This is a genomic window from Caballeronia sp. LZ008 (genome assembly GCF_031451435.1).
Lineage (GTDB): Bacteria > Pseudomonadota > Gammaproteobacteria > Burkholderiales > Burkholderiaceae > Caballeronia > Caballeronia zhejiangensis.
Genome location: NZ_JARUXK010000004.1, coordinates 644,620 through 752,279 on the forward strand (window position 1 = coordinate 644,620; position 107,660 = coordinate 752,279).

The 107,660-nt window shown below is 62.6% G+C and carries 134 protein-coding genes and 1 pseudogene (2 of these 135 only partly in view); 82 read left to right on the forward strand and 53 right to left on the reverse strand.

Going from position 1 to position 107,660, the window contains the following annotated elements; translation table 11 throughout:
* On the reverse strand, positions 1 to 2,156 hold the 5' portion of the coding sequence (locus QCE49_RS27705) for an efflux RND transporter permease subunit (RefSeq protein ID WP_250459855.1). Its footprint begins 1,030 nt before the window's first position; the window shows 2,156 of its 3,186 coding nt (coding positions 1-2,156); it begins with the start codon at positions 2,154 to 2,156; its stop codon lies beyond the left edge, outside the window.
* Positions 2,157 to 2,476: 320 nt separating this feature from the next.
* Positions 2,477 to 2,758: a DUF4148 domain-containing protein gene (locus tag QCE49_RS27710; protein ID WP_008353580.1), complete on the reverse strand. Its 282-nt coding sequence runs from the start codon at positions 2,756 to 2,758 to the stop codon at positions 2,477 to 2,479.
* A gap of 264 nt (positions 2,759 to 3,022) precedes the next feature.
* On the opposite strand from QCE49_RS27710, the gene QCE49_RS27715 reads away from it, so the two are divergent.
* A complete protein-coding gene (locus tag QCE49_RS27715) occupies positions 3,023 to 4,354 on the forward strand; it encodes an Nramp family divalent metal transporter (protein WP_175979223.1) in 1,332 nt (443 codons plus the stop codon).
* 60 nt (positions 4,355 to 4,414) lie between these two features.
* On the opposite strand, the gene motB is transcribed toward QCE49_RS27715, so the two are convergent.
* Both motB and motA read right to left on the reverse strand, forming a co-directional pair.
* Entirely contained in the window at positions 4,415 to 5,395 is a 981-nt protein-coding gene (motB, locus tag QCE49_RS27720; RefSeq protein WP_008353578.1) for a flagellar motor protein MotB, read from the reverse strand.
* 30 nt (positions 5,396 to 5,425) lie between these two features.
* Entirely contained in the window at positions 5,426 to 6,298 is an 873-nt protein-coding gene (gene motA / locus QCE49_RS27725; protein ID WP_008353577.1) for a flagellar motor stator protein MotA, read from the reverse strand.
* Positions 6,299 to 6,536: 238 nt separating this feature from the next.
* Here motA and QCE49_RS27730 point away from each other — a divergent pair, with 238 nt between their 5' ends.
* On the forward strand, positions 6,537 to 7,355 hold the full coding sequence (locus tag QCE49_RS27730) for a helix-turn-helix domain-containing protein (RefSeq protein WP_175979224.1): 819 nt from the start codon (positions 6,537 to 6,539) through the stop codon (positions 7,353 to 7,355).
* Between the two features lie 131 nt (positions 7,356 to 7,486).
* On the forward strand, positions 7,487 to 7,759 hold the full coding sequence (locus QCE49_RS27735; RefSeq protein ID WP_008353575.1) for a hypothetical protein: 273 nt from the start codon (positions 7,487 to 7,489) through the stop codon (positions 7,757 to 7,759).
* Positions 7,760 to 7,851: 92 nt separating this feature from the next.
* Here the strand turns inward: QCE49_RS27735 and QCE49_RS27740 are convergent, their stop codons facing one another.
* The 3 genes from QCE49_RS27740 to QCE49_RS27750 form a co-directional block, all read right to left on the reverse strand.
* The gene (locus tag QCE49_RS27740) at positions 7,852 to 8,019 is read right to left on the reverse strand and encodes a hypothetical protein (protein WP_008353574.1); all 168 of its coding nucleotides are present in this window, start codon (positions 8,017 to 8,019) and stop codon (positions 7,852 to 7,854) included.
* Between the two features lie 66 nt (positions 8,020 to 8,085).
* A complete protein-coding gene (locus tag QCE49_RS27745; protein ID WP_250459853.1) occupies positions 8,086 to 9,528 on the reverse strand; it encodes an MFS transporter in 1,443 nt (480 codons plus the stop codon).
* Between the two features lie 115 nt (positions 9,529 to 9,643).
* On the reverse strand, positions 9,644 to 10,936 hold the full coding sequence (locus tag QCE49_RS27750; RefSeq protein ID WP_033536124.1) for an MFS transporter: 1,293 nt from the start codon (positions 10,934 to 10,936) through the stop codon (positions 9,644 to 9,646).
* 525 nt (positions 10,937 to 11,461) lie between these two features.
* Between QCE49_RS27750 and QCE49_RS27755 the strand changes: the two genes are divergently transcribed.
* Positions 11,462 to 12,205 carry a response regulator transcription factor gene (locus QCE49_RS27755; RefSeq protein ID WP_008353569.1) on the forward strand — a complete coding sequence of 248 codons (744 nt, stop codon included), beginning with the start codon at positions 11,462 to 11,464 and terminating at the stop codon, positions 12,203 to 12,205.
* Between the two features lie 64 nt (positions 12,206 to 12,269).
* Here the strand turns inward: QCE49_RS27755 and QCE49_RS27760 are convergent, their stop codons facing one another.
* Positions 12,270 to 13,175, reverse strand: a complete 906-nt coding sequence (locus QCE49_RS27760; protein ID WP_008353567.1) for a dihydrodipicolinate synthase family protein — start codon at positions 13,173 to 13,175, stop codon at positions 12,270 to 12,272.
* Between the two features lie 212 nt (positions 13,176 to 13,387).
* On the opposite strand from QCE49_RS27760, the gene QCE49_RS27765 reads away from it, so the two are divergent.
* From QCE49_RS27765 to QCE49_RS27790, 6 genes are all read left to right on the forward strand, one after another.
* Positions 13,388 to 14,320, forward strand: coding sequence for a 4-hydroxyproline epimerase (locus QCE49_RS27765; protein ID WP_250459850.1), 933 nt, complete (start codon positions 13,388 to 13,390; stop codon positions 14,318 to 14,320).
* A complete protein-coding gene (locus QCE49_RS27770) occupies positions 14,317 to 15,456 on the forward strand; it encodes an FAD-binding oxidoreductase (RefSeq protein WP_250459848.1) in 1,140 nt (379 codons plus the stop codon). Before QCE49_RS27765 ends, QCE49_RS27770 begins: the two co-directional genes overlap by 4 nt.
* Positions 15,449 to 15,697, forward strand: a complete 249-nt coding sequence (locus QCE49_RS27775; RefSeq protein ID WP_250459846.1) for a 2Fe-2S iron-sulfur cluster-binding protein — start codon at positions 15,449 to 15,451, stop codon at positions 15,695 to 15,697. The genes QCE49_RS27770 and QCE49_RS27775 overlap by 8 nt, the downstream gene beginning before the upstream one ends.
* Entirely contained in the window at positions 15,694 to 16,965 is a 1,272-nt protein-coding gene (locus tag QCE49_RS27780) for an FAD/NAD(P)-binding oxidoreductase (protein WP_250459843.1), read from the forward strand. The genes QCE49_RS27775 and QCE49_RS27780 overlap by 4 nt, the downstream gene beginning before the upstream one ends.
* A gap of 85 nt (positions 16,966 to 17,050) precedes the next feature.
* Complete coding sequence (locus tag QCE49_RS27785; RefSeq protein WP_008353561.1) at positions 17,051 to 17,845, forward strand: AraC family transcriptional regulator; 795 nt, start codon at positions 17,051 to 17,053, stop codon at positions 17,843 to 17,845.
* A gap of 349 nt (positions 17,846 to 18,194) precedes the next feature.
* Entirely contained in the window at positions 18,195 to 18,605 is a 411-nt protein-coding gene (locus QCE49_RS27790; protein WP_051079069.1) for a response regulator, read from the forward strand.
* 46 nt (positions 18,606 to 18,651) lie between these two features.
* On the opposite strand, the gene QCE49_RS27795 is transcribed toward QCE49_RS27790, so the two are convergent.
* The 3 genes from QCE49_RS27795 to QCE49_RS27805 all read right to left on the reverse strand — a co-directional run bounded on the left by QCE49_RS27795 (position 18,652) and on the right by QCE49_RS27805 (position 20,453).
* Positions 18,652 to 18,822, reverse strand: coding sequence for a hypothetical protein (locus QCE49_RS27795; protein WP_008353559.1), 171 nt, complete (start codon positions 18,820 to 18,822; stop codon positions 18,652 to 18,654).
* A gap of 297 nt (positions 18,823 to 19,119) precedes the next feature.
* Complete coding sequence (locus QCE49_RS27800; RefSeq protein ID WP_250459841.1) at positions 19,120 to 20,184, reverse strand: tyrosine-type recombinase/integrase; 1,065 nt, start codon at positions 20,182 to 20,184, stop codon at positions 19,120 to 19,122.
* 29 nt (positions 20,185 to 20,213) lie between these two features.
* Positions 20,214 to 20,453: a DUF4224 domain-containing protein gene (locus QCE49_RS27805; RefSeq protein ID WP_250459839.1), complete on the reverse strand. Its 240-nt coding sequence runs from the start codon at positions 20,451 to 20,453 to the stop codon at positions 20,214 to 20,216.
* Between the two features lie 337 nt (positions 20,454 to 20,790).
* Between QCE49_RS27805 and QCE49_RS27810 the strand changes: the two genes are divergently transcribed.
* Together QCE49_RS27810 and QCE49_RS27815 are read left to right on the forward strand one after the other, a co-directional pair.
* The gene (locus tag QCE49_RS27810; protein WP_309806650.1) at positions 20,791 to 21,399 is read left to right on the forward strand and encodes a DNA ligase; all 609 of its coding nucleotides are present in this window, start codon (positions 20,791 to 20,793) and stop codon (positions 21,397 to 21,399) included.
* A gap of 74 nt (positions 21,400 to 21,473) precedes the next feature.
* Positions 21,474 to 21,737, forward strand: coding sequence for a hypothetical protein (locus QCE49_RS27815; RefSeq protein ID WP_250459836.1), 264 nt, complete (start codon positions 21,474 to 21,476; stop codon positions 21,735 to 21,737).
* Positions 21,738 to 21,787: 50 nt separating this feature from the next.
* Here the strand turns inward: QCE49_RS27815 and QCE49_RS27820 are convergent, their stop codons facing one another.
* From QCE49_RS27820 to QCE49_RS27850, 7 genes are all read right to left on the reverse strand, one after another.
* Complete coding sequence (locus QCE49_RS27820; protein WP_250459834.1) at positions 21,788 to 22,075, reverse strand: DUF4031 domain-containing protein; 288 nt, start codon at positions 22,073 to 22,075, stop codon at positions 21,788 to 21,790.
* The gene (locus QCE49_RS27825) at positions 22,075 to 22,659 is read right to left on the reverse strand and encodes a hypothetical protein (RefSeq protein WP_250459832.1); all 585 of its coding nucleotides are present in this window, start codon (positions 22,657 to 22,659) and stop codon (positions 22,075 to 22,077) included. The genes QCE49_RS27820 and QCE49_RS27825 overlap by 1 nt, the downstream gene beginning before the upstream one ends.
* Entirely contained in the window at positions 22,656 to 23,465 is an 810-nt protein-coding gene (locus QCE49_RS27830) for a hypothetical protein (RefSeq protein WP_250459830.1), read from the reverse strand. The genes QCE49_RS27825 and QCE49_RS27830 overlap by 4 nt, the downstream gene beginning before the upstream one ends.
* A 27-nt stretch (positions 23,466 to 23,492) precedes the next feature.
* Entirely contained in the window at positions 23,493 to 23,675 is a 183-nt protein-coding gene (locus tag QCE49_RS27835) for a hypothetical protein (protein WP_250459828.1), read from the reverse strand.
* A complete protein-coding gene (locus QCE49_RS27840) occupies positions 23,672 to 23,935 on the reverse strand; it encodes a hypothetical protein (RefSeq protein WP_250459826.1) in 264 nt (87 codons plus the stop codon). The genes QCE49_RS27835 and QCE49_RS27840 overlap by 4 nt, the downstream gene beginning before the upstream one ends.
* Complete coding sequence (locus tag QCE49_RS27845; RefSeq protein WP_309806658.1) at positions 23,932 to 24,624, reverse strand: HNH endonuclease signature motif containing protein; 693 nt, start codon at positions 24,622 to 24,624, stop codon at positions 23,932 to 23,934. Before QCE49_RS27845 ends, QCE49_RS27840 begins: the two co-directional genes overlap by 4 nt.
* Positions 24,625 to 25,414: 790 nt before the next feature.
* Positions 25,415 to 25,660 (reverse strand): hypothetical protein, encoded by a 246-nt coding sequence (locus QCE49_RS27850; RefSeq protein ID WP_250459823.1) that lies wholly within the window; start codon positions 25,658 to 25,660, stop codon positions 25,415 to 25,417.
* A gap of 176 nt (positions 25,661 to 25,836) precedes the next feature.
* On the opposite strand from QCE49_RS27850, the gene QCE49_RS27855 reads away from it, so the two are divergent.
* Together QCE49_RS27855 and QCE49_RS27860 are read left to right on the forward strand one after the other, a co-directional pair.
* Positions 25,837 to 26,055: a hypothetical protein gene (locus tag QCE49_RS27855; RefSeq protein WP_250459820.1), complete on the forward strand. Its 219-nt coding sequence runs from the start codon at positions 25,837 to 25,839 to the stop codon at positions 26,053 to 26,055.
* Between the two features lie 134 nt (positions 26,056 to 26,189).
* Positions 26,190 to 26,486, forward strand: coding sequence for a hypothetical protein (locus tag QCE49_RS27860; RefSeq protein WP_250459818.1), 297 nt, complete (start codon positions 26,190 to 26,192; stop codon positions 26,484 to 26,486).
* A gap of 80 nt (positions 26,487 to 26,566) precedes the next feature.
* Here QCE49_RS27860 and QCE49_RS27865 read toward each other — a convergent pair whose 3' ends face one another.
* From QCE49_RS27865 to QCE49_RS27895, 7 genes are all read right to left on the reverse strand, one after another.
* Positions 26,567 to 27,400, reverse strand: coding sequence for a YfdQ family protein (locus tag QCE49_RS27865; RefSeq protein WP_250459816.1), 834 nt, complete (start codon positions 27,398 to 27,400; stop codon positions 26,567 to 26,569).
* Between the two features lie 45 nt (positions 27,401 to 27,445).
* Entirely contained in the window at positions 27,446 to 27,787 is a 342-nt protein-coding gene (locus QCE49_RS27870; RefSeq protein WP_250459814.1) for a hypothetical protein, read from the reverse strand.
* 114 nt (positions 27,788 to 27,901) lie between these two features.
* A complete protein-coding gene (locus tag QCE49_RS27875) occupies positions 27,902 to 28,051 on the reverse strand; it encodes a hypothetical protein (protein WP_250459812.1) in 150 nt (49 codons plus the stop codon).
* A 141-nt stretch (positions 28,052 to 28,192) separates the two neighbouring features.
* Positions 28,193 to 28,354: a hypothetical protein gene (locus QCE49_RS27880; protein WP_250459810.1), complete on the reverse strand. Its 162-nt coding sequence runs from the start codon at positions 28,352 to 28,354 to the stop codon at positions 28,193 to 28,195.
* Positions 28,355 to 28,364: 10 nt separating this feature from the next.
* Positions 28,365 to 28,505: a hypothetical protein gene (locus QCE49_RS27885; protein WP_250459808.1), complete on the reverse strand. Its 141-nt coding sequence runs from the start codon at positions 28,503 to 28,505 to the stop codon at positions 28,365 to 28,367.
* A gap of 286 nt (positions 28,506 to 28,791) precedes the next feature.
* Positions 28,792 to 29,490 carry a hypothetical protein gene (locus tag QCE49_RS27890; protein WP_250459806.1) on the reverse strand — a complete coding sequence of 233 codons (699 nt, stop codon included), beginning with the start codon at positions 29,488 to 29,490 and terminating at the stop codon, positions 28,792 to 28,794.
* Between the two features lie 11 nt (positions 29,491 to 29,501).
* Positions 29,502 to 30,815 carry an XRE family transcriptional regulator gene (locus tag QCE49_RS27895; RefSeq protein ID WP_250459804.1) on the reverse strand — a complete coding sequence of 438 codons (1,314 nt, stop codon included), beginning with the start codon at positions 30,813 to 30,815 and terminating at the stop codon, positions 29,502 to 29,504.
* Between QCE49_RS27895 and QCE49_RS27900 the strand changes: the two genes are divergently transcribed.
* From QCE49_RS27900 to QCE49_RS28060, 33 genes and pseudogenes are all read left to right on the forward strand, one after another.
* Positions 30,808 to 31,068 carry a hypothetical protein gene (locus QCE49_RS27900; protein WP_250459873.1) on the forward strand — a complete coding sequence of 87 codons (261 nt, stop codon included), beginning with the start codon at positions 30,808 to 30,810 and terminating at the stop codon, positions 31,066 to 31,068. The genes QCE49_RS27895 and QCE49_RS27900 overlap by 8 nt on opposite strands.
* Positions 31,069 to 31,396: 328 nt before the next feature.
* Positions 31,397 to 31,618 carry a hypothetical protein gene (locus tag QCE49_RS27905; RefSeq protein ID WP_250459802.1) on the forward strand — a complete coding sequence of 74 codons (222 nt, stop codon included), beginning with the start codon at positions 31,397 to 31,399 and terminating at the stop codon, positions 31,616 to 31,618.
* Positions 31,615 to 31,803, forward strand: a complete 189-nt coding sequence (locus QCE49_RS27910; protein WP_250459800.1) for a hypothetical protein — start codon at positions 31,615 to 31,617, stop codon at positions 31,801 to 31,803. Before QCE49_RS27905 ends, QCE49_RS27910 begins: the two co-directional genes overlap by 4 nt.
* A complete protein-coding gene (locus tag QCE49_RS27915) occupies positions 31,781 to 32,488 on the forward strand; it encodes a phage antirepressor KilAC domain-containing protein (protein ID WP_309806667.1) in 708 nt (235 codons plus the stop codon). Before QCE49_RS27910 ends, QCE49_RS27915 begins: the two co-directional genes overlap by 23 nt.
* Before the next feature lies 1 nt (position 32,489).
* Complete coding sequence (locus QCE49_RS27920; protein WP_250459796.1) at positions 32,490 to 33,662, forward strand: replication protein; 1,173 nt, start codon at positions 32,490 to 32,492, stop codon at positions 33,660 to 33,662.
* Positions 33,659 to 34,192 carry a DUF1064 domain-containing protein gene (locus QCE49_RS27925; protein ID WP_250459794.1) on the forward strand — a complete coding sequence of 178 codons (534 nt, stop codon included), beginning with the start codon at positions 33,659 to 33,661 and terminating at the stop codon, positions 34,190 to 34,192. The genes QCE49_RS27920 and QCE49_RS27925 overlap by 4 nt, the downstream gene beginning before the upstream one ends.
* Positions 34,193 to 34,230: 38 nt before the next feature.
* Positions 34,231 to 34,599: a hypothetical protein gene (locus QCE49_RS27930; protein WP_309806670.1), complete on the forward strand. Its 369-nt coding sequence runs from the start codon at positions 34,231 to 34,233 to the stop codon at positions 34,597 to 34,599.
* The gene (locus QCE49_RS27935; protein ID WP_250459790.1) at positions 34,596 to 34,991 is read left to right on the forward strand and encodes a DUF4406 domain-containing protein; all 396 of its coding nucleotides are present in this window, start codon (positions 34,596 to 34,598) and stop codon (positions 34,989 to 34,991) included. The genes QCE49_RS27930 and QCE49_RS27935 overlap by 4 nt, the downstream gene beginning before the upstream one ends.
* A pseudogene (locus QCE49_RS27940) lies at positions 34,988 to 35,389 on the forward strand (hypothetical protein); the annotation flags it as partial. The gene QCE49_RS27935 and the pseudogene QCE49_RS27940, both read left to right, overlap by 4 nt.
* A 574-nt stretch (positions 35,390 to 35,963) precedes the next feature.
* A complete protein-coding gene (locus QCE49_RS27945) occupies positions 35,964 to 36,212 on the forward strand; it encodes a phage portal protein (protein WP_250459788.1) in 249 nt (82 codons plus the stop codon).
* Positions 36,170 to 36,802, forward strand: coding sequence for a hypothetical protein (locus QCE49_RS27950; RefSeq protein ID WP_250459786.1), 633 nt, complete (start codon positions 36,170 to 36,172; stop codon positions 36,800 to 36,802). Before QCE49_RS27945 ends, QCE49_RS27950 begins: the two co-directional genes overlap by 43 nt.
* A 716-nt stretch (positions 36,803 to 37,518) precedes the next feature.
* The gene (locus tag QCE49_RS27955) at positions 37,519 to 37,806 is read left to right on the forward strand and encodes a hypothetical protein (protein ID WP_250459784.1); all 288 of its coding nucleotides are present in this window, start codon (positions 37,519 to 37,521) and stop codon (positions 37,804 to 37,806) included.
* Between the two features lie 84 nt (positions 37,807 to 37,890).
* On the forward strand, positions 37,891 to 38,775 hold the full coding sequence (locus tag QCE49_RS27960; RefSeq protein WP_250459783.1) for a hypothetical protein: 885 nt from the start codon (positions 37,891 to 37,893) through the stop codon (positions 38,773 to 38,775).
* On the forward strand, positions 38,775 to 39,461 hold the full coding sequence (locus QCE49_RS27965) for a hypothetical protein (RefSeq protein WP_250459781.1): 687 nt from the start codon (positions 38,775 to 38,777) through the stop codon (positions 39,459 to 39,461). The genes QCE49_RS27960 and QCE49_RS27965 overlap by 1 nt, the downstream gene beginning before the upstream one ends.
* Before the next feature lie 6 nt (positions 39,462 to 39,467).
* The gene (locus QCE49_RS27970) at positions 39,468 to 39,677 is read left to right on the forward strand and encodes a hypothetical protein (protein ID WP_250459779.1); all 210 of its coding nucleotides are present in this window, start codon (positions 39,468 to 39,470) and stop codon (positions 39,675 to 39,677) included.
* A 9-nt stretch (positions 39,678 to 39,686) separates the two neighbouring features.
* Positions 39,687 to 40,331 carry an HNH endonuclease gene (locus tag QCE49_RS27975; protein WP_250459778.1) on the forward strand — a complete coding sequence of 215 codons (645 nt, stop codon included), beginning with the start codon at positions 39,687 to 39,689 and terminating at the stop codon, positions 40,329 to 40,331.
* 12 nt (positions 40,332 to 40,343) lie between these two features.
* The gene (locus QCE49_RS27980; RefSeq protein WP_250459776.1) at positions 40,344 to 40,922 is read left to right on the forward strand and encodes a hypothetical protein; all 579 of its coding nucleotides are present in this window, start codon (positions 40,344 to 40,346) and stop codon (positions 40,920 to 40,922) included.
* Entirely contained in the window at positions 40,900 to 42,921 is a 2,022-nt protein-coding gene (locus QCE49_RS27985; RefSeq protein ID WP_250497223.1) for a terminase gpA endonuclease subunit, read from the forward strand. The genes QCE49_RS27980 and QCE49_RS27985 overlap by 23 nt, the downstream gene beginning before the upstream one ends.
* Positions 42,922 to 42,938: 17 nt before the next feature.
* Entirely contained in the window at positions 42,939 to 43,214 is a 276-nt protein-coding gene (locus QCE49_RS27990) for a gpW family protein (RefSeq protein WP_241484916.1), read from the forward strand.
* A 144-nt stretch (positions 43,215 to 43,358) separates the two neighbouring features.
* Positions 43,359 to 44,876 (forward strand): phage portal protein, encoded by a 1,518-nt coding sequence (locus QCE49_RS27995; protein WP_250456869.1) that lies wholly within the window; start codon positions 43,359 to 43,361, stop codon positions 44,874 to 44,876.
* Complete coding sequence (locus QCE49_RS28000; RefSeq protein ID WP_250456672.1) at positions 44,873 to 45,757, forward strand: S49 family peptidase; 885 nt, start codon at positions 44,873 to 44,875, stop codon at positions 45,755 to 45,757. Before QCE49_RS27995 ends, QCE49_RS28000 begins: the two co-directional genes overlap by 4 nt.
* A 22-nt stretch (positions 45,758 to 45,779) precedes the next feature.
* The gene (locus QCE49_RS28005) at positions 45,780 to 46,403 is read left to right on the forward strand and encodes a hypothetical protein (RefSeq protein WP_250456673.1); all 624 of its coding nucleotides are present in this window, start codon (positions 45,780 to 45,782) and stop codon (positions 46,401 to 46,403) included.
* Between the two features lie 27 nt (positions 46,404 to 46,430).
* Entirely contained in the window at positions 46,431 to 46,844 is a 414-nt protein-coding gene (locus QCE49_RS28010; protein ID WP_250456674.1) for a head decoration protein, read from the forward strand.
* A gap of 89 nt (positions 46,845 to 46,933) precedes the next feature.
* Entirely contained in the window at positions 46,934 to 47,968 is a 1,035-nt protein-coding gene (locus QCE49_RS28015) for a major capsid protein (protein WP_244173509.1), read from the forward strand.
* Between the two features lie 8 nt (positions 47,969 to 47,976).
* Positions 47,977 to 48,216, forward strand: a complete 240-nt coding sequence (locus QCE49_RS28020) for a hypothetical protein (protein WP_061163933.1) — start codon at positions 47,977 to 47,979, stop codon at positions 48,214 to 48,216.
* Between the two features lie 3 nt (positions 48,217 to 48,219).
* On the forward strand, positions 48,220 to 48,558 hold the full coding sequence (locus QCE49_RS28025) for a hypothetical protein (protein WP_250456675.1): 339 nt from the start codon (positions 48,220 to 48,222) through the stop codon (positions 48,556 to 48,558).
* Positions 48,559 to 48,577: 19 nt separating this feature from the next.
* Positions 48,578 to 49,156, forward strand: coding sequence for a hypothetical protein (locus QCE49_RS28030; RefSeq protein ID WP_250456676.1), 579 nt, complete (start codon positions 48,578 to 48,580; stop codon positions 49,154 to 49,156).
* 9 nt (positions 49,157 to 49,165) lie between these two features.
* Positions 49,166 to 49,354 (forward strand): DUF2635 domain-containing protein, encoded by a 189-nt coding sequence (locus QCE49_RS28035; protein WP_061117460.1) that lies wholly within the window; start codon positions 49,166 to 49,168, stop codon positions 49,352 to 49,354.
* Positions 49,351 to 50,844, forward strand: coding sequence for a phage tail sheath subtilisin-like domain-containing protein (locus QCE49_RS28040; protein WP_250456677.1), 1,494 nt, complete (start codon positions 49,351 to 49,353; stop codon positions 50,842 to 50,844). Before QCE49_RS28035 ends, QCE49_RS28040 begins: the two co-directional genes overlap by 4 nt.
* Before the next feature lie 65 nt (positions 50,845 to 50,909).
* On the forward strand, positions 50,910 to 51,284 hold the full coding sequence (locus QCE49_RS28045; RefSeq protein WP_250456678.1) for a phage tail tube protein: 375 nt from the start codon (positions 50,910 to 50,912) through the stop codon (positions 51,282 to 51,284).
* A 3-nt stretch (positions 51,285 to 51,287) separates the two neighbouring features.
* Positions 51,288 to 51,848, forward strand: coding sequence for a phage tail assembly protein (locus QCE49_RS28050; RefSeq protein WP_250456679.1), 561 nt, complete (start codon positions 51,288 to 51,290; stop codon positions 51,846 to 51,848).
* A gap of 17 nt (positions 51,849 to 51,865) precedes the next feature.
* Positions 51,866 to 52,015, forward strand: coding sequence for a GpE family phage tail protein (locus QCE49_RS28055; protein WP_156903013.1), 150 nt, complete (start codon positions 51,866 to 51,868; stop codon positions 52,013 to 52,015).
* Positions 52,012 to 53,439 (forward strand): DNA circularization protein, encoded by a 1,428-nt coding sequence (locus QCE49_RS28060; RefSeq protein WP_250456680.1) that lies wholly within the window; start codon positions 52,012 to 52,014, stop codon positions 53,437 to 53,439. The genes QCE49_RS28055 and QCE49_RS28060 overlap by 4 nt, the downstream gene beginning before the upstream one ends.
* Before the next feature lie 40 nt (positions 53,440 to 53,479).
* On the opposite strand, the gene QCE49_RS28065 is transcribed toward QCE49_RS28060, so the two are convergent.
* A complete protein-coding gene (locus tag QCE49_RS28065) occupies positions 53,480 to 53,965 on the reverse strand; it encodes an Arc family DNA-binding protein (protein WP_250456681.1) in 486 nt (161 codons plus the stop codon).
* A gap of 100 nt (positions 53,966 to 54,065) precedes the next feature.
* On the opposite strand from QCE49_RS28065, the gene QCE49_RS28070 reads away from it, so the two are divergent.
* From QCE49_RS28070 to QCE49_RS28145, 16 genes are all read left to right on the forward strand, one after another.
* Positions 54,066 to 54,251: a hypothetical protein gene (locus tag QCE49_RS28070; RefSeq protein WP_250456682.1), complete on the forward strand. Its 186-nt coding sequence runs from the start codon at positions 54,066 to 54,068 to the stop codon at positions 54,249 to 54,251.
* 24 nt (positions 54,252 to 54,275) lie between these two features.
* Positions 54,276 to 55,166 (forward strand): phage antirepressor N-terminal domain-containing protein, encoded by an 891-nt coding sequence (locus tag QCE49_RS28075; protein ID WP_250456683.1) that lies wholly within the window; start codon positions 54,276 to 54,278, stop codon positions 55,164 to 55,166.
* A 480-nt stretch (positions 55,167 to 55,646) separates the two neighbouring features.
* Complete coding sequence (locus QCE49_RS28080) at positions 55,647 to 57,266, forward strand: lytic transglycosylase domain-containing protein (RefSeq protein ID WP_250456684.1); 1,620 nt, start codon at positions 55,647 to 55,649, stop codon at positions 57,264 to 57,266.
* Positions 57,266 to 58,345, forward strand: coding sequence for a phage baseplate assembly protein (locus QCE49_RS28085; protein WP_250456685.1), 1,080 nt, complete (start codon positions 57,266 to 57,268; stop codon positions 58,343 to 58,345). The genes QCE49_RS28080 and QCE49_RS28085 overlap by 1 nt, the downstream gene beginning before the upstream one ends.
* A gap of 10 nt (positions 58,346 to 58,355) precedes the next feature.
* Positions 58,356 to 58,919, forward strand: a complete 564-nt coding sequence (locus QCE49_RS28090; RefSeq protein ID WP_250456686.1) for a phage baseplate assembly protein V — start codon at positions 58,356 to 58,358, stop codon at positions 58,917 to 58,919.
* A 3-nt stretch (positions 58,920 to 58,922) separates the two neighbouring features.
* Entirely contained in the window at positions 58,923 to 59,369 is a 447-nt protein-coding gene (locus tag QCE49_RS28095) for a phage GP46 family protein (RefSeq protein ID WP_250456687.1), read from the forward strand.
* A gap of 43 nt (positions 59,370 to 59,412) precedes the next feature.
* A complete protein-coding gene (locus QCE49_RS28100) occupies positions 59,413 to 60,534 on the forward strand; it encodes a baseplate J/gp47 family protein (protein WP_309806684.1) in 1,122 nt (373 codons plus the stop codon).
* Between the two features lie 7 nt (positions 60,535 to 60,541).
* Positions 60,542 to 61,138: a YmfQ family protein gene (locus tag QCE49_RS28105; RefSeq protein WP_250456689.1), complete on the forward strand. Its 597-nt coding sequence runs from the start codon at positions 60,542 to 60,544 to the stop codon at positions 61,136 to 61,138.
* Positions 61,139 to 61,146: 8 nt separating this feature from the next.
* Positions 61,147 to 62,013 carry a hypothetical protein gene (locus QCE49_RS28110; protein ID WP_250456690.1) on the forward strand — a complete coding sequence of 289 codons (867 nt, stop codon included), beginning with the start codon at positions 61,147 to 61,149 and terminating at the stop codon, positions 62,011 to 62,013.
* The gene (locus QCE49_RS28115) at positions 62,013 to 62,429 is read left to right on the forward strand and encodes a tail fiber assembly protein (protein WP_250456691.1); all 417 of its coding nucleotides are present in this window, start codon (positions 62,013 to 62,015) and stop codon (positions 62,427 to 62,429) included. Before QCE49_RS28110 ends, QCE49_RS28115 begins: the two co-directional genes overlap by 1 nt.
* A gap of 49 nt (positions 62,430 to 62,478) precedes the next feature.
* Positions 62,479 to 63,291: an FkbM family methyltransferase gene (locus QCE49_RS28120; protein ID WP_250456692.1), complete on the forward strand. Its 813-nt coding sequence runs from the start codon at positions 62,479 to 62,481 to the stop codon at positions 63,289 to 63,291.
* 110 nt (positions 63,292 to 63,401) lie between these two features.
* Positions 63,402 to 63,821: a hypothetical protein gene (locus QCE49_RS28125; protein WP_250456693.1), complete on the forward strand. Its 420-nt coding sequence runs from the start codon at positions 63,402 to 63,404 to the stop codon at positions 63,819 to 63,821.
* A gap of 16 nt (positions 63,822 to 63,837) precedes the next feature.
* Positions 63,838 to 64,362 carry a hypothetical protein gene (locus tag QCE49_RS28130; RefSeq protein ID WP_250456694.1) on the forward strand — a complete coding sequence of 175 codons (525 nt, stop codon included), beginning with the start codon at positions 63,838 to 63,840 and terminating at the stop codon, positions 64,360 to 64,362.
* Positions 64,363 to 64,424: 62 nt separating this feature from the next.
* A complete protein-coding gene (locus tag QCE49_RS28135; protein WP_250456695.1) occupies positions 64,425 to 64,712 on the forward strand; it encodes a hypothetical protein in 288 nt (95 codons plus the stop codon).
* On the forward strand, positions 64,684 to 65,205 hold the full coding sequence (locus QCE49_RS28140; protein WP_250456696.1) for a glycoside hydrolase family protein: 522 nt from the start codon (positions 64,684 to 64,686) through the stop codon (positions 65,203 to 65,205). Before QCE49_RS28135 ends, QCE49_RS28140 begins: the two co-directional genes overlap by 29 nt.
* Position 65,206: 1 nt before the next feature.
* Positions 65,207 to 65,785: a lysis system i-spanin subunit Rz gene (locus QCE49_RS28145; protein WP_250456697.1), complete on the forward strand. Its 579-nt coding sequence runs from the start codon at positions 65,207 to 65,209 to the stop codon at positions 65,783 to 65,785.
* 287 nt (positions 65,786 to 66,072) lie between these two features.
* On the opposite strand, the gene QCE49_RS28150 is transcribed toward QCE49_RS28145, so the two are convergent.
* The 4 genes from QCE49_RS28150 to QCE49_RS28165 all read right to left on the reverse strand — a co-directional run bounded on the left by QCE49_RS28150 (position 66,073) and on the right by QCE49_RS28165 (position 68,075).
* Positions 66,073 to 66,429: a hypothetical protein gene (locus QCE49_RS28150; protein WP_250456698.1), complete on the reverse strand. Its 357-nt coding sequence runs from the start codon at positions 66,427 to 66,429 to the stop codon at positions 66,073 to 66,075.
* Entirely contained in the window at positions 66,419 to 66,982 is a 564-nt protein-coding gene (locus QCE49_RS28155) for a helix-turn-helix transcriptional regulator (protein ID WP_309806692.1), read from the reverse strand. Before QCE49_RS28155 ends, QCE49_RS28150 begins: the two co-directional genes overlap by 11 nt.
* Positions 66,924 to 67,400, reverse strand: coding sequence for a hypothetical protein (locus QCE49_RS28160; RefSeq protein ID WP_250456700.1), 477 nt, complete (start codon positions 67,398 to 67,400; stop codon positions 66,924 to 66,926). Before QCE49_RS28160 ends, QCE49_RS28155 begins: the two co-directional genes overlap by 59 nt.
* 516 nt (positions 67,401 to 67,916) lie before the next feature.
* Complete coding sequence (locus QCE49_RS28165) at positions 67,917 to 68,075, reverse strand: hypothetical protein (protein ID WP_250456701.1); 159 nt, start codon at positions 68,073 to 68,075, stop codon at positions 67,917 to 67,919.
* A gap of 189 nt (positions 68,076 to 68,264) precedes the next feature.
* Between QCE49_RS28165 and QCE49_RS28170 the strand changes: the two genes are divergently transcribed.
* From QCE49_RS28170 to QCE49_RS28180, 3 genes are all read left to right on the forward strand, one after another.
* A complete protein-coding gene (locus QCE49_RS28170; RefSeq protein ID WP_250440545.1) occupies positions 68,265 to 68,936 on the forward strand; it encodes a glutathione S-transferase in 672 nt (223 codons plus the stop codon).
* A 78-nt stretch (positions 68,937 to 69,014) separates the two neighbouring features.
* Positions 69,015 to 70,652, forward strand: coding sequence for an ATP-binding domain-containing protein (locus QCE49_RS28175; RefSeq protein ID WP_250456702.1), 1,638 nt, complete (start codon positions 69,015 to 69,017; stop codon positions 70,650 to 70,652).
* A 3-nt stretch (positions 70,653 to 70,655) separates the two neighbouring features.
* The gene (locus QCE49_RS28180; protein ID WP_008353554.1) at positions 70,656 to 72,494 is read left to right on the forward strand and encodes an ATP-binding protein; all 1,839 of its coding nucleotides are present in this window, start codon (positions 70,656 to 70,658) and stop codon (positions 72,492 to 72,494) included.
* Here the strand turns inward: QCE49_RS28180 and QCE49_RS28185 are convergent.
* Both QCE49_RS28185 and QCE49_RS28190 read right to left on the reverse strand, forming a co-directional pair.
* Positions 72,491 to 73,345, reverse strand: coding sequence for a helix-turn-helix domain-containing protein (locus QCE49_RS28185; RefSeq protein WP_008353552.1), 855 nt, complete (start codon positions 73,343 to 73,345; stop codon positions 72,491 to 72,493). The two genes, QCE49_RS28180 and QCE49_RS28185, sit on opposite strands and share 4 nt — an antisense overlap.
* 158 nt (positions 73,346 to 73,503) lie before the next feature.
* Positions 73,504 to 73,773 carry a hypothetical protein gene (locus QCE49_RS28190; protein ID WP_033536125.1) on the reverse strand — a complete coding sequence of 90 codons (270 nt, stop codon included), beginning with the start codon at positions 73,771 to 73,773 and terminating at the stop codon, positions 73,504 to 73,506.
* A gap of 196 nt (positions 73,774 to 73,969) precedes the next feature.
* Here QCE49_RS28190 and QCE49_RS28195 point away from each other — a divergent pair, with 196 nt between their 5' ends.
* Positions 73,970 to 74,134, forward strand: coding sequence for a hypothetical protein (locus QCE49_RS28195; RefSeq protein WP_160172889.1), 165 nt, complete (start codon positions 73,970 to 73,972; stop codon positions 74,132 to 74,134).
* An 82-nt stretch (positions 74,135 to 74,216) separates the two neighbouring features.
* On the opposite strand, the gene QCE49_RS28200 is transcribed toward QCE49_RS28195, so the two are convergent.
* Positions 74,217 to 75,701: a Fic family protein gene (locus QCE49_RS28200; RefSeq protein WP_250456703.1), complete on the reverse strand. Its 1,485-nt coding sequence runs from the start codon at positions 75,699 to 75,701 to the stop codon at positions 74,217 to 74,219.
* 217 nt (positions 75,702 to 75,918) lie between these two features.
* Here QCE49_RS28200 and QCE49_RS28205 point away from each other — a divergent pair, with 217 nt between their 5' ends.
* From QCE49_RS28205 to QCE49_RS28220, 4 genes are read left to right on the forward strand one after another with little or no spacing between them, the layout of a single operon-like run.
* Positions 75,919 to 76,680 carry an SDR family NAD(P)-dependent oxidoreductase gene (locus QCE49_RS28205; protein ID WP_250456704.1) on the forward strand — a complete coding sequence of 254 codons (762 nt, stop codon included), beginning with the start codon at positions 75,919 to 75,921 and terminating at the stop codon, positions 76,678 to 76,680.
* A gap of 22 nt (positions 76,681 to 76,702) precedes the next feature.
* The gene (locus QCE49_RS28210) at positions 76,703 to 78,022 is read left to right on the forward strand and encodes an MFS transporter (protein WP_008353546.1); all 1,320 of its coding nucleotides are present in this window, start codon (positions 76,703 to 76,705) and stop codon (positions 78,020 to 78,022) included.
* A gap of 29 nt (positions 78,023 to 78,051) precedes the next feature.
* Positions 78,052 to 79,230: an L-rhamnonate dehydratase gene (rhmD, locus tag QCE49_RS28215; RefSeq protein ID WP_008353545.1), complete on the forward strand. Its 1,179-nt coding sequence runs from the start codon at positions 78,052 to 78,054 to the stop codon at positions 79,228 to 79,230.
* Positions 79,231 to 79,240: 10 nt separating this feature from the next.
* Positions 79,241 to 80,023: an SDR family NAD(P)-dependent oxidoreductase gene (locus tag QCE49_RS28220; RefSeq protein WP_250456705.1), complete on the forward strand. Its 783-nt coding sequence runs from the start codon at positions 79,241 to 79,243 to the stop codon at positions 80,021 to 80,023.
* Here QCE49_RS28220 and QCE49_RS28225 read toward each other — a convergent pair.
* Positions 80,017 to 80,985, reverse strand: a complete 969-nt coding sequence (locus tag QCE49_RS28225; protein WP_008353543.1) for a LysR family transcriptional regulator — start codon at positions 80,983 to 80,985, stop codon at positions 80,017 to 80,019. The two genes, QCE49_RS28220 and QCE49_RS28225, sit on opposite strands and share 7 nt — an antisense overlap.
* A gap of 163 nt (positions 80,986 to 81,148) precedes the next feature.
* Here QCE49_RS28225 and rhaM point away from each other — a divergent pair, with 163 nt between their 5' ends.
* From rhaM to rhaS, 6 genes are read left to right on the forward strand one after another with little or no spacing between them, the layout of a single operon-like run.
* A complete protein-coding gene (gene rhaM, locus QCE49_RS28230) occupies positions 81,149 to 81,463 on the forward strand; it encodes an L-rhamnose mutarotase (protein ID WP_250456706.1) in 315 nt (104 codons plus the stop codon).
* 31 nt (positions 81,464 to 81,494) lie between these two features.
* Positions 81,495 to 82,379 carry an amidohydrolase gene (locus tag QCE49_RS28235; RefSeq protein WP_008353541.1) on the forward strand — a complete coding sequence of 295 codons (885 nt, stop codon included), beginning with the start codon at positions 81,495 to 81,497 and terminating at the stop codon, positions 82,377 to 82,379.
* Between the two features lie 10 nt (positions 82,380 to 82,389).
* Positions 82,390 to 83,904: a sugar ABC transporter ATP-binding protein gene (locus QCE49_RS28240; protein WP_250440551.1), complete on the forward strand. Its 1,515-nt coding sequence runs from the start codon at positions 82,390 to 82,392 to the stop codon at positions 83,902 to 83,904.
* Positions 83,904 to 84,944: an ABC transporter permease gene (locus QCE49_RS28245; RefSeq protein ID WP_175979565.1), complete on the forward strand. Its 1,041-nt coding sequence runs from the start codon at positions 83,904 to 83,906 to the stop codon at positions 84,942 to 84,944. Before QCE49_RS28240 ends, QCE49_RS28245 begins: the two co-directional genes overlap by 1 nt.
* Complete coding sequence (locus QCE49_RS28250) at positions 84,937 to 85,941, forward strand: ABC transporter permease (protein ID WP_250456707.1); 1,005 nt, start codon at positions 84,937 to 84,939, stop codon at positions 85,939 to 85,941. Before QCE49_RS28245 ends, QCE49_RS28250 begins: the two co-directional genes overlap by 8 nt.
* A 52-nt stretch (positions 85,942 to 85,993) precedes the next feature.
* Positions 85,994 to 87,007 carry a rhamnose ABC transporter substrate-binding protein gene (gene rhaS, locus QCE49_RS28255; protein ID WP_008353534.1) on the forward strand — a complete coding sequence of 338 codons (1,014 nt, stop codon included), beginning with the start codon at positions 85,994 to 85,996 and terminating at the stop codon, positions 87,005 to 87,007.
* A 180-nt stretch (positions 87,008 to 87,187) separates the two neighbouring features.
* On the opposite strand, the gene QCE49_RS28260 is transcribed toward rhaS, so the two are convergent.
* The 7 genes from QCE49_RS28260 to QCE49_RS28290 form a co-directional block, all read right to left on the reverse strand.
* Complete coding sequence (locus QCE49_RS28260; protein ID WP_008353527.1) at positions 87,188 to 87,793, reverse strand: copper-binding protein; 606 nt, start codon at positions 87,791 to 87,793, stop codon at positions 87,188 to 87,190.
* Positions 87,794 to 87,842: 49 nt separating this feature from the next.
* Positions 87,843 to 88,247: a helix-turn-helix domain-containing protein gene (locus tag QCE49_RS28265; RefSeq protein ID WP_008353526.1), complete on the reverse strand. Its 405-nt coding sequence runs from the start codon at positions 88,245 to 88,247 to the stop codon at positions 87,843 to 87,845.
* A 463-nt stretch (positions 88,248 to 88,710) separates the two neighbouring features.
* Positions 88,711 to 89,043, reverse strand: a complete 333-nt coding sequence (locus tag QCE49_RS28270) for an H-NS family nucleoid-associated regulatory protein (RefSeq protein ID WP_008353524.1) — start codon at positions 89,041 to 89,043, stop codon at positions 88,711 to 88,713.
* Positions 89,044 to 89,407: 364 nt separating this feature from the next.
* On the reverse strand, positions 89,408 to 89,653 hold the full coding sequence (locus QCE49_RS28275; RefSeq protein WP_008353523.1) for a hypothetical protein: 246 nt from the start codon (positions 89,651 to 89,653) through the stop codon (positions 89,408 to 89,410).
* Positions 89,654 to 89,894: 241 nt separating this feature from the next.
* Complete coding sequence (locus QCE49_RS28280; protein WP_008353522.1) at positions 89,895 to 90,890, reverse strand: LLM class flavin-dependent oxidoreductase; 996 nt, start codon at positions 90,888 to 90,890, stop codon at positions 89,895 to 89,897.
* A gap of 123 nt (positions 90,891 to 91,013) precedes the next feature.
* Complete coding sequence (locus QCE49_RS28285; protein ID WP_250456708.1) at positions 91,014 to 91,826, reverse strand: phosphate/phosphite/phosphonate ABC transporter substrate-binding protein; 813 nt, start codon at positions 91,824 to 91,826, stop codon at positions 91,014 to 91,016.
* A 25-nt stretch (positions 91,827 to 91,851) separates the two neighbouring features.
* A complete protein-coding gene (locus QCE49_RS28290; protein ID WP_250456709.1) occupies positions 91,852 to 92,856 on the reverse strand; it encodes a fatty acid desaturase in 1,005 nt (334 codons plus the stop codon).
* A 165-nt stretch (positions 92,857 to 93,021) separates the two neighbouring features.
* Here QCE49_RS28290 and QCE49_RS28295 point away from each other — a divergent pair, with 165 nt between their 5' ends.
* Positions 93,022 to 94,089 carry a HoxN/HupN/NixA family nickel/cobalt transporter gene (locus QCE49_RS28295; protein ID WP_250456710.1) on the forward strand — a complete coding sequence of 356 codons (1,068 nt, stop codon included), beginning with the start codon at positions 93,022 to 93,024 and terminating at the stop codon, positions 94,087 to 94,089.
* A gap of 82 nt (positions 94,090 to 94,171) precedes the next feature.
* The gene (locus QCE49_RS28300; protein ID WP_008353518.1) at positions 94,172 to 95,029 is read left to right on the forward strand and encodes a formate/nitrite transporter family protein; all 858 of its coding nucleotides are present in this window, start codon (positions 94,172 to 94,174) and stop codon (positions 95,027 to 95,029) included.
* Between the two features lie 7 nt (positions 95,030 to 95,036).
* Here QCE49_RS28300 and QCE49_RS28305 read toward each other — a convergent pair whose 3' ends face one another.
* From QCE49_RS28305 to QCE49_RS28330, 6 genes are all read right to left on the reverse strand, one after another.
* Positions 95,037 to 95,369, reverse strand: a complete 333-nt coding sequence (locus QCE49_RS28305; RefSeq protein ID WP_008353516.1) for a hypothetical protein — start codon at positions 95,367 to 95,369, stop codon at positions 95,037 to 95,039.
* A gap of 189 nt (positions 95,370 to 95,558) precedes the next feature.
* Positions 95,559 to 95,864, reverse strand: a complete 306-nt coding sequence (locus tag QCE49_RS28310) for a hypothetical protein (RefSeq protein ID WP_008353512.1) — start codon at positions 95,862 to 95,864, stop codon at positions 95,559 to 95,561.
* A 273-nt stretch (positions 95,865 to 96,137) separates the two neighbouring features.
* Positions 96,138 to 96,428, reverse strand: coding sequence for a hypothetical protein (locus tag QCE49_RS28315; RefSeq protein WP_034471787.1), 291 nt, complete (start codon positions 96,426 to 96,428; stop codon positions 96,138 to 96,140).
* A gap of 12 nt (positions 96,429 to 96,440) precedes the next feature.
* Positions 96,441 to 96,806 carry a hypothetical protein gene (locus QCE49_RS28320; RefSeq protein WP_008353509.1) on the reverse strand — a complete coding sequence of 122 codons (366 nt, stop codon included), beginning with the start codon at positions 96,804 to 96,806 and terminating at the stop codon, positions 96,441 to 96,443.
* Between the two features lie 104 nt (positions 96,807 to 96,910).
* Positions 96,911 to 98,614: a penicillin-binding protein 2 gene (locus tag QCE49_RS28325; RefSeq protein ID WP_008353508.1), complete on the reverse strand. Its 1,704-nt coding sequence runs from the start codon at positions 98,612 to 98,614 to the stop codon at positions 96,911 to 96,913.
* 13 nt (positions 98,615 to 98,627) lie between these two features.
* The gene (locus QCE49_RS28330) at positions 98,628 to 99,470 is read right to left on the reverse strand and encodes an arylamine N-acetyltransferase (RefSeq protein WP_008353507.1); all 843 of its coding nucleotides are present in this window, start codon (positions 99,468 to 99,470) and stop codon (positions 98,628 to 98,630) included.
* Positions 99,471 to 99,678: 208 nt separating this feature from the next.
* On the opposite strand from QCE49_RS28330, the gene zwf reads away from it, so the two are divergent.
* From zwf to QCE49_RS28345, 3 genes are read left to right on the forward strand one after another with little or no spacing between them, the layout of a single operon-like run.
* On the forward strand, positions 99,679 to 101,235 hold the full coding sequence (gene zwf / locus QCE49_RS28335; protein WP_008353506.1) for a glucose-6-phosphate dehydrogenase: 1,557 nt from the start codon (positions 99,679 to 99,681) through the stop codon (positions 101,233 to 101,235).
* Between the two features lie 40 nt (positions 101,236 to 101,275).
* Positions 101,276 to 102,097, forward strand: a complete 822-nt coding sequence (locus QCE49_RS28340; RefSeq protein WP_372492552.1) for an ROK family protein — start codon at positions 101,276 to 101,278, stop codon at positions 102,095 to 102,097.
* Entirely contained in the window at positions 102,097 to 102,975 is an 879-nt protein-coding gene (locus QCE49_RS28345; protein ID WP_250435698.1) for an HAD family hydrolase, read from the forward strand. The genes QCE49_RS28340 and QCE49_RS28345 overlap by 1 nt, the downstream gene beginning before the upstream one ends.
* 137 nt (positions 102,976 to 103,112) lie before the next feature.
* Here QCE49_RS28345 and infA read toward each other — a convergent pair whose 3' ends face one another.
* The 6 genes from infA to QCE49_RS28375 all read right to left on the reverse strand — a co-directional run.
* The gene (gene infA, locus QCE49_RS28350) at positions 103,113 to 103,379 is read right to left on the reverse strand and encodes a translation initiation factor IF-1 (RefSeq protein WP_006999277.1); all 267 of its coding nucleotides are present in this window, start codon (positions 103,377 to 103,379) and stop codon (positions 103,113 to 103,115) included.
* 475 nt (positions 103,380 to 103,854) lie between these two features.
* Positions 103,855 to 104,832, reverse strand: a complete 978-nt coding sequence (corA, locus tag QCE49_RS28355) for a magnesium/cobalt transporter CorA (RefSeq protein ID WP_008353501.1) — start codon at positions 104,830 to 104,832, stop codon at positions 103,855 to 103,857.
* 165 nt (positions 104,833 to 104,997) lie between these two features.
* Entirely contained in the window at positions 104,998 to 105,432 is a 435-nt protein-coding gene (locus QCE49_RS28360) for a polymer-forming cytoskeletal protein (RefSeq protein ID WP_175979247.1), read from the reverse strand.
* 60 nt (positions 105,433 to 105,492) lie between these two features.
* Positions 105,493 to 105,858 carry a hypothetical protein gene (locus QCE49_RS28365; protein WP_250456711.1) on the reverse strand — a complete coding sequence of 122 codons (366 nt, stop codon included), beginning with the start codon at positions 105,856 to 105,858 and terminating at the stop codon, positions 105,493 to 105,495.
* On the reverse strand, positions 105,845 to 106,795 hold the full coding sequence (locus QCE49_RS28370; protein ID WP_008353496.1) for a M23 family metallopeptidase: 951 nt from the start codon (positions 106,793 to 106,795) through the stop codon (positions 105,845 to 105,847). Before QCE49_RS28370 ends, QCE49_RS28365 begins: the two co-directional genes overlap by 14 nt.
* A gap of 292 nt (positions 106,796 to 107,087) precedes the next feature.
* Positions 107,088 to 107,660 carry the 3' portion of a LysR family transcriptional regulator gene (locus QCE49_RS28375; RefSeq protein WP_409017540.1) on the reverse strand. Its footprint extends 408 nt past the window's final position, so the window shows 573 of its 981 coding nt (coding positions 409-981); its start codon lies beyond the right edge, outside the window; the stop codon is at positions 107,088 to 107,090.

Genomic DNA, 107,660 nt, shown 5'->3' on the forward strand with positions numbered 1-107,660 from the left:
ATGTGCGTATCGACATTGCCGGGGATCATGCGGATCTGCTTCATCAGCTTGCTCGCGACTTCGAAATTCGCCTGGCCGTTCTGCCCTTGAATCTGCACGTCGATGGCGGCGGGCAAGCCGAAGTTGAGAATCTGCGTGACGATGTCCGCAGGTTGAAAGAAGAATTCGACGCCGGGAAAGCGGCGCGGCAGGAGCGCACGCAATTCGTCGATGTACTTTTGCGTCGGCGAATGATCCGCGTTGAGCGCGACCTGAATTTCGCCGTCGAGCGTGCCGATCGTTCCGGCATTGCTGTACGACAGGTTGATGCCGCTATAAGGCAGACCGAGGTTATCCAGTATCGTCGCGAGTTCGTCTTGCGGCACGATCTGGCGCACGACCTTTTCGACTTCATCCGCGAGTCGCGCGGTCTCCTCGATGCGCGTGCCGGTCGGCGCGCGCATGTGCAGGCGAATATCGCCCGCATCGACGCTCGGGAAGAAGTCTTCGCCGAGCATGAACACGAGGCCCGCCGACAACAGGCAGAAGCCGAGAAAGAGCGTCGCGAACAGACGCCGCTTCACGAGCAGGCTCGACAGAATCACGATATACGCGCCGCGCATGCGCTCGAAGCCGCGATCGAAGCGCTGATGCAGACGCACGAAGAGATTCGGCTTCGCCTTCGCATCGGGTGCGTGCGCGTGGCCCATCAACAGCATCGCGAGCGTCGGCACGAGCGTGCGCGAAAGGATGTACGACGCGAGCATCGCGAACACGACGGCTTCCGCAAGCGGCACGAACAGGAACTTGGCGACGCCGGTGAGAAAGAACATCGGCACGAACACGATGCAGATGCACAGCGTCGAGACGAGCGCGGGCACCGCGATTTCACCTGCGCCTTCGAGGATCGCGTCGTGCAGATTCGTGCCCATGTGCAGATGACGCTCGATGTTCTCGATCGTGACGGTGGCATCGTCGACGAGAATGCCGACTGCGAGCGCGAGGCCGCCGAGCGTCATGATGTTGATCGTCTGCCCGAGCGCATGCAGCACGATCAGCGACGAGAGAATCGAGAGCGGTATCGAGATCGCGATGATGCAGGTGCTGCGCCAGTTGCCGAGAAAGAGCAGGATCATCGCGGCGGTGAGCGCGGCGGCGATGAGCGCTTCGCGCACGACGCCTTGCACGGCGGCCTTCACGAACACCGACTGATCGAAGAGCGCGCTGATCTTCAGATCGGAAGGCAGCGACGCCCGCGCTTGCGGCAAGAGATCATGCAACGTATTGACGATGGACAGCGTCGACGCGTTGCCGTTCTTCAGCACCGAGATCAGCACGCCGCGATGCCCGTCCTGACGCACGATGTTGGTCTGCGGCGAGAAGCCGTCGCGGACGTGCGCGACTTCGCGCAGATAGGTCGTCGCGCCGTTGATCGTGCGAACCGGAATGTCGTTCAGGCCCGCGACGGTCGCGGGCGAACCGTTCATGTCGACCGTATATTCGCGCGGGCCGATCTTTGCGGTGCCGGTCGGAAGGATCAGGTTTTGCGCGTTGACGGCCTGGACGACATCGGTCGGCGTGAGTCCTTTCGCGAGCAGCGCGCGCGTGTCGAGATCGACGGAGATGAGGCGCGTCTTGCCGCCATACGGATAAGGCACGGCCGCGCCCGGAATCGTCACGAGTTGAGGGCGCAAGAAATTGAGCGCGGTATCGTTCAGGTCCTGCTCGGATTGCTTCGGACTCGAAAGCCCGAGCTGAATCACCGGAATGCTCGACGCCGAATAGCTGATGACGAGGGGCGGCGTCGCGCCCGGCGGCATCTGCTTCACTTGCGCCTGTTCGACGGCCACTGTTTGCGCGATCGCGGTCTGGATGTTCGCGGTGGGCTGCAGAAAGAGCTTGATGATCGCGATGCCTTGCAGCGATTGCGACTCGATGTGCTCGATATTGTTCACCGTGGTCGTGAGGCTGCGCTCGTTGACCGACGTGATGCGATTGGCCATGTCCTGCGCGGAAAGGCCTGTGTAGTTCCAGATGATGCTGACAACCGGAATGTCGATTTCGGGAAGCACGTCCACAGGCGTCGTCACGAGGACGAACGGCGTCGCCAGCAGGATCATGATGGCCATCACGATGAACGTGTATGGCCGCTTAAGCGCAACGTTGACTATCCACATTGAGTCGTTCGGAAGAAGCTGGGAGAGGGCGCTGCGAATGAGGCGAATGCAACGCGCGGGACGCAATGACGGAGCGGGGCGTGCGGTTCGCCATCAGTGTCGTTATGGTAGTGGCCGGGTGCCAACGACAATATGACGTGAATATGGCGCCGATGTCAGATAAGGCGGTTTGAAAGCAAGCTTGCGAAAGCCCATGGTAGGGCGGAGCATTCGCATCGGACAGCGGGGAATAGCGAAGCGCGAGCGCGGGTTACGCGCTTCGAAGGGACGCGAGCGAGACGGCGCGGAAGGCCGCGCGTGTCTCGTTCGATGAGCGTGCGTTACTGCGGGGTTTGACCGAGCGGCGTCGTCGACATCGTGCGTCCCGAAGACGACGAACCGTCGCTGGACGAGCCATATGCGCTTTGCGCGCTGACCTTGGCTTCGGCTGCCTGGATGTCGTTCGGATAGAACGCATCGCGCTCGGACGGGTTATAGCCGGCTTGTTCGACGCGTTGCAGATCCGCTTTCACCTGCGCGCGCGTGAGACCTTCGGATTGTGCGAGCGCGGCGAGCGGCGCGGCAGCAAGGGCGATTACAGCGATGCGTGTGACTAGTTTCATGGCGCACTCCTCATGCGGGTAAAAATGAACGGGACGTGCGGTTGCGCGATATGCAGCGTCGGCACGCTCGCTACAGCCACCACTGAATTCTATTTGTCGTACCGTGACGAGATGCTGGCGATGAGATGACGCTTTGGTCAGATTGGGGCTGTCTGTGAATGCGCGCAGCCGGTGATAGACTCGCCCGCGAGACGCGCCTTGTAAGCTACCTGAACAACATCGTTCGCGGATGTTGTCCCCGATATCCCATCAGGACTCGATAAATTGCCGTTCAATCTGCCGACCACGGCCACCGCGCCGTTTTGCCCATCGGAAGTCAAAGGCTCCGTCGCCGTTTCGCCGGGCGCGCCGCTATGGAAGAAGCTTCTGCAATTCGCGGGGCCGGGCCTGCTCATTTCCATCGGCTATATGGACCCGGGCAACTGGGCGACGGATATCGAAGCCGGCTCACGCTACGGCTATAGCCTGCTCTTTGTCGTCGTGTTGTCGAGTCTTGCGGCGATGGTGCTGCAATGTCTTTCGATGCGCCTTGGCATCGTCACGGGAAAGGATCTCGCGCAGCTATCGCGTGAGCGTTACGCGAAACCGGTCGCGAACGTGCAATGGATGCTCGCGGAGTTATCGATCATCGCGTGCGATCTCGCGGAAGTGCTCGGCGGCGCGCTCGCGTTTCATTTGCTGTTCGGCGTTTCGCTGATGTGGGGCGTGGTGCTCACCGCATTCGATACGCTCATCGTGCTGGGCCTGAAAGGCAAGAACTTTCGCGATCTCGAAGCCATCATGCTCGGGCTCATCGCGACGATCGGCGTCGGTTATATCGTCGAGCTCGTGCTCGTCAAACCGCATTGGCCTTCGGTTGCTGCCGGGCTCGTGCCATCGATTCACGCGTTGAGCGATCGCGAGCCGCTTTATCTCGCGATAGGCATTCTCGGCGCGACCGTGATGCCGCATAACCTGTATCTGCATTCCTCGATCGTGCAGACGCGCGTGGTGAATCGCGATGCGAAGAGCCTTGCATCGGCGATCAATCTTTCGCGGCTCGATACGATCGTGTCGCTCGTTCTCGCGCTGCTGATCAATGCGGCGATCCTGATTCTCGCGGCATCGGCATTTCACGCGACGGGACACACGCAAGTGACCGAGATCGAAGATGCGTACAAGCTGCTTGCGCCTATCGTGGGAACCGGGCTTGCGGCGATTCTCTTCGCGGTGACGCTCTTTGCATCGGGCCAGAGTTCGACGTTCACCGGGACCATTGCAGGGCAGGTCATCATGGAAGGGTTCCTGCAACTGAAAATCCCGTGCTATCAGCGCCGATTCATCACTCGGGCGCTTGCGCTCGTGCCAGCGTTGATCGGCGTGTACGTGATGGGCAACGGCGCGGTCGGCAAGCTGCTCGTCGCGAGTCAGGTCGTGCTGAGCCTGCAACTGCCGTTCGCGCTTTATCCGCTGATCCGGATGACGAGCGATCGCGGCCTCATGGGAGCGTTCGCGAACAAACCGTTCATGAAGCTCGTCGCGTGGGCGCTGTTCGTGGTCATCAGCGCGGCGAACGTCTGGCTCGTGGTGCAGACGGTCGCGGAGTGGCTCGGCTGAAATGAAAAGCGCCATGCACGATTCGATGTGCATGGCGCTTCGTCAAGCCGCGAGCGTTGTCTACTTCACCACCGCCGCCGGCGCATCCGACTTGACCGAGACCGGCGCGGGAAGCGCCGCTTCGACAGGCCGCGTTTCATCGACCGTGGTTCTGCCGCCATCGCGGAAGAACGCCTGTTCCGCGGCCTTGTTCAGCACGAGAATACTGATCCGCCGATTCGTCGGCTCGTCGACGACATCCTTGTTGAGCGGCAGCACGTCGGACAGTCCGCGCACTTGCAGCACCTTGCTTTCCTTCATGCCGCCCGCGACGAGCGCGCGCCGCGCGGCATTCGCCCGCTCGCTCGAAAGCTCCCAGTTCGAATAGCCCGCCTGACCGCCGGAATAGGGCACTGCATCCGTATGCCCCGCAATCGACACGCGGTTATCGACATCGTTCAGCGATGCGCCGATGTTCGTCAGAATCGTCGTCACATAGCTTTCGAGTCTCGAACTGCCCGATGCGAACATCGGCCGCTTGAGCGAATCGACGATCTCGATACGCAAGCCTTCACTCGTGATCGCGATGCGAATCTGATCCTTGTACGCGCGCAGCGCAGGCGTCTGCTCGATGAGCGCCATCAGCTTCTGCTTGAGTTGCTGCAGCTTGCGCAAGTCGTCCATCGCAACGGCAGCGCGCGCGATCGATTGCGGCACCGGTTGCGTCTGGGTCTTGTTGCCTTCACCCGGACGCGTGCTCGACAGATCCCTGCCGCCGCCCGCGATGACGCTCGTATGCGCCGACGCGCCGCCATCGTTGCCGAACAATGCGGAAAGCGGCGTATTGAAGTATTGCTCGATGCCTTCCTTGTCGTACTTCGATGTCGATCCGAGCAGCCACATCAACAGAAAGAACGCCATCATCGCGGTGACGAAGTCGGCGTAGGCGATCTTCCATGCGCCGCCATGATGGCCGTGTCCGTGCGCCTTCTTCTTGCGCTTGACGACGACAGTCGGCGCAAGCACGGACTGCAGCGGATCGCGTGACGGTTTCTCAGCCATGTGCGTTGGTCCTTTGCGTACCCGATGTCATCACGAAGCCGCCTTCGGCATCTTGGTGGCACGAACCGCGTCGTCGAGTTCCTTGAAGCTCGGACGATCGGCGGTGAAGAGCACCTTGCGGCCGAACTCGACCGCGATCGTCGGCGCATAACCGTTCATCGATGCGAGCAGCACGGACTTCACGCACTGGAACGGCTTCGCTTCGGCCGCGCCCTTCGCGTTGAGCAGGTCCGCGAGCGGGCCGATGAAGCCGTACGCCAGCAGAATGCCGAGGAACGTGCCGACGAGCGCACCCGCGATCATCTCGCCGAGCACGGCGGGCGCGGCGCCGACCGAGCCCATCGTGTGCACGACGCCCATCACCGCGGCGACGATACCGAATGCAGGCAGGCCATCGGCCATTTTCTGAATGGCGTTCGCGGCGATCGAGCTTTCGGTGTGGTGCGTGTCGAGCTCTTCGTCCATCAGATCCTGCATTTCGAGCGCGTTGACATTGCCCGCCGACATCATGCGCAGATAGTCGACGATGAAGTCGAGCAGATGATGATCGGCCATGACGTGCTCGTACTTCTGAAAGACCGGGCTGGACTCGGGCGCATCGACATCGGCTTCGAGCGCCATCATGCCTTCCTTGCGCGCCTTCTGAAGCAGTTCGTAGAGCAATGCGATCAGCGCGAGATATTTCTCTTTCGTGTAGCCGCCGCCCTTGAACGCCTTCGGAATCGATTGCAACGTTTTCTTGAGCGTCGCGGTCGGATTCGACACGACGAACGCGCCGATCGCCGCGCCGAAAATACACAGCAGCTCGAACGGTTGCACGAGGGCCGCGAGGTGGCCGCCGACGCCGACGAAGCTTCCGATCACCGAGCCGATGACCAACAACCATCCGATGATGACAAACATGATTTCTCCGCAAAAGTCCGGGCGCCGCGGGCCGTGCGTGCTCGGGATTGAGACGCGCACGGCTCGCGACGCATTGTTCGCTTGTTGTTGGACTTATCGGCGCGAAAGTGCCGGAGATTTAGGGTGTCGCGCGCAAGTTTTTCTTCGCAAATGTTTGCGGCGTAAATGTTACGTTCGTGGCGCCGCTTACTTCGCAGGTAATGGATCGCGTGATCATGTTTCGTCTAACATCGGTTGCATGAACTCGACCCTCGTACATCCGGCCGTTCGATCGGACGTCGGCGCGCTATTGCGCGAATGGCGTCAGCGCAGGCGCATGAGCCAGCTCGATCTCGCAGGCGTTGCGGACGTGTCCACGCGTCACCTGAGCTTCGTCGAATCGGGCCGCTCGCTGCCGAGCCGGGACATGCTGATGCGCCTCGCCGAGCAACTGGACGTGCCGCTGCGCGAGCGCAACACGCTGCTCGTCGCGGCCGGCTATGCGCCGCTTTATCGCGAGCGCGCGCTGGCCGATCCGCAACTTTCCGCTGCCAGGCGTGCTGTCGATCTCGTGCTCAAAGGGCATGAGCCGTATCCCGCGCTCGCGGTCGATCGTCACTGGACGATGATCGCGGCCAACGCGGCTTTCGCGCCGCTCGTCGCATCGGCGGATGCGCAATTGCTCGTGCCGCCGGTCAACGTGCTGCGGCTGTCGATGCATCCGCAAGGTCTCGCCGATGCCATCGACAACTGGCACGAGTGGCGCGCGCATCTGCTCGCGCGCCTGCGCCGGCAAATCGACGTGTCCGGCGATGCGACGCTCGTCGCGCTCTTGGCCGAACTGGAGGCGTATCCCGCGCCGCGTCACGCGACCCACGAGCCGCGCGGCGAGACCGATCCCGTCGTCGTGCCCTTGCGTTTGCGCACGCAGCACGGCGTGCTGTCGTTCTTGAGCACGACGACGGTTTTCGGCACGCCCGTCGACATCACGTTGTCGGAGCTTGCGATCGAAGCCTTCTTTCCCGCCGACGATTCGACCGCCGCCATCCTTCGCGAACTCGCCGACGCAAGACGTTGAGCTTGCGTCGCGCCGCGCATGCTTACAGAATTGAACCTAGTCGACATGCGCGGATCAATGAGAAAGCAGGCTGCGCGCCGCATGGCGCGCAGCCTGTGTCAGCTTTTGTCCAACCAACGCGGAAGGCAGCGATGATTCAAACATTCGAACAAGTGATCGGCGGGCAAACGATGCAGTTTTGCGCCAGCATCGCGGAGGGCGGCGGGCCGCTGCGCGTCATCATCAGCCGTGCGGATTCGGCGGAATCGCTCGTGATCGTCGAAGCGGACGGCATCATCGGCGCGATCAAGGCCGAAGTGGAAGCGCCCGATACGCTCGTCGCCGATGCCGTTCGCAAGGCGCAGCAGGAAGCGCTCATCGAGCGTGCGCTGGAAACCGGCGCGGTGCAGACCACTAGCCTGTAACGCTCTTCGTCCACGAGCATCAGTAAGCATGCCCGCGCCGCTTTCAAGGCCGCGCGGGCATTGCTTTATGCGCGCGATGGCCGCCCGGCGTTCTACATGCGCGGTTCGCCGTTTTTCGGATCGGCGGGCACCATCGGCGTCGCGGAATCCGGGCCGTCAGGCATGTCCGGATCTTCGGGGTTCGGCGCGGCGTCGGGATCGAGCAGCTTGTCCGGGTCCGGTTCGAGCGGCTCCTCGGGGGAGCGGGGCATTGTCGACATGGTGTTGTCCTCAAAAGATTCGCGGCTTTACCTGGGCGTTGCAACGGCCGTTCCCGGCGTCCGTCTCTAAGTAACACGTTCTTCGGCGTTCGCGCTCGCCGGATTGTTCACATGACGCGCGATCGACGCGGCGCACAACAGAAGCGCGACGGAGATCGCCGCCGACCAGCGCACCGCATCGACGATCTGGTGCGCGCTCGCCGCGCCGTCGCCATAAGCCGCGAGCGCGCCGAACGCCGCGACGCCGATCGCGCCCGCCGCCTGCCGCGCCGTGTTGAGCACCGCCGACGCCGTGCCCGCACGCGGCTGGCCGACGGTGCCGAGCAGCGCGGTCGTCATCGCCGGGACCGCGAGTCCCATCCCCGATGGAATCAGCAGGAACGGCACGAGCAGCGCGGCCGTGGGCGTCGTCGCATCGACGAAGGCGAGCGCGGCGAAACCGGCGGCGTCGAGCAGCGCGCCGAAGATCATCGGGCCGCGCGAGCCGAAGCGCGCGACGACAGGGCCGCTCGCCAGGTTCGAGATCAGGAATCCGCCCGTCAGCGGCAGGAACGCGAGGCCGGTCTGCAAGGGCGTGTGACCGAGCACGCGCTGCAAATACAGGCTCAGCACGAAGACCATTCCATAGTAGGTGAGATTCACGCCGATACCGAAGGCCACGGCCGCGCTGAACGTGCGCTCGGCGAAGAGCGACAGCGGCAGCATCGGCGTGCGGCTTTCGCGCTCGATCGCGATGAACGCGCCGCCCGCCGCCAGCGCGAGCAGCAAGGCGCCGATGACGAGCGGATGCATCGGTCCGAGCGGGCGCAGTTCGATCACCGCGCCGACGAACGAGGCGAGCGCGACGATCGCCAGCGCCTGGCCGGGCAGGTCGATGCCGCGCGCACGACCGGCATCTTTGGGTCGCGCGTTTTCTATCCACGCGAGCGTCGCGACGATGCCCGCCGCGCAGATCGGCAGATTGACCCAGAAAATGCTGCGCCAGCCGAACGCCGCGATCAGCACGCCGCCGACGATCGGCCCCGCCGCGATCGACACCGCGCCCGCCGCCGTCCACAAGCCGACCGCTCGCGCGCGCAGACGCCGGTCGTGGCCGCACGCCGCATTCAGCAGCGCGAGCGAGTTCGGCAGCATCGCCGCCGCGCCGACGCCCTGCAAGGCGCGCGCGGCGATGAGTTGCGTCGCGTCGCCGGAAAAGGCGCACGCGAGCGACGCCAGCGCGAAAAGCGCAAGTCCGCCGACGAACATGCGCCGCGCGCCGAAGCGGTCGCCGAGCGAACCGGCCGAGAGCATGAGCGCGGCGAAGGCGAGCGCGTAGCTGTCGATGGTCCATTGCAGGCTCGCGACGCTCGCACCCAGATCGTGGCCGATGCGCGCGAGCGCGACATTCACGATCGAGACATCGAGTTGCGAGACGACGAAGCCGACGCTGGTCGCCGTCACGGTGAGCGTCTGCCGTGCGGACAGACGCGTTTCGGATGAAGAAAGATTCGAGTTCATGCCGGCCATCGTAGGCGCGCGGCGCGGCCGATGTTTCGGCGTGGGCCGAAACGTGAAAGCGCAATGAAAAATGGCGCACCGCGTGAACGGTGCGCCACTTCGCGTGTGGAACGCTAACGCCGGATCAGCGCGCCTGCTTGATGAACAACGTCGTCAGCGCGCCGACCGCGCACAGTGCGCCGACGTAGATCGCGGGCGCCATCGGGCTCGATTTCATCATCAGCGAGACGACGATCGGCGTGAGTCCGCCGAACACCGCATACGCGACGTTGTACGAAAACGAGATGCCGGAGAAGCGCACGGCCGCGGGGAACGACTTGACCATCACGAACGGAATCGCGCCGATCACGCCGACGAAAAAGCCCGCGAGCGCGTACCACGGCAAAAGCGCGGAGGCATCGGCCGCGACCTGCTGGAACATCATCCAGTACGTGACGGCGAGCGCCACGCCGCCGACGAAGATCGTCTTGCCCGCGCCGATGCGGCCCGCGATCGCGCCCGCCAGCACGCAGCCGATCGTGAGACACAGCGTCGCCGCGCAGTTCGCGACGAGCACCGTCGCCGGCGCGATGTGGAACTGCTTCTGCAGCAGCGTCGGCGTCATCAGGATCACGACGACGATCGCGGCGGAAAGCATCCACGTCAGCAGCATCGACACGATGACGGCGCGGCCGTGATCGCGCAGCACGGCCTTGAGCGGAAGTTCCGCGGCGAGCGACTTGCGCTTCTGCAACTCGGCGAACACCGGCGTTTCATGCAGCCAGCGACGCAGATACACCGAGCACAGACCGAAGATGCCGCCGAGCAGGAACGGCAGGCGCCACGCGAAATCGGCGACTTCGGCCGGCGCGAACGCCTTGTTGATGCCCGTGGCGATCAGCGAGCCGAGCAGAATGCCCGCCGTCAGGCCGGCCGTGAGCGTGCCGCACGCATAGCCGATATGACGCCCCGGCACATGCTCCGACACGAACACCCACGCGCCCGGCACTTCGCCGCCGACCGCCGCGCCCTGCATCACGCGGAACACGAGCAGCAGGACGGGCGCCATCAGGCCGATCGACGCGTACGTGGGCAGGAGGCCCATCAGGAGCGTCGGCACGGACATCAGCAGCACGGAAAGCGTGAACATGCGCTTGCGTCCGAGCAGATCGCCGAAGTGCGCCATGATGATCCCGCCGAGCGGGCGCGCGAGATAACCCGCCGCGAAGATGCCGAAAGTCTGCAATTGACGCAGCCAGTCAGGAATCGACGGCGGAAAGAACAATTGGCCGATGACCGGCGCGAAGAACACGAAGATGATGAAGTCGTAGAACTCGAGCGCGCCGCCGAGCGCGGCGAGCGTGAGCGTCTTGTAATCGCCGCGCGTGAGCGCACGGCCGGCCGCGCGCGGGGCGTCGGACAGAGGTGTTGCCTGCATCGGAAAAGAACCCGTAAGTGGAAAAGCCACGCATGACGCGCGGTAGAACGAGGCTTTGCCCTGCGGGAGTGACTAAACGCGCCGGGTGGACGCGAAGCGAAGGCCCGGGCGCGGAACGCGAACGATCCGGGCCGGAAGCCAGCGGGCGCGGATTCGAAAGCCGCTGCCCGTCATCCGCGCTGCGCGATGCGACGGACAGTCGCGGCGCAGCTTGCTACGACGTCTCGGTAAAACGGCGGAAGCGGGAACTTTTGAGCCAAACACGGCATGTTACAGGATGAAAGCGCGCGCAAAAGCGAAAACCCGTTCTAATTTCGAGATGGTTGCGCGCATCAGACGCCGCCCGTTCCGGGCGCTAGGCAGTCACATGCGTTGACAATTCGGATGAGTCCGATGGGAAAGGGTCGCATCGCTGCCCAGAATACGCAGCTTGTAAATCCCCGTCTCATCCCGCGACGAGACGCCCGGCGGGCGCCGCAAAACGGCCTCCGCTTCATGTCCCTTGGACTCATCAGGTAAGACACTATGCGCGTCGCCGTTTTGCAAACCGACCCCAGTTATCGAAATCTCATCAGCGATGTCGTCAAACGACTCGGCCACACTTGCGTGACTTTCGGCGATGGCCTCGTGCTGTCGAAGGCGCTGTCCCGCTCCACGGTCGATCTGCTGATTCTCGACTGGAATTCCACGGGCCTCTGCGGCCTCGATCTGCTGAAATCCGTGCGCTCGAGCTTCGGCGAACGCGTGCCGGTCATGTTCGCGACGCCGGACGGCGCCGAACACAACGTTGTCTGCGCGCTCACCGCCGGCGCGGACGATTTCGTCGTGTATCCGATCCGCCCGGGCGAGTTCGGCGCGCGCGTCGAAGCGCTCTTGCGCCGCGCGTATCCCGCGACGTCGAGCGCATGCCTCGAAGTCGGGCCGTATCGTTTCGACGCACGCCAGCAAACCGTCACCGTGCGCGGCAAGCCGGTGCAGTTGAGCGGCACGCAATTCCGTCTCGCGCAGCTTTTCTTCTCGAACATCGGCCGCGTGCTGTCGCGCGATCATATTTTCGCGATGGTCTGGGGACGCGAGTTCCGCGAAACGACCCGCACGATCGACAGCCACGTTTCGCGCCTGCGTCTCGCGCTGGAAATCGAGCCGGTCAACAACTTCCGCCTGCAGCCGGTGTACAAGAGCGGTTACCGTCTGCTGCATCTCTACGATGAAGGCGCGGATTCGGATGGCGGTCTCACCGATCCCGCGCCTGCGCAGATCGCGGCCTGAAGCCGATCAAAAAGCAAATGCCGCCGGTTGACAAACCGGCGGCATTTTTCATTTCGCGCGCGTCTTAAAGCGCCGGCAATGCGGGGCGCGTCTCGATGCTCCGGCGAATCAGCGTTTCGACTTCCTTGCGCTCATCGCCGGCGAGCGGCAGGCGCGGCGGACGCACCGGCTCCGTGCCCAGACCGACGATCGCCTCGGCGAGCTTGATGTTCTGCACGAGCTTGTGCGACACGTCGAGCGCGAGCAGCGGCGCGAACCAGCGATAGATCGCGCGCGCTTCCTCGACACGCCCCGCGCGAATCAGCTTGCTGATCGCGACCGTTTCGCGCGGGAACGCGCACACGAGACCCGCGACCCAGCCGTGCGCGCCCATCAGCATCGCTTCCATCGCGAGATTGTCGACGCCGCAAAAAATCGCATAGCGGTCGCCCGTTTCGTTGATGAGATCGGTGATGCGGCGCACGTCGCCGCTCGATTCCTTGATCGCCGCGAACTTCTTGTCTTCGGCAAGTTCGGCGAACATCTTCGGCGTGACATCGACGCCATAAGCGAGCGGATTGTTGTAGACCATCAGCGGCAGCGGACTGGCATCGGCGACCATGCGGAAATGATTGAGCGTCTCGCGCCGGTCCGACAGATAACGCAAACCCGGCAGCACCATATAGCCCGCCGCACCGTGGCGCGCGGCGCGCTCGGCCTGGCGGCAGCCGTCGAGCGTGCTGTTCTCGGCGATCGTCAGGAGCACCGGCACGCGGCCGCGTGCGGCGTCCACGGCGATGTCGAGCACGTCGAGCTTTTCGTCCAGCGATAACGTCGATGCTTCGCCGAGCGAGCCGCACACGATGATGCCGTCCACGCCCGCTTCGATCTGCGCGTCGATGTTCTTCGCGGTCCACGCACGGTCTATGCTGAAATCGGCGTTGAACTTGGTGGTCACGGCGGGCATCACGCCTTCCCAGATATGCGTCACGGCGGCTCTCCGAAATTGATTGGACGGTACGCAGTGTAAGCACCGAAAAATCAGGCGTCTTGCGTGATTCGCGCGCGCCGCGTGCCGATTTCGGCATAGCCGTTTCGCACCGCGAAAAGCCCCACCGGACGATCTTCGATTATGCCGATTTCGTCATCCAAACCGTCCAGCCGCGTCAAGACGCCCGGCGTACGCGTTTCTACGATAGCGGCATGAAAACCATCGACATCATCGACTCGCATACGGGCGGCGAACCGACGCGCCTCGTGATCGCGGGCGGCCCCGATCTGGGCAACGGCACACTCGTGCAACGGCTCGACGCGTTTCGCACGCGCTTCGATGACTGGCGCCGCGCCATCGTCACGGAGCCACGCGGCTCGGACGTGATGGTCGGCGCGTTGCTCTGCGAACCCGACGATCCCGCAGCCGCGGCGGGCGTCATCTTCTTCAACAACGTCGGCTATCTCGGCATGTGCGGGCACGGCACGATCGGGCTCGTCGCGTCGCTCGCCCATGCGGGCAGGATCGCGCCGGGGCGGCATCGGATCGATACGCCCGTCGGGCCCGTCGATGCGACGCTGCACGAGAACGGCAGCGTCAGCGTGCGCAACGTGCCGGCGTATCGGCATCGGCGGGCGGTATCGGTCGATGTGCCCGGCCACGGCACGCTCACCGGCGACGTCGCGTGGGGCGGCAACTGGTTCTTTCTCGTCGCGGATCACGATCGCGAACTGGTGCCCGCGCGCATCGCCGAGCTGACCGCGTTCACCGAGGCGATCCGCGATGCCTTGCATGCGCAGGGCATCACCGGCGCGGACGGCGCGTTCATCGACCATATCGAACTGTTCGCGGATTCGCCCGTCGCCGGCGTCGACAGCCGCAATTTCGTGCTGTGCCCGGGCAGCGCCTACGACCGTTCGCCGTGCGGCACCGGAACGAGCGCCAAGCTCGCGTGCCTCGCGGCGGACGACGCGCTCGCGCCGGGCGACATCTGGCGCCAGGAGAGCATCATCGGCAGCGTGTTCGAGGGCAGTTACGCGCTCGACGGCGACGCGCTGATCCCGACGATCACCGGTTACGCGCACGTCATGTGCGAAGGACGGCTCGTGTTCGACGCGCGCGATCCGTTCATCAAAGGCATATGACGGCGGACGTGATCGTCGTCGGCGGCGGGATTGTCGGGGCGGCGTGCGCAGCCGAGCTTGCCGCGCGCGGCATGACGGTCGATGTGCTCGACGCGGGCGGCATCGGCGGCGGCGCGACGGCGGCGGGCATGGGCCATATCGTCGTGATGAACGATTCGCCCGCCGAATTCGCGCTGGCGCGGGCTTCGCGCGAACTGTGGCTCGCGCTCGGCCCGCAACTGCGCGAGCGCGATGCGTTCTCGCGCTGCGGCACGCTCTGGATCGCGGAAGACGACGAGGAACTCGACGCCGCGCGCGCGATGCGCGACGCATTCGCCGCGGCGGGCGTGCGCGCGCATATGGTCGACCGCGCCGCGCTGCGCGAATCCGAGCCGTCGGTGAGCCACGCGATGCAAGGCGGCCTGCTCATCGACGACGACGCGATCGTCTACGCGCCCGCCGCCGCGCAATGGCTGCTGGCGAGTTCGACGCGCATTCGCGTATCGACCGGCTGCGCGGTGCATTCCGTCGATGCCGCCGGCGCGCACGCGCGCGTCACGCTCGCGAATGGTGAACGACGAACGGCTGCGCACGTGGTCATCGCCAACGGGCTCGCCGCGCCGGATCTGATCGCGGGCCTGCCGCTCGAAGCGAAGAAGGGGCATCTGCTCATCACCGATCGTTATCCGGGCACGGTTCGTCATCAGGTGCTGGAGCTCGGCTATATCAAGAGCGCGCATCACGCGCGCGGCACGTCGGTCGCGTTCAATGCGCAGCCGCGTCCGACCGGGCAAGTGCTGATCGGGTCGTCGCGTCAATTCGGCACGCTCGATCCCGCCGTCGAAATGAACGTGCTCGCGATGATGCTCGCGCGCGCGACGCGCTATCTGCCGGGAATCGGCGGGCTCGATGCGATTCGCGCGTGGACCGGTTTTCGCGCCGCCACGCCCGACGGCTTGCCGCTGATCGGACCGGCGCGTTTCCCCGGCGACAGGCTGTGGCTCGCGGCGGGTCACGAAGGGCTCGGCGTGACGACGTCGCTCGGCACGGCGAAACTCCTCGTCGCGCAGATGCTCGGCGAGCCGCTTGCATTCGATATGCCCGACATGAACGCTTTCTGCCCGCAACGATTCGCGCCGGAGCACGCCGATGGCTGAGCGCGTGCGCGTCATCATCGACGGCGAATCGCTCGACGTGCCCGCGTTCGCGACCGTCGCGGCCGCGATCGCGATGCGGGGCATTCGTGGCACGCGGCGCTCTGTCACCGGCGAGCCGCGCGCCGCGCTGTGCGGCATGGGCGTGTGTCACGAATGCCGCGTGACGGTCGATGGCCGCGCGCATGTGCTCGGCTGTCAGACGCTTTGCCGCGACGGCCTGTCGATCGAGACGGCGCGATGAACATCGAACGAGTGGACATCGCGATCGTCGGCGCGGGACCGGCGGGCTTGAGCGCGGCGCGAATGGCGGCGCGAGCGGGCGGGCGCGTCGCGCTCATCGACGACAATCCGCGCGCTGGCGGCCAGATCTGGCGGCAAGGTCCGACGCAAGCGCCCGCCGCGCCATTGCGCCAATGGCTCGACGAAACGCGCTCGCACGCGAAGCTGATCGTGATGAACTCGACGAAGGTCGCGGCAGCGCCCGGCGACAAACGGCTGCTGCTCGAACGCGACGGCGCGCCGCTCGTGCTCGCGTATTCGAAGCTCATCCTCGCGACCGGCGCGCGCGAGCGGCTGCTTCCTTTCGACGGCTGGACCTTGCCCGGCGTGACCGGTGCAGGCGGCTTGCAGGCGCTCGTCAAAGGCGGCATGCCGGTGCGTGGCGAGCGCATCGTCGTGGCGGGCAGCGGGCCGCTGTTGCTCGCCGCCGCCGATACCGCGCGTCGTCACGGTGCGCGCGTCGTCGCCGTCGTCGAACAGGCGCCGTTCGCGCGGGTCGCACGATTCGTCGCGTCGCTGGCGCTGACGCCGGGAAAGCTGGCGCAGGCCGTCGCGCTCGGCGTCGCGTGTTACCGGACGGGCAGCGTCGTCGTGAAGGCGCATGGAAGCGCGCGCGTGGAGGCGGTCACGATCCGCACGCGCGGGCGCGATGAAACGCTCGAAGCGGATCGCATCGCGTGCGGTTTCGGACTCGTGCCGAACACGACGCTCGCGCTCGCACTCGGCTGCTCGACGGATGAACGCGACGGCGCGATCCACGTCGACGGCGCCCAGCGAACCTCTCAGCGAGACGTATTCGCGGCGGGCGAATGCGCGGGCATCGGCGGGATGGAACTCGCGCGCGTCGAAGGCGCGATCGCGGCGCAGGCGGCGCTCGGCGTCGCCATCGATGCGCGTTTGTTGCGCGAACGCGGTCGCTGGCGTGCCTTCGCTCGACGCGTCGCACGCACGTTCGAACTCGGCGCCGACGCCCGCGCGATGCCATCGCCGGATACGTTGCTGTGCCGCTGCGAGGATGTTTCAATCGGCGAAGTCGCCGCGCACGCGAGCTGGCGCGATGCCAAATTGCAGACGCGTTGCGGCATGGGGCCGTGTCAGGGGCGCATCTGCGGCGAGGCGGCGTCGGTCCTGTTCGGATGGCCGCGCGCGGTGGCGCGTCCGCCGTTCGCGCCGGTTTGCATCGACACGCTGATCGCTGCGGGCGAACTGACCGAAACGCGTCATTTCTAGTGGGGCCAGCGCCAATTTTGTCCGCGTATTGGCGCTCCTATAATCGGTCGCCAGAATCCACCGAGCGCAACCGACACCCGCACGCATGACGATCGCACCACCTCCGGCATCGACGCTCGCCGACATGCTCGCGCATTTCGCGCTGCTCGCGCCGGTCTTCGACGCGATGCCCGACATCGTGTTCTTCGTGAAGGATCGCGAGGCGCGCTACGCGATGGTCAATCGCACGCTCGCGCGCCGCTGCGGTCACAAGGACGACAAATCCGCGCTGCTCGGCAAGACCGCCGAGGACGTATTCCCGCGTCGCTTCGGGCGCATCTACACGGCGCAGGATCAGGCGATCATCGCGCAGGGACATCAGCTGATCGATCAGCTCGAACTGCATCTGTATCCGGGGCGCGAGCCCGGCTGGTGCATGACGTGCAAGCAGCCGCTGCACGATACGCAGGGACATATCGTCGGGCTCGCGGGCATTTCGCGGGATCTGCAAGCGGCCGAAGGCACGCATCCCGCGTACAGCCGGCTCGCGGCGGTCGTGCAGCACATTCAGGAAAATTACGTGCAGCCGCTCAACATGCGGCAGCTCGCGCAGATGGCGAACATGTCCATCGCGCAACTGGAGCGCTACTTTCACAAGGTCTTTCATCTGACGCCGCGCCAGGTGCTGTTGAAAACGCGGCTCGACGCGGCCACTGCGCTCCTCGTCTCGCAGGAGAAAGTCACCGATGTCGCCGCGCTGTGCGGGTACACCGATCACAGCGCCTTCACGCGCCAGTTCAAGGCGACGGTCGGCCTCACGCCGAGCGAATATCGCGCGCTGCTGCAGGCGGGCACGTCGAGCGCCTCGCGCCCCGATTCCATCCGCGAGACAAACGTCTGATGGGAAAACAGGGCACGGCCGATGCCGGAATTACACGATCGTGCGCGTGTGACGAGCGTTTGGGCGAGGCGGATCGGCCGGGAGGCCCGCGCGACGCGGCGCTTGCGGCGAGAGATGCAAACCGGTCCGGTTTTTGCTCTTTTAGGCACGCTGCAACCGGGCGATTTTTCGCGTCGGCGCAGTCACAAACCGCGAGGCGTTCCGCACCGGCGTACGCGCGGCATAAAAAACGGTGCGTTCGGAATTCCCGCCGCGTTCTCGTGTCAATCAGTGCGCGCTACCGCGCGCGCGGCGGAAAGAGCTGGAGACCGACGCGAGAATTCCGTTTTTGGCAGTAGAAAAGAACATCATGAACGAAGTGGCAAGACTGGGGCATATGCGGATCGTCCTCATCGAAGACGATCCCGAGAGCAGAGCGTCGCTGCAGACGTTGCTGGAAGAAGAGGGTGCCGAAGTCATCGCCGTAGCCGACGCCGAAGACGGCGCGCAAGCGGCGATCGAGCATCTTCCGGATGCGGTGATCTGCGATCTCGACCTTCCCGAGATGGACGGTTTCTACCTCGTCCAACGTTTGCGGGATCACGAAATACGCGGAAATCTGCCGCCGTCCGTGGCGATCGCGCTGACGGGGCACGGCGGCGAGGAATACCGATTACGCAGCATCGGCGAAGGCTTTCAGCATTTCATGACGAAGCCGGTGCATCCCGACGAACTCGTCACGCTGATCCAGGACGCGGCTCGGGCCCGTGTGGTGATGTAATGTGATGTGAGTCGCGCGGGCCGCCATCGACGGCGGCCCGGAACGCCTAGGACCGGTCGCGGTTGCGCGCCCGCGTCGCGCCCGTGATGACGGCGATGCCCAGCATGATGACGGCCACGATCATGATCGTGTGCTGCGAGACGTGCATCGCCACGAGCGCCCACGACACGCCGCCAATGAAAATCAGCCAGCCTACGAGATAAATGATCAGCGTCATCGACTTCTCCTTTTTCGTTGTGTGTTAGAAATCGTTGCGCGGCCTTCATCGAAGGGCCGTATGCTTTCGACGCCCGGCCGCGCATCAGTTCGCTGGATGCAAGTGGCGTACCGCGAGCGGCATCGTCGAATATGAAGAAGAGTCCAGGCATGCTGACCGTTCATCAGAAAGACAGAAGTTGTTGTCTCGCTTGATGGCTGCCGGACTCCGCAAGTTGTCTCCTAAGTAAATGCTAGAAAACTGAGCACGATGGAATGCGGCCGACAGACAAGCAATCAACAAAATATTAGGAGCAGGTCACGCGGATTTCGGGATCGAAAGCCGAACGTGACTGACTGGAATATCGAGTTTTTTGAAGTAAATGTGCGTCGTGGCCTCTCGCGTATGTCCTGCCGCAACCATCAATTCCTTCGTCTCGTATCCGGCTCGCTTCGCGTCCGTTAGCGCCTTTGCCCGGATGTCCTTAATCGTGTATCGCTTTGCCGCCAGTCCGGCCTTTTCTGCTGCTCGCGTCCAGGCGGCGAGAAGCGCTTCGGGTTTGTACGGTTCGAGTTTGCGGTTGTGAATCACGTACGCGTCGCCGATGCGCGGCTGCTGATCGATCTCGCGGATTCGGGCGAGCACGGCCTCTATTTCGGGCGTGATGGCGAAGTCGACGGTGACGCCGCTGCTGTCGGCGGTCTTGCTGGGCAGGAAGTGGATCACGCCGGCAGCCCGATCAATCTGTGACCACTTCAGCGTCCGGATTTCGGTCGAGCGCTGTGCGGTCAGGTAGCAGAGATCGACGAAGCACTGCATCATCCGGCCGTTGCGGGCGAAGATTCCTTCCTTGGTTCTGGTGTTGGCCTTCTGCTCGAAGTGCGCCAGTTGCTTTCGGATCGCCGCAAAGTGGTCGTCCGTGATGTACACGCCGCGCCTCGGAGGGGTCTTGATCTTGATGTCGCGCACCGGGTTCGTCTTCGTGTGGCGCTTTTTCACGCACCAGAAGAAAAAACCAGACAGGAAGGATCTGACGTGGTTTTGCATCGTCAGCTTGTCATCCCAGAAAGCAAGGACGTCGCTGATGTCGCCTGGCTCGATGTCGGCCACGTTCGCGTCACGCAGCGCATTGCGCGCGTAGCGGCCAGTCCGCGCCCAGGATTTCTGCGACTTCAGCGTCGGGCCTTTTTCCTCGATGTAGCGATCGATCAGCGGACCCGCGTCGCCGGTTCCCGGCGGCGCTTCGTATTTGCGGCGCTCGACCACGAGCCGAGCCAACATCGTGGTCTCGCCCTCGGCGATCTTGCAAAGCCGGACCCATTTGTTCGTGCGTGGAACGACCCAATACCAGCTTGCGCCATTCGCGTAGACGCGCGCGGGCAAGTTGGAGGGTCTTTGGCGGCGACGTGCGTTCATACGAAAGGTGAGCAGATTTTGGTTTTCCGGGTGGGCGAGCGGTCATTCCCGGCGTCCAGACCGGCGCGGCGGGCGAGCAGCGATTCGTAAAGCGCCCAAGTCATGATCGGAGCGCCATCGAACGATCGGGTGATTTCCACGCCGAAAGCCTGCATGAACCACTCGGCTTGTTTGCTATAGCGTACGCGACCGGTGATTCGCTTCAGGTCTTCCGGCGTCATTAGTCTTTCAGTCATATCGCGGCTCCAAATACGCGCGACTCACGCGCATGAACTCTTCGATGTAGTGCTGGGCTTGCTGGTCCGGGCGTTGCTGAAATGATGTCACCGTCGAAGGAGACATCCATGTGCTACGGAAACCCTCACGATCTGCTCGAACTCGTTTCGAGCGCGCTACCGCTTCGGAACGAACTAGGGCACACAGGACAAGAGGATTTCGAATACTTCTGCGCGTACACCGGGCTTCGAGAAGAGAATGTCGGCGCCGATGCGTTTGCATGGGCGAAACTCGCCTTCCTGTCAGCGTGGAGACGCTGCACCGATGCCCTTGCCGAGGATTCAATCCAGTGACCTGATGCTCGCGACGCTCGGCAAGCGTCCATTCAAGGACGCCGAGTGGATCTTCGAGCTCAAATACGACGGATACCGCTGTCTCGTGCGTAAGTCGGACGGCACGGTCGAACTCCTGAGCCGAAACGGAAATGAACTGGGAGGCTCGTTTCCGGACGTCGTTGCGGCCGTCGCGAGCATTCGGGGCACCTTCGTGCTCGACGCGGAGTTGACCGTCGACGAGCAGAATGGTCGCTCGTCGTTCGAGTGGCTGCGTCGACGCGCGGTCACCAAGACGCCGGGAGCCGTCCGCCAAGCTGCAGCCCGCCATCCCGCTCGCTTGTATTTTTTCGACGCGCTCGCGATCGGCGATGACGATCTCCGCAGCCTGCCTCTTGAGGAACGTAAGCGGTGTCTTCGGAGCGCATTCGACGACACGAAGACGATGATCTTTGCCACCGGCATAGTCGGGGAAGGTCGGTGGGTCTTTCAGCAGGCAGTTGCGCACGATCTGGAAGGTATGGTCGCCAAGAGGCTCGACGCCCCGTACAGGTCGGGACGTTCGCGCGACTGGATAAAGATCAAGAACGCCGACTACAGCCGCCGCGAGGCGCTGGGTTGGGGCAAGAGCTAGGCGCGAGACGCGCAGGAATTCTTCGATGTTTCGTGTCATGCTATGCAGCCAATCAAAAAATGGAGCGTATGACCGTGGACGACATCACAGCCAAAGACGTGCGGATAATCAGGCGCGACGGATATAACTTTGTAGCGTGTATTCGTGGCCTAGACCGGCCGGCGTTCATCACCGGCTCCGCGCTGGCCGTTTTGCGCGGCGATCTCAAAGGAGACGACATGTCCGTCTTCAACGATCGGTGGAACCGAATTGCGATCGCCGTTAATAGAAAGCATCCGATCACGCCTGCGGATCAAGAGATCTTCATCAGCAGCGATGACGTAAGCTTGGGCGATTGATTCGATAGCTCTGTGGTTGTCTACGCGCCAGCCATTGCGTTCCACGAGGCTCATGTTTCCGCAGCGGTCGCACATGCGACGATCTCCATACGTTTGCGTTTGAGGATTGCGGCAACGCCTTGGCGATCGATCTCGATTGCGCCCGCGGCAACTGCGAGCGCACGCTTCGACAGCGCAATGTCGAAGTGCTCGTGATACGTACCCGCTTTCTGAATCCACTTGCGCGCGACGCCGACTCTGTCGGCCATTGTCAGAAGCTCGGCGCTGGAATCCGCCAGCATGTGGCACATCACCATGCGGCCGTACGCGGCTTTCATGTCGTCGACGTAGACCGCCATCAGACGCCTCCCTCTTTGCTCACCACGCTCGACGCGTCGTACACGTCCTCGTACATGCTGTAGTCGTCCCAAACCGCGCCAAGGCCGCCGCATTCCGAGCAGCCGCTTCCGAGCGGACACTTCAGAAACGTGCTCTGTCGGTATCTCTGCGTCGGATGCCCGTCTTCCGTGTCATAGCAGCCCGAGCAGGACTTCCATTGACCGTCACCGTTCTGGACCACGCGCTCGACGTCTTGGAACTCGACCGGCGTATTCTTTGCATCCTTCTCCATCCCCGCGATCCGCTCGCGCAGCGCGGCGATCTCGGCGGATGGGTGTAGGTATAGAGGCTTGAATCGACTCGCCCACGGCTCAAGCGCAAAGTGTTTGTTCCAGTGCGAAGGATTTCCATACGCGTCAAGCGCTGCCACCGGCTCCGCCTGCCCCTCACTCGCGCCTGCTGCAAGACGTTCCCGCCCCTTGGTCCAGCCTAGCCACGCGCATTGCGTGCTGTCTTGGTAATACGCTCCAGCAGCGCGCTCGTACTTGAAGTTCAGGCCGAAGCCGCGCATTGCTTCTTCGAACTCTGTGCGGTCGTCCGTCATTTTCCAGACTCCTTTGCGACGGCTGCACGAACGTCGTCGAGCCAATGCCACTGGCCTTCTTCAATCGTCGCGTCGTCGATGAAAGCGAGCGCGGTGCTCAGTGCAGATTCCAGTTGCGCGATCCGCTCACTCGCCCCCGCCGCATCGGCTACCGAAGGCGCGCCGCGATTCTCTGCGCTTGGGGTGGCGTCGATAACGGCGCGCTTGAACGCTGCGATGGCGTCAGGCGAAGCGGTGACATGCACAACAATTGGCTCGGCGTAGAACTTCGTCCCCTCCGGGAAGGCGTGAGGGTTCTGCTTGAACCACGTCACTCCGTTTTCCCGCACTTCACCAATCGGCTCTGCGCTCATGCTGGCATCGGCTACCGAAGGCGCGGGAGGGGTGGCAGGTCCGCATGAAATCCAGCGGTCAATGTCAGGGTCGGTACAAACCCAAACCCGGCCGTTCATTACGCGCTTTTCGCCTTGCTTCGCCCCCGCTGTGTCGGCGATGCTCGCGGAGAGAAGTGCAGATTCGGCGCGTTCGAGGCGCTCGATCAGCGCAAGAACGTTGGCCGGGCTGGCCGCGCGGAAGTACGCTTCGGCTGCGCCATGCTCTGGGCCAATGCCGTAGAACTGCACGCCGATGGCCGTGTTGTCGTAGTTGCAGTAATCCGCTTCGATCTCGACGTCGCCTTCGCCGTGACACGTAGGGCACTGAATGTAGCCGCCTTCTAGGCGCTCGACGCTTTCGGCCGTGTCGATGTTCTGCGGCGTTGCTGCCTTCGCGGCGGCCTTCAATGCTGTGATCTGTTCGTCAGTCATGTCGGTTCTCAAAAATGGTGTCGGCGGTCAGGCGGCATCAAACGCTTCGGCCTGTCGAAGCTGCGCGGCGATGCGCAGCATCTCGTCGTGATCGCGCTTCGCCTCTTTGCAGTCGTCCCACCGGCCGAAGGTGCCGTGCGCGGCGCGGATTCCCTCTGCCTCGCGCTCGATGATTGCCGCGGCGCGGTCGAGCAGTGCGCGCGGCTTCATTTGATCTGGTGGCGACGAATTCCGGTGATGCCGCTCGGCAGTTGCGGCTGCTTCTCCTCATCGTCGGGCAGCATGAAATCCGAGCCGGTTGCGCCGGACGCCTTGATGAAATCGACCTCGACCTTCGCGCTGTCGACCAGGACGCGGGCGACGTCGGCGACGGCGCGGGCGCGCTCGACTTCCATCGGGTTCTCGCGGTTGCGCAGATCTGCGAGGGTGTCGAGCAGGTGCTGACGGACGGTGCTGATGTTGTTACTCACGACTGTTTCTCCTTCGCCTCGCGGGCAATGCGGTTGATCTGACGAGTGATCGCGCCTTTCAGTTGAACCAGCTTGGCCAGCTCGGGATCTCGCGTCACAGGATGGTTGCGCCGCGCGAGCTCGGCGCGGCTGACGAGTTCGAGCGCGTCGAGCGTGATGCGCGCGGCATCGGCAGTGCGTCGACCGGGCAGGAAGCAGACGACATGACCTGGCGGAATCGGTCCGTTCGCGGCCTCCCAGACCAAGCGGTGAACGCCGACCCAGCGCCGCGCCGGCACCGGATGATCGTCGGTCACCTTTCGTTCGAGGTAGCCGTCCTTGCTGAGGCGCTCTGATCCGATCGGCACATAGTTGTGCTGCGCTGCGCCGCTCATCGAGCCTTTCTTGAATTGCGTGCGACGGCAGTTCTCATGCGTGCCGCAGATGCCCTTGACGCCCTTGTTCCATGACTGCTGCCCCTTCTTGAACTGCGTCGCAACCATCCGCGCATCCGTGCGGCCGCGCGTGATGCGCCCGCTCAGATCCGAAGCCATGTACGCGGGCGACTTCTTCAGGCCCAGCTCGGCAGCTTTGCGATACACAGATTCGAGCGGCCGGCCAATCTCGCGCGCGAGTGCCGAGGTTTCCCTGTGGGGATAGCCGTTCGTCAACTGCGCGATTTGTTCGTCTGTCCAAAAGCGTCGCTGCATGGCGACCTCCAAATAACTGCGTTGCCAATCCTGATCTCGACGCGCATGCCGACGATCTCCGCGACCATCTCCACGAATCTCTGACAGAGCGCGTGCGTCTGCTGTGTCGTCGGCTTCCGAGCGAGCCCGATCGAATCGAGTGCGTCGAGCAGCGCGCGGAAGGTGGGGAGTAGGCGGGTCATTAGTGCGTCCAAGCGATTTAACGACGGGAATCTCATATAGCGCGTATAGTGGTCTGGCATGCCGCTCCTGGTGTGTAGGGAGCAAGCATGGAAAACCTATCGTGTATGCCATATCGCGGGTACACCATCGACGTTCGCGTTGTCACAAGCAAATCGCCATCGCTTGATGGCCAACAGGTTCGATACGCTGTCTCCTGGTCCATCCTTTCCTCTAACCCTCTCGCAACGCCTGTCATAAGCCTGCCGGAGCAACTTAATTTCCTTACGCCCGAAGCGGGATTCAAATATGCCGAACGGCAAGCGAAGAGGTTCATCGACGGTTGCGTCAACGATGGAACTGCTGATGCAGCACCAGCCTGAATCATCTTTCCGGAATTGAGCATGTCGCGACTGTTGAGAATCGGAACTCTGGAGTTCCACGTGCTGGTTGAGCCGCTGGTGGGCGGCGGATTCACATACGCTTGCGTTGAGATTGATCGAACGAGGCCGAAGGTTGATCGGATCCATTTCGAGAGCTCCCTTCGATACGAAAGTGAAGATGCTGCGTACGCTGGCGGCACGGCCTATGCTCGGAAGCAAGGGCGACGAGTGCTGAAATAGAGGGCCGCTCATTCCGTCTCTCCCTTTTCCGCCGAGAATTTGAGGTACTCCGCATAGTCCTGCCAGTAGCGCTTCATATTCGACGCGTGCTGCTTCGGCGTGCTGTCCCATTCGACGACGGCGGCGGTAACGATTGGCCAGTGATCCGGGTTCTTGCCTTCTTCGACTGACTGGGCGCGCTGCTTGGCGAGATACGCGCCCCAGTACGCATTGAACGCTGCCGCGACCTTTCCTGCTTCCTCTTTCGACGGCACTGCGACGATGTCGTCTGGGCCTTGATGTGGAGCATCCACAAGTTTTTTTTGCTCACGCTTGCCTCAATCTCGGTTTTCGACTCCTAAATTCACTCGGCTCGTCAATCTCTCGGCTTAGGCCTCTTAACAAGCGCACAATAGGTTTTCCGTTGTGCATACCTACTGCTGGAATCGCCATGACACGCTTGATCAAGATGGGAAATCATGAGTACCACGTCGTGGTACATCCGCTGCTGGCGGGCGGCTTCGCATTTACAGTCGTTGACATCGACCTGACCGGTCCTAAAGTCACCGAGGCTCGTCACGACAGTGAGATCAGATTTCCCACCGAGCAGGATGCCTATGAACGGGGTTCCGTCTACGCTCGTCGGCGCGCTAGATTGTTCAGACGGTAACTGGCACAAGGCGATTCTCGGTTCAGCCCTCTCGAATCCGCCGATCTCTCCGCATAGCAGGGGGTGATGACTGATCGAACGTTTTGCGTAAGTTTCTTGCACAGTCTGCATAACTAACCTAGGACGTTCCTTTCATGAACGAAAAACCTCAGCTCCCCGTGTTGCGCTTGGAGGGGGATCTCTTCTTCACTCAACGACTTGCCAACAAGACATATCGAATCCAAGTAACAAGCGAATGCCTCGCTGATATTTTCGGTTCTGACGGCTCGTTAGAAGCCGACATCCGAGCTTTGCAAGGCAACATTCAATTGATCGTTACAATCGCGGCACGCAAAATAATGGTCGGCACGAAATCGCCAATTAGAATTCGGTGCGCCGACTTTCGGCGCTTCGCCTCGCTAGGCGCCGATGCCGATGGTCGCTCTCGGTGAAGATCACTATGCGTTCCGCCCCGCCAATAAGCCGGCAGCCGGATTACGCGCCGGCACGCGGGGTTGGTTAAGGGAAGTGGTTACTCGGGCGTGCCGAGCAGAATCTTGGTGGACGTCTGTTCCTCGATCTGCGCCCAGATGGCCCGGAACGCGACTTCGAGCACCTTGTGCGGGCGGATCAGCTCGTACCAGATCTTCAGTACGCCATCCTTGATGCGGTATTTGATGCGTGCGTCGATCGAATACGGGGCGCCGTTCTCGAACACAGGGATGCTGAGAGTGAGCTGCGACGGCATCGCGATCTTGTTGCCGGTGGCGTTCACGTCTTCCTTCCAGACGAAGTTCGTGCTGCCGTCCTGCAGGCGAGCCGCCGACACGAAGTTGCCTTCCTTGCTGGCCTCGAAGTTCAGCGCAACGCTGAGCATCGTCGAGCCGTCCGGGCTCACGATGTCGGGCAGGTTGTCCTCGATCAACTCAGCGAGTTCGAGCTGCGACATCGGCTTACGATCTGCGCCCGTCCACGTCTTCCACTCGCGCGAGGCCGGTACCGGAAACTCGACGCGGTATCCGCGCCAATTCGCGCCGTCGTGCTCGTCACCCCCTGCACCGTAGGCGCGGTGATCGTCGATCACGCCGAGGATTCGCGCCGGGTCGAGCGACGCGTAAATCAGGCTCTCGGGGCGCTTCTGGCGATTGAAGTACTGAATGAAACTCGCCGCGTCACGCAGCTTGACGGTACCGGTCGCACGCGCGGGGCTATCGTCGCGTTCGAAGAGGTGTTCGACCCGGTAGCCTTCCGGCACGACCACGTACGGCACGCCGTCGCTCAGCGGGCTCTTCTTCGGATCTGCGAGCGAGACGCCAGCGGCGAGCAGGGCGGCGACGTCTTTCTCACCGTTGAAGTTTTCGAGCATGACTTTTCCTTGTTAGTTTTGAAGGTGAGGTGAATTGGGCGGCGATTAGCCGAACGAGACTGCGCGGCCGGTAGAGCTGCTGTCGGCGAGCGAGATGCCGGGCAGTTCGGTCTGCCGCTCGCTGTGGCGCGAGAGGTTGTTCTCGACGGTCGGGAAGAAGACTTCGGCGCTTTCCTTCTCGCGCGGCAGAGTCGCGACGACCTTCCCCGTCACCTCGAGCGCGTCCTGCACCTTGGCGAAGGGCTTCACCTCGACGGTGATCGTGATCTTTCCGGCCTTACCGGTATCGCGCACCATGGCGACGAGGGTGTTCAGTTCGTTCGTCGCTTCTTCGACGACTGCGCCGCCGCGTAACTCCATCAGCGTCTGCGTGAAAGCCTTCTTCATCCGATCCTCCGATCGTGTTGTTGTTGAGTTGGTAGCCGCCTAACGGGCGGCATCCCCATTTCACTGTTGGCCCGAAGGCCTGCGGAATGCCCGTTTATCCGCCGGGCGAGGAATTCAGTTCGTGGACGGCCAGTTGATGCGCTTCTTCTGCTGCTCAAGCTCTTCGATGCGGCGTTTTGCGCTGGCATCGGCGCCGCGCACCAGCGCGATCGCCGCAACCATCGTCACGACAAACAGAAGGACTACTATCTGATACGCGTTCATGGTGAGCCTTTACGGGATCGTGTTACGCGCAGTGGACGACTGTGCAGCGTTCGATTCGAGCGGCGCGGTAGTCGATCTCCGCACAGATGGCGAGATAAGCAGCCGCGACCAGAAATGTGATTCCCCAGATCTGCCAGAGCTTCACGCCAGCACCCCGGCGCGGAAGGCGACGCACAGGAACCACACTGCGCCGATCGCGATACCGTAGAGACCGGCAACGCCGATCGCTTTGTAGATCTTCTCGACGTCCTGCAGCCGCGTAATGTCGCGGAGCATGGCGTTGTCGTTGAGAACGCGTTCCATCTTCCTGTCCTTATCCGCCGGCCCGAACGTCAGCGACGCCGGGTGCGATGATGTTGAGTGCGTATTCACGCAGGAGATGTTCGATAAGCGCGCCGGCGCCGCCTTGTGCAAGACGCTTCAGCTCGAGTAGATCGCTTGCCAGCCAGCCCATGTGCTTTCTCCTGTCCACTTGCCGGACAGGAAGCCCTGAGTACAAGACACTGATCACTTCCCAGTGCCCTGAGATCAGGGCTCCCGGTTTATCCCCGGAGCGCTTCGTTCAGCGCATGGATGCATTAAACATCATGTTTAAACTCGTGTCAAACATTTTGTTTAACGATTTCTTATCCGTTTGAGAAAAGGAAACAGCCCGCCGGGTTGGGGCGGGCTGCTGATCTGGAATGTAGGAGACGACGAGTTGAGGCGGCTGCGAAGGCTGTATCCGTAGTGGTCGCGCTCTACCTCATGACGACAAGGTTGCCCGTGTTCATTCCGCTCTCGACGGCCCAGTCAAGGAGGGGTCTTGGCAGGTTTTCAGGATTGCCGCCATAGATGTGGAAGGTCGACCCTTCAACCATAGTTATTGCATAGCCGCGCGCGGTGTTTGTGTCGACTGCCCAAGCCGCAACGTTCGAACCGCACTCGTGAGATTTGCAACCCGAGCCGAACAGAACGGAGCCGGCGCGCTTGACCGGTGTGACGGTTTGCAGGCGCTGGGAGAACTCCGTTTTCTGTTGCTTTAGCTCAGCTGGAAACGAATCCCATACTGCAGCATCGTCGCTTGCGATGTTGCTGTATTGCCCTTCGACGTTAGCAAATCGCGCGCGGTTCAAGGAGGCAATAGCTCGCTGCCACTCGGAATCTTGGACTCTATAAATAACGTTTTTGCGGTCGGCCACGATGTCCAGTGGAATCTCTGCCGATGAGCCGTATGCGAGGACGGTTACTACGCCCTGGTACTTCGTCCCAGAGTCCTGCACAACCTTGATTGCCACGATCCGCGGCGCTGGAGCTCCCGCCGGTGTCTCGCGAGAGAGTCGAGTCTCCAACTGCGAGGACACATTCTTCGCGATGTCGTCCGTACTCTGTTGGCAGCCGGACAATGCTGCGGCGAGCCAGGTGCACATCAGCAGGTTTTTAGTGTTGTTATAAGCCATGTGGCGGTCCTTCAATCGGGGCGCCAGCTTGACGGGCGGCAGATTGCTCGAACAAAGTGCATCTTCTCGATCTCATCGCTCGAGAAGCTGATGGGTTTATGAGCATCGTTCGCCGAGCGCAAGTGAACCCGACCGGCGCGACGATAGAGAAACTCTTTCACCATGACCTGCCCAGCCTTCGACTTGACGAGCACCTCGTCACCGGCCTCGATAGCTTGGTTGGGCTCGATAACGACGAATTCGCCGTCTTTGATTCTGGGACGCATTGAGTCGCCGACGCACTTCAAGGCGTATGCGTTCGGATCCCTGGAAGGGAAGTCGACGTAGCCGTCACCGGCTCCGACGGGATATTCGAGGTCGGCCCAGTACCCGTTATCCCCAAGTTGCGCATGACCTACCACGGGGACAGCTCTCCAGTTCGTAATGGGGATAGGCTCATACTCGTCGACATATCGAACAGCGACGCCCGGCTCGCCTTTCCCTTTCGTAAGCCAAACAACGTTCACGCCGTAGGCTGTTTGCAGCGCGGCACCCTGCGCCAGTGTGATGTCTGGGCCTTCCCCGTCCAGCCATTGGCCGGCGACGGATTCGCTAACCCCCGCAACAGATGCAATTTCAGCGGTAGTTAAGCCCTTATCGAAAAGCGCTGCTCTCAGTCTACGTGGCGACCTCGCTGACGCCAAGTCGTCTGAAGAAATAACAATATCAGACTCGCTTCGATCAGATTTTCCGATCTCGGGGCGTGATCGGTCTCTTTTCGACGAATCATTCGACGGAGGAACCGGTGCGGAGCCGAGCATCGTGCCTTCGCCGGTCATGAGCCAAACAGCGCTGCACCCAAGTTTTTCTTGGGCGTCGAGCATCGCCGCTTTCGACATGCCGCGACGCTCCCAGTTGTTTACGTTCTGGGGCGCGACATTCAGAAGGCGTGCGATTTCGGTAGGCGTGGTGAGCCCGCGCAACAGCCGGGCTGCCTCGTAGAGGCGGGCGGTGGTTTCATGCATACCCCGGATGTTCTCAAAATTAAACACTTCGTTGTTCAACATAGTGTTTGCTTTTGTATTAAACGTGGTGTTTAATAACGCATGGACCGGAAAAACGACATCACTGCTGACCGACTGCTCATCGAGGAACTCGGTGGGGCTTCCAAGCTTGCCCGTCGGCTTGGTTTCGACCAGCGCGGTGGAGTTCAACGCGTCCACAACTGGAAGGAGAGAGGGATCCCGGCTGCCGTCAAGCTCGAATTCCCCGACATCTTTCTTGGTAGGCCCCGTCAGCGACTCGCAAAGTAGGTCTCTCGCGCGTTCGTTGTCTTTTGTGTTCATCAACCGTTTTTCTTTTATGGAGGAAGCAATGTCTCGTCGCGCTGAATTTCGCAACGAAGTAAAGACCCGCCTCGAAGACCCCGTCTACGAGGGAATGCAAGCATTCAAGGCTCTCTACGGCATTGACAGCGATTCCGCTGCACTTGCCCGCATCGCCAAGCTTTTTCTGTTTGGCACGGTTGGTACTTTGCCGGCGAATCTGTTGGGCGTCAGTGTCGCGTCGCCCCAAGTTGGGAGCGCAGTAAGCGCATGAATGAAGGAAAAACCGGCCTTCTCGTTGAACTTCCGATTCCTGAAGCTGGGGAGTTGGCTGCTTTGGCGGCGAGTCTGGGCGTTTCAACTCAGAAATACCTCGGGTATCACGTCCTGCGCTCTGCATACGGACCGCTGCACCCGGAAGTAGCCGCGTTTGAAGTGGCCCACATTGGGCGGCGCGGGGAATAAAACGTCAGACAACTGACGGAGTTCGTCGGCTACGAGGCCGACACCTGCATGGATGAGTCGATACACAAGCAGCTTGGTCGCCAGGCTTCTTCTGTTCCGATTTAGTACTACTGACCGGCATGCCGGCGGGAGATCCCATGCAAAACAACTCGAATCCGGTTCTCTTTGCGCCGGAGCTGCCGCCGGAACTGCCGGCTGCGCAGCAGAAGCAGATCCGCGACGCCATGTGTGCGGTTGCGGCGCGCGGCGAGCGCTTTCCCGGCGAACTCGCTGCTGTTCGCGTCGGCCTTTCGCGGGAATTCGCGACCTTCAACGCTGACTGCTCCCGGGCGGCCAAGGCTTCGAAGGTGAAGGCGTGAGCGCGCGCGATCTTCAGCCATCGCTCGGCGGCGCGGATCTGCTTCATACCGGCCGCTTCTTCATCGGGCCGATGACGACCGATCAATCGATACCGCTGAATGCCGCGCCGAAGATCTGCATCGGCTGCGGTGCTCGCCAATTGGCTGACGGCAGCTTGCCGTGTGGCCACGACAACGACCTGTGAGTCATCCATGAACGAGCTGACAATGGCCGGCGCTCCGACTATGTCGAGCCGCGAAATTGCCGAGTTGGTCGAGTCGCGCCACGACAAGGTCAAGCAGTCGATCGAGCGGCTTGCGGCACGCGGCGTGATCGCTCTTCCCCCGTTGGGGGAATACCTCGACAGTCTCGGTCGGCGCGCGGCAGAGTACCGAGTCGGCAAGCGCGATAGCTATGTGATCGTCGCGCAGCTCTCGCCGGAGTTCACCGCGCGCCTCGTGGATCGTTGGCAAGAGCTCGAATCGCGCGCTGCGCAACCGGCCGTCATCCTCGACGACCCGGCATTCCTGCGCGGCGCGCTGCTTCAGTACACGGAGCGCGTCATCGCGCTCGAGCAGAAGGTTGCGGAACAAGCGCCGGCCGTCGAATTCGCGCATGCGATCCGCGACACGAACGACGCGATCTCGATTGCCCATATGTCGGCGGTCCTCGGCATCGGACGGAATCGCTTCTTCGCGCGTCTCCGCGCAGACCACATCCTGATGGCGGACAACCTGCCCTACCAGATCTACAAGGATCGCGGCTATTTCCGCGTCATCGAAAGCGTGTGGATCGATGAGGCCAAGGAGCCGCACCCGACCTTCAAGACGCTCGTGACGGGCCGCGGTCAGGTGTTCCTGCAGCGCAAATACAGCGCCGAGGCTGCGTGACATGGCACTCGCAGACGTCATCCACATGCCGGAGTACCGCTCGCCGCAGCTCGAGCAAGGCTACACGCGCATCGCAAACGAACTGCTCGAAGCCATCACGCTCGCGCCGTTCAGCCAGAACCAGTACAAGGTCATCCTGACCGTCTGGCGCATGACGTACGGTTTCAACAAGCAATCCGATCAGCTCGCGCTCAGCCAGATCATGGCGCGCACGGGCATGAAGAAGCCGCAGGCATCGCTCGCCGTCTCGCAGCTTATCGAGATGCGTGTGCTGCTGGCGGACGAGGGACGACATGCCCGCGTGCTGTCCCTGAACAAGGTTTATTCGAAGTGGTCGTCTGAGGTTCGAGTCGTTTTGTCGTCTTGGGGTTCTGAAAGTCAGAACCTTTGGGTTATGGAATCCGTAACGGAAGGTTCTGAAAGTCAGAACTCGAAGGTTCTGGAATCCGGAACCACAAAAGACAAACCCAAAACACATACCCAAAAGACATCTCCAAAAGAACACCTTTCGCGCTCGCTTCGCGAACGCTTTGAAATTTTCTGGGCGGCATACCCGCGTAAGAAATCGAAGGCCAAGGCAGAGAAAGCCTTCGCCAAGCTGAACCCGGACGAGCAGCTGATGACGGCCCTGATGGCCGGTCTGACGCAGGCCATGACTTCGGAGCAGTGGGCAAACCCGAAGTTCATCCCGTACGCCGCTTCATGGCTGAACGCTGGCGGATGGATGGACGAGATCCAGAGCGCGTACAGCGACGCCGAACTTGCCGTGATCCGAGCCTTCAACGAGGCGCTTGGGGAGCGAGTCGGCACCGTGGACGAGGCTGCATTCGTCGAGGCGCGCGCCGGCGCAATCCGCGCGTTCCTTGGAAAGCTCGCCGCGGATCCGGAGGCGTGGAAGCGCTACTTCCCGGCCGTGCGCGACAAGGTCGAACTGCCGCCGCACGCAGGTTTCGACTACCTCATCAGCCCAAAAGGCTACGGCGACGTGCGCGGCCGCATGGCGATCAAGCGCAATCCGGACGGAACGCGCGTGCATGCGGGCGACTGGGACAAGTCCGCGAGCGGCATCAAGACCAAGGCGAAGGAAATGGGCATCGCATTTGACGACGAAGAGCCGGTGCCGGCGATCGCCGTGCGCGTGCGGGCCGCAATTGCAAAGCAGGAGGAACAGTGAAGCGCACCGCAGCCCTCCATTACCCGGAAAGAACGACGCATGTCGGCACGGCGCGCGTGCGCGAGGACCGCACGGTCGGGCCGGACTTCGCACGGCGCGAGCTGATGCGCCGCACCGGTCAGCAGCCGGCGAGCGAGTTCGATGACATCGCTTCCGGATACGACCCGTTCGCGACGGCGCCGAAGGTTCCGGCCGCCAAGAAGAAGCCGGCGAAGTACCGCAACGAGAAGTGCGAGAGCGGCGGCATCAAGTTCGACAGCAAGCGCGAGATGAAGCGCTGGCACGAGCTGGTGCAGATGCAAGTTCGCGGCGAGATCAGCGAGTTGGAACTGCAGGTGCCGTTCGTCCTGGCTGAGCCGGTGGTGATAGGTGGCCGTAAGCGGCCGGCGCTGCGGTACGTGGCGGATTTTGTGTACGAGAAGGGCGGCGAGACGGTCATTGAAGACGTGAAAGGCCGCGTAACCGAGGGATACCGCATCAAGCGCCATCTGATGGCGGCGCGCGGGCTGACGATCGTGGAGGTGAAGTGATGCGATGTAACGAGAACTATGCGCGGCAGGACCTGAGCGTGCGCGAGCCGATGAAGAAGACGCACAAGGTGATGCCGCTGAATCAGCGTCTTTTGCTCGAAGCGCTGCGACGTCGTCGGCACGCGACGATCGCCGTGATCGCCGATGAGCTTCAGAAATCGCGCGACGCGACGAAGCACGTATTCGCCTCTCTCGTCCGCCAAGGCTACATCGAGCAGACCCGCAAATCGGAGGCTATTTGCCACGGTCGCGTCCCATCCATTTACCGGTGGACTGGCAAGAGCTTCCCGCCGTCGAGCGAAATCATCGCGAAAGCCGAAGAAGAGGATCGCGTTCTCTCGGTCGCCGTCGCCGCTCTCGTGGCGGGGATTCAGGCCATGTGCCGCGTCGGGAGGGTCGCTGCATGAAGATTTATATCGCCGGTCCGATGACGGGCTATCCCGAACTGAATTTCCCCGCTTTTCATGCCGAGGCAGGGCGTCTCCGCGCGCTGGGCTTCGAGATCGTTAATCCGGCTGAGATCAACGTTGATCCGACGGCCGGATGGCTCGCCTGCATGCGCGCAGACATCAAGCAACTGGTCGACTGCGACGGCATCGCACTGCTGCCTGGCTGGGAGCAATCGAGCGGCGCGACGGTGGAACACACGCTCGCGCGCGGGCTGGGCCTGCGGGTCATGCAGGCGCGTCACATCGTCGGACTGGCAGGCGAAATCCCTGTGATCGCACAGGAAGCCATTGTCGAGATCCTCGATGAGATCGAAAGCGGTGCGAGCGAACAGATTGCGGAGGCGCAGTGAAGCGCAGCAAGCCTCTCGTCAGCAAGACGCCGATGAAGCGCTCGGCATGGCCGCTCGCCGATCGCGCGACAGCGCTGCGTCGTTCGAAGCTGAAGGCGCGCGTGAAGAAGCCGACTGTCGCCGAGGGCTCGAAGTATCTGGCGGCGTGCCGCGGCGAGCCTTGCTTCCTTCGCGTCTTCGGTGTGTGCGTCGGTCGCGAGTCTGTCGTGCCATGTCACTCGAACCAGTTGCGCCACGGCAAGGGCAAGGGCATCAAGGCGAAGCACGAGTTCACGGTGCCCGGCTGCTGGGCGTGCCATGCATGGATCGACCAAGGCAAGGCAGCGCGCGAGGAGAAGTTCTCGACGTGGGATCGCGGGTACGAACGCTGGGTGCCCGTGCGCGCGGCAAAGATGGGTTTGAAGGAGGAAGAGGGTGCGGTGCTTGATTCGAATACCAACGGATACGCGATGGCGCACGCCGCGCGGCCGCAACGGGAAGCGCTATGCCGTGGAGCCGTTTCAACTCACGGCGGCGTTGGAGACGCGGGTGTACAGGCTGGCGCGCCCGACGGTGCAGAACACGACCCGGCCGTTTGTTTGGGTTGATGCATGGATTCCCGAGGATCGCCGGAGCGGAATTCCGGTCCTCGACAACGCGTGGGTGAGGGCGGGTGTGTATCGCACCAGAGCATTCATCGACGACAACAAAAAGACTTTGGCCCCGTTCCTCGAGAGCGGATTAGACGAGATGGAAGTGGGAGATTGACCATGAACACGACAATTCCGGACAACTTCGATGCACTCTGGGTGGCGCTCGGCATCAAGCGCAAGATCTGGACTGCTCCGATCCAGCCGCAGAAGGTGACGGGATGATCTCCGCCGCCTCTCTCGCAACGCCGAACGTTGACGTCGCCGGCATCGTTTTCGTGTTCGTGTGGATCGCTCTGTCGGTTCTCGCTGTCGCCGCGTATTCGCGCACGGAGGTGCATCAGTGAGCGCGCATGCCTACATTCAATACGCAGACGTCCCGCAGAGCTTGATCGATACGAGCAGGCAGCACATCGACGGAGTGACGGGTGCCAAGATCATCGCCTTCGACGGTTGCCCGTTCGCCGGCCAGATCGAGAGCGATGGCGATTCGCTCGAAGTCGAGTTCCCGTTCCCGCGCAACGCAGCGCTGCGAGACAGCTTCGTTGCATGGCTCATGAACTGGGGCATCAGCTTCATGGTGGCAATGTGAGACGCGGCGACTTCCGCGATCCAGCGATCGTGCTTGAGGAGCGTCAGTCGGGCACGTGCCTCGGATGCGCTGAGTTGATCCGCTCGCGCTGGGGCGGAACGACAAAGTTCATCTGCAACAAGGCATTCCAGAAGGCAGCACTGAGCGTCTATGAGATGCGTCGCTGCAGAAAATACAACGAGGGAGTTTTCATGACGCGCGAACAGAGCGAACAGATCGAAGAAATGCTGCTGGAGTGGTATCGCTGGCAGATCCGCCAGTCGCACCGCGAGACGCTTGCGCATTTCTATCGCCCGGAGGATCGCACCTGCCGCGGCTATGAGACGCCGGCGAATGCCGAAGAGGACGCCGAGGACGCGTATCAGTGGGCGGACGACCAGCAGTCCGAGCAGGTGCAGCTGTGCGTCGATGCGTTGCCGCCGGAGCAGCGCGCGGCGATCAGCACCAGCATGCGCAACAAGGAAGGCGGCTATCAGGTATGGAGCAGCGGCCGCGCGGGCGACCAACACGCGACGTATCAAGCGGCGAAGGAAAGGCTTTTTCCGATGCTTGTCGCGCGGCATCTACTTCGGACCGAGGTGCCAGCATAAGACGGTGCCGACGAAAGAGATGGGGTGGCCCGTCTGCAGAAGCAGACAGGCCACTTACTTCAGTTGGGAAAATAAGGCAGCCCTCTCGACAAAGCACGTTTCGGATTATCGACAATCCTGGTCGGTCCTTGCGTTGCAAATGGCCTAACCCACCGCCCCTCGCCTTATGCTTTCGCACCAGATTTTGCTGTCAAGCTTCCTGGCCGGTCAGTGATCTCCGCCCTGTCAAGGTAGCGGTCCATGCTGACAGTTTGACGTCTTTCCCGGAACAACCTTTACCCCCATTGGGTCAAGCGATCATCGGTGACAGCCGATGCGATCGGACGGGGAATTCAAAAATTGGGTCATAAGACCCTCCTCTAGAAAATCCCGTAATTGGGGTGGCGGAAGTCTCTCGTAAACGGTTTCTAGGCGCAATTCACAAAACTGTTGTAACCGCGAAAAATTTGTCAGATAATCACCCCCGGAAAGGTGCGTCCGAAGCCCGCTCGTCGAAAGACTGCGGGCTTTTTGCTTTAGGTCGTTTGAATGTTCTCGCGGATCTGCGCAATCAGGTAGCGGCGAGTCGAGTCGTCACTCGGGTGTCCAGTGTCCGCTTCTAGAAGCTTAAGCTTTGCGATCAGGACGGCTGGATCGACAACGGCGGATTCCACGAGCAACTTCATGAAGACGGTCATAAGATCGGCGATGGCATTCCGCTGACTCGTCATCGCGCTATGAAAGAAGTCGGACCGCTTCAAGAGTTCTTCGAATTGCGCTTGAGCGGAGTCGGTCTGTCGCGGGTTAGAAGCCATTGCCTTTTACCTGTTTGTGAGGAGTCGCATTTTCTCATGTCTGCCCAAACCAATAGCGCCGAGCCGACTTTGAGCCGCGGCGGCGAAGCGATTGCCATTGTCGATAAGCTCGAATCTTTCATCGGCAACTTCCGTTTCCTTTCTTCCGAAGCTCGCGCGCACATCGAACAGCAGTTCATCGAGCTGCGCAGCTACTTGCCGACGCACTGACGCGTCCCGAATCTCCTCAGGGGCATCCAAGCCCTTTCAGACGCCCCGGCCGCGCGCCGGGGCGCTTCTTTTTAGGAGCCTGCAATGCTCAAGTTCAATCCCGACACGAACGTCATCTTCGACAACGATGAAGTGGCCGCTGCACCTATCCGCGAGATCACGCGCGACGAGATTCCGGATCTGATCGCAAACGGAGCGGGCGTCGACCCGAGCGCCAACGTGGGGGAGCAAACCTCATCGCCAGCCCAGACGGATGGCGATGCCCAGGTTGCTCAGGACCCGGCTGTGTCTGCGACCGGCTCGGATACGGACGCTGACGTGGGAAACGCAAGTGCGACTGGTGCAACGGCGTCGGACATCGCCCCAGTCGCTTCCTCGTCGGAGGCGTCGACCTCTGCCGATGCGCCGCAGGACAGCGCATCTTCGACCTCGTCCGAGCAGCTGGACTCGAATACAGTCGATACGTCGAGCGCTGAAGTGGGAAAGCCCGTCGATACATCCTCGACCTCGCCCGCAGCATCCAGCGTCGAATCCACGGCGGCCGCTGACCAGGGAAAAGCGGCAGATACGGCCGCGACCTCCGACTCGCAATCAGTCGACGTTTCGCCCGCGGTGATTTCTGACGCGCAGGCCGACCCGGGCGGCGCGGGCGCTGCCGACCTCAATCCGACGCCGGCCGCACCGAACCTTGATGTGCAAGCGCCGGCAAGCGTCTCGTCGGACGCCGTCCCTTTGGACGTTGGTGGCGCCGCTGATGCGGAGGCTGGCGGTGCTGAAGCGGGGGAGTCCGATGCGGCGCTTTCTGCTTCCCAGACTGGCTCTGGCTCGGATGAGCATCCGCTGACCATCATCGGCGAGATCGAAGCGTTGGTGCGCATGGTCGGCAACGCCGCTGTGCACGAGTACCAGCGCCTGATCCAACGTCTGGCAGATCTCAAGAATCACCCGACCATCAAGGACGGCGAGTAATGCAGAGCCCAATCCGCATCAGCGTTCAGTCGGATCTCGACGCGCTGACGCGGAGGCTCAACAATTTCGAACGCAAGCAACTGCCGTTCGCGTCCGCACAGGCGCTGACGGCGGTCGCGAAACGCGTTCAGGCCGCCGAGAAAGCGGCCCTTCCTCAAGTGTTCGATCGGCCGACGCCATTCACGGTCAATTCGATCGGCGTGAAAGCCGCGCGCAAGAACACGCAAGAGGCGCTGGTGTTCGTGAAGGACATCGCCGCCGCGTATCTCGCGCCGTACGAGTTCGGCGGCACGCACAAGCTGATCGGTTCGGGCAAGACGTGGCTGAATCCGAAGGACATGGCGCTGCTGAACCAGTATGGCAACTTCAGTCGCACTGCGCTGAAGCGTCTGGAAGGGCGGCCAGACATCTTTGTTGGCTCGATCAAGACAGCGAGCGGCGAATCGATCGGTGGCGTGTGGCAGCGTCCGACAGACGTCAAGGCTATCAAGCGCAGCGGCAAGCGCGGCGTCGCGCTGCGTGGCGCGAACAAGACGAGTCATCTGAGACTGCTGATCCGATTCGGCGATGCGCAGCCGGTCAAGCAGCATCTCGACTTTGGCAAGCGCGGCCGTGAGGTGGTCGCATCCACATATCGCGCCGAGTTTGCTGCGGCGTTTGCAAAGGCGCTCGCGACGGCACGGTGATCGACGATGACGATCTACAAGTGCACTAACTTCACCGGCTTCTATCCGGTAGGAGTCGCCGCGGTGGTCGTTGCTGAATGCGCGTCTGCTGCCGAGCATCTGCTCAACGTGGCATTGAAAGCTGTCGGGTTGCCCGGTGATGCACACATCAGTGAAGACGACGCGATCAATTCGGCTGTGCCCGGCATCGTGATGCTCAGGAACGGAGAATATTGAGGCTGCCACATGGCACTGATCAGACTGACCGGCAAGTACGCCGTCGGGCGGCACGAGTTCGCGAATGTCGACGACGATATGGTCGAAGTCCTGTCTCAATGGCGATGGAAGGCGAAGCCGAACGGGAGCGGGTCTGGAGTGTACGCCGTACGGAACACGAAGCGTGACGGAAGGTACGTGACGATTCGCATGCATCGTGTGGTGTTGGGAATGAGCCATACCGATCCGCTGGATGTGGACCACCTCAACCATGACACGCTCGATAACCGCCGCATCAATCTGAGGCCCGCGACCCGGCGCCAGAATGCAGCAAACCATCTGACGATGGAGCGAAATGCGAAGTGTCAGCATTGCGGTCTCGTGTTCACGCGTTTGATCGCAATGGCGCATGCGGCGACGCCCTTGTCATGCGATGACTGCATCCGAGAGCGGGCCGGCGGGATGCCGTCGTCGACCGTTCGCTTCGAGCGCTGCAGCGAGTGCGGGGAACTGTTCACGGCCCGGCGTGCGGGGACTCTCTTCTGTTCCGAGGCATGTCGATGCCGTGCCCGCTATAAACGGAGGGGGTCCCTCTGCGCCCTTCCGACATCGGGGGCACTGCGCGCGCGCGATCTTTCTCTAGCCACAAACTTTTCAAATTTGGGTAACAGGTAACAGATTCGAGCGATGAAACAGAGCGAGTTCGCGGTTCTCCACGGTGTCAGTCGAAAGACGGTCACGAAGTGGAAGGAGCGCGGCTGGCTTGTGTTTGCGGGCGATGAGGTCGACGTCGAAGCGTCGAACGCGCTGCTGAAAAAGTACCGTCGCGACGGTGTCCCGACTGTTACCCACGCTGTTACCCAAGAGGCTCAGGGTAACAAACGCAAAACTGTTACCCAGGCGGCGAGCGAGGTAACACTCGGCGCGCGCGAGGATGCGGCTGACGTCGCGGATCGGATTCTCGCGGGCAACGTCGAGCTGCTTGACTTCGACGCGGCGCGCTGCTTCAAAGAGAACTATCTCGGGTTGAAGGCGCAGCTCGAATACGACCGGGATTCCGGTCTGGTGATCGACGTGGCCGAAGTGGCGAAGGCGGTCGGCACCGAATACGCCAAGGTCCGAACCCGCCTGCTGTCAATTCCCGCGGAACAGGCTCCGCGTCTCCATCGATGCAAGACGCCTGCCGAGTTGCAGGACATGTTGCAGGAGGTCATCACAGAAGCACTCGAAGAACTCACTCGCGATGGAGCAGGCAACCCTAAATAGCACACGGCGATACGCGCGCGGCTATGCAGCGTTGCGCGCGGGCCTCGCGGCGGCGCTTCGCCAGAACCTGACGCCACCGCCGAAGCTGACGTTGAGCGAATGGGCCGAGCGCTATGCCGTGCTTTCGCGTGAGACGAGTGCGCAGACCGGCCGCTTTCGGGCGTTCGGTTATCAGAGGGGCATGCTGGATGCAGTAACCGACCCCAGCGTCGAGAAGATCAGCGTCATGAAGTCGGCTCGCGTCGGCTACACGAAGCTGATGGATCACGCTGTCGGCTTCTTCATCCACCAGGATCCTTCTCCGATTCTCGTCGTGCAGCCTCGTGTCGAGGATGCGGAGAGCTATTCGAAGACGGAAATCGCGCCAATGCTGCGCGACACGCCGGTGCTCGCGGCGATCGCGGGCGATCAGAAGGCGAAAAACAGCGATCAGACGATCCTCGCGAAGACGTTTCGCAACGGTTCGAGCCTGACGCTCGTCGGCGCGAACAGTCCGGCAGGCTTCCGGCGGATCACGTCACGCGTCGTCATGTTTGACGAGGTCGACGCCTATCCGGTCGACGGTGCTGGCAACGAAGGCGATCAGATCGCGCTCGGCACGAAGCGGTCTGAGACATTCTGGAATCGCAAAATCGTCCTCGGCTCGACGCCGACGGTGAAGGGCTACAGCCGGATCGAGAAGAGCTTCAACGAAAGCGATCAGCGCTACTTCTTCGTGGCCTGCCCGCACTGCGGTGAGCGCCAGGTGCTCGAGTGGGGCAGTCCCGAAACGCCGTACGGCATGAAGTGGGACAAGGACGAGCACGGCAACGGCATTCCGGAAAGCGTCTACTACGTCTGCCGGCACAACGGCTGCATCATCCACGAGGCCGACAAGGCTGACATGGTGACGAACGGTGAATGGCGCGCGACGAAGCCATTCAAGGGGCATGCCGGTTTCCATATCTGGGCCGGATACAGCCTCTTTCCGAACGCGTGCTGGTCGAACCTCGTTGCCGAATGGCTCCGCGTGAAGGACGACCCGCTGGCGCGGCAGACGTTCATCAACCTCGTGCTCGGCGAGCCTTACGAGGATCGCGGCGATCGCGCGCTGAGCGAGACGCGGCTGGCGGCTCGCACGGAAGTCTGGGATGCGGAAGTGCCCGACGGCGTCGGTCTGATCACAGTCGGCGGCGACGTCCAAGACGATCGCGTCGAGCTCGAAACGATCGGCTGGGGGCACAACGAGGAAAGCTGGTCGATAGATCACGCGGTCATCGAGGGCGACCCCGAGAGCGCGGAGCTTTGGAAACGCGTCGACGAGTACCTGAAGAGGGTCTGGCGGCGCGCAGACGGCCGCGGTTTCGCAGTATCCGCCGCCTGTATCGACTCCGGCGGTCACCACACACAGAAGGTGTACGAGTTCGCGAAGGCGCGACTCGGGCGCCGCATCTGGGCGATCAAGGGCGAGTCGGCGCGCGGCGGCGCGCGGTCACCTGTCTGGCCGACGAAGCGGCCTTCGTCGCGAACGAAATCGACTTTCCGGCCGGTCATCATCGGCGTGAATGCGGCGAAGGACGTGATTCGCGAGCGGCTGCGACGCGATCCCGAAGATAACGACGGCGTGCTGACGTACCCGGCTGGGTACATGCACTTCCCGACGGACCGCGACATCAACTACTTCGCGCAGCTCATCTCGGAGCGCTCGGTGACGAAGTTCGCCAACGGGCAGAAGTTTCGAGTGTGGGAATTGCCGCCTGGCCGCGCGAACGAAGCGCTCGACATTCGGGTGTACGGCTACGCAGCGCTGTGCGGCCTCATGCACATGGGCCTGAAGTTGAACCGGCGTGTCGAAGCGGTGCAGGCGGATTCGACAGATCTTCTGCCGCCTGCTCCGGAGGCGCGGCAGGAGGTCGAGCTGGATGTCGTGAGCGCGGCGCGGCCAGTGCGCCCAGACGGCCCGATCATCAAACAGGCGCAGCCTGAGAAACGCTCTCGGATCCGGCGGCTCGCCGGCTGAAGCATAGGAGAACCACTTTGCGATGCTTCGACCCGAGCCGCAGCCTGCTCGCCGGCATGGATCAGACAGCGCTGCGGCAGTCACTCGCCAACGCGCAGCAGATCTACATCCAGTTGTCGACGGGCGCGCAGGGCGAGTCTTACTCGTACACGCAGGGCGACGGTACGCGCTCGGTCACGTACACGCGCGCTAATCTCGCGGAATTGGCTGCGGCAATTCAGTTGATGCAGGCGCAGCTCGGCATCGTCTCGTCGCCCCGCAGAGCGAACCGAATTACCTTCACACGGCGATAACGCATGGAATCGAACGTACAGCTACTTGGTCCGGACGGGAAGCCGCTGCCGGAGCGCAAGAGCCGTGCGCTCGCGCTGAACGGCAGCTATAGCGGATACGGCAGCACCAGCGCATTCGATGCGGCGGACATGTCCAGTCAGCACATGCGGGACTGGAACCCGGTGCTTTGGTCGCCGGATGGCGAACTCAACCCGTACCGCGATCGCATCGTTTCGCGCGTGCGCGATCTGGTGCGCAACGACGGTTGGGCGTCGGCGGCGGTCACGCGCACGCTCGACAACGTCATCGGTGCCGACTTCCGGCCGATCTCGAAGCCGGATTACCGCGCGCTCGCCGCGATGACCGGCAACAAGAAATTTGATCACGTCTGGGCAGATGAGTTTGGGCGTGCGCTGGAGGCGGGTTGGCGCACGTGGTCGGAAGATCCTGCGCACTTCTGCGACGCGCAGCGCAAGCTGACGATCCCGCAGATGATGCGCCTGGCCTTCCGTCACAAGATCATCGACGGCGATGCGCTTGCGATCCTTCAGTGGATGCCCGAACGCCTGGCGCGTGGCGCGCGCTATGCGACCGTTCTGCAGCTCATTGATCCCGACCGACTGTCGAACCCTCAACAGAATTTCGATCGACAGACGATGCGCGGCGGCGTCGAGGTAGACGAATACGGCGCGCCGGTGGCGTACCACATCCGGAAGGCGCATCAAGGCGACTGGTTCAGCGGCGGAAAGCAGGTGACGTGGGAGCGGATCGCCGCTGAAACCGATTGGGGCCGGCCGATTGTCGTCCACGACTACGACTTCGACCGCGCGTCGCAGCATCGCGGCGGCGCGGGCATTCTGACGCCTGTGCTGCAGCGGCTGAAGATGCTGATCAAGTACGACGGCACCGAGCTCGACGCAGCGATTATCAATGCGATCTTCGGCGCCTACGTCACGAGCCCGTTCGACAAGCAGCTCGTGACCGAGGCGCTTGGCGACGGTGAGGACGTCGAGGCATACAACGGGTACCAGGACGCGCGCGCGGATTTTCACGACAAGACGGATCTACGTCTCGGCGGCGCGCGGTTGCCGATCCTGTTTCCCGGCGAACAGATCAACACCGTATCGGCCACCCGGCCGGCGGGCAACTTCGCCGAGTTTGAGAACGCCATGCTGCGCAACGTCGCGGCGGGCACCGGCATGTCCGCGCAGCAGATCACGCAGAACTGGGCAGACGTCAACTATTCCTCGTACCGCGCGGCGGCGCTCGAGGCGTGGAAGACGTTCGATCGCCGCCGCAGCGACTTCGGTCGCGGATTTGGCCAGCCGATTCTGTGCGCGATGGTCGAGGAAATGATGGACATCGGCGAGCTTCCGCTCCCGGCCGGAGCACCGGAGTTCGCGATGGCGCGCGCGGCATATACGCGTGCGTGGTGGATCGGTCCCGGTCGCGGCTACGTGGATCCAATGAAAGAGCGTCAGGGCGCGGCGCTTGGCATCGAGTCGGGCTTGTCGACGCTCGAGGATGAGTCGGCGCAGTTGTCGGGCAATGACTGGCGCGACAACATCGATCAGCGCGCCATCGAGATCCAGTATTTCAAGGACCGCGGCATTCCTCTTCCCTCGACGCTGAAAGACGACGCGACGGCGGACGAGGTAACACAGGAACCCAAGGCTCAATGAACAACCTTCTCCCACGACTGGCGACGCGGATGTTCAACACGCCCGTCGCCATTCATCCGCGCAAGGCGGAGATCGTGGTGGCGGCGCTCGCCGATCGGCTCGGCATTGGCGGCATGGTAAGGCTGGACGGCACCGGCATCGTTCCGATGGCGATGGAAGATGATGAGTACGGCTTTGCGGAGCCCGGCCGTACGCCGCGCGCCGGTTATGACAACGTCGGCGGCGTTGCGGTAATCGAGGTTCAGGGCACACTGGTTCAGAAGCTCGGTTCCTTGCGTCCATACAGCGGAATGTCGGGATACGACGGGATTCGCCAAAATTTGCTGATGGCGCTCGACGATCCCGACGTCAGTGCGATTGCGCTCGACATCGACTCACCCGGGGGAGAAGTGGCCGGATGCTTCGATCTTGTCGACATGATTTACGGCGCGCGCGGCGTGAAACCGATCTGGTCGATTCTCAACGAGTCGGCCTATAGCGCCGCATATGCGATCGCGAGCGCTGCTGATCGCATCATCGTGCCGCGGACGGGCGGCGTCGGAAGCATCGGCGTCATCTCCGCGCACGTGGACCTGTCTGAAGCGCTGTCGAAGGCTGGCATGAAGGTGACTTTCATCACCTACGGGGATTACAAGGCCGACGGCCATTCCGAGATCCCTCTTGCGCCCGATGCACTGGCGCGCTTTCAGGCAGACATCAACACGATGGGCGAACTGTTTGTTGAAACGGTTGCCCGCAACAGAAATATCGCGGCCGCCACGGTGCGCGATACGCAAGCCGCAACGTTCATGGGCGAGAAGGGTGTCGCTCTCGGACTAGCGGATGAAGTGGCGGCTCCCGATGCCGCGTTTCGGGCCCTGATCCAGTCGATCCGGTCTTAAATTTTCATTCAAGGGAAGCTATATGAAGCTCTCGAAGATCGCGAGCGCGATGCCGTTCGCCCATTTCCTCGGGCTGCCGAGCGCGTCCGCGTCGTCGCCGAGCGCGGCCGCCCGCGCGGAAGAAGACGAGGATCGCAAGCAGCGCGACGACGAGTCCGACGAGGATTACGCGAAGCGCATGGAAGAGCAGGACAAGAAGGACGAAGAGGCGCGCAAGGCCGAACAGGATGAGAAGGACAAGGAAGCCAAGCGCGCTGAAGAAACGGACGACGACGTTGACGCAGATGCCGACGACAAGGAAGACAAAGAAGAAGGCAAGCGCGCCGGTCGTGCAAAGGGCGCCCGCCAACGCGAGCGCGTGCGCTGCGCAGCCATCGTGGCCGAAGGCATGAAGCGAGGCATGGTCAAGCAAGCATGCGCGTTTGCGTTCGACACCAATATGTGGGCGAGCGAGGCGATCAACGCGCTGTCGTTTGGCCAGGCTGAACAAGCAGCGGCGTCTCCGTCGGCGCGTAAGCCCTCCCTCGACGAGCGTATGGCACACGCCCGTCCGCGCAACCCCGGCGATTCGGCACCTGCAGCGGCAGAGCCGACGCTGGCAGAACGCATCATCGCGGCGGGCAAACTCCGTCGCGGCGAGCTCTAATCCCTCCCCACACCCGGAGAAACCCAGATGGCATTGACTCCTACCACGGTCGGGGAGAACCCCCAAGTCCCGTCGGCATCCGCACAGACGTTCGTTCCCGATCAACTGATCGCCGGTCCGAAGCAGCTGGTCACCCGCAACGTCACGATCACGGGCGGCCCGTTCGTGCGCGGCACGGTGCTCGGCAAGATCACGGCGAGCGGCAAGTTCACCGTCGCGCTGTCGGCATCGTCCGATGGCAGCCAGACGCCGACGGCGATTCTCGCTGATTACGCCGATGGCAGCGCCGGTGACGTCGTTGCGGGCGTATATCTCGAAGGCGAGTTCAACGTCAACGCGGTGACGCTCGGCACCGGCATCACGGCGACGGCAGCACAAGACGCGCTGCGCCCGCTCGGCATCCACCTCAAGTCCTCGGTCACGGCTGCTGACCCGAGCTAAACCCTCAATCGAACTGATGTGAAGGCCCCGCCACAGCGCGGGGCTTTTTCATTTGGGCCACACACTCGGAGAGAGCAATGCCCGGAAACTTGATTTACGACACCAACACCCTGGTCGGGGTTGTGCAGAACCTGAAGATGGCGCAGAGCTGGCTGCTTGACCGCTTCTTCCCGAACATGATCCCGGCAGACAGCGAGTTCGTGTCGATCGATGTCGACGTTGGCAAGCGTCGCATGTCGCCGTTCTGCTCGCCGCTGGTCGAAGGCAAACTCGTAGAGAGCCGTCGCTACCAGACGAACACGTTCAAACCGCCCTACATCAAGGACAAGCGCGCGCCGGATCTGCGCAAGCCGGTCCGTCGGATGATTGGCGAGCGCATCGGCGGCGAGCTTTCGCCCGAGGTCCGCGAGCAGATGAACCTCGAGTTCGAACTCAACGACCAGATCGATATGCTCACCCGCCGCATGGAATGGATGGCGGCGCAGGTGCTGGTCACGGGTACGCTCACGGTATCCGGTGAAGGCTTCCCGACGACCGTCATCGACTTCGGTCGCGATGGTTCGCTGACGATCGCGCTCACTGGCGGCGCGCAGTGGACGGCCGCGAACATCACCGCCGGTACGGCAAATCCGACCGGCAATATCGAGACGTGGCAGCAGCAGATCCTGAAGTCGTCGGGCGCGGTCGCAACCGACATCGTCTTCACCCCGAAAGCGTGGAATGGTTTCAAGCTCGACCCGACGCTGAAGGGCGCGATCTACTATCCGGCGTTGGGGCAGAACGGCAATGTCGTGAACGTAGGCGCACAGATTCAACGCGGTGCCGTTTCGAAGGGCGTGTGGGGGCAGTACAACCTCTGGCTGTACAACGACTGGTACGTCGATGACAACAACGTCGAGCAACCGATGCTTCCGGACGGCTCCCTCATCATGACGGGCCCGGACCTCGACGGCACCCGCGCTTTCGGTCAGATCATCGACCCGGCGTTCAACTATGCTTCGCTGCCGTTCGCGCCGAAGACGTGGTTGAAGGACGATCCGGCCCAGCGTTTCCTGATGATGCAATCGGCCCCGATCATCATCCCGAGCCGCGTCAACGCCGCGCTGGCCGCGACCGTCGCGTGAGGTGACTGATGGCTACCAACGAAAAGATGGTTGAAGCTGTCGTCGCACGCAATCGCACTATCCACGACCAGCTGAAGCCGAACGAAGAGCCGGTCATCAAGACGGCCGGTCAGAAAGTTCGACTGCCGGAGTCGGAGGTGAAGCGCTTGCGTGATCTCGGCTTTCTCGTTCCCGAAAAGGTCGAGGAAGTGAAGCTCGAAGGCGCGCAGATCACCGGCGGCCAGGTGTCGATCAACGAGTCGGAGTGACCGATGGACTGGGATGACATCGTCGACGGCAAGATCCTGGGTCCGCTGATGGCGAAGTTCGGGACGGCGATCACCTATATGCCGATCGACGGTGGTTCGTTCCAGATCACTGGCGCCTACGACAAGGCGTTCTTCGGCGTCGATCCGGTGACCGGGTCGACGGTCGTCACGCAGCAGCCGACGGTTGGCATCCAGGTCTCGCAGTTCCCCGTTGAGCCGCAGCAGTACGACACGCTGATGATCAATAAGACGGGCGAGCAGTGGCAGGTGCGCGAGGTCCATCTCGATGGCCACGGCGGCGGCCGGCTAATGCTCAACGTCATAGGGCAAACCGATGTCTGATCCGACTGGCCGCGCCGAGTTGCGCGGCGTGCTGCTCTCGATCTTGCAGACGATTCCGGGTGTGGCTGTTTATTCGCCCGGTGACTGGAATGTGGCGACGCCCAAGCTGCCCGCGATCAAGCTGCGGCCGGCGAAAGAGCGAAAGCAGTCGAATGGCCGAAATGGTCCGACGGCGTTCACCACCGTCGCGGCATTCGAGATCAAGGCAGAGGTGTCGGCCGCCTCCGGTCCTGCGGCGCTCCTTGCCCTCGAAACGCTCGGTGCGGAGATAGAAGAAGCGATCTTCAAAAGCATTCCGTTACGCCGCATCGCGCAGGACTTCCCGTTCTGCGACACGGAAACGGAAGTGACCGCCGACGGCTCGACGCACGTAGGTGGACTCTCGATCCTTTTGGGCATTGAGTTCTTCGAGACGTTCTATCCAGACATCAACACGCAGTTGCTCGCGATGAACGTGACCGCTGACCTCACGAACGTCGCCGATCCGAACGGCACATATCCGGACCCGCCATTTCCCGACGCTGTCACGCCGGCCCCGCGCACGCAGGGCCCAGACGGGCGCGCGGAAGGCGAGGTCAACGTTCAATTTCCTCAATAGGAGCGACGAATGATCGTCAAACCTGCACCGGGCCTCAAAGTGCGGCATCCGGTTACGAAGCAGTTGCTGCCGGACGAAGGCATCGAAGTGCCGGACGGCGACATCTTCTGGACCCGCGTGCTCAATGACGGCGACGTCGTTCTCGCGGACAACGCGGCTCTGCCCGCACCGAAGCAGTCGGGGAGTGACGCAGAATGACCATTCCGTTCAAGCAGATCCCGCAGAACATCCGCACGCCGTTGTTCTTCGCCGAGATCGACAATTCGCACGCGAACTCCGCGGTTGCCAACCAGCGCGCATTGCTGATCGGCCCGATCACGTCGGCCGGCATCGCGACGCCCAACGTGCCGCTCATTTCGTCTGGCACGGGCGACGCGAACGTCCAGGCAGGCGCGAACAGCGTGCTCGCATTGATGACGGCGGCGTATCGCCAGAACGATCAGTTCGGGGAGCTCTGGTATCTGCCTGTGCAGGACGCGGCGGGCGCCGTGGCCGCGACCGGTACGATCGCTTTCACGTCGGCGCCGACGGCCAATGGCACGATCTCGCTCTATATCGCCGGTCAGCTTGTCACCGTGCCGGTCACGGCGGGCCAGACGACCGCGCAGATTGCGACCGCTGTCGCTGCGGCGATCAATCTGATTCCCTCGATGCCCGTCACTGCAGCGGCATCGACGAGCACGGTGACGCTGACGGCCGACAACAAGGGCCTCGTCGGCAACGACATCGACGTCCGCTTCAATTACATCGGCACGACGGCCGGCGAGGCGCTGCCGACCGGTCTGGCTGCGACGATCACGGCGATGGCGGGTGGGACGACGAACCCGACGCTCACGACGGCGCTCGGCAATCTTCAGGATATGCCGTTTGACTTCATCGCTTGCGCGTTTACCGATACGACGTCGCTCGACGCCCTGAAGGCGTTCCTGAACGATTCGACCGGTCGCTGGAGCTGGCAACAGCAGGTGTACGGTCACGTGTTTGTCGCATATCGCAGCACATGGGCGGGGCTCACCACGTTCGGCACGTCGCGCAATAACCAGCACGAGTCGATCATGGGCTTCAATGACTCGCCGACGCCCGCATGGCAGTGGGCGGCGGCGATCGCGGCGGTGACGGCGGTGAGCGTGCGGGCTGACCCGGGCGTACCGATGCAAACCGTCGCGCTGACCGGCGTGCTTGCGCCGCCGCTCCAATCGCGATTCAACTTGAGCCAGCGCAACACGCTGCTCTATGACGGCATCGCCACCTTCACGGTTGGTGATGACGGCACGGTCGCGATCGAGAACCTGATCACGAGCTACCAGACGAATGCGTTCGGCCAGCCGGACAACAGCTATCTCGAAGTCGAGACGATGTTCCTGCTCGCGTATGTGCTGCGTCGCCTGCGCACGCTGGTGACGTCGAAGTACGCGCGCGTGAAGCTGGCGGCGAATGGCACGCGATTCGGCCCGGGTGCCGGCATCGTGACGCCTAACATCATCAAGGCTGATCAGATCGCCGAATATCAGGCGATGGAGTACGAAGGCTACGTGCAGGGCAGCGATAAGTTTGCTCAGTCGATCATCGTCGAGCAAAACGCGCAGAACCCGAATCGTGTCGACGTCCTCTGGCCGGGCACGCTGATCAATCAGTTGCGGATCTTCGCGTTGCTCGCGCAGTTCCGACTGTCGACCAGCCAGACGTAAGCAGTTCGCCAACGCTGTGAGCCGCCCATCGCCGGGCGGCTTTTTCTTTTGTGGAGAAGCCAACGATGGCGAACAACACGAATTTCATCGCCGGCACCGCGTATATCACGATCGACGGCGTCAACTACCAGCTCGAAGGCGAGTTGCGGTACGACGCCGGCACTGTGACGCGCGAGTCGCTGGCCGGCCAAGATACGGTGCATGGCTTCAGCGAGAAGCCGAAAGCGCCGTCTATTTCGGCGTCGATCCGCGACTCAGGCGGCGTCAGTCTCGCTGCGATCAACGCGATGCGCAGCAACACGGTCGTCCTTGAGCTCGCGAATGGCAAGACGATCATCGGTCGGAAAATGTGGACGGTCGAAGCGCAGGAAGTCGACACGACCGAAGCAAAGTTCACGGTCAAGTGGGAAGGCCTGCAGGGCTCGGTGAAGGAGCAGTAATCGATGAGCGAAACGAAGACTATCCAACTGCGCAAGGCGCTGAGCTACGGCAAGGGCGATCAGGCCAAGACAGTCGACTCGATCACGCTGCGCGAGCCCACCGCCGGCGAATATGAGAAGGCGGAAAACTCGGCCGGTGTCTACGGTCTGCAGATCGCCCTTATTGCCCTGCTCAGTGGCGTGCCGGTCGATGTGATCGACCAGATGTACTCGAGCCAGATCGACGAAGCGGCCGACTTCATCGGGTCGTTCGGCAAGGAAGCGATCAGCGGAATGAAGGCGAGCGCTGACGAGTTCGAGCTTGTTCTCCAATCGCCGGTCAAGCTCACGGCCGACGAGAGCCCGCTGAATGTCGCTTCTCTCGAATTGTGCGAGCCGACGAACCAGCAGAAACGCAAAGCGTCGGCCGCCGGTGGCACGTTCGCCTCGAGTATCGCGCTTATCAGCATCGTGTCGAAGGTGCCGAAGAACGCAGTGCGCGCGTTGACGGCGCGCGATTTCATGGCCGCGTGCGCGTACTTCAACGGTTTTCAGCTCCGGCGGACAGCGAACTCGGACGACTGATTGCCGCCGTCACGGCCGTGCCGGAAGGCTGGGATGACGTTCTCGCCGAGTTGACGCATTTCATGCGGTGGGGGCCGAACGACGCCGACGGCATGACGTTTTCCGAGACCTTGCGCTGGCTTGATCAGGCCAAGCGCATGAAACAACAGATTGGAGCGAAGGCATGAACATTGGGGGCGGCGCAGGTGCAGTGCTCGGCACCACGTCGGGCATCTCCAATCTGGCGAGCTCGCTGGCGGCGCGACTCGGCGGCTCCGCCGGCTCGTACTTCGATCAGTTGCGCCAGGCGAAATTCAGAGAGGTGCCGTTTGTTTCGCTCGGCGGCGAGTCCGCATTCGGACGTCGCAACGAATTGCACGAGTATCCGTTACGCGACATCCCATGGGCAGAAGATCTAGGGCGCGCGACGCGGCGGTACCGAGTCTTCGGCTTCGTTGTCGGCGACGATGTAATCGCGCAGCGCGATCTGATGATAGCCGCGTTGGAAACGCAAGGCCCGGGAGAACTAGTTCATCCGACGCTTGGGCGCCTGTATGTCAGCCTGATGGACTTTCGTTGTATCGAGCGCTGGGAGAAGGGCCGATACTTCGAATTCGAATTTGACTTCGCCGAAGTCGGCGTCCGGGTGTTTCCTCAGGCCTCGGTCGCAGGCGGCAGTCTGATAGAAAGCGCAGCGAATGCGCTCAATGTCGCGGCCGCGCTCAACTTTGCAAAGTCCGCGCTGACAGCGATCGCGTACGGCGCGGCTGTGCTCGGATCGGCGGTGAGCACGGCCGTCGGCTGGTACACGGCGGCAAAGAACTTTGTTGGCGACGCACGGAACCTCTTCCGACTTCTGACGAATCTGCCTGGTGACTTTGGTCGGTTCGCCGGCAGCGCGACGGTGCCGACTTTCAGCAGATTTCCTAGCTCGTCCGTCGACACAAGCGGCGCAACTGTCGAAAGCCTCACACAAGCTGCAACCCTTGCGCGCGCGAATCTTGACACCGCGTCCGCGACCCTGGACGCAGCGGCGCGGAATCTTGACGCTTCGACGATCGACGACTTCACCGCGGCGGTGCAGGGCGTAACGAGCGCGATGCTGTCGGCCACGCCGGATCCGGCTGATTCGATGCGCTTGCTCACATCGTTGGCCAGCTACGAGCCAAGCGGTACGACAACGGCCTCGACGATCGGCACTGCGATGGCGACGATGCATTCAGCATGCTCGGATCTCTTCCGGCGCGCGACCATCGCGTCGATCGCCGTCGCGGCATCTAGTTACGAGCCGACGTCGAGCGACGATGCGGCGCGCGTGCGCAGTCAAGTGCTCGATCTGATTGACGCAGAGATGACCATATCGGGCGATCAAGGCGACGATGAGACGTATGACGCCTTGCGCTCTCTGCGGCAGGCCGTTGTATCAGACTTGAATCAGCGCGGGGCCAGCTTACCGGCGATGCGGACATTCGCGTTCGCGACGCCACTGCCGTCTCTGACGCTCGCGAGTCGCATCTATCGAGATGCATCTCGAGCGGATGAGCTGGTCGCGCAAGCAGATCCGGTGCATCCGGCGTTCATGCCGATTGCGTTTAGAGCATTATCGCTGTGAGGAGGTGCGAACCATGGTGATTTCCACCATAGTTGGGAGGCTACTTTTTCGACTTCTTGGGACTAATTCGTAGGTGCTCGTACTCGGGTTTTACTTTTCCGTTCTCATCGAGAATTCCCAGCTGCGTTCCCAGACCGACCATCTCTACTATCGGTTCATGGGCCGCCTTGAAGTCACCGTGCATCATTGAGTCGGAAAATTCCCTTGTCAGTTCGGTTAGGCGGTCCGCGACTGCATTTCCGGTATGCGGTATCCGTTCGTTGACGAGTCTCAGGTAGACCGCGCACATGGAGAGCAGGCGCTTCTGGGCATCAATCACGGCTTCCTTACGCTCAACGGCTGCAACAAGCGCTTCTATGCCTTCGCTAAGCTCTTTGGAAGGTCTCTGATCGCGAAACGACTCCTCGAGGCGCGCGACGATCTCGGCGTTCATAGACTTACTCGTCTCATCGGCCGATGTTTGAAGTTGCGCGTGCAGTTCTTTCGGCAGGCGCAAGGTGATTCGAGTGTAGCGGTCGTCTTCCATGCCGCTATTACACCATTTTGGTGTCAGAAAGTCTTGACACGAGAATAGTGTCGCTCGTATAGTGTCCGCACGACACGAAAACAGTGTCATAGGGGGTGCGATGAAGGATGTAGTCAGAAGTCAGTACAGACTGCCCGTAGAGGTCGATGCTTGGCTGAAGATGCAGGCGGAGCGAGACGGGCGGACTAAAAACTCGATGTTGGTAGCGCTTCTCAAGAAGAATATGAGCGGCCAAAAAGAAAACGCCTCGTCGGCTGGCACCGGCGAGGCGTTGATGACGCAGTGAATCCATTCCAAAGGAACAAAGGTCATGTCGAATGCTAGCACACAGGTAGTCTCACGCCAAATTAAGGTGCCGTTCCACGGTGCCGAACTGTATGTCGTGGAACACAACGGCGAGCCCTATACGCCGATGAAACCAATCGTCGACGGGATGGGGTTGGATTGGAAAAGCCAACATACGAAGTTGACACAGCGATTTGCGTCAACCATTGTGGAAATCGCAATGGTTGCCGAAGACGGCAAGCGTCGTTTGATGTCGTGCATGCCGATAAAGAAGCTTCCGGGCTGGTTGCATTCGATCAATGTCGGAAAAATTCGAGCCGAGTTGCGTGAGACGGTGGCTGCGTACCAGGCGGAGTGCGATGACGCGCTGTGGCAGTACTGGATGGACGGAATTGCGTTCAACCCCCGATTAGGATTCTCGGTCAACGCCGGAGACGTTTTGACGGCGGATCAACAGGAAACTCTTCGACTGATGGTGAAGACGCTCGTTGAAAGACTCCCCAAGGGGAAGCAGGGCGGCGCGACGATCAAGATCTGGTCGAAGCTGAAGTCGCACTTCAAGGTCGGCTACCGGCAAATCCCACAGTCAGAATTTACAGAGGCGGTCAGTATCGTGACGCGCACCGCCGCAGATTGGGAAATCGTCGATGAGAAGGCCGATGACGACGGCATCACATTCAAAGTCCCGAGGTATGGGCGCTACGTTGTCGAGGCCAGTTCGCTCGGATCGTATGTTTTCGACGCGCGCGACGTCGCGTTCGTAATGAACCGGGATCTCGGCGAGATGAAGAGCGAAATGCGCTCACTAAGCGATACGCTCGACGCAATGCGGCAAAAGATTTCAGATTTCACTGACGATCGGAGCAGGCCGCATGTTTTAAGGCCAGTCGCGATCGACATGCGAGTCTGCCTCTAGATCAGTTAAGTGGGCGTTGCACCGTAACCATCCGGCCGCCGACGCACTTAGTGGTGATCTGGAGACGTCTCACATACAGCTGGCCATTGGGCCCTTCAACGACGCGCTGTGTAACGCCGCCCGTTGGCCAGCGACAATTGGGTTCCGTCATGTTGCCTTCGTCGTCAAGCACTGGTGCAACGTCACGTCCGTCGAACCGGTAGTGGGGCGGGGATCCGGAATCGCCTTCTTTTGCTAGCGGGGAGCCGCCGACTGTGGGCGCCCCAGCGCCCCAGTTATACGCTTCAAAGCGGAAGCCTTTCGGAAAGTCTTTGCATCCGTCCGACGGGGACGAGCTGCAGGCATAAGTATGTTCAGCGGTGACTTGGTACACGGGATTCGCTGCAACGGTGCTCGTAGCGAGCGCGACGCACACGAAGGGAAGTAGAGTCTTCATGAGTTGTTCTGTCTGGTATCGAGATAAAAATAGTAGCGCACGCCATGGCAAATAATCTGACAATCGTCATCTCCGCGCTCGACAGGACTGGGGCGGGCTTCGCATCGGCGAACCGGAACCTGCGTGCCATCGATCAAGCGATGATCCGTACGAGTCGATCGTCGCAGCGCATGACGGCGGTGCAGAGCTTCGTGACTGGCGCCACGCGCGCCAGCGCGCTCAGCGGCGCTTTGCTTGCTGGCGTGGTCGGCGCGGCGGCGCTCGTCACATCGAAAATTCTTTCGATCGAATCGGCGTGGGCGAACACGGTGCGCAGCGTCAGCAACAAATCGCTGACTCTTGGCATCGATGCCAAGGAACTGTTCGGCATTCAGAATGCAGCGAAGTCTGTCGGTTTGAGCGGCGATCAGGCGACGTCATCCGTTGAGGGCGTGACTCGCGGATATTACGAGTCGACGCAGGGTCGAGATCCGCAGAAGCGGATGATCTACCAGGCGTACGGCATCAACGGGCTCGACGAGCGCGGCCAGTTCAGTTCGGAGCGTCTGCTCGAGCAGATCGCCGCAGCCGGCGAGAGCGTGAATAGTCGGAACGGCCCGCTCGCGCGCCATCGCTTGTTTGAAGCTCTCGACGCTGGCGGTCTGGAAGATCTGCTGAATAAGGGTGCCGGCGGTGTGCGCGATCGCTACGCGCGCGGCCTCGCTCTCGCTCCAAGCGAGGACGATATTCGTCACGCGAACGACTACGCGGAGGCGATGTCTCGGCTCGATGCGCAGTTCGACAAGACGAAACAAACGATTCTCGGAAGCTTGGCACCGTCGTTGACCTCTTTTCTGAGGGAGACCGAGGATTTCGTTGCACGGCTTAACGGCAAGGCGCTTCCGACGGCCGCGCTGAAGTCGACGGCGACAGTAACTGGGAACCGGCTGGCGGACGGTGCCGAGAAATTCGGGAATTGGATGCGAGGACGCGGCGCGAGAACTAATGCTGAGATCTCGTTGGCGCCTGGCTCGGCTGCGCCCGGGTTCTCCGGATGGCGCACCGGTGCGGACCATGCCACGGCACAGACCGCAGCACTTTTCGCGGATCTTGAGCGGCGCAACGGCCTGCCCGCTGGTTTGCTAGACAGCGTCTGGGCCGAGGAGTCTAGTCGTGGGGAGCGGCTTCGATCGCCTGCTGGGGCGATGGGGCACTTTCAGTTCATGCCGGCGACAGCCAAGCAATACGGGCTTAAAAACCCGGACGATTTGGTGGAGTCGGCCGACGCCGCCGCGCGCTATTACCATGACCTTTTGCAGGCGAATGGCAACGATCTTCCTCGAGCGCTTGCTGCGTACAACTGGGGGCAAGGGAATCTCAACCGATACGGCCTTGCCCGTGCTCCGTCCGAGACACGGAATTACATTGCCGATGTGACAGCAGCGATGGCCGAGAGCGCGCGGCAACCTGTCTCCGGTCTGTATGGGGGTGCGGGGGCGCAGCAGCAATCCAGCCAAGATGCGGCTCCTACTCGAGCAGATGGAGAACTTCGGGTGAAGGTAGAACTCGGCAACCTGCCTAAGGGTTCTCGTGCTGAGGTCTCCGGCACGCCCAATGTGAAATCGACGGTGGAACGAGGTTCCACCGGTTCAACCAGTCAATTCGCGCTCGGGGCGACGTACTGATGAATTCGCTCGTTGTTACGTTGCCGGAATCGAATATCTCGATCACCGGATGGAAAGGCGCGCGCGTCACGCGTTCGATCGAGAGTTGCACCGGTTCGTTCGTGTTGGAGATGACCGAGCGCTTTCCGGAAGAAGTCGATGAGGTCTCGCTGATCGGCGGCGCGCCAATCCAGATCGCGATCGATGCGGACAATCTGTTACTGACCGGATACGTCGATACCGTCGAATACATCATCACGCCGCACGAGCATCTAGTTCGCGCGACCGGTCGCGGCAAATGCCAAGATCTGATCGACTGCAGTGCGCCGGTTGATCGGATTTTGGCGAACAGCCGCATCGATGCCGTATGCCGGTCGCTGCTGAAAAACTTCGAGATCGACGTCGTGGTTTCGGCGAGCCTGCAGGCCGTCATCGGCGAGTTACCCACGATCCCGTTTCAGTTGATCTCGATCACCGAGACGCCGTGGGAGATCATCGAGCGCTGCTGCAGGTACAGCGGCGTGCTCGCATTCGAGCTTGAGGACGGCTCATTGTGCCTCGCGCTGGCTGGCGACGCGCTCGGATCGACGGGGCTTGAAATAGGGAAAAACATAGAGTCGGCTGTCTCGGTGAAGAGTTCACTCGGGCGCTTTTCGAGCGTTTCGGGCGTGCTGACGAACTACAACAACGCGACCGACATAGGCGTCAATCTGCTGCCTGAATACACGGCGTATGACCCGGGCGTGAAGCGGTATCGCCCGAAATTCATCGTGTCGGAGCAGCCTTCGTCGGATCGGACCTATCTCGAGCGGCGCGTCGACTGGCAGATTGCGCGTGCCTATGGCATGTCTCGGCAGGTCCGCGTGCTGGTGGATAGCTGGACCGATTCGAGCGGATCGCCCTGGTATGTGAACTATCAGGTGCCCGTCACGATGCCGCTGCTCAAGATCCCGGAAAAGACGCTCCTGCTCATCACCGAGATCAGTTTCATCCTCGACGAGAACGGAACGCATACCGAGCTTCTGCTGGCGCCGCGTCAGGCATATCTGCCCGAGCCGCTTGTTCTACAACGCATCGATCCGGACATCGCGCCGGCCTGAGGACTTTTGAATGCTCGACGCACTGAACGCGCTCTCACGGCGGATTCGTCTGTTCGTGAGCCGCGCGGTGATCTCATTCGTCGATGACACGCGAACGGTCCAGTACCTGCAGGCGAAGATCAATGCGCTTGAGACGGTCGGCGACATTCCGCGCTACGTCGAATATGGGCTGTCATCGAATCCACCGCTTGGCTCGGAGGCGTTGATCGTTTTCGGGAACGGTGAGCGCACGAACGGCATCGTCATCGCCACATCGAACGCGAAATATCGCGTCACGGCTCTGTCAAGCGGCGAGGTTGTGGTGCACGACAACACGGGTCAGAAGGTCTATCTATCGCAGGCGGGCATGGTGCTAGACGGCGGCGGCAAGCCTGTGACGATCACGAACACGCCGGAGATCGAAGCCGACACGCCGTTGTTGAAGTGCAAGGGCGACATCATCGACAACTATGAAACGAACACGCGAACGGTTGCGGGAATGCGCCAGGTCGCGAACCTGCATACGCACCCGATCGTGAACGTACAGACTGGCGGAAGCACAATCAACACGCAGCCGCCGACGCAGCCGGAGTAATAGATGTCTGACATCAGCATTGTCTGGGATACGGCGAACAGCCGCGGCGACTGGCAGCAGCTCGGACCTGATCTGCTCACAGGCAACGAACTTCAAACCGCCGTCCTCCTAAGCTTATTCACCGACCGCGTCGCCAATTCCGACGACGTCATACCCGATGGAACCGGAGACCCTCGCGGCTGGTGGGGCGATTTCGACGAAGACAGCCCGCTCGGTTCGCGGCTGTGGCTGCTCGATCGGTCGAAGCAGACTCAAGAGGTGCTCAACAACGCGCGCGATTACATAGTCGAGGCGTTGCAATGGCTCGTTGATGATGGCGTCGTCGCGAGCATGGATGTTCAGACGGAATGGACGCGCGACACGTTTCTCGGCGCGCAGATCACGCTCTATCAACCGGCCGGCCCGAGCGTCTCACTGACGTACGCTTGGGCGTGGCAACAGCTCACCTGATATGCCATTCCAACGAAAAACGCTCTCCACCTTGATCAGCGAGGTGGCGGCCGACATCAACTCGGCCTTGCAAGGTGCGGATGCGACGCTGCGTCGTACCGTTCTGAAGGTGGTCGGAAAAGTGCAGGCAGGGATGTCGAACCTGCAGATGGGCTACCTCGACTGGATCGCAAAGCAGGCGGTGCCGTTCACCGCGGAGGATGAGTACCTTGAGGGGTGGGCGGCGCTCAAGAAGGTGTATCGCAAAGCTGCGACGCCTGCGCAGTTGACAGCCGCGTTCGCTGGTGTAACTGGAACGGTACTGAATGTCGGAACGCAGGTCGTGCGCAGCGATGGCGCGACATACACGACGGGCGCAACGGCGACGGTCGACGGGACGGGTTCGCTCTCGGTGACGATCGTGGCGACATCTGCTGGTTCTGGCGGTAACGCTGATCCTGGCACGACCGTAGCACTCGGTGTCGCGGTGTCGGGATTGCAGTCGTCGGGGACGATCACGGGCACCGTCGCATCCGGCTCAGACATCGAAGATAACGATGATCTGCGCACGCGGATGCTTGCTGCATATCAGAACACGCCGCAGGGCGGCGATCTCAATGACTACGTCGGCTGGGCGCTTGCCGTGCCCGGTGTGACGCGCGCGTGGTGCGCGCCGAATGGCTTCGGCGCCGGTACGGTCGTGATCTACACGATGTGGGATGCGGCCGAGGCATCGCACGGCGGTTTCCCTCAAGGCACCAACGGGTGCTCGCAGTACGACAAGGGACCGGGCGGCACGCCGCGTGGCACCGTCGCGACCGGTGATCAGCTCATCGTCGCCGACACGATAGTCAATGAGCAGCCGGTCACCGCACTCGTCTATTCGTGCGCTCCCGTCGCGAACAATCTGACGCTCACGCTCTCTGGGCTGACGGGCACGTCGACATCGACGCGCGCAGCAATCTCCGCAGCGATCTCCGATGTCCTTTTCCGAAACGGCGATCCGCGGTCGGGCACGATCAATCGCTCGGACATCGAATCGGCGATTGCGTCGGTGTCTGGCACGAGCGGATTCGTCATTACGCTCGTTCAGGGTGTGGTGGGCACGACGACAACGACGTATCCGGGAAACATCACGAGCGGATTTGGGCAGCTTCCGGTGCTCGCCGGCGTGAACTACGTTTGAGGCATCCATGCTTGCACCGAATTTCAAAGCGGCTGACTTTCTCGCTGCGATGCAGGCGCTGTTGCCCCGCGGTCGCGTATGGCCGCGTGATCCGGATACGGTCCAGACGAAGGTTCTGTCTGGTCTCGCGCCATCGTACGAGCGTCAGACGGCACGCGCCAATTATCTGTTGGTCGATGCGTTCCCTTCGACGACGTACGAGCTTCTCCCGGAGTGGGAATCGACGCTCGGTCTGCCCGATCCGTGTGCGGGGGAAGCGCCGACAATTCCCGCGCGGCGTGCGCAAGTCATTGCTCGCCTCACCGCCATGGGGGGAGCTTCCATTCCGCAGTTGGTGGCGTTCGCGGCATCACTGGGCTACGCGGTGACGATCACGCAGTACACGCAAGCGCGCGCCGGGCTGTTGCGCGCCGGGCAGCCTTGTTGCGGCTACGACTGGAACTTTGCATGGAAGATCACCGCGCCACTTAACACCGTCGTACGGGCGGTCGCTGGATCTATGGCAGCTGGTGATCCGTTGGCATCGTGGGGAAACGCAGTTCTCGAGTGTGAGTTTCGCGCAGTGATGCCGGCTCACACGATTCCGATTTTTGCTTACGCGTAAGAGGCACTATGTATCGCATTGACGATGCCACTGCGGCAACCAGCCTTCCGACACCAGAGTCGGCAAGCGCCGAAGGATACTTCACCGAGGGAAATCCAACGGCAGGAACTCCCGCGACAAATGTTCGTGCATCCTGGCTGAATATGCTTCAAGAGGAGCTGCGCGCGATCGTCGTTGCCGCAGGCCTCACGCCGAGCAAAACGACGTACAACCAGGTGCTGTCTGCTATCAACGTTTTATTGCGCATCTCTGCGTCGACCTTAGCAACTGACACCGGCAGCGCGAATGCATACGTGCTGACGACCAGCCCTTCGTTTTCCAGTGTTGCGGTCGGACAGAAATTGAGGTTCACCGCGACGAACGGAAATACCGGGGCTTGCACGGTGAATGTGAATGGTATCGGCGTGCTTCCGTTACGCGGTCAAAATAACAGCGCCCTGCAAGGCGGTGAGATCGTCGTCAACGGATACTACGAGATCGAGTACATAAGCGCCAATGTCTGGTGCATCACGTCACAAGCTGGTTTCAACGCGTCCATGCAGGTTGCCAATGGCTCGCAACCTTTGCACGCTTGCGCGTTCGGCCAAGCATTTGGCGTTGGTCAAACCGTCACCAACGTGACAGGCAGTCGCGCGCTTGGCACCGGCTACACGAACACCTCTTCGAAGGCCATCATGGTCACGATTCAGGCGACTTCGAGCACTGCGCCTGCAGATCTTTTATTCACGGTGAACGGTGTCAGCGTTTCGAGTTCTGACGCTACAGTCGTTGGTCGACCGATGTACTGCACCTTCATTGTCCCGCCGGGCGGGACGTACAGCGCCAACGTCACATCTGGGACTGGCACAATCGGCATCTGGGTGGAGCTACGATAATGCAATATTTCATCGATCAAGCGACTGGAAAGCCTTGGGCGTTCGAGGATAATGTCTCCGCCGCGAAGAACGAGTCCGGAGACTACGCCTTCTCTTACACTGTCGGCGACGATCCAACGATCTATCAACTCGACGTACCTGCAACTCTTCAACCGTGCACCGAAGAGGAGGCCGCCGCGGCCGCGCTGCCGAAATACACGCAAGAGCAGATTCTGGCGAATAACACGGCGACCCGCGATTTCCTGCTCTCGCAGGCGGCTCTCGCGATCGCTCCGCTGCAAGACGCGGTGGATCTGGGTGAGGCGACCGACGCGGAGACGGCATTGCTGAAGCTTTGGAAGCAATACCGTATCGCGGTAAATCGCTTGGATATGACGCAGGCGAGTCCAGCTTGGCCACCGGCGCCGGTCGCGTGATCCGGACAGTGCATAATGCGGGTCTGTTCGGCAAATAGACCCGCATCCAATGACCACTCTTCACCTTAGCCAGATTGAGGCATTCGTAAAATCGCATGGGACCGCCACGTTCACACTTGCCGGCCGCAACATTACGTTTGATTTGAGCAACCGCCACGAGCGGGCCTATGCAGCGACTCTACTGATGAACGTGCAGTATCCGCAGTCGGATCTTGACTCGTATCTGTTTAAACGGTTCGTAAGGCCCGGAGACGCTGTTCTGGATGCCGGCGCGAACATCGGCTTCACAGCACTCGAGTGCCTCGACGCGGGCGCACGGAAGATCGTGGCGGCCGAACCTGTGCCGGAATTATTCCGACGGCTTCAGATGGTGGCGGGAGGTGAGATTGTCGCAATCGATCAAGCAATATCCGACGCGCCGGGCTCCGCGGAGATCATCGTCTCAGTAACCCATAATCAGGGTTCCAGTTTGAAGTCCGAGATAACGGAGATGTTTCCATCGGTCTTCGGAGACAATCCTCGAAAGGTAACGGTCGAGCTGACGACGATCGATCGCCTCGTGGAACAGCATGGGTCGTTCGATGTTTGGAAGTTGGATATAGAAGGGGCCGAAATCGATGCATTGCGAGGGGCGAATAGGACGCTTGCAGAGCGGCCGCCGAGAGTAATCATCACGGAACTGTATGGCGACTTCATGCAGGAGTTCTACGATTACATCGCTCCGACGCATCCGTTTGCATACCGCGCGTTTATCCGTCGCAGCGACTACGGGCTTGCTCTCGTTGATCATAGGACGCCTGCTACGGATGAGTATCACGGAAACAGCCCCATGTATGTGTTCGCCACCGATCGCCAAGATTGAATCCGACGGTTATCGCCTTCTTGAGAAAATTTCAAATTGCAATTCGTATTTGAGCCGCCCCTGAGGCGGCTTTTTTTATGCCCGGAGAACCGGCTTACGAGGGAATACCAATGTCGGAATTCTGGAACGAGGGCGTCAAGTCGATAGTGACCGCTCTTGGAAGTGTTGGCACCTTCTGGGTCGGCGGCCGCATGTGGCGGCAGATCGATCGCAGACGACAAGCCGAGAGCGAGGGCGAGGCCAACATCGTCAAGGCGGACTCCGCTGCGCAAGTCGAAGCGATTGCTCGGTTCGAGCGGCTCGCGACGTTGGCGGAAGAGCGCGCTGGCCGCGCCGAGGCTCGGGAGCTGCTCGCCGTGCAGCGCGCGGACCGCGCTGAAGAACTGATGCGCTCGGCAGAGCAGCGCGCCGATGCGGCCGACCGGCGCGCGCAGCGCGCTGAGGCCGAGGTGCTCGAATTGAAAACCAGAATCGAACGCCTTGAGCGGGTGATCGAGAACCGGAGGGAGTCAGATGTCTCGCGTTCGTGACTGGCGGTGGTGGGTAATGGGTCTCTGCATCATCGGTGGGCTTAGTGGCGTCGCCGCAGTTGGCTTCTTCATTGGGCAGTGGGGAATGTCGGTCGAGCGCGCGAATTGGACCAAGGAGCGCGCGGCGTACATCAAACGCTTCCCCGAGGTGCGCGCTGAGACGCGAAACGCATGCGTCGCCGAGTACGAGAGCAAGGTGCAGCAGCTGCAGCAGCAGAATCAGCAAAACATCCAGGCCATGTCCGACCTCCGATCGCTGATCACAGATACGCATGATGTTGCCCAATACACGCTGCGCTTTCTCGGCGACCGCGCGAAGCTGACCGACGCGCGCCAGGCTGCACTCATCAAGCAGACCCGTCAAGCCGCCGCGGCGGCGACCGTCGCTGCCCAGAAGACGGAGGCCGTCGAGCAGAAAGTTGCGGTCGCGGCGACGAAGGCGGATGAAGCCGCAAACACCGCGAAGGCCGTCGACAAAAAGCTCGAGACGGCCACGCACCCGTCGTTGCCCGCTCAGCCTTGGGCGGGAAGTCGCCGATAGGCGGCACCAGATTTCACATCCGAACCCGGCCCGCGCGCCGGGTTTTTCTTTTCAGAGGCCCTATGAACCTCAAGCTTCGCCTGGTCGATGACGCGGCCAAGGTGCACACGTACTCGTCGACCATCATCGCGGCGACCCTCGGCGCCGTCTCGGCAGCATCGCCTTTCATCGAGGCGGCGTGGACTGGCATGCCCGATGAAGTGAAGTCGCTCCTCCCGGATAGCTGGCGGCTCGCGATCGCGATCGCGGTCGGCTGTCTTGCGATCATCGCCGCGCGCTACACGACGACGGCTCCGAAAACGACCACGAGCGGGGCAGCGGATGGCGACGCAAGCGCAGCAGCCGAGTAAGCGGCCCGGCAAGAAGACGCTGGCCGCGACGCTCGGCGCTGCCGCTGCGGCTGCGCTCGTCGCACTGACCGCGTCGCAGGAGGGCGTATCGCTGAAGCCGTACAACGATCGTCTCGCGAACAACATTCAGACCGTCTGCTTTGGCGAGACGAACGTCGAGATGCGCGCGTACACGTTGCCCGAGTGCAAATCGATGCTCGGCGACAGCCTTGCGGGCTACGCGGCGGCCGTGCGCGACATCACTCCGGGCTTCGACGCTCTGACGGATGGGCAGAAGGTTGCCGTCGTGGATCTCGCCTACAACATCGGCGTGCCGAACTACAAGGGATCGACGCTGCGCAAGCGCTACATCGCGCGAGACTTCCCCGGCGCGTGCAGCGAGTTCATGAAGTGGCGCTTCGTTGCCGGAAAGGACTGCGCGATCGCGGCGAACCGCTGCGGCGGAATCGTGACGCGTCGCCAGCTCGAGGCGCAGGCCTGCCGAGGAAACTGACATGTCTCCATACCTCATCACTGGGATCATCGCCGGCGCACTCGGTATCGCGCTCGGCGGCGCAGCCGTACACACGGTCGACGCCACGAAGCTCGCCACCGAGCAGACCGCGCACGCGCGCGACAACGAGATCAACGCGCAGAAGCTCCAGGCCGTGTCCGACGCGGCTGCCAGCGCGGCGCGCGCGGCGATCGCAAAACAGAATGACGCGTCGACCCAGATCGCGTCTCTGGACGCGCAACTCATTCAGGAGAAAGCCTCTCATGATGCCGACAATGCGAAGAATCGCGCTGCTATCGCTGATGGCGCTCGCCGGCTGCGCGTCGCAGTCACAGCCTACACCCCCGCAAGCAGTGGCAACGCCGCAGATTCAGGCGCAAGCCCCGGCAGCGTGGGCAATGGTGCCGGTGGCACAGCCGAGCTATCACCTGCGTTTGGATCAGCTCTTTTCGGGATCGTCGACGACGCCGACGGCGACGCCCGCGCAAAAGCCGAATACCTCCAGCACTACGTCTGCATCCTCCAGCAGCAAGGAGTGATCGCGGGCGCATGCAGCCTTACGACCGCCGCGAACAAGTGACCATGCGGGCATCTACCGTGCGAGTCCCTTGGCCATTGAGTCGAAGAGGACCTCACGCATCTTGATGATTGAGCTTCCGAAGCGGCACATCCTCGCGCACGATCTAGCCCTGGCGAAGAACTGTCCTCAGAAATGAAAAAACCCGGCGTCGAGCGCCGGGCAAGTGCTTATTGATGATTCGAGCGCCATGCAAACGCTCGATGTCATTATGGGCGATGAGAGGCGAAATTCAAGCTCAGCCGTGAAATGCTGTATTGCGCTGCGCCGGTCCGGCTTTGCCGTCATCGTTATTTTTTCTTCGCCGCGGTAATATCAACCAACCGACCCATTTGAGTGGAGACATGGCCGATGAACCCCGCCATCGCTGAGTTTGTCGACTCGGCGACTTCCGGAGTTGTATTAGTTGCTATGTTAGCGACCAGCTCAAGCAGCGCTGAGGTCGGTAGAACCAGAGCCAGGCGCGCCACACGTTCCTCGGGCGTCTTACCATCTCCCGGTTTCGCGACGCTATGAAACAAGATCCTCGACATCGGCATGCCAAATTGGATCTCTGACGCACCATCAGCGTAGATCTCGGTGATGTTATCGGGCACGACGCAGTCGAAAGCAACTCCTTCCGCCCGCTGTTCGATTTTACGCGGCATGGATTCGATCTCTCAATAAATTGTAATTTGCGATGGTTGTACTCAAGGCAGAGTCAGATGTGCCGTCGTACAGCAGTGCAGATGGACGCTGATTTTGGGGGGCGGTCGCCGTTACCCAAGTCGCGACTGCAGTCTTGGGGCCAGTCGATTCGGGTTTTATCGAGCGAATCAACGTAAACTCTGGCGCGTTTTCTAGGCTCCCCGCTGCATCTTCATGTTCGAATGACTCGACTGCAAGTGCTTGGTCGGAGAGATCCCTGAGCTCAGCTAGGTAGCGTGAGTAGGACACGAATTTAGTCAGTAGCGCAACGTCGAAAAATTCACCAAGCTTCAGCAGGGTAGCGATAGACGTCTTTCCGTAGCTCGGATCCTCGATCCTCGCCACGGCCGACTGACCGCCGAGCTTCAACGCCCGTGCTAGCTCAGATTGCGTCAGACCGCGAGAAATTCTCAATGCCTTGATTTGGAAGGCGAGCCCTTGGGCGACGTTACTTTTAACGTAAGCGTTTCGGTACGCCTTTCGCCGCAGTTTTGCCAATTTTGTCGGCTTCATCATCCACCTCATTTTCGTCCCATGGGACCGATCGTCCACCGCCTTCTAGGAGCGTTTCACGCCGGTCGCAGCACATCCGGTAGGCGTTCTGCGGCACGAACTTGCCGCCTTTTTCCTTTGCAAAAACTAGAAGAGTGAAAACCCCGTCATGCGGTCCGAAGAAGCCGAGTGGACGTTGCTGAACGTTGTCCGCTTGGAACCGGAATTCAAAGAAGTCACGAAACCCGCCTTTGAACTCCTGACGAAGCTTATGTGCGTTGGGCCGCACCCATTCTGATCGGTCGCGAACCTCGAGGTATTCCCAGTGCACATCGAATGCAGCTTGCACCGCGTCGCTCTCACGTTCGTAATCCTTCCTGACGTCTCGCTTCCCGGCGCTTGTCTCGTAGTCGTGCAACCGCCATTTCTTCTTCGACATAGTATCACTTTTTTGTGATTTCTCGATCCCGAGTGAGGTTTACCGAACACGACTTCTGTGGTTGCCAGACTGCTTGACGGCACCGAAGGCCCGAACTTTAGACGACACATATGTGCAGCCCGGCGACGCATGCGTGTCAGCACTATGAGGCGATGATGGCGCCACAGCCTCTGCTCACCCTCTATCGCATCCAACGAATAAAGCCAGAGGCGCGATTCTAGCAAGTGAGGCTGCTTGAATCAGGAATCGTCTTTGATCGGCGCGGACCGGTGCTCGTCGCTAGACATGACCCTCGGGAGGCCGGGGAATAACACGTCGCACCGCTCGTGATGAGCGGTTGCGCTCCGCCGAGGGCAATCCGCCAGTTCGGCGCCGAGGTCCGTCATCGGGAAATCCTCGCCGAGGCGCGCGACGAGCCTCGCGATTCGATACCGACCTTTCCGTTCGCAACGAGAGCACTCGATTTCGATGTGGGTAGCACGGGCCGCGAGCTCGCCAAGCAGAACGGCTCCGTTCTTACCCATTGCACTCGGGCTGCTCGTACTCGTCGTCATACTCGTTGACGACGCAATCGCAATCGCCGCACATCCACCGATTCGGCACGTCGCCCACCGCCGGCTGAAACTCATCGCGCGCGAGCCGCCGCGCGCAGACCGGGCACCACATCGTCGTCATCTCGTCCTCGTTTTCCGACGCGCATTGTTGCGCGCTCGATACTGTATGGATGAACAGTATATGCTGAGACGCGCATGCGGAGCCCCGGAATATTAGGAAAGGCCGTCTAGAGGTTTTAGGAGTTGGATTTTCTCGTCGTGCGACACTCATGCTGTGCAAGGCTTCCCGGGCAGAAACTAACGACTCGTCATGCTGACCGTTCATCATCTCAACAATTCCCGCTCGCAGCGCGTGCTGTGGATGCTCGAAGAACTCGGCGTCGAATACGAGCTGAAGCGCTATCAGCGCGACCCGCGCACGATGCTCGCGCCGGCCGAGTTGCGCGCGGTGCATCCGCTCGGCAAATCGCCCGTCGTGACCGTCGATGGCCTCACGCTCGCCGAGTCGGGCGCGGTCATCGAATATCTCGTCGAACGGTACGGCGAAGGCCGTTTCGCGCCGCCGCCCGGCACGACGCCCGAACGCGTGCGCTACAACTACTGGATGCATTACGCCGAAGGCTCCGCGATGCCGCCGCTCCTGCTCAAGCTCGTCGCGCGGCGGCTGGAGAGCGCGAAAATGCCGTTCTTCGCTAAGCCGATCGCAAGGCGCATCGCGCAGACGATGCAGAGCAGTTTCATCGATCCGCAACTGCGTCTGCATTTCGGCTATATCGATGCCGAACTGGCAAAGTCGCCGTGGTTCGCCGGCGATTCGTTCACCGCCGCCGATGTGCAAATGAGCTTTCCCCTCGAAGCCGGCAGCGCCCGCGCGGGCGCGAAGTCGATGCCGCATATCCGCGCCTTTCTCGAACGCATTCACGCGCGTCCGGCATATCAGCGCGCGCTCGAAAAAGGCGGCCGATACGATTACGCAAGCTAGCCATCCGGCCTATTGCGGGAACGGTAAGCGCGTTGCGTACAATGACTCGGACGCAATCACTCAGCCCAAAGGCGACGCATGGCCCGAATCGTTCCCGACGACTGGAAGAACCTCGAAGCGACCGGCGCGGCGGCGCGCGAACTCGAAACGCTCGCGCGCCTCGAAAAGCTGCCCGACGACTACACGGTCTATCACGGCGTGCACTGGACTCGCGTCAACGAAGGATTTTCGGTCTTCGGCGAAGCGGATTTCGTAGTCGTCGCGCCGTCCGGCCGCGTGCTGATGATCGAGCAGAAGGCCGGTTTTCTGCGCGAGACGGGGCAAGGTCTCGTCAAGGTCTATTTGCAGAAAGAGCGCAACGTCGCCATTCAGCTCGCGCGCACGCTGGAGAACCTGCATCGGCGGTTCACGGCGGCGTTCGGCGCGGGCACGTACCGGATCGAGGAACTGCTTTACTGCCCCGATTACACCGTCAAGAACACGGCGATCGCGGGCGTGTCGCCGGCGCGCATCGTCGATGCGAGCCGCAAGTCGCAGCTTGCGCGCGTCGTGCTCGAAATCCTGCCGCCGGACGAGCCGCGCTTCGAATCGGCGGCGCGCATCCATCATTTTCTCGCCGACGAACTTTCGCTCACGCCCGATACCAACGCGCTCGTCGGTGCGGCGAACACGCTCGTCACGCGTCTGTCGGGCGGGCTCGCGACGTGGGCGCGGCGGCTCGAATTCGAACCGTTCCGTCTGCGCGTGATCGCGACCGCGGGCGCGGGCAAGACGCAACTCGCCGTGCGCGTGATGCGCGACGCGCTCGCGCAGGGCAAGAGCGTGCTCTACGTGTGCTTCAACCGGCCGCTCGCCGACCATATCCGTGCGATCGCACCGAAAGAGGCGAAGATCGCGAATTACCATCAGTTGAGCGCGGCCGTCGCGCGCGATGCGGGCAGTCCGCCCGACTTCAGTCAGCCGAATGTCTTCGCGACGCTCGAAGAGCGCTTCGCCGCCGTGCCCGTGCCCGAGCAATGGAAGACCGATGTGCTCATCGTCGATGAAGGCCAGGATTTTCAGGCGGCGTGGGTCGAGGCGCTCGAACGTCTGCTGAATCCTGAAGGCGCGTGGTGGTGGCTCGAAGATCCGATGCAGAACCTTTATTTGCGCGAGCCGGTGCCGCTGCCGGGCTGGACGATCCTGCGCGAAACGACGAACTATCGCAGCCCGCGCGATCTGCTCGGTTTCATCCGCAAGGTCGTCGGGCCAGATGTGCGGCTCGATGCGGGCAGTCCCTTCGACGGCTCCGACGTGAGCGTTTCGACCTACGCCGACGGGCATCCCGAGGAAATCATCGAGGCGACCAAGCGCGCGATCACGCACGCGTTGTCGCTCGGCTTTCGCAAGCAGGACATCGCGGTGCTGTCGTTCCGGGGCCGCGAGGGTTCGGCGCTCACTGCCGTCGATCACCTCGGTCCGCATCGGCTGCGCGCCTTCACCGGAACGTACGATCTGTTCGGCAACCCGGAGTATCGCGAGGGCGACGTACTGCTCGAATCGATCTATCGCTTCAAGGGGCAATCGGCGCCCTGCGTGATTCTCACCGAAGTCGATTTCGACGCGCTCGACGAGCAGGCCGCGCGCAAGATCTTCGTCGGCGCGACGCGGGCGACGATGAAGCTGATCGTCGTCGCGTCCGATCGCGCGGCCCGGGCGATCGAAGCCTTGCAATAGCGGATGGCCGTCATCCGCACCGAATCCCCGTTGCGCGCACACGCCGCGCGACCCTGGTTTCGCCGGCTCTGGTATGCGGCGCTGATCGCGCTCGCGGTCGCGCCGCCGATCGGCGCGGTCGGCTACATGCTGTATTCGGGTCTGGTCGCGCGCGAGACGCATCGGCTCGTTCTGCCTTACGACGTGTACTGGGACGCGGCGCAGTTTCAGATCGCGTACGCGCGCTTCGAAAATCACGTTCTGCTGTATCGCAATGGCATCGACGAGGACGCGGGGGGCGTGCGCGCGAGCTATCGGCTGCTGCGGGCGCGGCTCAGGCAGGTGTCGGAATCGGCGGGTGTGTCCGACGATCATCAGGCGCTGCTGAACCGGCAGCGCGAGATTCTGCGTCAGTTGCAAACGGCGCTCGATTCCATTCAAGGCGATATCGACGGATTGCAGAGCGAGCACCAGCGCACCCTCCGCGTGATCGGCGTATTGCGGCAGAACGCGCCCGTCGTCGCGGAACTGGCGGGCGGGCGTCGGCTGATGGATGTCGCGGAGCGCGAGGCGATCGTGCGCGATTTCGAGGCGAAGCGCCGCTATCTGATTTACGGCGGCGTGCTGCTCGGCCTGCTCTCGGCGGCGGCGACGATCCTGCTGCTCTTGAACGGCTATCGGCGCACGCGCCTTATCGAACAGCAGCGTGCGGCGCTGGCGGCGGAGCATCAGGCGACGCGCGCGGCGCGCGAGGCGGGCGTCGCGAAAGACACGTTCCTCGGCATGATCAGCCACGAGCTGCGCACGCCGCTGCATGCGATCGTCTCGTCGGTCGAATTGCTCGGGCTGAACGCGCGCGGCGACGCCGACCGCAAGATCATGCAGCGTCTGGAAGCGGGCGCGCGTCATCTCGAGGCGCAGATGCGTGATCTGACCGATTACGCGCGTCTCGGCGCGGGCAAGCTCGAACTGCGCATGGCCGTGTTCGATCCGGTCGAATTGCTCGAATCCATCGTCGATGCGAACACACCCGCCGCGAGCGCGAAGGGCCTGGCGTTGCGCGGCGATTATGCGGGCGAGCGCGGCCCGATCGAATCCGATCCGCATCGGGTGCGGCAGATCGTGACGAATCTCGTGACCAACGCGATCAAGTACACCGAAGCGGGTTCCATCGACGTGCATTTCGCGCGCACGGAGAAGCGCCTCGACATCTCCGTGATCGATACGGGGCCGGGCATTTCCCGCGAGCAGTTGCCGCTCATCTTCCAGGAATTCACGCAGCTCGATTCATCGAGCACGCGGCGCTTCGACGGCGCGGGAATGGGCCTCGCGGTCGTGCGCGGACTTGTCGAGCTGCTCGGCGGGAAGATCGAGGTTTCGAGCGAAGTCGGGCAGGGCGCGGCGTTTCGCGTGAGCCTGCCGGCGGTCGCGGCGCGTCATGTGCCCCGGCGTGAGCCGGAAGCCGATGCGCCCGAGTTGCGCAAGTCGCGCGTGCTCGTGATCGACGACCACGAGTCGATCCGCGATTCTCTGATCGAAATGCTCACGCATCTCGGCTATTACGCGGTCGCGCTGCCGGATGTCGACAGCGCGCTCGCGTGGCTGCGCGCGAACGACGCCGACGTGATCCTCGCGGACCTGCATATGCCGGGCAAGGACGGCTATTCGTTCGCGAACGAGTATCGTGCGCGCAGTGCGCCCGGCGCGAGCGTGCCGATCATCGCGGTGAGCGCGTACGCGCCCGAACTGGTGGATCCGAGCGCGGCCGTGCTGTTCTTCGACTATCTGCTGAAGCCGGTGCGCTACGAGGTGCTGAAGGGCGCGGTGCATCGCGCGGTGACGGTGCGCCGGCGCGTCAGCTAATTGCGCATCAGCCGCTTGGAGAGATCGGCGACGAGAATGCCGAGCCTCGCGGGCTTCTCGAAACACGTCGCGTTGTAGTCGCGGATGACCTGGCTGATTTCCGATTCGCTCGCCTTGCCCGTGGTGAGCTCGCCCGTCAGCACGAAAACCGGCGCGTCCGGATTGTCCGACTCGCGCACCGCGCGGATCGCATCCGCCGACGTATGCACGCCGAACAGCCAGTCGATCACGACGGCATCGAACACTTGCGTCTGCAGCGCTTCGAGGAACGCGTCGAGGCCGTAGAAGGCCATCGCCGCGAATCCGGTGGCTTCGAGATAGTCGTGCAGATTGTCGGCCGAGGCGTGATCGTCGTCGACCACGGCGATGATGGGTTTGTCGGTATCCGGCCGGCGCGGCTGGATTTCGATCTTGTGGACGTCGCTGGCTTCGTGCAGCAGCACGCCTTCGTGCTTGGTGACGATCCAGCGATTGTTGAGTTTCTGCGCGATGAAATCCGGACGGCTGCCCGCATCGAGCGCGTTGCCGACCCACGCCATGCAGGGAATTTCCACCGAACCGAGCTTGAGCACGGCGTCGTGCGCGGTGCCTTCGGTTTCGTCGGGGCGCGTGTTGATCGAATCGAAGAGCTTGAGCGCGGGTTCGTCGAAGGCATCGGCGACGCGGCGAATCTGCGCGAGCGTCCACGGACTGTTCCCGCGCAGTTTCCGGTGGCCCTGCGAGAAGCTCAGGTCGAGAATGCGGCACAGCTCCGCTGTCTGCTGACGCTTTCCGATGCCGTGACGGCCCATGAGTTCGCGCACGCGTTCAGCGACGGCGAGGGATTCCGATGAAGACGTTTCAGTGACCATACAGCCAGTCGGATGCGTGAGAGTGGGACCGCGAGGGGCGTGAATCGGCGCGGGCCGGGCAGCCCATGCGCGGCCGATCCGACATTGTAAATGGCGCAGGTCCGCGCGCTCAAAATTGTCTCGATGGAACTCATTGATTCTAGTGATGAAACATTCCGCTACGCGAGCGCCGATGCCAGCTCGCGCGTCGGCTTCGACATGGCGGGAATCTCGTCGAGCAAGGTCGAAAGCTGGCTTTCGGCATCGCGTCCGCTGAATTCGCGCAAGGTCGCGAGCAACGTCCGCCACGGCGCGGGCCAGCGGGTTTCGCGCACGCAGCGGCCATTCGCGTCGGTGATCCGCAGCAGCGTGGTGTCGGGGAAGTAGGTCAGCGTGACGGGCATTCCGTCCAGTACGCAGGTAGCGGTGCAGGCTTTCGGTGTGAACATGCTTTTCCAGGTTGATTCGGTGTCGGGATCGACGGCTGGTGCATATAGCAACGGCCGTGCCTGGCACCACGATCCGGTGCGAATACGCACGCTCATCAAATCAAACAGGGTGAAAGTTCGCGAACATTGAACGGAGTATTGTCGATTTTCACGACAATTGGCGGCTTTACGCGGGATACACTGCGAGCATCATCGAATGGAGGTTGCCGTGCTCGTTGCTGCTTTCGTCATTTGCCCGCTCGGCGTGGCCGCGCTTTTCGGATTCGCGCTTTTTGCCGATAAGCATTTCAAGGATTCGGTCGCCATGCCGCGCGGCCACGTTTCCGGGATGGAAAGGCCCGAGCGCCGGCAAACGCACTGAGGGGCGAGGGAATCGAGATTTCTTCACGCCCAACGAGATATTTTGATTTTCGATGGATTTTTGGCGTTTGACTCGAGAAATCTTAACTTTCCGAGTCGGCCGCCCTGCTTGCGAACGCACCGTGCACCACTTCCTCGATTCGGTCGAGTACGGGGCGAGGAAGGTGCTGATACTGCTTCCTGCGATGCGCCGACAGGACCCCCTTGTTCGACTGAACCATCCGAATGAGCGCTGAAAGATCCTTTCGCGGCAAGTCGAACTCGTCGTTCAGTTGCGCAAAAGCGGCGTCGTAGCCCTGAAGCCACGCGATCTCGCGCGGAATTTCCTCGCGCACGGCCTCCTTGATCATCGCGTGCAGAAACGCGACTTCACGATCCGCGTTGAAGAACCGATACGCGCGGCTCGAAGGCGCACTCAGTACGAGCGGCTCCGTATCGACGCGACGGTAATTCCATAGTCGCGTGACCGGGCGCGAGAACGCCGTCAGCACGGCGTGGTAAGCCGGAATGTTTCGCTCCATCACAGCCGACACCGGAATCACGGTATCCGCGCCTAGCACGCCCGAGCGCGCAAGCACGTGTTGGATGAGAAGTCGATGCAGCCGGCCGTTGCCATCGAAGAACGGATGCAGATAAACGAAGCCGAAGGCCGCGCAGGCGGCCTTCACGAGCACATCGGGGCACCGTTTCCGATCGTTGACGAAGGCTTCCCAATCGGTCATCACGCGTCGAAGGTCGTCAACCGGCGCGGGAAAGAAGTCGATCCGGCCCGCAGCGTCCTCCAGCCAGTTTTGTCTCGTCCGATACGACGCTTCCTGGCTATACACGTCCCGCACGATCACGTTTTGCAACTGCACCAGCCATTCTTCGTCGATCTTCGCAGGCTCGCCCGCGCGCTTCAGAAGCTGCACAAAACGCTCTTGCTTGTCGGAGCTGGGGGTTTCGGATTCGATCGCGTAGCTGCCGCGCGTCTCCGATAAATACAGAAAAGCGAGCGCGCGCTTGTACAGATCGGGGTCCTGCATCGCGTCGAGCGCGCTTTGCGCTTCCTGAAGCAGGTCTCTCAAGGGCGGATCGTCCGGAATCGCGGCGCGGTGCACGACCGGACAAAACCACGGCGTGCCCGGCGCGTTATTGCGCACGCGGTAGCGAGGCGAATTCACGGGCTGCGGCGCCGTGTAATAGACATCGGGTGCAAAGAGGTCGACGTAACCGCCGCGGACGCTCACGCCCGCATCCAGTGCCTTGCCGGTCAGCCATTCCCACAGGAAACAGGCGCGGCGAATCTGCTCGCCGGAAGGCGTCGCGCGCAGACGGGCGATGAGTTCTTCCGGCTCGATATGCTCGAACGCGGCATCGATAATCTCGAGATTCACGCCTTCGTGGCGTAGCGCGAACTCCAGATGACCGACGGGCGTATCGTCGAACGCCACGCTGTTTGGAAACAGAATATGGCTCTCGCTGTCGACGCGCCGGTTTACCGACGAACTGGCGTACGCCAGCCTCCGCGGCGGCGTTACGCGCAGTTCGCCGATGGCGATGAGTCGGGAATAACCGATCGGTGTCATCGAGATTTCTTAACGTTTATCGAGAAATTATAACTTTAGGCGCGTTTCCGCGATTCGTATCGAGAAATCTTAACTCCCGCCCGCTTCGACTCCGCCACCGATCCGCTTTTGCTATCGAACGATCGCCCTTTCGAATTGTTGCGCTATTGCCGCCGGACTATAGTGCCTCTCACGGCATGACCATCCAAAGCAACGAACAACGAAAGGAGACACATCCATGAACCGTATCGACCTGGCGAACCGCGTCGTGATCGTCACGGGCGGCGCGCGCGGCATCGGCCTGGCTGTGGCGCAACGCGCGCTGCAGTCCGGCGCCGAGGTATCGCTCTGGGATGTCGACGGCGAGCGCCTCGCCCGCACGAGCGCCGAGCTCGCGGCAAAGTACAGGGAGCGCAAAGTCAGCGACGCGGTCGTCGAACTGACCGAAGAATCCTCCGTCGATGCAGCCGTGAACAAGGCGCTGGCGGTGCACGGCAAGATCGACGTGCTCGTCAACAACGCGGGCATCACCGGTGGCAACGGCACGACCTGGGAACTCGCGCCCGACGTATGGCGGCGCGTGATCGATGTCAATCTGATCGGGCCGTACCTGACGTGCCGCGCCGTCGTGCCTCACATGCTGAAGTCGGGCTACGGGCGCATCGTCAATGTCGCGTCGATCGCGGGCAAGGAGGGCAATCCGAACGCGTCGCACTACAGCGCGTCGAAGGCCGGGTTGATCGGGCTCACGAAATCGCTCGGCAAGGAACTCGCGGGCAAGAACATCCTCGTGAACGCCGTCACGCCCGCCGCTGCCAAGACCGAAATCTTCGATTCGATGTCGCAGCAGCACATCGACTACATGCTCTCCAAAATTCCGATGAACCGCTTCCTGATGCCGGAAGAAGCTGCGTCGCTGATTCTGTGGCTCGCGTCCGAGGACTGCGCGTTCAGCACCGGCGCGGTGTTCGATCTGTCGGGCGGACGCGCGACGTACTGAAACGCATCATCGGGAGACTCACATGAACCATTCCGCACAGGCGGAAGGCGCGGTCACGTCGCGTGTCATGCGCCGGCTGCTGCCGTTTCTGCTGCTCATGTACGTGCTCGCGTTTCTGGACCGCGCGAATATCGGCTTTGCTCAAAAGGCGCTGCAGCAGGACACCGGCCTCACGAACGCCGCGTTCGCCTTCGGCGCGGGCGTGTTTTTCGTCGGCTATGCGATTTTCGAAGTGCCGAGCAATCTGCTGTTGCATCGCGTCGGCGCAAAGCTGTGGATGTGCCGGATCATGGTGACGTGGGGCCTCGTCTCCGCGGCGATGGCCTTCGCGCATAACGCCACGACGTTCTATACCCTGCGCTTCCTGCTCGGCGTGGCGGAGGCGGGCTTCTTTCCCGGCATCGTCTATTACCTCACGCGCTGGTTTCCGCAATCGTCGCGCGCGCGTGCGCTCGGCGTGTTCTATTTCGGCGCGCCGCTCGCGTTCATCTTCGGCGCGCCGCTGTCCGGTCTGCTGCTCGATCTGCACGGCGCGTTCGGCCTGAAAGGGTGGCAATGGCTCTTTCTGGTCGAAGGACTGCTCGCGTCGATCGTCGGCGTGTGGGCGTTCTGGTATCTCGACGACGATCCCGCGAAAGCCCGCTGGCTTACGCCCGATCAGCGCGCGCTGCTCGCCAGCCGCCTCGACGACGATGCGCGCGCGGCGTCGTCGCACGGACCGCGCAGTGTGCTCGCGTCGCTCGTCGATCCGCGCGTGCTCGTGCTCTGTTGCGTGTACTTCCTGATTCAGGCGGCGGTGTACGGCGTCGTGTTCTATCTGCCGCAACAGGTGTCGGCGCTGCTCGGCACGAAAGTCGGATTTCGCGTGGGACTGGTGACGGCGCTGCCGTGGATGGCCGCCGTGATCGTGACGTGGATCGTGCCGCGCTACGCCGATCGCACCGGCCGGCATCGCGTGTGCGCGGTCGCGCTGCTCGCGATGTCGGGCGTCGCGATCGCCGTGTCGGGCATCGCGGGATCGCCGGTCGTGTCGCTGATCGCGCTGTGCTGCGCGGCGAGCGGCTTCATCGCCGCGCAACCGCTCTTCTGGACCTTTCCGACGCGTTATCTCACGGGCGCGGCCGCCGCGGCGGGCATCGCGCTCATCAATTCGCTGGGCGGACTCGGCGGCTTCTTTGCGCCGATGGCCCGCACCGCCGCCGAAGCCGCGTTCCATTCGGCGAGCGCGGGGCTGATGGTGCTGGCGGGCGCGAGCGTGCTCGCGGCGCTTGTCATCGTCGTGCTGGTGCGCGTGCCCGAACGTCATTCGATTACGCGCGGCGAAACCGCCAGCGCATCCTGAACAGAAAGAACCGAGAAGGAGACGAACACATGTCCATGCCGACGATCAAGCAAGTACGCGCTTTCACCGTTCGCGGCGGCGGCGCCGATTACCACGATCAGGGCGCCGATCACTGGATCGACGATCACATCGCCACGCCGATGGCCCGCTATCCCGAATATCGCGCGAGCCGCCAGTCGTTCGGGCTGAACGTGCTCGGCTCGCTCGTCGTCGAGATCGAAGCGAGCGACGGCACCGTCGGCTTCGCGGTGACGACGGGCGGCGAGATCGGCGCGTTCATCGTCGAGAAGCATCTGGCGCGCTTTCTCGAAGGCCAGCGCGTGACCGACATCGAAAAGATGTGGGATCAGATGTACAACGCGACGCTGTATTACGGGCGCAAGGGCATCGTGCTCAACGCGATTTCGGGCGTCGATCTTGCGCTGTGGGATCTGCTCGCGAAGGTGCGCCGTGAGCCGGTGTTCCATCTGCTCGGCGGACCGGTGCGCGACGAGTTGCAGTTCTATGCGACGGGCGCGCGTCCGGATCTCGCGAAGGAGATGGGTTTCATCGGCGGCAAGATGCCCTTGCAGCACGGCCCGGCGGAAGGCGAGGAAGGGCTGCACAAGAACATCGCGAAGCTCGCGGACATGCGCGCGAAAGTCGGCGACGATTTCTGGCTGATGTTCGATTGCTGGATGAGCCTCGATCTCAACTACGCGAAGCGCCTCGCGAACGCGGCGCGCGAGCACGGCCTGAAGTGGATCGAAGAAGCGCTGCCGCCCGACGACTACTGGGGCTATGCCGAACTGCGCCGTTCCGTGCCGGGCGGCATGATGGTGACGACCGGCGAGCACGAAGCGACGCGCTGGGGCTTTCGCATGCTGTTCGAAATGGGTTGCGCGGATCTCGTGCAGCCGGATGTCGGCTGGTGCGGCGGCATCACGGAGCTCATCAAGATTTCGGCGCTCGCGGACGCGCACAACGTGCTCGTCGTGCCGCACGGTTCGTCGGTGTACAGCTATCACTTCGTCGTGACGCGTCATAACTCGCCGTTCGCCGAGTTTCTGATGATGGCGCCCAAGGCCGATCAGGTCGTGCCGATGTTCACGCCCTTGCTGCTCGACGAACCCGTGCCGGTCAACGGCCGCATGAAGGTGCCGGAGACGCCGGGCTTCGGCGTGCGGCTGAATCCGGAATGCGCGTTGACGCGGCCTTACACACACTGAGGGGCATCGCATGTTGCTGGAGAACAAGGTCGTCGTAGTGACGGGCGGCTCGCGCGGCATCGGCCGTGCGATCGCGCTCGCGAGCGCGCGCGAAGGCGCGGACGTCGCGATCAACTACTGGCGCGACAACGACACGTCTTACGGGAAGGCGTCGGCGGTGGAATCGATCGTCGGCGAGATCGAGGCGCTCGGGCGGCGCGCGATCGCGGTCGAAGGCAACGTCGCCGAGCGCGAAACCGGCATCGAACTGATCCGGCGCACGGTGGAAGCGTTCGGGCGCGTCGATGTGCTGTCGAGCAACGCGGGCATCTGTCCGTTTCACGCGTTCCTCGACATGCCGGCTCCTGTCTATGAAACCACGGTCGCCGTGAACCTGAACGGCGCGTTCTACGTCACCCAGGCCGCCGCGAACCAGATGAAAGCGCAGGGCACGGGCGGCGCGATCGTCGCGACGAGTTCGATCAGCGCGCTCGTCGGCGGCGGCATGCAGACGCATTACACGCCGACCAAGGCGGGCGTGCATTCGCTGATGCAATCCTGCGCGATCGCGTTGGGACCGTACGGCATCCGCTGCAATTCGGTGATGCCCGGCACGATCGCGACGGACCTCAACGCCGACGATCTCTCGAACGAGGACAAGCGTGCCTACATGGAAAAACGCATCCCGCTCGGACGTCTCGGCGCACCGGACGATGTCGCGCAGTGCGTCGTGTTTCTGGCTTCGGATCGGGCGCGCTATGTGACGGGCGCGTCCTTGCTCGTCGATGGCGGGCTGTTCGTGAACCTTCAGTGACGCGACGACGCCGAGTACTTGCGCAACAACGCGATGAAGTACTCGGCCGGTTCGCTCAAGGTTTCGAACTTGCGCCGCAACAAGCCGAATCCGGACAGGCTCTTGCCGATCTCGATCGGCAGTTCGATCAGCAATTGCGCGCGCAGATAGTCGCGCACGACTGATTCCGGCAGCATCGCGACGGCTTCGCTGTTTTGCAGCAGTTGCAGCGTCGCGAAGATCGACGCGCATTCGACGATATCGGCGGGCGTCGTCAGCCCGGCGCGCGCGAGTTCGTCTTCGAAGAGGCCGCGCGCGGGACTCGTGATCGGTTGCAAAATCCAGGGCCAGCCGACGAGCGTTTGCAGCTCGAGCGAAGCCTTGTCCGCCAACGGATGCCCCGCGCGCACGACAAGCCGCATCGCTTCGCGCGCGAGCGGCTCGAAGTCGAAATCGTTGTGCTGCAACGGCGTGGTGAGGCGTCCGAGCGCGAGGTCGACTTCGCGGCGATGCAGCAATTGCACGACCTGATCGCTCGTCTCGCCGAGAATGCGCACGTTCAGTAGCGGACGTTCTGATTTCAATTCGGTGACGGCCATCGCGAGCACGTCGGGCGCTGCGCCCATGATCGCGCCGACCGTCAGTTGACCGTGACCGCCGCGGCGCTTGGCGTCGAGATCGTCGGCGAAGCGCGTCAGGTCCGCGAGCGAGCGGCGCGCGTAAGCGAGCGCGGCGGTGCCGAGCGGCGTCGGCTGCATGCCGCGTGCATTGCGCTCGAAGAGCAGAAAGCCGAATGCTTCCTCGATGTCGGCGAGCATACGGCTCGCGCTCGGCTGCGCGACGTTGATCGCGTCGGCGGCCTGATGCAGATTGCGCGCGTCGTCGAGCGCGACGAGAAGGGCGAGATGTTTGAACTTCAGCCGATTGACGAGCGCGATCGGTGAAAGGCTGGACGACACACTTTGGGACACGTTCTGGTTCATTCGACAGTCCGCTCTGAACCGCGCGATGATACGGCGCAGCGATACGTTTTTGCGATCGGCCAATCCTGCAATCGGATTGTCGTGTTATCGGTCGGCGAATTATAGTCGCAGCACAACGAGTCCCGAACACAGGGATTCACCAAACATAAAAAGGCGGTCCGCCATGGAGACAGTGGCATTTCGCATGACCCTCAAGCCGGGCATGCGCGAGGAATACGAGAAGCGTCATCGCGAGATATGGCCGGAACTGGCCGATGCGTTGCGCGCCGCCGGAATCCGCGATTACCGGATCTTTCTGGACGACTCGAACGGGCATCTCTTCGGCATTTATCAGCGCACCGACACGCACACGACCGATGCGTTGCCGACGCTGCCCATCATGCGCAAGTGGTGGAACCTCATGGCCGAGTTGATGGACACGCACGCGGACAATTCGCCCGTGACGACGCCGCTCGTGCCGGTCTTTCATCTTCCCTGAAACGTTCGCCTCTTTCGCGAGGAACGCCATCATGCAGGTCGTCGATCCGCACATTCATTTGTGGGACTTGAAGACGCATCATTACCCGTGGCTTGCGAATCCGCAGACGTCGTTCGTCGGCGATGCGCGCGACTTGCAGCACGACTATCTGCTCACCGATCTGCTGCGCGATGCCGAAGACATCGAAGTGCTGAAGCTCGTGCACGTCGATGCAAATCACGATCCCGCCGATCCCGTCGAGGAAACGCGCTGGCTTCAATCGATCGCGGATATCGAAGGCATGCCGAACGGCATCGTCGCGGGCGCGGATCTGTCGGCGGATAACGCGCAGCAAGTGCTCGAAGCGCATGCGGCGTTCGCCAATACGCGCGGCATCCGCCAGATTCTCAACGTGCATGACAGCAAGCTCTACGACTACGTCGGGCGTCATTACATGCGCGAGCCGCAATGGCGCAGGCACTTCGGCTTGCTCAAGCGCTTCGGCATGTCGTTCGATCTGCAGCTTTATCCATCGCAGATGGAAGAGGCGGCGCAACTCGCGCGCGAGCATGCGGATACGCAATTCATCGTCAATCATGCGGGCATGTTCGTGGATCGCGCATCGACGCAAGGTTATCGCGCGTGGCGCGACGGCATGCGCTTGCTGGCCGCTTGCCCGAACGTCGCGGTGAAGCTGAGCGGCTTTGCGATGTTCGATCACGGCTGGACTATCGAAAGCCTGCGTCCTTACGTGCACGAGACGATCGATGCGTTCGGCGTCGAGCGCGCGATGTTCGCATCGAACTTTCCGGTGGATCGGCTGTTCGGCACGTACACGGCGTTGTGGAACGCGTATGCGCGCATCGTCGCCGACGCGAGCGACAGCGAGAAAGCAGCGCTCTTCGTGCGCAACGCGGAACGCATCTACCGCATCTGAGGAAAACGACATGACGACGCCACGTCTTGAACTGAGACACGCCAGCAAATCGTTCGGCCGCGTGCGCGCGCTCGGCGACGGCAGCCTGCAACTCTTTCCCGGCGAAGTGCACGCGCTGCTCGGCGAAAACGGCGCGGGCAAATCGACGCTCGTGAAGTTGCTCGCGGGCGTCTATCAGCCGGATGCGGGTGAGTTGCTCGTCGAAGGCGAGGCGCGCCGCTTCGCGAATCCGGCGCAAGCGCGCGATGCGGGCATCGCCGTGATCTATCAGGAGCCGACGCTTTTCGCCGATCTTTCCATCGCCGAGAACATTTACATGGGCCGCCAGCCGCGCGATCGCTTCGGGCGCATTCGCTACGACGAGATGCATCGCGAAGTCGATGCGTTGCTCGCGTCGCTCGGCGTGAATCTGCGCGCGCAACGGCTCGTGCGCGGATTGTCGATCGCGGATCAGCAAGTCGTGGAAATCGCGAAGGCGCTGTCGCTCGACGCGAACGTGCTCATCATGGACGAGCCGACGGCCGCGCTTTCGCTGCCCGAAGTCGAGCGGCTCTTCGCGATCGTGCGTGCGTTGCGCGAGCGCGATGCCGCGATTCTCTTCATCACGCATCGTCTCGATGAAGTGTTCGCGCTGACGCAGCGCATGACGATCATGCGCGACGGCATGAAGGTCCACGACGCGCTCACCGAGAACATGAACATCGATGCGATCGTGAGCAAAATGGTCGGCCGCGATCTCGACACGTTCTATCCGAAAGCCGATGTCGCGCCCGGCGACGTGCGTCTTTCGGTGCGCAATCTCACGCGCGAAGGCGTGTTCAAGAACGTGTCCTTCGATGTGCGCGCGGGCGAGATCGTCGCGCTCGCGGGACTCGTCGGCGCGGGACGAAGCGAAGTGGCGCGCGCGATCTTCGGCATCGATCCGGTCGATGGCGGCGAGGTGAAGATCGCCGGCAAGAAGCTCGCGCTCGGGCATCCGGCGGCGGCGGTGCGCGCCGGGCTCGCGCTGGTGCCGGAAGATCGTCGCGCGCAAGGGCTCGCGCTGGAGTTGAGCATCGCGCGCAACGCATCGCTGACGGTGCTCGGCCGATTGATGCGCCACGGGCTCATCACGGCGAGAAGCGAATCGACGCTCGCCGCCGACTGGGGCAAGCGCCTGCGTCTGAAGGCCAGCGATCTCGATGCGCCCGTCGGCACGCTGTCGGGCGGCAATCAGCAGAAGGTCGTGCTCGGCAAATGGCTCGCGACGAATCCGAAGGTGCTCGTCATCGACGAACCGACGCGTGGCATCGACGTGGGCGCGAAAGCGGAGGTGTATCGCACGCTCGCCGAACTCGTCAGAGAAGGCATGGCCGTGCTGATGATTTCCAGCGAGCTGCCCGAAGTGCTCGGCATGGCCGATCGCGTGCTCGTGATGCACGAAGGCCGCATCAGCGCCGATATCGCGCGCGCCGAGGCGAACGAAGAACGCGTAATGAGCGCTGCGCTGGGCGCATCGCCTGCCGTTTTGGGGCACGCAGCATGATGACTCGACATACATCTTCACTCCCCGCGATGCACGCCGCCGATACGAAGCGCGAAAGCCTCGCGGTCACGATCGCGAAGAGCCGCGAGCTGACGCTCTTCATCGTGCTGCTCGTGCTGATCGGCGCGACCGGCGCGGTGAAGCCCGATTTCCTGAACCTGCAGAACCTGCGCGACGTGCTGCTCAACGTGTCGATCATCGGCCTGCTGACGGCGGGCATGACGATCGTGATGCTGATGCGGCATATCGATCTGTCGGTGGCGTCGGTCGTCGGCGTGAGCGCGTATGGCGTCGGCAGCCTCTTCGTCATGTTCCCGCACATGCCGGTGATCGTGGCGATGTTCGCGGGAATCGGCATCGGCTTCGTGATCGGCGCGGTGAACGGCGCGCTCGTCACGTTCGGGCGCGTGCCGTCGCTCGTCGCGACGCTCTCGACGCTCTATATCGTGCGCGGCGCGGATTACGCGTGGGTCCACGGCGGCCAGATCAACGCGACGAGCCTGCCCGACGCATTCGCGTCCATCGCGACGGGCTCGCTTATCGGCGTGCCGAATCTCGTGCTGATCGCGCTCGTCGTGCTGATCGCGCTGTCGGTGTATCTGAAGCAGTATCGCGGCGGGCGCGAGCATTATGCGATCGGCTCGAATCCAGAGGCCGCGCGTCTTGCGGGCATACGCGTGGATCGCCGCGTGATGATCGGCTTCCTGCTTTCCGGCGCGATCGCGGGGCTCGCGGGCGTGCTGTGGCTCGCGCGTTTCGGCACCGTCGATGCCAGCACGGCGAAGGGCATCGAACTGCAAGTCGTCGCCGCGGCGGTCGTGGGCAGCGTCGCGATCACGGGTGGCGTCGGGACCATCGCCGGCGCGACGCTCGGTGCGCTCGTGCTCGGTGTCATCAACATCGCACTGGTGGTGCTGCGCGTGTCGCCGTTCTGGCAGCAGGCGATTCAAGGCGCGCTGATCGTCGCGGCGATCGCGCTCGATACCTTGCTCGCGCGTTCCGTCGCGCGCCGCATGATGAGGAAACGCGATCATGGCTAAACCCGATTCCGCTCTGTCCACGACGAAACGCCGCCCTCTGCAATGGGAAGCGATGCTCGCGATCGTGCTCGTCGTATCGCTCGTCGCCGGGCGCGTGCTGTCGCCGTTGTTCCTGTCGACGGCGAACATCTCGAACATGCTCGCCGACTTCACCGAGATCGCATTGATCGCGCTGCCGATGACGCTCGTCATCGTCGCGGCGGAGATCGATTTGTCGGTGGCGTCGGTGCTCGGCGCATCGAGCGCGCTGATGGGTGTGCTGTGGCACATGGGCTTGCCGATGCCGCTCGTGATCGTCCTCGTGCTCGCGTTCGGCACGCTTGCTGGCCTGCTCAACGGCCTCGTGATCGTGCGCTTCAGTCTGCCATCGCTCGCGGTGACGATCGGCACGCTCGCGCTTTTTCGCGGCCTTGCGTACGTGCTGCTCGGCGATCAGGCGATCGCGGATTTTCCCGCGTCGTACACGGCGTTCGGCATCGATACGGTCGGCGACACCTTCCTGCCGATGCCGCTCGTCCTCGTCATTGCAGGCGCGATCATCTTCACGGTCTTGCTGCAAGCGACGCCTTTCGGCCGCAGCCTCTTCGCGATCGGCGCGAATCCGACGGCCGCGCAATTTTCCGGCATCGATGTGGCGAAGACGAAGCTGAAGCTCTTCATGATGTCGGGCGCGATGGCGGCGCTCGCGGGCATCGTCTACACGCTGCGCTTCACGAGCGCGCGCGGCGACAACGGCGAAGGCTTCGAGCTCTCGGTGATCGCGGCGGTGCTGTTCGGCGGCGTGAGCATCTTCGGCGGACGCGGCTCGATGATCGGCGTGCTGCTGTCGCTCGTCATCATCGGCGTGCTGCGCAATGCGCTGACACTCGCGGACGTATCGAGCGAAACGCTCACCATCGTGACGGGCGCGCTGCTGCTTTCGTCGGTGCTGATCCCGAATCTCGTCGCGCGCTGGCGGGCCGCGCGCGAGAAGCGTCTGATGGCGCAGGCGCTTTGAACGTCGTAATCAACCAGCGCAGCCAATGCGCAATGACAGGAGACATGCCAACATGAATAAACCTCATCGATTTCTGCGCGGGCCGGCGCTGGCGGCGGCCTTTCTCGCGGCGACCGTGGCGCTTTCGGCAAGCGCCGCCGATATCAAGAGCGGCCTGAAGATCGCTTTCCTGCCGAAGCAGATCAACAACCCGTACGAAGTGATCGCCGACGACGGCGGCATGGCCGCGATCAAGGAGCTCAAGGGCGATGGCAAGGTCGTGGGTCCGTCGGATGCGGGCGCGTCGTCGCAGGTGAGCTACATCAACACGCTCATCACGCAGCGGCAGAACGCGATCGTGATCGCGGCGAACGATGCCAACGCGGTCGTGCCGTATCTCAAGAAGGCGATGTCGCAAGGGATCAAGGTCGTGACCTTCGACTCGGACACGGCGCCCGATGGCCGGCAGATCTTCGTCAATCAGGCCGATTCGGAAGCGATCGGACGCGGACAGATCCAGTTGCTGTCGAAGCTGATCGGCGGCGAGGGCGAATTCGCGATTCTCTCGGCGACGCCCAATGCGACGAATCAGAACACCTGGATCAAGTGGATGCAGGAGGAACTGAAGAAGCCCGAATATTCGAAGATGAAGCTCGTGAAGATCGCGTACGGCAACGACGACGATCAGAAGTCCTTCGTCGAGACGCAGGGCTTGTTGCAGGCTTATCCGAACCTGAAGGGTATCGTCGCGCCGACATCGGTCGGGATCGCGGCGGCGGCGCGTTATATCTCCAGTTCGCCGGCGAAGGGCAAGGTCGTCGTGACGGGCCTCGGCACGCCGAATCAGATGCGCGCGTTCGTGAAGAACGGCACGGTCAAGGCGTTCCAGTTGTGGGATCCGGGTCAACTGGGTTATCTCGCGGCGTTCGCGGCGGCCAATCTCGCATCGGGGACGATCACCGGCAAGGAAGGCGATTCGTTCGAGGCGGGCAAGCTGGGCAAGCGCACGGTCGGCAAGAGCGGGGAAGTGATTCTCGGCCCGCCGACGACCTTCGATGCCGCGAATATCGACAACTTCAATTTCTGACGCGAAGGGCGCGCTTCGAGCCTGAGAGGATGACGAAACGCCCTGCGGGGCGTTTCGTTTTTCAGCGGCTGCCGCGTTGTCGATGCACGAGGAAAAAGTCTTTGCGATCAAAGCGTTGAGGCGATGCTCCCACGGCTATCCACAAGGCTCTCCACAAAAACTGTGGACAACCGCACACATTCATTTGATCCCCTGGCCGCCGCGCATCACCTGCACGGCGGTCGCCGATTCGAACCGCGCGTGCACCATATCCCCGGATTTCAACCCGGCGAGCGGCACATCCGGCGCGGCTTGCAGCGTCACCGTCTTGTTCGGCCCGCGCAGCGTGATGCGCCGGTTCTTCGCATCGACGCGCTCGATCGTCCCGATCACCTCGACGACGCGCGCCTCCGCCGCCACGCCCCCCGACGCGGGAATCAACGCGTCCGTGTCGATGCGCTCGCGGATGCCGTTCGACTTCACCTTCGTCGCGCTCACGAGCACCGCGCTGCGATATTCGATGTTCACGATATCGCCGAGCTGAAGTTTCTTCACATCGCCGACTTCGGGATTCACCGCCACTTCGACGACGCGCCCGCCCGGACCCTGCAGCGACACGCTGTTCGTCGTCGGATCGATGCCGACCACGCGCGCCTGCACCTGCGCGATGGCCGCCGCGCCGCGCGTCGTCGGGGCGGACGCGGCATCGTCGGCGGATGCGCTTCCGATCGCGCCGAGAGCGAGCGCCACGCAGGCGGCGAGAATCCTGACCGAACGATGCGAAGCTTGAGATGACGAGCGGAACATGCCGTGCCTCCTTATGTTCGTGTTGCTTCAGTCAACTTGCGGAACGCGCTCAGCGGCGCGACTTCGACAGCAAATGTCCGAGCCCGAGGTTCGTCGCGATCTGCCAGATATAGACGCGCGAGTAACGCACGCCGTAGCGCCGCTCGATCAGTTCGCGCAGACGCGCATTGGTCCACGTATCGCTCTCGAAACCGTGCGCGCGCGCGGGCCCACGCAGCGCGGCGGCGATCCAGTCGAGCGCCTCGCGATCCAGCACCGAGGCGCGCCCGCCGACGCCCATCTTGCCGAGCGCGTCGAGGCCGCCTTCGTCGACGATCGCCTTGTAACGCCGCACCGTTTGCAAGGAAAGATGCAGCGCCTCGGCCACCGCCTCGACCGACGCGCCACCGAGCAGCATGCGTCCGGCCGTCATGCGCCGCACGACGCTCGGCAGTGTGTCGGGACGGGAGAGCATGGCGCGCGCCGCTCGATCGTTAGGATTACTTCGGTTGACCGGGACGTCAGGCGCCACTGTGCGAACCCGAGCCGGTGCCTCGCGCGCGTTCCTGTGTCGGTCGATGCCGGCGAGCGGCGGGTGCAACGTTGCGGCGTCCGTATGCGTTCATGCGTGCCCCCTGGTCGAATGGAGACGGCGGGACTTGATCGGGCGTGCTTGACGTCAGGCCGATGCGTGGCTCGAATAGGAGCCGACTTACAGAGAAGTATCAATAAACGTTTTCAGGCTCGATGGGCAACCATCGGCGAAAATTTTTTGGGCTTGATAAATCCCTGTGAATTGCCTATGAACGCTGCCTATGAGCAGCGAAAACGCGACCGGCGAGCGCGCTGGGCGCAATGTACCGGGTCTGCGTTTCAAAGGACGCGCGCGAACCGCCGCGAGCGAGGCGCGGCCTGCCTCGGCAATGTGCCGACGACGCTCAAACGCGATAAAACTCGATGTCCTGCCCGGCGTGCACCGCACGCTTGAGCCACTCGGGCATATCGCCGATGCCGTCCCACGTATCGCCGCTCGCGTTTCGGAATATCGGCGCCCCGGCATCCGACGAATGCGGTATCAGGGGCAATTGCGGCATCGGCCGCTTTGCCTTGGGTGCGCCATGAGTTCCGTTGGTCTTGGTGAAGGAGGGCGGCGGCGGATTCTCCGCCGGCGCTTCGGCCAATGCTTCGGCCAACGCTCTTTCCGAAATGCCGAACTCAGCCATTCGGCTGCGCAAATACGCAATGATGCTGTCTCGCTTTCTTTCGTCCACGGCTTTCCTGATTCAGCTTTTTGATTTTCAGAGGACGAACCGAAACCCCGCGCGGACCGGGGCGGTTCGATGACTTGAATATATGTGTTTTATGAAGCGTGACGCAGTGCATGGCACGCGTCAATTAGTGTATTACCGCACGCCTATTAATTCGCGCGATGACTTTGCCTTTAATGTGTGCATTGCCACCAATGCGAACGTTCGCCCGCCCGAGCATCGCCGTGACGGACGCGCGAACGGGAAGCGCGCGGAACGTCACGTGGGGAGCCACGAACCGATGGCGAAGCCGCTCCGCCAATTCCGCATGGCGGCCGAAACCTCGCTAACTCTATTGTATGCTGCCGATGGCAACTATTAAAACGTTTTAACGACTGTGTTGTTCCCCAGGTAATTCGGCACCGTGCGCGCGAATGGCGGCAATCAGCTCCGCGGGCGTAATTTCATAACGCACTTCGCGGTGAATGCCGGGTTTGCGCTCATCGATTTCGATCAGCAGTACGGCTTTGCCGTCCGCTGCCGGTTCGAGGCGCAGCGAACGCACTTCCTGTCCGCTGGCATCGTCGTATTCCGTCAGGAGCGTCATGGCGCCAGTAGCGGCGCTTCTCGGCATCGACATTCTTCCTCCCGTCTTGCGACGTCGTTGTTGTTGTGTCGCCGCGCCGAACACCGGCATGCACGAATATCGGGCGCGCCATGCGGAGTTTCAACTTGGCAAGTGAAGCGGACGCGAAGGATGGCGCGGCCCGCGCCGTCCTCCGGTATCTCATTATTGCCTGTCAAAAGCGCGCGCGTAAAGCGGGAGACCCGTCGAAGCCTTGCGACCCCTAATTTTCTCTGCTCAGGCCGATGTTTCAGGCGCTCGCGCCGATCGCGTCGCGCGCCTGGCTCGTGAGCTCGAACGAGCGCAGACGCGCCTTGTGATCGAAGATCTGCGCGGTGACGATCAGCTCGTCGGCCTGCGTCTGATCGATGACCGAGCGCAGCCCGGCTTCGACATCGGCGGGCGCGCCGACGACCGAACACGCGAGCGAATGCTCGACGCCCGCGCGCTCGGCGTCGCTCCACGCGATCGACTCGACCGGCGGCGGCAATTGTCCGGGCGTGCCGCGCCGCAGATTGATGAACTGCTGCTGCAGCGACGTGAAGTGAAAGCGTGCTTCATCGGCGGTATCGGCGGCGAACACGTTCACGCCGACCATCGCGTAGGGCTTTTGCAGCGTCGCGGAAGGGCGGAATTGCTTGCGATAGACCTCGAGCGCGGTCAGCAGATAATCCGGCGCGAAATGCGACGCGAACGCGAACGGCAGCCCGAGCGCGGCCGCGAGTTGCGCCGAGAACAGCGACGAGCCGAGCAGCCAGATCGGCACGTTCAGGCCGGCGCCGGGCACCGCGCGCACGCGCTGGCCTTCGACCGGATCGGCGAAGTAGCGCTGCAATTCGACGACGTCATCGGGAAACGATTCGGCGCTGCCGTGCAGGTCGCGGCGCAGCGCTCGCGCCGTGGTCTGGTCGGTGCCGGGTGCGCGTCCGAGTCCGAGATCGATGCGTCCCGGAAACAGCGAAGCCAGCGTGCCGAACTGCTCGGCGATCACGAGCGGCGCGTGATTCGGCAGCATGATGCCGCCCGAGCCGACGCGAATCGTCTTCGTGCCCGCCGCGATATGGCCGATCACGACGGCGGTCGCCGCGCTGGCGATGCCCGTCATGTTGTGGTGCTCGGCGAGCCAGTAGCGCAGATAACCCCAGCGCTCGGCGTGCTGGGCGAGATCGAGCGAATGGGCGAAGGCGTCGGCCGGCGTCGAGCCGAGCGGAACCGGGGAAAGGTCGAGTAGCGAGAAGGGGATCATTGCGGCTTTCCGAAAGCGTGACGGATCGCGATGCATCCGGCATCGCGCTGGTTTCACGCGCTGAAAAGACCGATTGTGCCGAAAGTCCGCGGAATCTGCCGGAATGCACCGTGGGGCGAAGTGTCAGGCGAGGCGAGGATAGCCGCGCTCGATGGCCTCGCGCTCGTAGTCGAGAATGGCCGCGTAGTCCGTCTGTGTGCGTCTGACGATGCCTTTGAGCCTCAGCCGTGCGGCGAGCGCGGGGTCGTCCGCGAGTGCACCGGCGAGGGCGTCGAGGATTGCGTCGATGGAATCCGGCGGCACGCGCAGCGACGCGATGAACGGCAGCGCGCTCGCGCTGGCGGTCACGTCGAGCACGCGCGCGCCCGCCGTCAATTCGGGCAGATGCGCCTGCGCGAACGCGAACGTGACGCAGTCGATCGCGGCGATGTCAGCGCGCGCTTCGGCGATTGCGGCGAGCGACGCGAGATGCGCGCCGGTTTTCGTCACCGACGCGAAAAAGCGCCCGTCGTGCGCGTAAGGAGCGACGGCGTGTCGGAAAAGGTTCATGCCGCTGTTGGAATCGTCGTCGTTGTAGGCTGCGCGCAGGTTCCGGCAGTCTTCGACCGATTGCGCGCCGACACGCGCCCCGACGACGATCACGCTGCGATAAGCGCCGGTTTCGCAGCCGGGCGCGTTGAAATCGGGCGCGCCTACGACTTGCACGCGATTCGCGAGCGCATGCACGAGCGGATAGCCGCAGGTTTGCGACAACAACACGTCGTCGCGCAGCCAGAACGCGGTGAGATCCGCACCGGGATCGACGATCTCGAGCCTATCGCCGCGTGCGCGTAGCCAGTCCGCGAGATGCTCGCGGACACGTTCGAGCAGCGTGCGCCAATCCGCGGCGAGCGCGGGCGCGACGTTGTACATCGGCAGGGCGGCGATCCAGTGCATGACGCGAATCGTACCGTGGGAGGCGTCAGCTCGCGAGACGCGCGGGTTCGCGGCGCGCGTCGCGGCGTCGATCGGCAGATGCGTCCGGCGCGGCGAACGGATGCACCGGTTCAGCAGCCTGCGCGAACGCGTGACGGCTCGCCCATTCGCCGTATCCGCGCACGACGAAACCGCCGTTGCTCGCGCGATAGGCATCGCGCCGCCGCGCATAGATCCGCCCGAGCGCGAACCACGGCACGCCCGGCAGATCGTGATGCACGGCGTGAAAGTTATTGTTGAGAAAGAGCAGTCGCCACGGCCACGCAGCCTCGTTGACGACCGTGCGTTCGCTTGGGCTCTCCGCCGCGCGATGCTCCTGAAACGAGCGAATCGACGCCAGCGCGAGCGACGCATAGCCGACACCGAACACGAAGGCGCGCCACGGAATGCCGCATCGCGTGTCGAGCCAGCTCGCGAGCAGCACGAGCGACGCGAGATGCACGATCCAGCTCGCGCCGATTTTCCAGCGCCGCTCGACGACGGCCTGCGCCGCCTCGCGCCACGATGCCGCGATCGAGAACCACGGCCCGATGAGCATCCGGCCCGCGAAGGTATTGCGCGCGGCGAGCGCGGCGCGCAGGACGGGACCCGCGCTCGCCCACTGTTCGGGCGTCACGTAATAGCTCTCGGGATCGCGTCCCGGCTCGGTCAGATGCGCGTCGTCGTGATGCCGCAGATGCGACTCGCGATACACCTCATACGGAAACCATACCGCGAGCGGGGCGATGCCGATGAGCATGTTGACGAGCGGCCAGCGCGTCGGATGACCGTGCATCAGCTCGTGCTGCAGGGACATATACCAGCACGACAGCACCGCGAGCAGCGCGACGGCCGGAACCAGCCCGATCGCGCGCGCGTTGAGCGCGACGCCGAACCATCCGCCGTAGATCGCGACGGCGACCGCCCACGTCGGCCATTCGCTGCGCCAGCGCCAGGTTTCGCGCTGGCGTTGGAGTTCCTGGCGTTGGGCGTCGTCGAGATAGCGGGGCATGGCGGACGTCGAAAATGGCGAAGGGCCATGGTAGCGGCGCGTCGCACGCCTCCCAACCAAGGAATCCGGCTAAGGATTTCGCATTCGACGCAATATGCATCCGATTTTTGACCATGCATCGGCGCACGTTATGCTTTGTCCCTTCATCCTCGCAAGCGCGCGCATATGTCCGAACCGATCGAGCCCGCTTCCGCGCCGCATCAGGCGCATCGCAACCTGCCGCGCAAATCCGCGCGGCTCATCGGCGGGCTGATCGCGTTCAACGTGCTCGCATGGCTCTGGGCGTTGGTCGCGTTCCGTCACTATCCGCTGCTGCTCGGCACGTCGTTGCTCGCGTATTCGCTCGGGCTGCGCCATGCGGTCGATGCCGACCATATCGCCGCCATCGACAACGTCACGCGCAAGCTGATGCACGAAGGCAAGCGGCCGCACTTCGCCGGCTTCTTCTTTTCGCTCGGACATTCGACGATCGTCATCGCCGCCACCGCGCTCATCGCCGCGACGGCGATGGCCGTGCACGGCCGGTTCGCCGAGTACCGCGAGATCGGCGGAATCATCGGCACGTCGGTGTCGTCGCTCTTTTTGTTCGCGATCGCGGCGATGAACCTGTTCGTGCTGCGCGGCGTATGGCGCGCGTTCCGTCGCGTGCGGCGCGGCGAAACCTGCCGCGACGACGACATAGACATGCTCACGGTCGGCGGCGGTCCGCTTGCGCGCATCGCCCGTCCGCTTTTCAGGCTGATCGGCAAGAGCTGGCACATGTATCCGCTCGGCTTTCTGTTCGGCCTCGGCTTCGACACGGCGACCGAAATCGGGCTGATGGGCATGGCGGCGGCCGAAGCGGCGCGCGGCATGCCGGTGTGGTCGATTCTCGTGTTCCCGATGCTGTTCACGGCGGGCATGTCGCTCATCGACACCGCCGACAGCCTGCTGATGACCGGCGCCTACGGCTGGGCCTTCATGAAGCCGATCCGCAAGCTCTACTACAACCTCACCGTGACGCTCGTCTCGGTGCTGATTGCCGTGCTGATCGGCGGCATCGAGGCGCTCGGGCTGATCGCGGACCGGCTGCGGCTGAAGGGCGGACTGTGGGACGTGGCAGCGTCGCTCTCCGAGCACTTCGGGATGCTCGGCTACGGCATCGTCGCGCTGTTCGCGGCGTGCTGGATCGTCTCCGCGCTCATCTACAAGTGGCGCGGTTACGAATCGCTCGACGGCGGCGTCGCCAGATAATCAACGGGCATTCTTCCTGCTTCGTGGATGCGCCAGCCGCTCATCCACATTTCGCATCGAGCGGCGTTCAGGGAGAAAGAACATGAACGACCCGCAAGCGGGGGCCGACTCGCCGCATCTCGACAGCGCCGAGCAGGAGCAAGCCGCCGAGCATTCCGCACCGCATCCGCTCGTCATCCACGAGATCGTGCGCGAGGAAGGCGAAGTCGCGATGGAGCGCACCTTCGCCGCGCTGATGTGGTCGGCGCTCGCCGCCGGCCTGTCGATGGGATTCTCCTTTCTCGTCCAGTCGATTCTCGAAAGCGCGCTGCCGGAGGCCCGCTGGACGGGACTCGTATCGAGCTTCGGCTACACGATCGGCTTCGTCTTCGTGATCCTCGGACGTCAGCAGCTCTTCACCGAAAGCACGCTGACGGCGGTGCTGCCGGTCCTTACGCGGCGCGATTTGTCGACGTTGTTCAAGGCGCTGCGCCTTTGGGCGATCGTGCTTTTCTTCAACCTGGTCGGGACGACGATCTTCGCCGCGATCCTGCAGATTCGCGGCGTCTTTTCGCCGGAAGTGAGCGAGGCGCTCGCCAAGGTCGCGATGACGCCGCTTTCCGCGGATTTCGGCGTGACCGTCGTTCGCGGCGTGTTTTCCGGCTGGTTGATCGCGCTGATGGTATGGCTGCTGCCGAGCGCGCGCTCGGGGCGGCTCCTCACGATCCTGCTCGTGACCTACACCGTCGCTGTGAGCAAGCTCACGCACGTCATCGCCGGATCGGTCGAAGCGGCCTACGCGGTGATGATCGGCGCGGCGGACATCTCCGACTACTTCTTCGTGTTCCTCGTGCCGACGTTCATCGGCAATGTGATTGGCGGCGTGTCGCTCGTCGCGATCGTCAATCACGCGGCGATCGCGCCAGAGATCACGAGCGCGCCGCAGCGGCATCGCGACTAAGCGCGCATCATTTGTTGTTGCCCGCGCCCGTGCCGTAAAGGCCGTTGTTGAAGCCGGTGCTGCCCTCGGCCTTGTGCTTCTTGTCGGCGGTCGCGGCGCGGCCCTGCGCGGCATCCTTCGATTGCGGTTTCTGCGATTCGACCAGCGGCGAGCCCGATGGATTCGCGCGCGAGCTCGAATCCGACTGACGGCTTTCCTGTCGCTCCGAGCCGCCGCCGTTCGTGATCTGCGCGACGCCGACCGTGCTGAACGTCGCGATGAGACTGGCGACGATCGCGTTCGCGAGCATCGGCGAGGGCCGGCGCGATGCGCCCGCGCGGTCGTGAAAGAAAGTGGACATGGCGATTCCCGGCATGATCGAAAGACTAGCTTTCGAGCATGAACGGTGCCTGACGCGGCAAAGCGGCGCGTTGAAACGCGCGTGCCGTGAATCGTCGGAAGTTCAAAGGACCGTTGCACGCCCGCTTCGTCGCGAGACGCGGGCGCGAACGAGGGATTCGCGCCGCAGCGCGAGCGGCGAAAGCGGTTCTTAGGCCGCTTTCGCCCAAAGCCTGTTGGTCGATCTTTTACGGCTGCCGGAGCCGTCGCGCGGACCGCTGTCGACTGTGTCGAGCGCGACGCGCAACGCTTCGATGCGTTGCTTCTGCGCCGGCACGAGCGCGTAACCCTTGACCACGGCGGCGAGCCGCTCCCGCCAGTATTCGACGTTGAGCGTGCCGGAAGACTGCTTGTGCATCGTGCGAAGTTGCGCGAGTGCGCGCTCGATGTGCTGAAGCTCGACGTCAGCCAACGCCGAGGGCAAGAGACTGCCCTTGGTCTCGTTTTTCTTCTTCATTATTTGGTCTTCCTCTCGGCCATACGACGGCTTGTCCCGACATCGGACACGCGCGCCGTTGAGGCACCCCGTTCACCCGCGCATATTTTTGTGGCTAAGCGGGTGGCCCTTGCTCTTTTCTTCGGATGACCGATCGTTGCCTGTCTCGGCGATTTCGATCGTTAACAAAAATGTACGCAACGCGGACCTGATGGCTCCGTCTGTCATCGCACATTGGTGTGAGAGCAACGCGGGGATTTCGATGTTGCGTCGCGCAAGGGCGACGCAGGCCGATCATTCGTCGTTCGCGGACGGCGTTTTTGCCGTGCGTTTGCCGCTGCGGCCGATCTGTTCTTCCATCGCGAGATCGAGCTTGCTGGCCTTGCGCGGCTTGGCCGGATCGCGGGCGTTGACGAACGCGACGAAGTCGTCCATCGGCATCGGCTCGGAGATTTTCTTCGTGCCTTCGGGCGCGCGCTCGGCGAGATAGAAGTAGCCGCCCGGCATCGAGATGGCCGCGTAATTCGCGTTGCCGCTGCGCGTCTTGAGCCGTTCGACGGCGCTGATGGCTTTGGTCGAGCGCATGGTCCTGTCTGCTTATTTCTGAGGTTCGTCGTGAGCGGTGGCGTCCGCCGGCGCGCATTTCTTGCCCGCGCCTTCGATCCACATGTTCGACGGATGACGCTGCCCCGGATAGTACCGGTACGTGGTCTCGCCGTTGTCGTAGCGGACCTTGATGACGTTGGAATCGCCGAATTCCAGCATCACGCCTTGCGGGATGGACGTCTGCTTGTATTGGGCGTCGTGCTTTTTCGCTTCGGCGGCGATGCATTGCACGATGCCGTTCACCTTGTTTTCCGTCGACGATTTCTCGACTTCGGGTTGTCCTGCATCTTCGTTATGAAACTGGGCGCAGGCGGCGAAAAGCACAGGCAACGCGAGCGCCGCGGCGAGTTTTTTCATGGTCTTTCCCGTTTGATCTTCTGGTGCCGAACACGACATTAGAGCACAAGCCCTTGACAGTCAGGTCACGCTGCAGCAAGGCCCGCGCCCGCGTGCGCCGCGCTTCATGCGTCGGGCGGCACGCCGAGCAGCGGCAGTGTCGCGCCGACGATGCCCGAGAACACCGGCCCCGCGACCGTTCCGCCGTAATAGGTGCCCCCCGTGGGCTCGTCGATCATCACGGCGACGATCACGCGCGGATCGCTCATCGGCGCGATGCCGACGAACGACGCGCGGTACTTGTTCGCCGCATACGAGCGTCCGACCTGCTTGCGCGCCGTGCCCGTCTTGCCGCCGACGCGATAGCCTTCCACCGCCGCCGCGCGGCCCGTGCCGTGGTCGCCGGTCGCGTTTTCGAGCATGTTGCGCACGGCCTTCGCGGTCGCGGGCTTCGTCACCTGCACGGCGTCGCGGCGCGTTTCGCCGTGAATCAGCGTGGCGGGATAAAAGCGTCCGTCGCCGGCGTACGCCGTGTAGATCTGCGCGATCTGCACGAGCGACAGCGATAAACCGTAGCCATACGCCATCGTCGCCTGTTCGATCGGCTTCCAGCGCTCGGGCGCGCGCAGGCGGCCGGTCGCGGCGCCCGGAAACGTCAGCTCGGGCGCGCGGCCGATGCCGTATTCGCGGTACTTGTCCCAGATCGTCTGCGCGGGAATCTGCAGCGCGAGCTTCGTGAGCGCGACGTTGCTCGACATCTGCACCGCCTCGGACACGGTGATGACGCCGTGATTCGACGTGTCGTGAATCACGTTCGGGCCGAGCTTGAACGTGCCCGGCGATGTGTCGATGCGCGTTTCGGGCCGCACGCGGCCGAGATCGATCGATAGCGCGGCGACGAGCGGCTTGATCGTCGAGCCGGGCTCGAAGGTGTCCGTGAGCGCGCGGTTGCGCAACTGCTCGCCGGTGAGGCGCGAGCGATCGTTCGGATCGAAGCTCGGATAGTTGGCGAGCGCGAGCACTTCGCCGTTCTTCGCATCCAGCACGACGACGCTGCCCGCGCGCGCCTTGTGCTTCGCGATCGCCGCCTTGAGTTGCGAATGCGCGAGTTGCTGGATGCGCCGGTCGATCGTCAACTGAATGGTTTCGCCGTTCTGCGGCATGGCCGGCTCGCCGATCTGCGAGACCACGCGCCCGAGCCGGTCGCGGATCACTTCGCGCTGGCCGGCCGCGCCCGTCAGACGCGCGTCGGCGGCCAGCTCGACGCCTTCCTGCCCGTGATCCTCGTTATTCGTGAAGCCGACGACGTGCGCCGCCGATTCGCCTTCGGGATAGAAGCGCTTGGTGTCCGGCACGAGCGTGATGCCCGCGCGCCCGATCGTCGCGATGCGCTCGGCGGTTTCCGCTTCCACCTGACGTTTGAGCAGGACGAACGCGCGAGTCCCGTCGATGCGGCGCTGCAGATCCTTCGGCGGCATGTCGAGCAGGCGCGCGATCTCGCCACCGTGATCGCCGTCGAAGAGCTTGGGCGTCGCCCAGACTTCGTAGGTCGCGAGGCTGACGGCGAGCATCGCGCCATTGCGATCGACGATGCGTCCGCGCGTCGCCGAGAGCGCCAGCGTGCGCTGATAGCGCTTCTGGCCTTCGCCGATATAGAACTTGTGGTCGATGACCTGGACCCACAGCGCGCGTCCGGCTAGCGTCAAAAACGCCGCCGTCACCCCGATGACGACGAGCCGCGAGCGCCAAGCCGGCAGCCGGTTTGCGAGCACCGCGCTGCGGTGATGCGTCTGGAAATCGCTGCCGCCGCGCGTCTTCTTCTTGAACATCGTGGTCTTCTGATTAAGCTTGGTTGGGCAGACGGGCGAGGGCGGCGTCGAGTTCGGCGCCATCCGGCAGACGAATGCCGAGTTCGCCTTCGAGCACGCGGCGCAGACTGGCCGTGCCGTCGAGTTCGCGATGATCGCTGCCTTCGCGTTCGTCGTGGATCGAGAAACGCCGGTTGAACAGGGCGAGGCGCTTGCCCGGCGCGAGACGCGCGGCGAGCAGGTTGTGCAGGAAGATCGACTGCGGATACATCGACACGAAATGATTGGCCATCTCGTAGTCGGCGTCATACTGCGGATCGAGGTCGAAGCGATAGACGTTCGTCCACGCGCCGTTCACGAGCGCCTGCAGGACGTAGCCGGGCGCTTCGCCGGCCCCTTCGAGGCGGAAAGCGCCGTGCGGCGTGATCTGTTCGAGGCCCGTCTGGAGCGCGAGCGGCGCGGAAAGCGTCATGCCGCCGAAGCCGACGTCGGCGAGGAACGCGCCTTCGTCGAGATCGACGAGCAGCAGCATATGCGTGCGCGCAGGCATGTCAGACAGCTCGCGGCCCCACAGGACGCGTCCTGCGAAGCTGCGCACGCGAAAACCGAGCGTCTGAAGTACGCTGCGAAACAGCAGGTTGTGCTCGTAGCAGTAGCCGCCGCGCCGTCCGGCGACGAGCTTGCGCTGGATCGATTCGAGATCGAGCCGGATCGGGCGGCCGATCAGCACGTCGAGATTTTCGAAGGGAATGGCCTGAGGATGCAGCAGATGCAGCGCGCGCAGTGTGTCGAGCGTCGGTGCGGGCCGCACGGATTCCGCGTACCCGATGCGCTCGAAGTAGGCGGCGAGGTCGATGGAAGTGTCGTGTGCGTTCATATGGAGTTCAGGCTTCGTCAAGCTTCGATGTCGCAATGTCCGCGAGTGCTGTCGTCAGGCGCGCATATTTTACGACACGAAAGGTTAAAAATTACAAAATGCATACGTTATTCGTCGCGCGAGCTTGCAACGCGTCGTTCGAATGAACTGTGCCGCATCGATGCAGGTCTTTCCAGGTTCAAGCGCAACTGACAAGGGGCGATACGCCATGCCGAAAGAATCGAACGAAGCGAATCAATCGAAGGAAAACAACCCGGCCAGCGCGACGTGCGCCGGCAAGCATCCCGCGCCGCCATGCACGCTCGTGATTTTCGGAGCGGGCGGCGATCTCACCAAGCGCTTGCTGATGCCGTCGCTCTACAACCTGTCCGCCGACAAGCTGCTCGACGACGGCATGGAGATCATCGGCGTGAATCACGGCGAGCGCGAGACGTCCGAATGGCGCGACGAGCTCACGCAATCGCTGCGCACGTTCGCCGCCGACAAGGCCGCGACGTTTCACACGTCGCAGTTGAACGAGGACGCGTGGAACTGGGTCGTCGGGCGGCTCGAATATTTCCCCGGTGAATTCGAAGAGGACGAAACCTTTGCCCGGCTCAAGGCGCGGCTCGCGCAGGCGAAGTCGGACAACGTCGTGTTCTATCTCGCGGTGGGCGCGCGGTTCTTTCAGCCGATCATCGAGCATCTCGGCGCGGCGGGCATGCTCGAAGAGAAGGACGGCAATTTCAGACGGCTTGTCATCGAGAAGCCGTTCGGCAGCGATCTGGCGTCGGCGCAGGAACTGAACCGCTGCATCCTCAAGTATGCGGACGAGTCGCAGGTGTACCGCATAGACCATTTTCTCGGCAAGGACACGGTGCAGAGCATTCTCGCCGTGCGCTTCGCCAACGCGATGTTCGAACCGATCTGGCGGCGCGAGTACATCGACAACGTGCAGATCACGGCGGCGGAGACGATCGGCGTGGAAGGGCGCGGCAAGTTCTACGAGCAGACGGGCGCGTTTCGCGACATGCTGCCGAACCATCTGTTCCAGTTGCTCGGCATGGTCGCGATGGAGCCGCCGAATTCCTTCGATGCCGAATCCGTGCGCGACAGAAAAGCCGAAGTCTTCGATGCGATCCGTCCGCTCACCGCCGACGACGTCGTGCTCGGCCAGTACGAAGCTGGACCCGCCGGGCCGGGCTACAAGGAAGAACCGGGCGTGGCCAAAGATAGCCGGACCGAAACCTACGCGGCGGCGCGCGTGTACGTGGAGAACTGGCGCTGGGCCGGCGTGCCGTTTTATCTGCGCACGGGCAAGCGGCTCACCGAGCGTCGCACGGAGATCGCGGTGCAACTGAAGGCGGTGCCGTTTTTGCTGTTTCGCGATACGCCCGTCGATGCGCTGACGCCGAATGTGTTCACGCTGCGCATCGATCCGGCGCACGGCACGAGCTTCGATTTCAACGTGAAAGTGCCGGGACCGGTAATGCAGATCGGCAAGGTGCGTTCGAGGTTCGACTATGCCGACTTCTTCGCGGAGCGCGCGAACGTCGGCTATGAGACGCTGCTCTACGACTGCATGCTCGGCGACGCGACGCTCTTTCAGCGCGCGGACAGCATCGAGACGGCTTGGGCGGCGGTGGATCGCGTGCTGCATCCGGACAGTCCGCTGCCCGTGCGCGGTTACGCGGCGGGCAGCGCGGGGCCGGCCGAAGCGGACAAGCTGCTTGCCGACGACGGCCGCGCGTGGCGACCGCTGACCGACGCGCACAAGAAGAACTGAACTCATCTCATCGCAACGCAAACTCAAAAGGACAACGAGCGTGAGCACAGAATCAAGAGCCAAGCAGAAGACCCACGTCACGGCGGACAAACTCGCGATCAAGGCGGAACGCATTCTCGCGATCGATATCGGCGGGACCGGGTTGAAGGCGGCCATCATCTCGGAGGACGGCGAGATGAAGAGCGACCGCGTGCGCGTGGCGACGCCGCATCCGGCGAAGCCCGACGTGGTCGTGGAGACGCTCATCGAACTGATCGCGCCGATCGTCGCCGAGCCGCCGACGCACATTTCCATCGGCTTTCCGGGCGTCGTGCGCGATAACGTCGTGCTGACCGCGCCGAATCTCGGCACGCCCGCCTGGCGCGGCGTGCCGCTCGCGCAACTGATCGCCGAGCGCCTCGGCAACGTGCCCGCGCGCATGATCAACGACGCCGAGATGCAAGGGCTCGCGGCGATCGAAGGGCGCGGCATCGAAATGGTGCTGACGCTCGGTACGGGCGCGGGCACCGCGCTCTTTCGCGACGGCGAACTGATGCCGCATCTGGAGCTCGCGCATCATCCGGTCGCGAAGGACAAGACTTACGACGAGTACATCGGCAACGCGGCGCGCGAGAAGGCGGGCAAGAAGCGCTGGAGCCGGCGCGTGGAGAAGATCATCGGCATCCTGGCGACGCTGACGAACTACGACAAGCTGTGGATCGGCGGCGGCAACGCGGCGCATATCAAGTTCAAGCTGCCGGATAACGTCGCGGTCGTGTCGAATGCGGCGGGCATCGAAGGCGGCGCGCGGCTGTGGCATCCGCGCTCGGTGCGCGAGACGCGCCAGTTGCCGCATTTCAATCAGCGTGAAGGGGCGCACTGATGAACGCCAACAGCAAATACGGACTTCACAGCGTGAACGGCGACGCCGATGCGGCGTTCGCCGCGCTCGCCAAAGCGGAACTCGTCGTCACCGATTGCGACGGCACGCTGCTCTATACCGACAAGGCATTGGGCCAACCGGCGATTGACGCCGTGCGTCGCCTGAAGGAAGCGGGCGTGCGCTTTACCGTGGCGAGCAGCCGGCCGGGCAAGGGCATGAGGCATATCGTTGAGGCGCTCGACGTCGACATGCCTTACGCGTCGTACAACGGCGGCAGTCTCGTCAGGCCGGGCACGTGGGATTTGCTGTCGTCGCACAAGCTGCCGCGCGATGTCGTGCAGACATCGCTCGAAGCGCTCGCGTCGGCGAACGTCGACGCGTGGGTGTTCATCGACGACGCCTGGTATCTGACGAATCCCGAAGGCACCTACGTGCCGCTCGAAACGCGCACGGTCGGCTACGAAGGCGTGCTCGTCACGCGTTTCGACGATGTCGATCTCGGCGAGGTCGACAAGATCGTCGGCTCGACCGCCGATACGGCGCTGCTCGCGCGCGTCGAAAGCAGCGTGCAAAAGCAACTGGAAGGCCGCGGACACGCCGCGCGCTCGCAGACCTATTACCTCGATATCACGAGCCTGGAAGCGAACAAGGGCACCGCGGTGCGAGAACTGGCGCAACTCGCGAACGTGCCGCTCGAACGCGTGGCCGTGCTCGGCGACATGGGCAACGATGTGGCGATGTTCGAGATCGCGGGCGTATCGATCGCGATGGGGCAGGCATCCGACAGCGTGCAGCGTCGCGCGAGCCTGGTCTCGAAGAGCAACGACGAGGACGGCTTCGCGGTCGGCATCGACGCGCTCTTGGCGGCGCGCGGCTGAAGGAAGAAGGGACATCGACGCGCTGCGCAGCCTTGACGGATGAGCGGCCGCGTCGAAGTTCAGAATGATCCGCGTGTTTGGTTCAAAAGCGCGCGCTGCGGATCAGGCTCACGCTCGTTACGGATGATGCAGGGAAATCAACGACGGCGCATCGGTGCGCGCGGGGCGCCGCCACCGGCACGCTCGTCCTTGTGACGGAAGTTGATGCGGCCCTTCGTCAGGTCGTACACCGACAGTTCCAGCGTCACGCGGTCGCCGGCCAGAATACGGATGTGATTCTTGCGCATGCGGCCCGAGGCGTAAGCGCCCACGACGACGCCGTTGTCCAGCGTCACGCGATAGCGGCTGTCGGGAAGCACTTCGTCAACGATACCGTCGAGTTCGATGAGTTCTTCTTTCGCCATATGGGGCTCCTGTAATGAGTTGTAGTGGGTGCTGCCGCGCATCGCGCGAAAAACGCGCATTCGACGCCAACGAACCGTTCTGCGCCGCTGCCCGAAAGCGTCGTCGCTACGAATCGTAAGTGGCGATGCAAAGCGTGGCCTGGCGCGTCCATGCACGATAAACGTGCATGCGGGGCGCGCCGCGTCTCTATCTCAGGCTCGTCGTGAGCTTGACGGCATAGGCCGGACGACAGGGCGAACCGCGGATGCGGCGCGCCGTGGCCGGCATGACCGGGACGGCGACATCGGCAACAGCAGAGCCGATGTGCGGTTGAAACGGAAAAGCAACGTGTGCTGCGGAAGTGAGCGCTTCTGCCGTGCGCTTACGTCATGTGCGGTCGATAGGCCGATTTTGCAAGGCCAGATGACATTCTCTCGCAAATCGCTTGATTAGACAACGAATTTCGCCCGAAGGTTCCGAAAAGGAACATTCTTGCTACAGCCAGCCGGCCTTCTTGAAGCGCCAGTAGAGCACGACATCGACCACCAGCATGACCGCGAGACACGTCGGGTAGCCGTAGACCCAGTCCAGCTCGGGAATCGACTTGAAGTTCATGCCGTAGATGCCGGCGATCATCGTCGGCACGGCGAAGAGCGCGGCGAACGAGCCGAGGCGCTTGGTCACTTCGCTTTCCGCGAGCGCGATCAGACCGAGATTCACCTGGATCGCCGTGACGATCATTTCGCGCCGTCCTTCGATGGTCTTCACGATGCGCAGCAGGTGATCGTACACGTCGCGGAAATATTCCTGCATGCCGGAGCACACGCCGGGCGAGCGCCCGCCATACAGCTTGCTGACGGCTTCGAGCAGCGGCGCGGTGTGATGCTGCAGGATCGTCATGCGCCGCTTGAGCGAGTACAGATCCTCGATGATCTCGCGCGATTCCACCGAGCCTTTTTGCTCGAAGATGCGCTCTTCCACTTCGTCGACTTCCGCGCCGAGCGTCTCGAGCACGGGAAAGTATCGATCGACGACCGCATCGAGCAGCGCGTACATCACGAACGCGGGGCCGTGCTTGAGCAGATGCGGCTCGCGCTCGCAGCGCTTGCGCACTTCCTGAAAACCTTGCGTCGTGCGGTTGCGGACCGAAAGCACGTAGTTCGTGCCGACGAACACGTTCATTTCGCCGACGAGCACTTCGCCTTCTTCGTCGAATTCGACCGTATGAAAGACCGCGAACAGCGAGTCGCCGTATTCCTCGATCTTTGGCCGCTGATGACCGTGCTGCGCGTCTTCGACCGCCAGCTCGTGCAAGCCGAACTGCTGCGTCATGTGCGCGAGTTCGCCAGGACCGGGCTCTTTCAATGCAACCCAAATGAAAGAGTCGGGCAGATCGCGATAGGCGTTGATGTCGTCGATCTCGACGTCCGCGAGCTTTCGGCCATTCTGATAAGCCGCGCAATTGACCAGCATGGGACGCCCTTTATCGTTATCTGGATATAACCGGCCACGTGTCGATGGACGCTCGAAGTCGCGTGATTTCGCCAGGGGCGCGCGTGGCCTTGATCCATCGAATCTTAGCCGGACACGCGCCCGGCTGCCAGCACGCGCGGATTCTCCGGCGCTCGTTGTCTGCCGTCAGTTCGAGACGAGGTCGATGTTGTATTCGGGCGGCGCCGGCAGACTCGGGACGTGCGCCGCCTGCGAATCGAACTTGGTGAGCTTGCCTTCGACCGTCGCGCCGATATCCATGCGCAACTGCTGATAGTAGATGTTGCCCAGCACGCGCGCGTTCGACTGAAGTTCGACGAAATGCGCGACGGTGACATCGCCCGTCACGCAGCCGTTGATGATGACGTTATAAGCGCTCACGTTGCCGCGAATCGCGCCCTGATCGCTCACGACGAGCAGCGTTTCTTCGCCCGGACGGCCGGCCACGTTGCCCGTGACCTGGCCGTCCATGCGCAGGCCTTCGCTGAACTCGAGATCGCCCGAGATATGCACGTTATGCGCGACGAGCGTCGCGAGCTTGGCCATCTTGATGCCGTTGGAATCCTTCTTCGATGAAAACATGTCGAGTCCTTGCGATGCGGTAAAGGGTTGCTGCACGAAGCCCGCGCTGACGCGTGCCGCTCAATTGGGTTTTTGCTGCTTCCTGAGGAAAGCGAGATCGGTCTGCAGACGCTGGATTTCGGCCGCGCTGTCCTTTACGCGTTCTTCCAGCGAGGTACGGCTCGCCATCTCCTGTTCGAGCGCGAGCTGAGCATGCGCGAGCTGCTCGCGCAGCTTCTGCTCGGAGACGGGCGGCGCGCAGAGCGTGTCGAGCTTGCGCACGTCTTCATGCGAGCGTTTGAGTGCGAAGCCTGCGGCGGCGAGCGCCGCGATCGCACACACGGCCGCGATCAGTCCGAGCCAGATGCCCGCGCCGCGCCTCGGCGTCAGCGAATAGGACTGGCGGGAGAGTTGCAGCGACAGCCGCTTCGAATCAACTTTGCGCATGCGACAAACGCCTGAAGAGCGCGAGATAGGGAGAAGGATTGATCTGAGCGCCGTCGACGATCACTTCGAAATGCAGATGCGGCCCCGTCGAGCGGCCGGTCGAGCCGACTTCCGCGATCACCTGTCCCGGCATCACGAATTCGCCGGTTTTCACGAAGATGCGCGACGCGTGTCCATAGCGCGTCACCATGCCGTCGCTGTGGCGGATGTCGACCGAAATGCCGTAGCCGTTGCGCTCGCCCGCCGCGATGACGCGTCCGCCCGCGCTGGCGAGAATCGGCGTGCCCGCCGGTCCGGCGAAGTCGATGCCGGGATGAAAGCTCAGACGCCCCGTGAACGGGTCCAGACGGTTGCCGTAAGGCGAGCCGCTGCGCAGGCCGGGTGCCGGATTGCGGCCGGGAAAGGCCATGTACGCGGCGTAGTGGGCGAGCGTTTGCGTCTGCAATTGCGAGACTTCGTCGTTCAGGCAATCGATGATCCGATGCGCGCTCTTCAAACGCTGCCGCGGCGCGCCCGCCGCCGCGCGGCCGATATCGCACAGGCGCGGCGGCAAGGCGGGGCCGCCCGCGCCGTCGAGCGACGTGGCTGGCTCTTCGCTGTCGGGCAGCGGCGGCACGTCATGCACGCCGGACGTGCCGCCCGCGCCGTGCGCGGCCTTCAGATGCGTGTCGAATTCGTGCAGCTCGCTGACTTGCGCGGACAGGCCTTCGACGCGCGGCGTCAGCTCGATCAGCGCGGCATTGATGCGGCCGAGCTCTTCGATCTCGTACGAGCGGCGCGACATCAGCGTCTGCTCCTCGCCGAGATGGCTGCGCGCGAACATGGTGCCGATCGCGATGCCGAGCGCGAGCGCGGCCACGAGAAGCGTAATGGCGCCGATGACCGCGATGGCGCGCGCCGTGCGGGCCTCGACGAAACGGATGCGCTGGCGGGACATGGACCGCCGTGACCAGATGACGAAAGCCATTAGCGCACGGCGCGGCCCGTCGGGGCAGCGGGAAAGAAACTAGAGGAAATCACGGGAATGGAGTGCGCCGCGCTCTCCACGGCAATGCAATGAAACTGGCCGGCGATTATGCCCGAGCTCGCGTGGGCGAGTGACGTTTCGGCAGGACATCGAAGCAAAATTCCACGAATTTATCGAGTCAAATTTTGTGATGTTCGCGGTGGCGTCACGCATACCACGTTCGGTCTCGAATCGCTGTCAAAAAGCGTGTCGCCGGTCAGGATCACTTGACATCGACCCAGGCCATCTGCGCGCCGTCTCCCATCAGGAAGCCGCGGTTCGCTTCGGCCGCCGCGCGCAGGTAGTCCCATACAGCCGTGATGCGCTTCAGCTTGCGCAAATCCTCGCGGCAGGACAGATAGAAGGCGCGCGTCACGACGATATCGCCGGGCAAGACCGGCACGAAGCGCGGATCGGGCGAAGTCATGAAGCACGGCAGGATCGCGAGCGCGCGGCCCTGCAGCGCGGCGAAGTACTGCGCAATCGCGCTCGTACTGCGCCAGCGCGACACCGCGCCCGGCACCGCGCGTTCGAGATACAGCAATTCGTAGCTGAACGCGAGATCGTCGATATAGCTTGCGAAACGATGATGGCGCAGATCGTCGCTCGTGCGGATCGGTTCGTGCGCGTCGAGATAGTCGGCGGTCGCGTAGAGCTTGAGCCGGTAATCGCACAGCTTCGTATAGACGTATTGGCCCTGCTCGGGTCGTTCGAGCGTGACGGCGATATCCGCCTCGCGCTTCGACAGACTCACGAAATGCGGTACCGGCAGCAGATCGATGGAGATGTTCGGATG

Bases quoted from the DNA above. Each gene is read 5' to 3' on its own strand.
- QCE49_RS27785 (WP_008353561.1), top strand. From the start codon at position 17,051: ATGACGATCGCACCACCTCCGGCATCGACGCTCGCCGACATGCTCGCG.
- QCE49_RS28070 (WP_250456682.1), top strand. From the start codon at position 54,066: ATGAAGGATGTAGTCAGAAGTCAGTACAGACTGCCCGTAGAGGTCGAT.
- QCE49_RS27875 (WP_250459812.1), bottom strand. From the start codon at position 28,051: ATGAACGCGTATCAGATAGTAGTCCTTCTGTTTGTCGTGACGATGGTT.
- QCE49_RS27730 (WP_175979224.1), top strand. From the start codon at position 6,537: ATGAACTCGACCCTCGTACATCCGGCCGTTCGATCGGACGTCGGCGCG.
- QCE49_RS28140 (WP_250456696.1), top strand. From the start codon at position 64,684: ATGGCGACGCAAGCGCAGCAGCCGAGTAAGCGGCCCGGCAAGAAGACG.
- QCE49_RS28150 (WP_250456698.1), bottom strand. From the start codon at position 66,429: ATGCCGCGTAAAATCGAACAGCGGGCGGAAGGAGTTGCTTTCGACTGC.
- QCE49_RS27830 (WP_250459830.1), bottom strand. From the start codon at position 23,465: ATGACTGACGAACAGATCACAGCATTGAAGGCCGCCGCGAAGGCAGCA.
- motA (WP_008353577.1), bottom strand. From the start codon at position 6,298: ATGTTTGTCATCATCGGATGGTTGTTGGTCATCGGCTCGGTGATCGGA.
- QCE49_RS28005 (WP_250456673.1), top strand. From the start codon at position 45,780: ATGAAGCTCTCGAAGATCGCGAGCGCGATGCCGTTCGCCCATTTCCTC.
- QCE49_RS28205 (WP_250456704.1), top strand. From the start codon at position 75,919: ATGAACCGTATCGACCTGGCGAACCGCGTCGTGATCGTCACGGGCGGC.
- QCE49_RS28075 (WP_250456683.1), top strand. From the start codon at position 54,276: ATGTCGAATGCTAGCACACAGGTAGTCTCACGCCAAATTAAGGTGCCG.
- QCE49_RS28200 (WP_250456703.1), bottom strand. From the start codon at position 75,701: ATGACACCGATCGGTTATTCCCGACTCATCGCCATCGGCGAACTGCGC.
- QCE49_RS28105 (WP_250456689.1), top strand. From the start codon at position 60,542: ATGCTTGCACCGAATTTCAAAGCGGCTGACTTTCTCGCTGCGATGCAG.
- QCE49_RS28250 (WP_250456707.1), top strand. From the start codon at position 84,937: ATGGCTAAACCCGATTCCGCTCTGTCCACGACGAAACGCCGCCCTCTG.
- QCE49_RS27775 (WP_250459846.1), top strand. From the start codon at position 15,449: ATGGCTGAGCGCGTGCGCGTCATCATCGACGGCGAATCGCTCGACGTG.
- QCE49_RS27895 (WP_250459804.1), bottom strand. From the start codon at position 30,815: ATGAACACAAAAGACAACGAACGCGCGAGAGACCTACTTTGCGAGTCG.
- corA (WP_008353501.1), bottom strand. From the start codon at position 104,832: ATGCTGGTCAATTGCGCGGCTTATCAGAATGGCCGAAAGCTCGCGGAC.
- QCE49_RS28260 (WP_008353527.1), bottom strand. From the start codon at position 87,793: ATGTTCCGCTCGTCATCTCAAGCTTCGCATCGTTCGGTCAGGATTCTC.
- QCE49_RS27825 (WP_250459832.1), bottom strand. From the start codon at position 22,659: ATGACGGACGACCGCACAGAGTTCGAAGAAGCAATGCGCGGCTTCGGC.
- QCE49_RS27960 (WP_250459783.1), top strand. From the start codon at position 37,891: ATGCTCAAGTTCAATCCCGACACGAACGTCATCTTCGACAACGATGAA.
- QCE49_RS28145 (WP_250456697.1), top strand. From the start codon at position 65,207: ATGTCTCCATACCTCATCACTGGGATCATCGCCGGCGCACTCGGTATC.
- rhaS (WP_008353534.1), top strand. From the start codon at position 85,994: ATGAATAAACCTCATCGATTTCTGCGCGGGCCGGCGCTGGCGGCGGCC.
- QCE49_RS28120 (WP_250456692.1), top strand. From the start codon at position 62,479: ATGACCACTCTTCACCTTAGCCAGATTGAGGCATTCGTAAAATCGCAT.
- QCE49_RS28320 (WP_008353509.1), bottom strand. From the start codon at position 96,806: ATGAAAAAACTCGCCGCGGCGCTCGCGTTGCCTGTGCTTTTCGCCGCC.
- QCE49_RS27855 (WP_250459820.1), top strand. From the start codon at position 25,837: ATGACACGCTTGATCAAGATGGGAAATCATGAGTACCACGTCGTGGTA.
- QCE49_RS27780 (WP_250459843.1), top strand. From the start codon at position 15,694: ATGAACATCGAACGAGTGGACATCGCGATCGTCGGCGCGGGACCGGCG.
- QCE49_RS28370 (WP_008353496.1), bottom strand. From the start codon at position 106,795: ATGTCCCGCCAGCGCATCCGTTTCGTCGAGGCCCGCACGGCGCGCGCC.
- QCE49_RS28310 (WP_008353512.1), bottom strand. From the start codon at position 95,864: ATGAAGAAGAAAAACGAGACCAAGGGCAGTCTCTTGCCCTCGGCGTTG.
- QCE49_RS28185 (WP_008353552.1), bottom strand. From the start codon at position 73,345: ATGGTCACTGAAACGTCTTCATCGGAATCCCTCGCCGTCGCTGAACGC.
- QCE49_RS27955 (WP_250459784.1), top strand. From the start codon at position 37,519: ATGAAAGAAGTCGGACCGCTTCAAGAGTTCTTCGAATTGCGCTTGAGC.
- QCE49_RS27845 (WP_309806658.1), bottom strand. From the start codon at position 24,624: ATGCAGCGACGCTTTTGGACAGACGAACAAATCGCGCAGTTGACGAAC.
- QCE49_RS28035 (WP_061117460.1), top strand. From the start codon at position 49,166: ATGATCGTCAAACCTGCACCGGGCCTCAAAGTGCGGCATCCGGTTACG.
- QCE49_RS27770 (WP_250459848.1), top strand. From the start codon at position 14,317: ATGACGGCGGACGTGATCGTCGTCGGCGGCGGGATTGTCGGGGCGGCG.
- QCE49_RS27795 (WP_008353559.1), bottom strand. From the start codon at position 18,822: ATGACGCTGATCATTTATCTCGTAGGCTGGCTGATTTTCATTGGCGGC.
- QCE49_RS28245 (WP_175979565.1), top strand. From the start codon at position 83,904: ATGACTCGACATACATCTTCACTCCCCGCGATGCACGCCGCCGATACG.
- QCE49_RS28325 (WP_008353508.1), bottom strand. From the start codon at position 98,614: ATGTTCAAGAAGAAGACGCGCGGCGGCAGCGATTTCCAGACGCATCAC.
- QCE49_RS27755 (WP_008353569.1), top strand. From the start codon at position 11,462: ATGCGCGTCGCCGTTTTGCAAACCGACCCCAGTTATCGAAATCTCATC.
- QCE49_RS28240 (WP_250440551.1), top strand. From the start codon at position 82,390: ATGACGACGCCACGTCTTGAACTGAGACACGCCAGCAAATCGTTCGGC.
- infA (WP_006999277.1), bottom strand. From the start codon at position 103,379: ATGGCGAAAGAAGAACTCATCGAACTCGACGGTATCGTTGACGAAGTG.
- QCE49_RS28290 (WP_250456709.1), bottom strand. From the start codon at position 92,856: ATGCCCCGCTATCTCGACGACGCCCAACGCCAGGAACTCCAACGCCAG.
- QCE49_RS27970 (WP_250459779.1), top strand. From the start codon at position 39,468: ATGACGATCTACAAGTGCACTAACTTCACCGGCTTCTATCCGGTAGGA.
- QCE49_RS28265 (WP_008353526.1), bottom strand. From the start codon at position 88,247: ATGCTCTCCCGTCCCGACACACTGCCGAGCGTCGTGCGGCGCATGACG.
- QCE49_RS28195 (WP_160172889.1), top strand. From the start codon at position 73,970: ATGGAGGTTGCCGTGCTCGTTGCTGCTTTCGTCATTTGCCCGCTCGGC.
- QCE49_RS28295 (WP_250456710.1), top strand. From the start codon at position 93,022: ATGTCCGAACCGATCGAGCCCGCTTCCGCGCCGCATCAGGCGCATCGC.
- QCE49_RS27805 (WP_250459839.1), bottom strand. From the start codon at position 20,453: ATGACTGAAAGACTAATGACGCCGGAAGACCTGAAGCGAATCACCGGT.
- QCE49_RS28180 (WP_008353554.1), top strand. From the start codon at position 70,656: ATGGCCGTCATCCGCACCGAATCCCCGTTGCGCGCACACGCCGCGCGA.
- QCE49_RS28165 (WP_250456701.1), bottom strand. From the start codon at position 68,075: ATGACGACGATGTGGTGCCCGGTCTGCGCGCGGCGGCTCGCGCGCGAT.
- QCE49_RS27835 (WP_250459828.1), bottom strand. From the start codon at position 23,675: ATGAAGCCGCGCGCACTGCTCGACCGCGCCGCGGCAATCATCGAGCGC.
- QCE49_RS28305 (WP_008353516.1), bottom strand. From the start codon at position 95,369: ATGTCCACTTTCTTTCACGACCGCGCGGGCGCATCGCGCCGGCCCTCG.
- QCE49_RS28365 (WP_250456711.1), bottom strand. From the start codon at position 105,858: ATGCGCAAAGTTGATTCGAAGCGGCTGTCGCTGCAACTCTCCCGCCAG.
- QCE49_RS28160 (WP_250456700.1), bottom strand. From the start codon at position 67,400: ATGTCGAAGAAGAAATGGCGGTTGCACGACTACGAGACAAGCGCCGGG.
- QCE49_RS27880 (WP_250459810.1), bottom strand. From the start codon at position 28,354: ATGGAACGCGTTCTCAACGACAACGCCATGCTCCGCGACATTACGCGG.
- QCE49_RS28090 (WP_250456686.1), top strand. From the start codon at position 58,356: ATGCTCGACGCACTGAACGCGCTCTCACGGCGGATTCGTCTGTTCGTG.
- QCE49_RS27750 (WP_033536124.1), bottom strand. From the start codon at position 10,936: ATGCAGGCAACACCTCTGTCCGACGCCCCGCGCGCGGCCGGCCGTGCG.
- QCE49_RS28330 (WP_008353507.1), bottom strand. From the start codon at position 99,470: ATGAACGCACACGACACTTCCATCGACCTCGCCGCCTACTTCGAGCGC.
- rhaM (WP_250456706.1), top strand. From the start codon at position 81,149: ATGGAGACAGTGGCATTTCGCATGACCCTCAAGCCGGGCATGCGCGAG.
- QCE49_RS27920 (WP_250459796.1), top strand. From the start codon at position 32,490: ATGGCACTCGCAGACGTCATCCACATGCCGGAGTACCGCTCGCCGCAG.
- QCE49_RS28235 (WP_008353541.1), top strand. From the start codon at position 81,495: ATGCAGGTCGTCGATCCGCACATTCATTTGTGGGACTTGAAGACGCAT.
- QCE49_RS28210 (WP_008353546.1), top strand. From the start codon at position 76,703: ATGAACCATTCCGCACAGGCGGAAGGCGCGGTCACGTCGCGTGTCATG.
- rhmD (WP_008353545.1), top strand. From the start codon at position 78,052: ATGTCCATGCCGACGATCAAGCAAGTACGCGCTTTCACCGTTCGCGGC.
- QCE49_RS27765 (WP_250459850.1), top strand. From the start codon at position 13,388: ATGAAAACCATCGACATCATCGACTCGCATACGGGCGGCGAACCGACG.
- QCE49_RS27995 (WP_250456869.1), top strand. From the start codon at position 43,359: ATGCGGGACTGGAACCCGGTGCTTTGGTCGCCGGATGGCGAACTCAAC.
- QCE49_RS27980 (WP_250459776.1), top strand. From the start codon at position 40,344: ATGAAACAGAGCGAGTTCGCGGTTCTCCACGGTGTCAGTCGAAAGACG.
- QCE49_RS28045 (WP_250456678.1), top strand. From the start codon at position 50,910: ATGGCGAACAACACGAATTTCATCGCCGGCACCGCGTATATCACGATC.
- QCE49_RS28010 (WP_250456674.1), top strand. From the start codon at position 46,431: ATGGCATTGACTCCTACCACGGTCGGGGAGAACCCCCAAGTCCCGTCG.
- QCE49_RS28085 (WP_250456685.1), top strand. From the start codon at position 57,266: ATGAATTCGCTCGTTGTTACGTTGCCGGAATCGAATATCTCGATCACC.
- QCE49_RS27860 (WP_250459818.1), top strand. From the start codon at position 26,190: ATGAACGAAAAACCTCAGCTCCCCGTGTTGCGCTTGGAGGGGGATCTC.
- QCE49_RS28025 (WP_250456675.1), top strand. From the start codon at position 48,220: ATGGACTGGGATGACATCGTCGACGGCAAGATCCTGGGTCCGCTGATG.
- QCE49_RS28095 (WP_250456687.1), top strand. From the start codon at position 58,923: ATGTCTGACATCAGCATTGTCTGGGATACGGCGAACAGCCGCGGCGAC.
- QCE49_RS28280 (WP_008353522.1), bottom strand. From the start codon at position 90,890: ATGATCCCCTTCTCGCTACTCGACCTTTCCCCGGTTCCGCTCGGCTCG.
- QCE49_RS28125 (WP_250456693.1), top strand. From the start codon at position 63,402: ATGTCGGAATTCTGGAACGAGGGCGTCAAGTCGATAGTGACCGCTCTT.
- QCE49_RS27890 (WP_250459806.1), bottom strand. From the start codon at position 29,490: ATGGCTTATAACAACACTAAAAACCTGCTGATGTGCACCTGGCTCGCC.
- QCE49_RS28225 (WP_008353543.1), bottom strand. From the start codon at position 80,985: ATGAACCAGAACGTGTCCCAAAGTGTGTCGTCCAGCCTTTCACCGATC.
- QCE49_RS28110 (WP_250456690.1), top strand. From the start codon at position 61,147: ATGTATCGCATTGACGATGCCACTGCGGCAACCAGCCTTCCGACACCA.
- QCE49_RS27965 (WP_250459781.1), top strand. From the start codon at position 38,775: ATGCAGAGCCCAATCCGCATCAGCGTTCAGTCGGATCTCGACGCGCTG.
- motB (WP_008353578.1), bottom strand. From the start codon at position 5,395: ATGGCTGAGAAACCGTCACGCGATCCGCTGCAGTCCGTGCTTGCGCCG.
- QCE49_RS27885 (WP_250459808.1), bottom strand. From the start codon at position 28,505: ATGGGCTGGCTGGCAAGCGATCTACTCGAGCTGAAGCGTCTTGCACAA.
- QCE49_RS27865 (WP_250459816.1), bottom strand. From the start codon at position 27,400: ATGCTCGAAAACTTCAACGGTGAGAAAGACGTCGCCGCCCTGCTCGCC.
- QCE49_RS28285 (WP_250456708.1), bottom strand. From the start codon at position 91,826: ATGCACTGGATCGCCGCCCTGCCGATGTACAACGTCGCGCCCGCGCTC.
- QCE49_RS28065 (WP_250456681.1), bottom strand. From the start codon at position 53,965: ATGGAAGACGACCGCTACACTCGAATCACCTTGCGCCTGCCGAAAGAA.
- QCE49_RS28130 (WP_250456694.1), top strand. From the start codon at position 63,838: ATGGGTCTCTGCATCATCGGTGGGCTTAGTGGCGTCGCCGCAGTTGGC.
- QCE49_RS28175 (WP_250456702.1), top strand. From the start codon at position 69,015: ATGGCCCGAATCGTTCCCGACGACTGGAAGAACCTCGAAGCGACCGGC.
- QCE49_RS28135 (WP_250456695.1), top strand. From the start codon at position 64,425: ATGAACCTCAAGCTTCGCCTGGTCGATGACGCGGCCAAGGTGCACACG.
- QCE49_RS28315 (WP_034471787.1), bottom strand. From the start codon at position 96,428: ATGCGCTCGACCAAAGCCATCAGCGCCGTCGAACGGCTCAAGACGCGC.
- QCE49_RS27905 (WP_250459802.1), top strand. From the start codon at position 31,397: ATGCAAAACAACTCGAATCCGGTTCTCTTTGCGCCGGAGCTGCCGCCG.
- QCE49_RS28060 (WP_250456680.1), top strand. From the start codon at position 52,012: ATGAACATTGGGGGCGGCGCAGGTGCAGTGCTCGGCACCACGTCGGGC.
- QCE49_RS28190 (WP_033536125.1), bottom strand. From the start codon at position 73,773: ATGTTCACACCGAAAGCCTGCACCGCTACCTGCGTACTGGACGGAATG.
- QCE49_RS28020 (WP_061163933.1), top strand. From the start codon at position 47,977: ATGGCTACCAACGAAAAGATGGTTGAAGCTGTCGTCGCACGCAATCGC.
- QCE49_RS28345 (WP_250435698.1), top strand. From the start codon at position 102,097: ATGAACGCCAACAGCAAATACGGACTTCACAGCGTGAACGGCGACGCC.
- QCE49_RS28300 (WP_008353518.1), top strand. From the start codon at position 94,172: ATGAACGACCCGCAAGCGGGGGCCGACTCGCCGCATCTCGACAGCGCC.
- QCE49_RS27790 (WP_051079069.1), top strand. From the start codon at position 18,195: ATGAACGAAGTGGCAAGACTGGGGCATATGCGGATCGTCCTCATCGAA.
- QCE49_RS27710 (WP_008353580.1), bottom strand. From the start codon at position 2,758: ATGAAACTAGTCACACGCATCGCTGTAATCGCCCTTGCTGCCGCGCCG.
- QCE49_RS28050 (WP_250456679.1), top strand. From the start codon at position 51,288: ATGAGCGAAACGAAGACTATCCAACTGCGCAAGGCGCTGAGCTACGGC.
- QCE49_RS28360 (WP_175979247.1), bottom strand. From the start codon at position 105,432: ATGTTTTCATCGAAGAAGGATTCCAACGGCATCAAGATGGCCAAGCTC.
- QCE49_RS28170 (WP_250440545.1), top strand. From the start codon at position 68,265: ATGCTGACCGTTCATCATCTCAACAATTCCCGCTCGCAGCGCGTGCTG.
- QCE49_RS28080 (WP_250456684.1), top strand. From the start codon at position 55,647: ATGGCAAATAATCTGACAATCGTCATCTCCGCGCTCGACAGGACTGGG.
- QCE49_RS27935 (WP_250459790.1), top strand. From the start codon at position 34,596: ATGAAGATTTATATCGCCGGTCCGATGACGGGCTATCCCGAACTGAAT.
- QCE49_RS27735 (WP_008353575.1), top strand. From the start codon at position 7,487: ATGATTCAAACATTCGAACAAGTGATCGGCGGGCAAACGATGCAGTTT.
- QCE49_RS28115 (WP_250456691.1), top strand. From the start codon at position 62,013: ATGCAATATTTCATCGATCAAGCGACTGGAAAGCCTTGGGCGTTCGAG.
- zwf (WP_008353506.1), top strand. From the start codon at position 99,679: ATGCCGAAAGAATCGAACGAAGCGAATCAATCGAAGGAAAACAACCCG.
- QCE49_RS27810 (WP_309806650.1), top strand. From the start codon at position 20,791: ATGCTCGCGACGCTCGGCAAGCGTCCATTCAAGGACGCCGAGTGGATC.
- QCE49_RS27950 (WP_250459786.1), top strand. From the start codon at position 36,170: ATGGCTCATGAACTGGGGCATCAGCTTCATGGTGGCAATGTGAGACGC.
- QCE49_RS28275 (WP_008353523.1), bottom strand. From the start codon at position 89,653: ATGCCGAGAAGCGCCGCTACTGGCGCCATGACGCTCCTGACGGAATAC.
- QCE49_RS27740 (WP_008353574.1), bottom strand. From the start codon at position 8,019: ATGTCGACAATGCCCCGCTCCCCCGAGGAGCCGCTCGAACCGGACCCG.
- QCE49_RS27975 (WP_250459778.1), top strand. From the start codon at position 39,687: ATGGCACTGATCAGACTGACCGGCAAGTACGCCGTCGGGCGGCACGAG.
- QCE49_RS28220 (WP_250456705.1), top strand. From the start codon at position 79,241: ATGTTGCTGGAGAACAAGGTCGTCGTAGTGACGGGCGGCTCGCGCGGC.
- QCE49_RS28000 (WP_250456672.1), top strand. From the start codon at position 44,873: ATGAACAACCTTCTCCCACGACTGGCGACGCGGATGTTCAACACGCCC.
- QCE49_RS28155 (WP_309806692.1), bottom strand. From the start codon at position 66,982: ATGAAGCCGACAAAATTGGCAAAACTGCGGCGAAAGGCGTACCGAAAC.
- QCE49_RS27820 (WP_250459834.1), bottom strand. From the start codon at position 22,075: ATGGCGGTCTACGTCGACGACATGAAAGCCGCGTACGGCCGCATGGTG.
- QCE49_RS27870 (WP_250459814.1), bottom strand. From the start codon at position 27,787: ATGAAGAAGGCTTTCACGCAGACGCTGATGGAGTTACGCGGCGGCGCA.
- QCE49_RS27985 (WP_250497223.1), top strand. From the start codon at position 40,900: ATGGAGCAGGCAACCCTAAATAGCACACGGCGATACGCGCGCGGCTAT.
- QCE49_RS27745 (WP_250459853.1), bottom strand. From the start codon at position 9,528: ATGGCCGGCATGAACTCGAATCTTTCTTCATCCGAAACGCGTCTGTCC.
- QCE49_RS28040 (WP_250456677.1), top strand. From the start codon at position 49,351: ATGACCATTCCGTTCAAGCAGATCCCGCAGAACATCCGCACGCCGTTG.